Consider the following 115343-nt stretch of genomic DNA (forward strand, 5'->3'; position numbering starts at 1 on the left):
GGTATTTCTATTTAAAGCATTTGAAGTTATGTCGATTACAATTGCGATTTCAGTGTACCATCTTGCACCCATTATTGTATTAATGATTGGTAGTATCGTATTTAAAGAGAGACTTACAGTATTTGCGGTTATGTCCATTGTCATTTGTTTTATTGGAACCGTTTTAGTAGCTGGAGTAGATGGAAGTCTATCGCTGGAAAAATTGATGTCATCTGGCATGGTATGGGCACTTCTTGCAGCATTATTTTATGCTTTTACTACTTTACTAGGAAAAGGAATTCAGCATACGAGCGCATATGCGATGACATTTTTACAAACATTTTTAGGTATATTTTTATTGCTACCATTCGTAGACTTTGGCAAGTTTCAAGGGTTAACAGAGATGAACTGGATGATGATTACAGCGACAGGTCTTATACATACGGGATTTGTATATTACTTATTTTTTGACAGTTTAAGAGATTTATCGACGAGATTAATTTCTGTATTAGTGTTTTTAGATCCTGCGGTTGCAATACTATTAGATACAGTCTTTACCGGGTTTAGACCGACTAGTATGCAAGTAGTGGGTATTGTTCTTATCTTTGTAGGGATGGCGTTTACTTTTCGGAAAACGAAGGAGGAAAAAATAGTAGTAGAAGAAAATTTCTATTTTTAATTGTAAATAATTAGGTTTAATTACGTTTATAATTTTCGGATTTTTTGTATAATATAATTTGCAATCTAATAAAGTAGCGGTAGGAACGGGAGATGGCAAGTTCCAGTCTGAAATGCTCGTTACACGTGGGCAATTTGCAAAGTTTTTACAAAGATCAATTGATAATTCTCCAGGGAAAATGGAATAGATAAAGAGAAAGCTCATAATTTGTGGAAGAGGTATCTTTCGCTCATTATGAGCTTTTGTTAATAGAGAGGTTACTATTGTCGTATGTTGTAGTTAAGTCGATATAATTGCATTTTTTGTCTAGAAAATGAACTCTTAAAACGTGAAGGATTTCTTTTGAAAAAAGTAGAATATTTATATTATAGAAACACCTTTACATGAATACAGGAAAGAAAATTAGTTTGCGTACAATTCGGTATAAAAATTGAAATTGAGAGCGAATTGGCTCTCCTTTAGTAGTGATTTTCACAATAATAGATTTTTTAAATGTAATATATTGCATAAATGGTGCAAAGGCAACATATGTAATATTGGAAAGGATTTCAGTCTATTATTTTCCGTTTTTTAAAATGGAGGTAAAGGGGAGAGGGCAATGAAGAAGAACATGTTACGTATAATGGCAACGGTAACTATTATGGGTGGTTTGTTTGTAAGTACGAATGTTCCAAACGTAAAAGCAGAAGAATATCCAGAAATGATTGTGTTTGATGATGTTCCAGTAAACTACTGGGCATATGACGATATAATGGATGTAGTATACAATAAAGTAATGTTAGGATATGGAAATGGTAAGTTTGGTGTAGGTGATAATGTAACAAGAGAACAAGTAGCAGCAGTGCTGTATCGTACATTGAATTTGAAAAGGGAAGGACCTTTAAAAAATCCATACAAAGATATTTCTGAGAGAGCAACAATGTTTTTAGATGAAATTTTAGTATTAACAGAGCATGGTATTTTTAAAGGTGATGAAAAAGGAAACTTTAGACCAACTGCACCAGTAACACGCGCAGAAATGGCACAAATTCTTACGAATGCATTTACATTTAAGGTGAAGAAGAACCATACATTTAAAGATGTACCAAATAATCATTGGGCAAAAAATGCGATTAGTGCACTACAGTCTAATCATGTCATAGTAGGAACAGGAAATGGGAAATTTGAACCGAATAAAGTTGTAACACGTGAGCAATATGCAACGTTTTTAAATAGAGCTGTTTTTTATTTTCCAGTAAAAGATGAAGATTATGAATGAAAGTTAACATATAAGGATGTTTAATTTATATTAATATAATATATATCGAGAAAAAAGCGTGGGAATTCCACGCTTTTTTCTTATTTGAAATTATTTGTAATTATACCGATTTTCTATTCGTAATTTAGTGTTTCGAATTTAGTGGATAAGAAGAGATTGAATAAAGTAACTTTTTATTGTTTAAATATACGATTTAGTAACTTTATTATTAATAAAGTGTAAATAAAAGTATGTGAAATATAGTTCATAAATTAGACAAAAATCACATGGAAATTATATTGTTACGCTTCTATTAATTCTTTATATTAGAAAAAAATATGTTTTTAGGGAGAGAATACTTTGAAGAAAAAAGTTTTAAAAGTAGCAACAGCTTTAACAATTATGGGTGGAGTAGCATTTAGTGCTGAAGGGACAACAGCAAAAGCTGAATTAGCTGCAAAGCCACAACAAGCAAGTCAAGCATTCTTTAAAGATGTACCAGCAGGACATTGGTCTTATGAAGCAATTCAAACTTTAGCAGAAGAAGAGATTATGCTTGGTTATGGAAATGGTGTGTTCGGTTTTGGACATAACGTAAATCGTGAACAAGTAGCAGCTTTAATTTACCGTGCACTTAATCTTGATGAAGAATTTGGTGAAGATGAGGAACTAGAAAGCCCGTATAATGATATTGTTGATGATAAATCAACGATGTTTCCTTTCGAAGTGTTAGCAGTAACAGAATTAGGTATTTTTACAGGTGACGAGAAAGGAAACTTCAGACCAAAAGATACGTTAACACGTGCAGAAATGGCGCAAGTTCTTACGAGAGCATTTGGACTACAAGTAAAAGGATCAGCAGGATTTAAAGATGTACCAAAAGGACATTGGGCAGAAAATGCGATTAATGCAGTAGGTTCAAATGGTATTTCAGTAGGAGATGGTAAGGGGAACTTCGCTCCGAACATGAAAGTAACACGTGAACAATATGCGCAATTCTTATTTAACGCAATGTTTGAATAAATAATAAAGAGGAGCTAGTGTTATATAACACTAGCTTCTTTTTTTATGTGAAATGCCGGTGAAAGAATACAGTTTTAGAAAAAAACGATTAATTTTTCAAAAAAAAACTTCCTTTTCTGAAGATTTGTTATATAATATAAAACATAAAATCAAATCTGTTATAAAACAGTTTAAGAAGGGGATGCTAATATGTCGACGCAAACTTCACGGGTTACACTCGTGGGAGAAATGTTACCAGCGTACAACGAAATATTGACACCTGAGGCGCTTAGGTTTTTAAAGGAACTACATGAAAATTTTAATGAGCGCCGCATAGAACTTTTACAAAAACGTGTGAAAAAACAACAAAAAATTGATGCAGGGGAGTTTCCGAAGTTTTTAGAAGAAACGAAGCACATACGTGAAGCGGATTGGACAATTGCCAAATTGCCAAAAGATTTAGAGGATCGCCGCGTAGAGATTACTGGTCCAGTAGATAGAAAGATGGTTATTAACGCTTTAAATTCAGGAGCACATCTTTTTATGGCGGATTTTGAAGATTCGAATTCACCAACTTGGGAAAATGCGATTGAAGGTCAAATAAACTTACGAGATGCAGTAAAGGGAACGATTTCACATAAAAATGAAAACGGAAAAGAATATCGTTTAAATAGTAAAACAGCAGTATTAATTGTGCGTCCAAGAGGATGGCATTTAGAAGAAAAACATATGCAAGTTGACGGAAAGAATATGTCTGGTAGCTTAGTAGATTTTGGACTTTATTTTTTCCATAATGCGAAAGCTCTTTTAGCAAAAGGAAGCGGTCCATACTTTTACTTACCGAAAATGGAAAGCTATTTAGAAGCAAGGTTATGGAATGATGTTTTCATATTTGCTCAAAAATATATCGGTATTCCAAACGGAACGATCAAAGCCACGGTGTTACTGGAAACGATTCACGCTTCGTTTGAAATGGATGAAATTTTGTATGAACTTAAAGATCATTCTGCTGGATTAAATTGCGGAAGATGGGATTATATTTTTAGTTTTCTAAAGGGTTTCCGTAATCATAATGAATTTTTACTTCCAGATAGAGCGCAAGTCACGATGACGGCGCCGTTTATGCGCGCGTATTCTTTGAAAGTAATTCAAACGTGTCACCGTCGTAATGCACCAGCTATTGGAGGAATGGCAGCACAAATTCCGATTAAAAACAATCCAGAAGCGAATGAAGCAGCTTTTGAAAAAGTGCGTGCGGATAAGGAGCGCGAGGCTTTAGATGGTCATGACGGGACTTGGGTTGCCCACCCGGGACTTGTACCAGTCGCGATGGAAGTATTTAATCACATTATGAAAACACCGAATCAAATTTTTAGAAAACGTGAAGAAATACATGTTACAGAAAAGGATTTATTAGAAGTACCAGTGGGAACGATTACAGAAGAGGGGCTTCGCCTGAATATTAGCGTAGGTATTCAATATATCGCATCTTGGTTAAGCGGACGGGGAGCAGCACCAATTTATAACTTAATGGAAGATGCAGCAACAGCGGAAATTTCTAGGGCACAAGTATGGCAATGGATTCGCCATGAAGGTGGAAAATTAAATGATGGCCGTAATATTACACTTGAATTAATGGAAGAGCTAAAAGAAGAAGAGTTAGCAAAAATAGAAAGAGAGATTGGTAAAGAAGCCTTTAAGAAAGGGAGATTCCAAGAGGCGACAACGTTGTTTACAAATCTCGTTCGGAATGATGAATTCGTACCATTTTTAACATTACCGGGTTATGAAATTTTATAAAGTGAAACTTTAATCAGTGGGGGGAGGGGTATCCCCCATTGATTATCAGCCCTCACCAATCGGACTTTTACGGGCAGTTGGCTCCGACCTAACTTCCTTGTATTCGCTGAATTTTGAGGTGGGAGTCTTACAGCCCGTTAATGTGGGATAAAAAATGAAAAGGGGATGGAACAAATGAAAAACGAAAGAATCGAGAAATTACAAGAGAGCTGGGAGTTAGATACGCGCTGGAAAGGGATCACACGTCCATATTCGGCAGAAGATGTAATTCGCCTGCGCGGGTCAATTGATATTGAACATACGTTAGCGCGCCGCGGTGCTGAAAAGCTGTGGGCGTCGCTTCATACGGAAGATTATATTAATGCACTTGGCGCATTAACAGGAAACCAAGCGATGCAGCAAGTAAAGGCTGGGTTAAAAGCAATTTATTTAAGTGGATGGCAAGTAGCAGCAGATGCAAACCTTTCTGGACATATGTATCCAGACCAAAGTTTATATCCAGCAAATAGCGTACCTGCTGTAGTAAAACGAATTAATCAAACGCTTCAACGTGCGGATCAAATTCAGCATATGGAAGGAAGCGGTGATACAGATTATTTCGTACCAATTGTAGCAGATGCAGAAGCTGGATTTGGCGGACAATTAAACGTATTTGAGCTAATGAAAGGTATGATTGAAGCAGGCGCATCTGGTGTACACTTTGAAGATCAATTATCTTCAGAGAAGAAATGCGGTCATTTAGGTGGAAAAGTATTACTACCAACGCAAACAGCGGTACGTAATTTAATTTCGGCACGCCTTGCTGCAGACGTAATGGGAGTACCGACAATTATTGTTGCAAGAACAGATGCGGATGCAGCAGATTTAATTACGAGCGATATCGATCCTGTTGATAAAGCGTTTATTACAGGAGAAAGAACACCAGAAGGATTTTACCGTACGAAAGCAGGTCTTGATCAAGCGATTGCACGTGGTTTAGCATACGCTCCTTATGCAGACCTCGTTTGGTGTGAAACATCTGAACCAAATTTAGAAGATGCAAAACGATTTGCGGACGCAATTCATAAAGAGCATCCAGGGAAATTGCTTGCATACAATTGTTCCCCTTCATTTAACTGGAAACAAAAACTAGATGAGAAAACAATTGCGAGCTTCCAAAAAGAAATTGCATCTTACGGTTATAAGTTCCAGTTCGTAACACTTGCTGGATTCCACTCATTAAACTACGGCATGTTCGAATTAGCACGCGGCTATAAAGAGCGCGGCATGGCAGCGTACTCTGAACTACAACAAGCAGAATTCGCAGCAGAAAAATACGGCTACTCTGCAACTCGCCATCAACGAGAAGTAGGAACAGGTTACTTTGATGAAGTAGCACAGGTGATTACAGGTGGTACTTCATCAACGACAGCATTAAAAGGATCTACAGAAGAAGCACAATTTACGAAATAAAGGGAAACTTTAATCAGTGGGGGTTTTCTTCATCCCCCACTGATTATTAGCCCTCACCAATCGGACTTTTAGGGGCAGCCCGACCCCCACCTAAATTCTTTGCTTTCGCTGCATTTTGAGGTGGGGGTCTTACTGCCCATTAAAGCGGGATAAAAGGAAGAGGCCCCCTTTTTGAAGGGTGCCTCTTATTATTTTTCGCACGATTCGAGAGTAAATAAAAATATATCGACGATTTATTCGATATATCTATCATAACTTAAAATTTATCAACGATTCGACAAAGGATATCGACCTACCGACAAAAAAGACAATATGATCAAATCCACTCAGCTCCATGATCACGAATAAACTTCATATCTTTTTCATAATGCTCTAAATGTCCTTCATCAATCATTCTTTGGAAACTTATGTTGCCTTCGTTTGCTTTTCTTTTTATATACGTACATAACGCTTCTAGGCGTATTAGTACCATACCTATGTAATCTTCGTCCATACTTTTTCCGTAGGACTGAACAAATAATCTCACTCTTTCTTTCATGCGATTAGCATGTTGCGCAGGTTCATAATGAACTGCCTCGCCCGATTCTGTATAATACACTCTACTTAAAGGTATACAAGTATAAAGCGTATAAGCGATATCCCAAATTCTTGGTCCGGGAGCAGCAACATCGAAATCAATAATACCTACTGGTTTCTCGTTATTAAATATAATGTTATATATAGCAAAATCATTGTGGCATAAAACCTCAATGTTATTTGGAGTATGGTCCATAGGTTTCCAATCATCTAATAACGGAAAGTCACTTACAGCATCATGATAAAGGCGAAGCATCTTTGCTATTTCTTTTAACACATCATTAGATCGCATATATTCTTTTAAAGGATAATTTCCAGCATCTCCTTCAATAAAAGATAAAATCTCTCTATTTTTCTCATCTATACCTAAAAATTTTGGAGCATGATGAAACCCTTTCTTTTCTAAGTGTTGTAATAACGTATGGATTTTTGAACTGCCTGGCTTTAATTCTCTCCGAACAGTATTTTTAGAACGATATACGTTTGAGACGTTTCCCCCTGTAAGCTTTTCTTCGTTTGTGTAGTTTGACATTTCATCCCCTCCAGTAAGTACTGTCAGATTACATTTTAACACTTAGAAAAAGGAATATAGTGGCATTCGAAAGATTTGTTTATTTTTATTCAAATAAGATATTGATAATTGCATACGTGATTTAATGTGTCAGTTATTTTCAAAAAAGATTGTACATTTTATTTTAATGTGCTATGATAATATCAGTTGAATAGTTAAATTAAGCAATCCATATATTATCAAGTGCTGGAAACGAACGAGAAAAAGTATGTGAGAACTAGTTTATGTTTCGTATTTGATAATGTGTGGATTCTTTTTTTAGATAGGAAAACTAAAAATTTTAAAAAATGTATTTTCTTAGGAGGAAATAATCATGGCAGTAACAGGACAAGTAAAATGGTTTAACAACGAAAAAGGCTTCGGTTTCATCGAAGTTCCAGGCGAAAACGATGTATTCGTACATTTCTCTGCAATCGAAACTGAAGGTTTCAAATCTCTAGAAGAAGGTCAAAAAGTTAGCTTCGAAATCGAAGAAGGTAACCGTGGACCTCAAGCTAAAAACGTAATCAAACTATAATTTTATAGTTGATGATGGAAAAAAGGATGGCTAATGCCATCCTTTTTTTAGGTTGTGGAGAAAGTTTTCCCAGAGCCTGTTTTTATATCTAAATCTCTTTTTCTATGTTACAACGGGTGAAAAATTATCTGGAATGCGTATTAGTTTCTGTAGAAGAATTAGTTCAGCAAGAGCATTTGCTGCGTATGATAGTAAATAATTATAAATTTGTATTCTCTGTTGAAATAGGGAAATCTTTTCCAGATAGACCTTGAGTAACATCTTTTTTGTTAGCATTGTTGTTAGAATTTTGTTCGTCTTGAGACGATGTTTCTAACATTTGTTCTTGCTCCTTACTAGGGGTATTCAGAGCATCTGATGGGACGCTATTAATCTGTTGGCTTAATAGACTTTTTTTCTCCATATTATACAGCTCCTTTTTGGAATTAGATAAAAAACTAATGTAATCATAAATAATCACTTACATATTTTGTGTTTTGAAGTGGAATTATATACAAAACTTATATTGCAGATTTAACGAGTTAAAAAGTTGCTAGTGATGTATAAAGGTGAAGTTCTTAATAAAAATGGGTAACACGTACAAGTACTTTTTAACGTAGTGGATCATTTTTAATCATGTTTTTTGTATGTAGTAATATTAAAAAGGGGATACAAGGACACCCGGAAGAAAATAGGAAGAAGAGCAAAAGGCTTCCAAAATAGAAAGCCTTTTACTCTTCTTTTTCAACTTTTTTCTTCTCGCATTTCTTACATTCAGAGCATTTCGATTTACGAAAAGGCTTTGCAAAAAATAATAGAATGAAAAATAAAGCGAATATAATGCTAGCTGAGTTTTTCACGATTACGATGTTGTTATTTTTCATGTGAATCGTTGGTTGCATTTCTTTTTCTTCCATAGCGGACCTCCATATATTGGATTTTTATTTTAATTATAGCAAAGTTAATTGTCTTAATGATGCGAAATGAGGAAGTAGTTGTAAATATTTATAGGTAGTATAAATAGATTTTGTATAGGTTTATTATTATAAAAACAATATATTTTTATTTTATAATTTAAAAGGCGTTTGACAAATAATAAAGTATTGTAAAAAAGCGGAATCTGTAAGCCATTTCCTTTTCATAGATGCTAAAATTATACATGCAGCTGCTAATATAAATAGAAAAAAGGAGATAGTGGAATATGGAAAGTAAAGTAGAACGCTACGTCGAAAACTATGTTGTAAATAAAAATACAATGGCCTTACTTCCTGTAATTCTCAGTGAAAAGAAAATTGTTACGCGAGTTGTTGAAGTGCAAGACTCTTTTTTCGTATTTCAAAAACCTCTAGATATTATAGAAAGAAGTTGTCGCAAGCATGGTTCTAGTTTCTTAGGCAGAAAAGAAGGAACGAAAGAGTTAACTCACATTACACATAAAGCACCAATTGCGATTAGTCCGACCGATCAACTTTATTTTTTCCCTACCTATTCGTATTCTAGAAAAGAGTGCGCGTGGTTATCTCATTTTTATATTGAAAGCAATAAAGAATTAAAAGATGGAAACCTTATTATTCGATTTATAAATGGCTTTGCGGTGAAGTTAGAGATATCGAAAACTAGTTTTGAAAATCAACAAAATCGTACTGCGAAATTGCGAACGGAGTATGAAGATCGTAGGAAAAAACAAGGGAGCCCTTGTTTTAAAGAGATTGATCAAAGGGATGAATCAACATTAAGACCAGCTTATGAGAAAGTGTATTTTGTTAGAGAAGAGGATGTATGAGAGGAAAAGGATGGGGTGACTCATCCTTTTTGATTTCATTATATATCCAGTTTACGTTGTAAGATTTATAAACAAAACGAGAGAAATGTACAAACTTTTTGTTCTCTAAGGGCTTAAGATAATATAAAATTACAATATAATGGTAATTATCCTGTGTACTTAATATAGTGTGAACATATATCATGTTACATTTGTGAAGTACATAATATTTTTTTCATACTGTATAAAAAGGAGATGGTATGTTGAAAAGGATTATGTTATTTTGGGCGCAATATATTCTTGTTTTGCCTATATTATTGCTTACCTTTATGTTTACTGGTTTTGTTGGTAGTCAGTTAATGATAGGGGCTGACAAACGACATTTTATATTTACGCCTCAAAATGCTACAGAATATAGTCAAATTAGTGAAATTGATAAATTACTATTTTCTTTTTCAATTCAACCAGTTGTCACCATAGTATTTCTTCTATCGATTGTGTACGTACTGACACTGCTTGTTTTTCAAATTATTGAATGCAAGAAGCAAAGAAAGATATTACACGGTTTGCAATATATGATTCTTATACCAATTGTTATTTACTTATGGTTAGGGATAACACAATTTTCCGCAGTTAGTTTAACTTGGATAGATAATTGGAAAGATTATCTTATATTTACTCCTGCAACTATAACGAATGAGCAAGATATATATATGGTTGATAAGTTTCTATACAAATTTCGAATGTTACCTATTCGAAGTACGGTATTAATACTATCTTTTATTTATTTGTTAATACTTATTGTGATTGACAGTGTACGTGTGCTAAAAAAATTGCGTGTAAGAAATAGTCAATAGCAGAGGGGAATTGTTTGAAAGTAGAATAATGATCCGTTGCTACTTATTTTCGTATAGGTAGAAATAACCTTACGTGCAGTAAGGTTATTCTTATGAAAAAGACTAATTATTACTTTCTGTATTTTCTTCTTTTTTAACCATTGAGTGATAATTTTTGGGTGCGTTGTCTAAATTAACTTCATATCCTGTCGAATATTGATAGATTATCATAGCATAATAATGAAGGAATTCTAATGAAAGATATGGAAACTTAATAATTACATCTCCATATGTCGTATCTACCATTTCCTCTTTCATATAGGCAATGATACAGTAGAGGTAGTACTTAGAGTAAAGGGGTAAAGTGTAGAATGGATTTTCAGACAATCAAAGAGTATTTTTCACCAGAAAATATGGATCATATTGTTGAAAGCTATAAAGCGTTCGGACCACTTCTTGGTATTGGGTTACCGATGATAGAGGCGCTAATTCCAGCATTGCCACTTATCGTATTTGTAATGGCGAATGCTGTTGCATTTGGATTTTGGCTCGGTTTTCTTTATTCTTGGCTTGGATCAGTAATGGGTGCCTTACTTGTTTTTTTCATAATCCGCCATTTTGGCCGAAGTCGTTTCTTTTCTTTTGTGAATAAGCATGAGAAAGTACGAAAGGCAATGGGATGGATTGAAAGGAAAGGGTTCGCGCCGATTTTCGTCATCTTTTGTTTTCCGTTTACACCGTCTGCGCTTATAAATGTTGTTGCTGGTTTATCACGCATTAGTGTAAAACAGTTTGGCCTTGCGCTCGCGTTCGGAAAGCTTGTGATGATTTTTATTTTAACGTATATCGGTCATGATTTAATGTCATTTATTCATAATCCGGTGAAATCAGTCATTGTAGCGATTGGTATTTTTATTTTATGGTATGTCGGTAAGAAAATTGAAGTAAAGTTAGAACTGCATTAAGAATAGTCTTCTTTGTAAAGGAAAGCTTCATTATTAAAGGATAAGGGGAGAAGCGGATGAAGAAAACTTTGAAAAAAGAAGGCATAGAGTGGATACGAACAATTTTAATTGGTGTATTATTAGCTGTATTTTTTCGAACGTTTTTCTTTTCAACGTATGTTGTAGAGGGGAAGTCAATGATGCCGACATTGCAAGATGGCAATATGCTCGTTGTAAATAAGGTGAGTTATCAAGTGGGGGACTTGAATAGGTTTGATGTTGTTGTATTTCATGCGAACAAAAAAGAGGACTACGTAAAACGAATTATCGGTTTACCTGGGGATCATATTGAATATAAGCATGATAAACTATATATAAACGGACAATTCGTGGATGAACCTTATCTAGAGAAATATAAGAAAGAGATACATGGACGACAACTAACAGGTGACTTTACGCTAGAAGAGTTAACGAAGGAAAAAACGGTGCCACCTGGATATATTTTTGTAGTAGGTGATAACCGCCTCGGGAGCTGGGATAGTAGACATTTTGGTTTTGTAAAAGCTGATACAGTTGTCGGTAAAGTTGATTTACGATATTGGCCAATTCAAGAGGTGCAAACGAATTTTTCAAAAGGTTGATATAATAGGTGGAAGTATAGAAAAAGACAAACTACTCCGTTTGTCTTTTTTCGTGTCCTATAATACAATTATAGTAGCAAACTAACGTTCGTTATGTAAGTGAAAGGTGGGGTTACATGTCACTTCGATTTGTGATTGGTAGAGCGGGAAGTGGAAAAAGTACACTTTGTTTACACGAAGTGCAAGAAGAGTTAAAGCAGCGTCCAAGAGGGGAAACAATATTATATCTTGTGCCAGAACAGATGACATTCCAAACGCAGCAGGCGTTAATTGGTAGTGAGGATGTTAGAGGTTCTATTCGGGCACAAGTTTTTAGTTTTTCACGATTAGCGTGGAAAGTATTGCAAGAAGTTGGCGGAGCGAGTCGTCTTCACATTGATGAAGCGGGCGTACATATGTTACTTCGTAAAATTGTAGAGTCTCGTAAAGATGGATTATCGGTATTCCAAAAAGCAGCGGAGCAAAATGGTTTCTTTGAACATCTTGGCAGTATGATTGCGGAGTTTAAACGATATAACGTGACGCCATCAAACGTATATGAAATGTGGCAACAATTAGATGCACATAGTAGCAGTGCTGAACAAAAGCTATTAGCGAATAAAGTGTATGATTTACAGTTATTATATGATGATTTTGAACGTGCTTTAATCGGAAAGTACTTAGATTCAGAAGACTATCTGCAATTGCTAGTGGAAAAGCTTCCGCAGTCTGAATATGTAAAGGGAGCTGAAATTTATATAGATGGCTTCCATTCGTTTTCACCGCAAGAACTAGAAATTGTAAGACAGCTTATGATTTGCGGTGCGAGAGTGACAATTACATTAACGATAGATGAAAAAACGTTAGCGCAGCCAGTAAATGAACTAGATTTATTTTATGAAACGACGTTAACGTATGAAAAAATAAAACAAGTAGCGCGTGAAGAGAAAATAGAAATTGAAAAAACGATTCCGCTTATGGAACAACCGCGTTTTCATTCTCCAGCATTAGCGCATTTAGAAGCTCATTATGAAGCGCGTCCGAATGAGAAATTTAACGGGGAAGCAAGTGTAACGATTCATACAGCCGCGAATTTACGAGCTGAAGTAGAAGGCGTTGCTCGTGAAATTCGTAGACTTGTGGCAGATGAAGACTATCGTTACCGAGATATTGCAGTTCTTCTTCGTAACGGAGAAAGTTATTACGATGTAATGCGGACTCTATTTACAGACTATAATATCCCGCACTTTATCGATGAAAAACGCCCGATGTCACACCATCCGTTAGTAGAATGCATTCGTTCTGCACTTGAGATTATTAGCGGGAATTGGCGTTATGATGCAGTATTTCGCTGCGTGAAAACAGAGCTTTTATATCCATTAGACGTAAGAAAAGAAACGATGCGCGAAGAAATGGATGAGTTTGAAAACTACTGTTTAGCATACGGTGTACAAGGGAAAAGATGGACTTCTGAAGATCCGTGGATGTATCGCCGCTATCGTTCTCTTGACGATACGAACGGGATGATGACAGACAGTGAACGTGAAATGGAAGAGAAAATAAATCGATTGCGTGACGTTGTAAGAACGCCTGTTATTCGTATGCAAAAAAGACTGAAGCGTGCGGGAACGGTTATGCAAATGTGCGAAGCTGTTTACTTATTTTTAGAAGAGCTTGACGTTCCGAAAAAATTAGAAGCATTACGTATTCGTGCAGAAGAGAGCGGAGATTTCTTATTTGCGACAGATCATGAACAAGTATGGGAAGAAGTAATGAGTCTTCTTGATACGTTTGTTGAGATGCTTGGCGAAGAAAAAATGTCACTTTCTATGTTCACAGACGTTATGTCGACAGGTCTTGAGGCGCTCCAATTCGCAAACATTCCGCCGTCATTAGACCAAGTGTTAATTGCGAATATTGATCGTTCTAGATTATCAAATGTGAAAGCAACATTCGTCATTGGAGTGAATGAAGGTGTGATTCCAGCAGCACCGATGGATGAAGGTATGCTTTCTGATGAAGAAAGAGATGTTCTTAGCGCTGCAGGTATTGAACTCGCACCAACGACGAGACAGACTTTATTAGAAGAACAGTTTGTTATGTACCAAATGGTAACGAGAGCAACTGAGAAATTATACATTTCATGCCCGCTTGCAGATGAGGAAGGAAAGACGTTACTTGCTTCTAGCTTTATTAAGAAAATAAAAAGAATGTTCCCTGATGTGAAAGATACATTTATTACGAACGACGTAAATGATTTATCACGTTCGGAACAAATTTCATATGTAGCAACACCAGAAGTAACGTTGTCATATGTTATGCAGCAACTTCAAACGTGGAAGCGATATGGATTTGAAGGCAACTTAGACTTTTGGTGGGATGTATATAATTTCTACGTTACTTCAGATGAATGGAAGCAAAAAAGTAGCCGCGTATTATCAAGCTTATTCTACCGAAATCGTGCGCAAAAGCTAAGTACAGCTGTAAGTAGAGATTTATACGGAGACAAAATAAAAGGAAGCGTTTCTCGTATGGAATTATTTAATCGTTGTGCGTACGCTCATTTCGCGCAACACGGTTTATCGTTAAGAGAGCGTGATATTTTTAAACTTGATGCGCCAGATATCGGAGAGCTTTTCCATGCAGCGCTGAAGAGAATTGCAGACAGGCTATTACGTGAAAATCGTACTTGGGCAGATTTATCAATAAAAGAGTGTGAGCATCTTTCTGCTGTAGTAATAGAAGAAATTGCACCGTTATTACAAAGACAAATTTTATTAAGTTCAAACCGTCATTTCTATTTAAAACAAAAACTACAACAAATCATTTTCCGTACGTCAATCATTCTTCGTGAGCACGCGAAATCGAGTGGTTTCGTACCAGTTGATTTAGAAGTACCATTCGGTATGGGCGGTACAGGATCGCTTCCGCCAATGGAATTCTCGTTACCTAATGGTGTAAAGATGGAAGTAGTTGGCCGTATTGACCGTGTTGATAAGGCAGAAGATGAAAATGGAACATTCCTACGTATTATTGACTATAAATCAAGCTCAAAAGCGTTAGACTTAACGGAAGTGTATTACGGATTGGCACTTCAAATGTTAACGTATTTAGATGTTGTTACTTCAAATGCACATACGTGGATGAAAAAAGGCGGTACAGCATCACCAGCGGGTGTATTGTATTTCCACATTCATAACCCAATTGTTGAGGTGAAAGGTGACGCATCTGAAGCAGAAATTGAAAAGGAAATTTTAAAGAAATTCAAAATGAAAGGTCTCGTATTAGGAGATGCTGACGTTGTTCGTTTAATGGATAATAAACTTTCGACAGGAAGCTCTGATATTATTTCTGCTGGTCTGAAAAAAGACGGTAGCTTTAGTGCGCGTTCAAGTATTGCAAGTGAACAAGAGTTTAACGTCCTGCAAAAATATGTACACCATACGTTTGAAAATATCGGAAAAGACATTACAGAAGGTGTGATCGATATTGCCCCTTACAAAAAAGGAAATAAAGCGGCGTGTACGTTCTGTAACTTCAAATCGGTTTGTCAGTTCGATGAATCACTTGAAGATAACCAATTCCGTACGCTAAAAGATATGAAAGATAGCGAAGCGATGGAGAAAATTAGAGAGGAGGTTGGCGGAGAATGATAGAAAATTGGCCTAAAAAACCAGAAGGTAGTCAGTGGACAGATGACCAGTGGAAAGCCGTTGTAGCGAACGGGCGTGATATTTTAGTTGCGGCTGCAGCAGGATCAGGGAAAACAGCAGTATTAGTTGAACGTATTATTAAAAAGATTATTAATGAAGAGAATCCAGTCGATGTCGACCGCCTGCTCGTTGTAACATTTACGAATGCAGCGGCGCAAGAGATGAAAAACAGAATTGGGGAAGCATTAGAAAAAGTATTAATTGATGAGCCTGGCTCTCAGCACATCCGAAAGCAGCTGAGCTTATTAAATAAAGCTTCCATTTCAACGATCCATTCATTTTGTTTACAAGTTATTAGAGGATACTATTACATGCTTGATGTTGATCCTCGTTTCCGCATTGCGAATCAAACCGAAAATGAATTGTTAAAAGAAGAAGTGTTAGATGACATATTAGAAGAAGAGTATGGAATAGAAGATAATACGATATTCTTTGAACTCGTTGATCGTTATACGAGTGACCGTAGTGACGATGATTTACAACGTATGATTTTAGCGCTTCATACAGAATCAAGAGCGCATCCAAATCCGGAAAAATGGCTCGATAAATTAGTAGAAGCATATGACGTAGAAGGAAAGACAATTGAAGATTTAGTGTATGCTTCTTATTTATTAGAAGATGTAAGATTCCAGCTTGAAACAGCGGAGCAGCATATTCGTAAAGCGACGGAACTCGCAATGCTTCCTGACGGTCCAGCGCCTCGCGTTGAAACGCTGCAAGCAGATTTAGCCTTACTTGGAACGTTATCATCAGCTGCTCGTGAATCGTGGACAAGCGTGTATGAAGCGATGCAAAACGTATCGTGGCAAACGTTAAAGCGCATTAAGAAAAGCGATTATAACGAGGATGTTGTGAAACAAGTAGACTCTCTTCGTAATAAAGCGAAAGATGAAGTGAAGAAATTACAAGAAGAGCTATTTAGTCGCAAACCTGAAAGTTTCTTACGAGATTTTCAAGATATGCATCCTGTATTAGAAAAGCTCGTTCAACTTGTAAAAGTATTTACAGAGCGTTTCCAAGCGATGAAGCGAGATAAAGGCATGGTCGATTTCACAGATTTAGAGCATTTCTGTTTACAAATTTTAAGTGAGCAAAGTGAAGATGGTGAAATGAAGCCGTCAGCTGTAGCACTTCAATATCGTAATAAATTTGCTGAAGTATTAGTCGATGAATATCAAGATACGAACTTCGTACAAGAATCAATTATTAAATTCGTAACGAAAGATTCTGAGAGTGAAGGAAACTTATTCATGGTTGGTGACGTGAAGCAGTCGATTTATCGTTTCCGACTAGCAGAACCAGGATTATTCTTAGGAAAGTATAAACGTTTCACACAAGAAGGATTAGGCGGCGGAATGAAAATTGACTTAGCGAAAAACTTCCGTAGTCGTCATGAAGTGTTAGCAGGTACGAACTTTATCTTCAAACAAATTATGGGCGAAGAAGTTGGGGAAATCGATTACGATGCTGACGCTGAATTAAAGCTAGGTGCTACCTATCCAGAAGGTGAAGATGTAGCGGCTGAACTACTATGCATTCAGCAAACGGAAGAAGAGGTAATAGACGGAGAAGAAGGGGCAGAAGTCGAAAAAGCACAGCTTGAAGCACGTCTTATGGCGCAGCGCATTAAAGCGATGGTTGATTCAGGTTATGAAGTGTATGATCGTAAAACGGATAGTATGCGCCCTGTACAATACCGTGACTTCGTTATTTTGCTTCGCTCCATGCCGTGGGCACCGCAAATTATGGAAGAGTTAAAATTGCAAGGAATTCCAGTATACGCTGACCTTGCCACTGGTTACTTTGAAGCGACAGAAGTAAATATTATGATGAACGTATTCCGCGTGATTGATAATCCGATGCAAGATATTCCGCTTGCAGCAGTACTTCGTTCTCCAATCGTTGGATTAAATGATGAAGAACTTGCAACGCTTCGTGCTCACGGGAAGAAAGGCTCGTTTTATGAAGTGATGAGCTCATTCTTAAAAGGAGCACCGCTTGAAGAAGAAAAAGAACTACATGATAAATTAGAGTGGTTCTATAACTTACTACAAGGATGGCGTGAATTTGCGCGCCAACAGTCACTTTCTGATTTAATTTGGAAAGTGTACGGTGAGACAGGTTATTACGACTTTGTCGGTGGTTTACCAGCTGGAAAGCAAAGACAAGCAAACTTGCGCGTACTATATGACCGCGCAAGACAATATGAAGCAACGTCGTTTAGAGGATTATTCCGCTTCTTACGCTTTATTGAGCGTATTTTAGAACGCGGTGACGATATGGGTACGGCGAGAGCTTTAGGTGAACAAGAAGATGTCGTTCGCATTATGACAATTCATAAAAGTAAAGGACTTGAGTTCCCAGTCGTATTTGTCGCTGGACTTGGTCGTCGTTTTAATACGCAAGATTTAATGAAACGTTTCTTACTGCATAAAGACTTCGGTTTCGGTTCACAATTTATCGATCCTCGTAAACGAATTAAATATACGACATTATCGCAACTTGCGATTAAGCGTAAAATGAAAATGGAATTAATTGCGGAAGAAATGCGCGTATTATACGTAGCGTTAACACGTGCGAAAGAGAAGTTAATTTTAATTGGAACAGTTAAGGATGCAAATAAAGAAATGGAAAAATGGCTTGATGCGAGGGAGCATAGTGAATGGTTATTACCAGACCATATACGTGCCGGAGCATCTTGTTATTTAGACTGGATTGCACCTTCCTTATATAGACATCGTGATAGTGAAATGCTTCTTGAATTAGGACAAGGAAGTATTCCAGGTGAAATTTATGACTACGACACGAGCTGGAAAGTAGAAGTTGTTGACGGTAACACGTTACTCGCGCCAGAACCGGTTCAAGAAGAGAAACAAGAATTGTTAGAAGCACTTCGTGAGAAAAAGGCCGTTCCCCTGCAAAGTGAACGGAAAGAAGAGGTGTACGATAGATTAATGTGGAAGTACGGATATGAGGAAGCGACATCTCATCGTGCGAAGCAATCTGTTACAGAAATAAAGAGAAATTATCAATCTGAAGAAGGTAGCGATAATGCCTTTATTAAAAAATTACGTGCACCAATTCAAACACGTCCTCGTTTTATGGAGAAAAAGGGATTAACATATGCAGAGCGCGGAACAGCAGTACATGCCGTTATGCAGCATGTTGATTTGAAGAAGCCGATTACAGAAGAAGTGATTCGGGAGCAAATTGCTGGAATGGTAAATAAAGAATTATTAACATTCGAGCAGGCGGAAGAAATTGCGATTGAAAAAGTAATTTCATTCTTTGATAGTGACCTAGGTAAAAGGGTATTAGCGGCGAAAAGTGTTGAGCGTGAAGTACCATTTACGATGATGCTTGCAGCAGAAGAAGCATATCAAGATTGGCAAGGGGAGAGCGGGGAATCCATTCTTGTCCAAGGGGTTATTGACTGCATGATCGAAGAGGAAGACGGTATTACGTTAATCGACTTTAAAACGGATACGATTGCAGGAAAATTCCCAGGTGGATTTGATCAAGCGAAACCAATTTTAGAAGAGCGATATAAAGTACAACTTTCGTTATATGCAAAAGCGCTCGAGAAAAGCTTACAACACCCTGTGAAAGAGAAATGTTTATACTTCTTTGATGGCAACCATGTTGTAAAAATTGAAGAATAGAGGGACTTGAAAATGAAAACGGAAAAAACGTTAAGAACGTGTGAAAAAGGACATGAATATTATAAAAGTAGCGATTGTCCAACTTGCCCAGCTTGTGAGAAAGAAAAGAAACCTAAAACAGGGTTTCTTTCACTTCTTTCATCACCAGCACGAAACGCGCTAGAGCATCATGGAATTCAAACGATAGAAGAACTCTCAAAGTATAGTGAAAAAGAAATTTTAAAACTGCATGGTATGGGACCTACGTCTATGCCAAAGCTTAGAAAGGCTTTGGAGGAGAGCGGGTTATCATTTAAATAAAAAAAAAGTAGGAGATATTCTCCTACTTTTTTTTACGCTGTTCCAATCTGATCTTGATCGGCCACATCAGAATCAAACGTATTTGTTGCACTAACACCGTTAAACGTATTCACGACAAATCCAACATTGGAAGCTCCGGATCCGTTATACGCTTTCGTATTCTCTTTCGGAGACACATTATAAAAATCCCCTAAATTGAAAGAACCATTACTGTTTTGCACGACGAGATTTCCAACAACAGAAGGCATACCATCCACCTACTTTACTAAACTTTGTAATTACTATATGAATTATTGTGCGGAAGGTTCATCTGTAATATATTGGCGAATTTGCATAATACGAGAGTTATTAAAAACATAATCAACATTTCCAATTTGAAATCCACCAGAGTTTAAAAGTGTGCGTAATTCAACGTTATTCACTTCAATAAAAGGACACTCATTTATAATGTTTAATTTTACATCTGTCGTTCGTTTCGGGATTGTAATGTATTCATCTGTAAAGATTTCAAATGCATCTAAGCGACCTTCGTCTTTTATATAACAAGGGAATTCCCGGTGAACGGCAAGAGCTCTACTTTTTAATTCCATTTGATTTGCATCCCCAACTTGAAATACGGCAGCAATCCCTAACGAAACAATAGAAACATTTTGGACAATAGACACGTGATGTAACATAATTTCTCAGTCTCCTTAACCTGGAGTAGGAGGGACATCTGTTACTAATGGCACAAATGGACCCTCTGTAACAGTTTCAAACGGCGTATCAAGAATAGAAGATAGAATGAGGAAATTTGCATCCCCAATTAAAAAGAGTGCGGACGACGATACACCGTTCATTTTAATCTGTCCGACTTTGAACTCGCGGTTTACAACGTTAAGGTTCATACATACTTACTCCTTTCGGAAATTGCCCGGTATGTGTTGAATAAAAGAGAGGAAGGCTTTGTCGATATCATGTTTCATAGCTTGAATAATGATATCTCGTAAATAATCTGGATCTGTTGAAATCCCTTCATGTGATTGTGCTTGTGATAAATAATAAGGAAGTCTATGCTCCATCTGTTTCTTTATGTCGTCAACCATCATTTGTCGATACATTTCATCGAGCGGCGTTCTCTCTTCTTGTTCAAAATGGAGAATTCGATTATATGCTTCTTCATCTAAGTAACGATGCATTTCCTGAAGGATACCTTGGTAAAAGTCTGGGTTTGTATCTGTTTCAGGATTGACCTTCAAAGTTTCCGTGTCAACTTGAAAATCCTCAATTTGTTGTCCTTTTGTTGAAAATGGATTTAATCCAATATTTAAAGTGCCATTTAAATTTTCTACTTTTAATTGATCGAATTTATATTCCACTTTTCCTATAGAAGAGGAGGGGCGACTTTTTAATTCATTAAGCTCTTCTTGTAATTGACGAACTTGATCTTCTAAGTTAAGAATGGTCGCTTGTTGTGCTTGAAGAGCTTGTTGAAGTTGGTGTAAGTAAGTATATATATCTTGATTCATTTGTGAAACCTCCTTTTCAATAGGGAGGGTAAATATATTCCTACTATATATTTATGACAAGGATGTCTTAAGAAGAACTAGTTGATGGTTTGATAGAAATAATTTGTCCTTTTGCCTGTAATGGGCGAAGGGGTTCTGTAAATCCGCCAGTATTTGAGAATTTAGATAGGGCTTTAATACTTCCGGCAGTACCAATTTGGAATACAGAAGAGGTTGTAATGCTATCAATTTTAATACTGTTAATGATGATGCTTTGGTTTACATAAAAATTCAATACAATCGCCCCCTTTAAGTTGAACCAATTATCGCTTGATCAACGACATCTGAATCATTAACAGTCGTTGCGCTTTGATAATTGTAGACAGAAACGTTATCTCCAACGTTAAAAGAGCCGGCCCCCGCAAAAGCACGTGAATAACTAATAGGCCTAATCGCAAATACATCTCCAATATGAAAAATACCACTTGATCCAATATTGACGATACGAATATGTCCGACCATAGCTGGCATACAAAACACCTTTCGTTTTTAAAATTTTCTTTTCTATTATTGTATGGGCGTTTTCAATAAAATGTGTGTTTTTTTGAAATAAAAGAAACACACACGTTATTGCGTGTGCGTATCGAGTGTTTGGTTAGGGTGAACATCCGTATGTACATGCCAAATTACATTTAAGAGCCTGTCCAGTTCTTGGCTACAATCCACTGTTTTTTGAGAAGTCATTCCGTAGCGTTCAGCAAAATAAATCATTTTTTCACGTTTTTTTTCAATCGCTTGCTCAAACATTGAAATCGGCTCCATCTCTAAATGAAATTTTTTGTATATATGTAGTACATATTATACAAAAACTTCATAAAAAAGAAATGCATTCGCTAAAAAAAGTAAAATTTCTACATTTTATGCCAAATGATAAAGAAGTAACGAATAGGGTATGAGAAGAATATTGTAAAAATTAGCGTGTATGAGAAGGTTTTTTTCTTACGGATGCGAATACAATTAAAAGGTATGAGTTTTAGGATGGAGAGTGGAAATATTGCGTTTGGTAACGGCGAAAAAAGAAGAAAAGGTATTTGTAGGTATTGTGGATGAAGAGGAAGAAAAGGTATTGCACTTAAGAGAAGCGCAAAGGCAAAAGGGAGAAAAGGTTACAATCCCCATTACAATGTTAGAGTGTATTGAAAGAGGAACCGAATGTTTTGAAAAAATATGTGATATTGTAAATTGGGCGAAGGAAAATGAAGGGGCGGCGTATTATCCGTTAACTGAGGTGAAAATATTAGCACCGATTCCAAGGCCGAGAAAGAATATTTTGTGCGTTGGAAAAAACTATCGTGAACATGCGATAGAAATGGGCGGAGTAGAGTCAATTCCAGAAAATATAATGATCTTTACGAAAGCGCCAACGACAGTTATTGGAATGGATGAAAAAATTAATAGTCATCCCCACGCAACGAATGAATTAGACTATGAAGGAGAACTAGCTATTGTCATTGGTAAGCGAGGGAAACAAATAAAAAAAGAAAAAGCGCTTGAGCATGTTTTTGGTTATACCATTATAAATGATATAACTGCTCGTGACATTCAAAGGAAGCATAAACAATTTTTCCTTGGAAAAAGTTTCGATACATTTTGTCCGATGGGACCGTATTTAATTCATAAATCGATGATTAGTGCGCCAAATGCGTTACACATTGAAACGATAGTAAATGGGGAAGTAAGGCAAACTTCAAATACAAATAAAATGATTTTTTCAATAGAAGAAATCATTTCAACGATAAGTAAAGGAATGACGTTAGAACCAGGAGATATTATCGCAACAGGAACGCCAGCTGGTGTTGGCAAAGGTTTCACGCCACCGAAGTTTTTGCATGCGGGTGATGAAGTGGTCGTTACAGTAGAAGGAATTGGTACTTTGCGAAATGTAGTGAAGTGAAGAAAAGAGCTATCTTATGAAAAGATAGCTCTTTTCTATGGTCTTGGGTGATAGAGGTAATCGATAACGGAAAAAGTGTAAAGACCAATGACTGCAAGTGTACAAATGCCAAATAGTATAACCGTAAGTACGCTTTTTTCTCGTCCAAAACCAATAATAGTAAGAATAACAGTAGTCCAAAATGATGCTTTCAGTAGTGTGAATGTAGTGGGAGTTGAGTAGTGACTAAGCAATGTTACAGAAAGTAGGAAGCCAAAGAATGTAACGAAAAGAAAAGATGTAGCTAAATAGTTAATATGTTTGCCATATCTTAATAACATATCGCACCTCCTTTGTGATTTTAAAATACAGAAAATTACAATTTAATTTTAGTATAAATCAATATAAAAAGAAAGAGGTTGTCCTAACGTGTAGAACAACCTCTCTATTATTACGATAATACAGCTTTAATTTTTTGGAATGCCCACTCTAAATCTTCTTCAGAGATTACTAGAGGTGGTGCGATACGAATTACATTTTCGTGTGTTTCTTTACATAACAGTCCAGCTGCTTTTAGTTGTTCACAGTAAGGACGAGCTGGTTCGTTTAATTCGATACCGATAAATAAACCTTTACCGCGAACTTCAGTGATCATTGGGTTATCAATCTCTTTTAATTGTCCAACTAATTTTTCACCTAATTGAAGAGAACGCTCTGTTAATTTTTCTTCTTCTAACACTTCAAGAGCTGCGATAGAAACAGCACATGCAAGTGGGTTACCACCGAATGTAGAACCGTGAGAACCTGGCTCGAATACACCTAAAATGTCGCGGTTTGCTGCTACGCAAGAGATTGGGAATACGCCGCCGCCAAGTGCTTTACCAAGTATGTACATGTCAGGAGTTACACCATCCCAGTCACAAGCAAATACTTTACCAGTACGGCCTAAGCCAGTTTGGATTTCATCTGCTACAAATAAAACGTTTTCTTTTTTACATACTTCAAGAGCTTCTTTTAAGAAACCAGCTGGTGGGATGTTAATCCCTGCTTCACCTTGGATGGGCTCTAAAATGAATGCAGCTGTGTTTGGTGTAATAGCAGCTTTTAATGCTTCTAAATCACCGTAAGGAATTACAACGATACCAGGAAGCATTGGACCGAATCCACGCTTGTACTCTTCGTTTGAAGACATAGAAACAGCACCCATCGTACGTCCGTGGAAGTTATCTTCACAAACGATAATTTCAGCACGGTTTGCTTCTACCTTCTTCACATCATAAGCCCATCGGCGAGCTGTTTTAATTGCAGTTTCAACAGCTTCTGCACCTGTATTCATTGGAAGTACCATTTCTTTATTAGTTAGTTTCGCAACTTTTTCGTACCAAGGACCTAATTGATCGCTATGGAAAGCACGAGAAGTTAACGTAACACGATTAGCTTGGTCAATTAAAGCGTTAATAATTTTTGGGTGACGATGACCTTGGTTTACTGCAGAATATGCACTTAATAAGTCCATATAGCGGTTTCCTTCAGGATCTTCTACCCAAACGCCTTCTGCTTTAGAAATAACGATTGGAAGTGGGTGATAGTTATTTGCCCCGTATGTGTCTGTAAGTTCGATAATATCCTTAGTTTGAATCATGATTGTTCCCCCTTTTGTTATTACAAGAAGTTTGTAAATACTCTAAATATTATATCATTTAAATGTAAAAAAGCGAAACATTTCCTGAAAATAAATGAACATGTTATCATATAGAGTGAAAAAGTGTGAAAAGAGGAGGTAAGGGATACGATGGTACATATGCATATTACAGCATGGGCGTTAGGTTTAATTTTATTTTTCGTTGCGTATTCACTTTATTCAGCAGGAAGAAAAGGGAAAGGTGTACATATGGGGCTTCGCCTAATGTATATCTTAATTATTGTGTCAGGCTTCATGTTGTACATGAGTATTGTGAAGACAGCAACAGGTAGCATGCACATGTGGTACGGCATGAAAATGTTAGCTGGTATTTTAGTTATCGGCGGAATGGAAATGGTTCTTGTAAAAATGAGCAAAAACAAACCAACAGGGGCGGTTTGGGGCTTATTTATTGTTTCGCTTGTCGCGGTAATTTATCTTGGATTGAAATTACCAATTAACTGGTACGTGTTCAAATAAAAATAAAACCACCTTATAATCTCAAAAACTTGGGAGATAAGGTGGTTTTTTATTTTATGTCGCATCAATATGAAACTCTTCTCCGTTTACTTTCGTAAAACGAAACATATTTTTATTTGACGCAGCGTGACGAACAAAATGGTGCTGCAATGTACAAATCATCTCTTCGTTATCAAACAAAAGAATATTTACTCCTTCGCATGCTTCTTCTTTCGGCAAGAAAGATAAATAATTATGACAATACATGCAATCATATAAAGAGTAATGAAGTGATTGCAATGCCTCTGTTAATAAGGCAAAGACAGAGTCAGGTAACTCCTCAAGCCATTCCGTATAACTAAGAAGTAATTTTTTTCGAATTCGTATCATTTCCCCGTTTTGCAGGTGGTGCTGTTCGTTGGCGATTTGTAATATATCTTGTTCATAGAAACGAGCTGGTAGCCAGTTGTTGTTATATAAAATTTCAAAGCCATCACCGGCAATATCTTCTAATAAAAATGCTTCCTCATTTTCATCATCAAAGAATACCCATTCATTGTTTATATATTCTACATTACCGACTGTATGAGCGCGGGGCTGGTTATATAAAATATGTTTACGTTGTATCATACACGATTTCTCCTTTATGAAAAGTAGTTATTTCTGTTATAGACAGTTCGTGCATTCTTTATAACTAGACACATCCGGACATAGGCGGGCATACAATAAAACACGTTTTACTGAGTGAAAATGCTATTCCATATGTGGATAGTAGGTTATCGTCAAGTTTGTCATTTTTTTTGATCCGCACTTTTAGAGTGGGGTTACTGTACGTTCAAGAAAAGAAATAAGATGGAAGGATGATTTATATGTGCGGGATTACAGGATGGGTGGATTATAAACGCTCATTAGAAGGAGAACGGGACATCGTTACGAAGATGGCTGAGACGTTAGCGAAGCGTGGCCCAGATGATAATAAAGTTTGGATTAAAGGCAATGTCGCATTTGGGCATAAACGGTTAATCGTTGTTGATCCTGAAGGTGGTAAACAGCCGATGACTTGTTTAAAAGATGAAGCAAATTATGCAATTTGCTATAACGGCGAACTTTATAACACGGAAGATATTCGAAAGGAACTATTAAGAAGAGGATATACGTTCAAAGGTCACTCTGATACGGAAGTATTGTTAGCTTCTTATATCGAATGGAAAGAAGAATGTGTCGATCATTTAAACGGTATATATGCGTTTGCTGTATGGGATGAACAGAAAGAACAAGTGTTTATTGCGCGTGATCGATTAGGGGTAAAACCACTATTTTATAAATATGACAGTGGGCGATTACTATTTGGTTCAGAGTTAAAAGCGATATTGGTGCATCCAGATGTGAAGGCGGAAGTGACGTTAGAAGGATTATCTGAAATATTCGGCCTTGGACCATCTAGAACGCCTGGTCACGGTATATATGCTGGTATAAAAGAATTACGTCCAGGTCATGCGATGACATTTTCAAAGAACGGTTTATGCATATGGAGATATTGGAATGTAGAAAGTAAAAAGCATGAAGATTCCTTTGAAGAAACAGTAGAAAAAACACGCTTTTTATTACAAGATTCGATTACAAGGCAGCTCGTTTCTGATGTACCATTATGCACTTTTTTATCAGGCGGTGTAGATTCAAGCGCTATAACAGCAATTGCTGCGAAAGAATACGAAAGATTGGGAAAAGGTCAATTACACACGTATTCGGTTGATTACGAAGATAATGACAAATACTTTAAAGCAAATGCGTTTCAGCCAAATTCAGATGCACCATTTATTCATTTGATGACGGAGACGTTTCAAACGATCCATCATCGCTGCGTCATTTCAAATGAACAATTAGCGCAGTATTTAACAGAAGCAGTACTCGTTCGTGATTTGCCTGGTATGGCAGATATCGATTCGTCATTATTATGGTTTTGCCGCGAAATTAAACAAGATTTTGTCGTCGGTTTATCTGGGGAATGTGCAGATGAAATATTTGGTGGTTATCCGTGGTTTTATAGAGAAGATGATTTACAATCGAGCGCATTTCCGTGGATGCGTTCTACAGAAGCGCGTGAACAATTGCTAAAGAAAGAATGGAGAAATAAATTAAATTTACAACAATATGTACAGCGGCGCTATGAAGAGTCCATTCAAGAAGTTCCTATTTTAGAGGGAGAAAGCCCAGTTGAAGCAAAGAGACGACAATTATTTTATTTAAATATGGTATGGTTTATGACAACATTATTAGACAGAAAAGACCGTATGAGTATGGGGGCGAGCTTAGAAGTACGCGTTCCATTTGCAGATCATCGTCTTGTCGAATATGCGTGGAATATTCCTTGGGAAATGAAAATGTATAAAAACCGCGAAAAAGGTCTATTGCGTAAAGCGTTAGAAGGGTTACTTCCAAATGAGATATTATATAGAAAGAAGAGCCCGTATCCAAAAACACATAATCCGCACTATACGAAAGCAGTAACAGTATGGATACAAGATTTATTAACAGATAAAGGCTCGATTTTACACGAGCTATTTGATAAAGAACAGCTGAGTGGATTAATTGAGTCAGGCGGCAGTGCATTCCAAACGCCATGGTATGGTCAATTAATGACTGGGCCACAACTTTTAGCTCATTTAGCACAAATTCACGTTTGGTTTAAAGAATATGGAGTAAATATTAAAGAATAGGAGAAAAGCGACTTACTTTATAAGTAAGTCGCTTTTTATTAAATAAATTGTCATATAAAATTCAAAATCATATTAGAAAAAATACTTATTTAGAATAATTATCTTTACGGACTTATTATTAGTTGTTATAATTGGAAACAAATGTTCTTGAAAAAGATTCTCATTTATCCCGCTTTAATGGGCAGTAAGACCCCCACCTCAAAATTCAGCGAAAGAAAAGAATTTAGGTGGGGGATCAACTGCCCATAAAAGTCCGATTGGTTCAACTAATAATCAGTGGGGGATGAAGAACATCCCCACTGATTAAAGTTTCACTTTATAAAATTGAGGTGTTATATAGATGAAAAAGAAAAAAATGGGTTTACTCGTAATGGCGTATGGAACGCCGGATTCATTAGATGAAGTAGAGGCATATTATACACATATTCGTCATGGGCGTAAGCCATCCGAAGAAGCGCTCCAAGATTTAATTGGGCGCTATAAAGCAATTGGCGGAATTTCACCGCTTGCAAAAATTACGAAAGAGCAAGCGCATAAATTAACAGACTCAATGAATAATATGTTTACAGAGTATGAATTTAATTGTTACTTAGGCTTAAAACATACTGCTCCGTTTATAGAAGATGCAGTAGAAGAGATGAAGTGCGATGGAATTGAGCAAGCGATTAGTATCGTATTAGCGCCGCATTATTCTACCTTTAGCATTAAGGCATATAACGAGCGTGCAATTCGTCTTTCGGAGGAAATAGGTGGTCCTGTTATTGAACCAATTAAACAATGGTATGATGAACCGAAATTTATTTCGTATTGGGCAGATCAAATAAAAGAAACATTTACAAAAATTGAAGATAAAGAGAAAGCGGTCGTAATTTTTTCAGCGCATAGTTTACCAGAAAAAATTATTGCAGTAGGTGATCCTTATGTGGAGCAATTGCAGCATACAGCGGATTTAATCGCAGCAGCTGCAAACATCCAAAACTATACAATTGGTTGGCAAAGTGCCGGAAATACACCTGATCCATGGATTGGACCGGATGTGCAAGATTTAACGAGAGATTTATTTGAAGAGCATAGATATAAATCTTTCATATATTGCCCAGTTGGTTTTGTGGCAGAGCATTTAGAAGTTTTATATGACAACGATTACGAGTGTAAAGTTGTGACGGATGAATTAAATGCTGCGTATTTTAGACCAAATATGCCGAATGCACAATCTACATTTATTGAATGTTTAGCTACAATTGTTTCCAGAAAAATGAAAGAAATAGTTGACAAAGAACTAATTTTGAATAATAATTAATTTATAATAATTTTAAATAAATAATAATTACTATGAAAGAAAGAGGAGGATCCCCCTAGATGAATCCAAATAATCGCTTAACAACAAACCAAGGTGCTCCGGTCGGAGATAACCAAAATTCTCGTACAGCTGGTCGCCGTGGACCAGTATTATTAGAAGACTATCATTTAGTAGAAAAACTAGCTCACTTTGATCGTGAACGTATTCCAGAGCGTGTTGTGCATGCACGTGGTGCAGGTGCTCACGGTGTATTCGTAACGAAAAACAGCATGAAGAAATATACGAAAGCAGCATTTTTACAAAATGAAGGAACTGAAACACCTGTGTTTGTTCGTTTTTCAACGGTTATTCATGGTCAAGGTTCTCCTGAAACAGCACGTGATCCACGCGGTTTCGCTGTTAAATTTTATACAGAAGAAGGAAATTACGATATTGTAGGTAACCATTTACCAGTCTTCTTCATTCGTGATGCAATTAAATTCCCTGATATGGTGCATTCTTTAAAACCAGCACCTGATACAAATATTCAAACACCAGATCGTTACTGGGATTTCATGACGTTAAGTCCAGAATCTACACATATGATGACATGGGTATTTTCTGATTACGGTACACCAGCAAGCTATCGTGAAATGGAAGGTTTCGGTGTACATTCATTCAAATGGATTAATGCAGAAGGTAAAATCGTCTACATTAAATATCACTGGAAACCACAGCAAGGTGTACGTAACTTAAGTGCAAAAGAAGTGCAAGAAGTACAAGGAAAAGACTTCAACCATGCAACTCGTGACTTATTCGATGCAATCGAAAAAGGAAATTATCCGAAGTGGGATTTACACGTACAAGTGATGCAACTAGAAGAAACGGATTCTTTAGATTTTGATCCGTTAGATCCAACGAAAGTTTGGCCAGAAGATCGTTTTCCATTAATAGAAGTAGGGACAATGACGTTAAATCGTAACCCGAAAAACTTCTTTGCTGAAGTAGAACAAGTGGCGTTCTCTCCAAGTGCAACTGTAAATGGTATTGAACCATCTGAAGATAAATTATTACAAGGTCGTTTATTCTCTTATCCAGATACACAGCGTTACCGCCTTGGTGCAAACTACTTACAAATTCCTGTAAACTGCCCATACGCAGCTGTTCATAACCAACAACGTGATGGTGCGATGCAAGTGGGTCAAAACCCATCTACAATTAACTACGAACCGAGCCGTCATGCTGAAAATCCAGTTGAAGACCCAGCTTACCGAGATTCAACTATGAAAGTAGAAGGCTACGTATCTCGTGAAAAAATTGACAAACCAAATGATTTCAAACAAGCAGGTGAGCGTTACCGTTCATTCTCTAAAGAAGAGCAAGACAACTTAATTGCAAACTTAACAAATGACTTAAAAGACGTAAATGAACGTACGAAATTACTAGCTGTATGTAACTTCTTCCGTGCAGATCAAGAGTACGGTATGCGTTTAGCACAAGCATTAAACGTTGATATTACGCAATATGTAGGAAATGCTCCGAAATAAATTGGAAAAGACGACTGTTATGAAACGGTCGTCTTTTTTTGTTTATGTAAAGTTACGCGCGGGTATTCTTCAGTTTCGTTATGTCGGAATTTGTTGGTAAATCGATATATCGTGTCGAAACGTCGATATATTGAAATAATCGCTGATATATTTGAAAAATCGTCGATATATCCGAAGAATCGCTGATATATCAGCTAGAATACTAGGTGGGGTATACGATGCCGACAACTACAATAAAAAGAGATGCAATCTACTATCAATAGATTGCATCTCTTTTTTTAGTTCACTCGCTCAGTATACTCATAAGCTTTCTCCCCATGCATTGAAATATCAAGTCCCATATGTTCCTCGTGCTCATCTACCCGGACAGGGAGGAAGAAGTTAATTGCTTTAATAATCGCGTACGTCATTATAATTGTGAATGCATATGTTGCGCCGATTGCTACAAGTTGTTTCAATAGTAACGCGGCGTTTCCGTAAAATAATCCGTTAGCGCCATCGCCGTTTACTGCAGTAGTTGCAAATAGTCCTGTCGCAATACCGCCCCAAGTTCCGCCGATGCCGTGACATCCGAATGCATCGAGTGTATCGTCGTATCCGAATTTTGTTTTTAAGAAAAAGACTGCTCCGAAGCATAATACGCCGCCAATTGCTCCGATAAGAAGAGCTGAGAAAGGTGTAACGAACCCGCAAGCTGGTGTAATAGCGACTAAACCGGAAACAACGCCGCAAGCAGCTCCCATCGCGGTCGGTTTTGATTGGAAGAACCACTCTGAAAGCATCCAAGTTAATGCGGAGGCAGCGGCAGCTATATTTGTATTAATAAATGCAGTTAAAGCTACATCATTTAAAGATAATGCGCTTCCGACGTTAAAACCGAACCAGCCGAACCATAGTAGCCCAGCGCCTAACATCGTAAATGGTAAATGATGAGGAGACGAACCGTTTATGTTTTTGCGTTTTCCAAGGAAAATAGCTAATACAAGGCCAGCCACGCCAGATGTAATATGAACGACATTACCGCCAGCGAAGTCTAAGGCGCCAAGTTCTCTTAGCCATCCGCCAACGCCCCATACCCAATGAGCGACAGGATTGTAAACGATTGTTGTCCATAGAAGGATGAAAATAAGGAAAGCTGAAAATCGCATTCTTTCGGCAAATGCTCCTGAAATTAAAGCGGGAGTTAAAATAGCGAACATAAGTTGAAACATCATAAATAAATTGTGAGGAATAGTAGATGAGTAGTCTGGATTTGGTGCGTAGCTAACTCCGTTTAAACCGAACCAATCGAATGTGCCGATAAGTCCGTGCCAATCTGGTCCGAATGATAAAGAATAACCAATTACAATCCATTGAATCGAAACGATAGCCATTGCGCTATAACTATGCATTGTCGTACTGAGTACGTTTTTACTGCGAACCATACCTCCATAAAAAAGTGCTAATCCTGGTGTCATTAACATGACCATTACTGTCGTTACAAACATAAAAACTGTATCTCCTGTATTCATTCTCTCTCCTCCTATAATGTTAGAAAAAATAACATCAATTTGTTATGTTTCATATCATATTCGAAATAAAAAGAAAAATCAACTAAAAATTCAGAAAATTTTATATGTAATGTTAGAAAACCTAACATGTATTAATTTGATAAGAATGAAATCAACGTATGCGATTCGTTTGGATAATTGGTATAATATTCTTACAATTAAAATACATGGGGGATGCGTGTGGGGAAAATACATACTAGGAAACTATTCATTTGTTTTTGTTTAGCTGTCGTTTTGTTTGTACCAATACATACATTTGCAGACGAAAAAAGAGAGTGGCGAGACGAAGTTATATATTCCATTATGATTGATCGTTTTAATAATGGGGAACCGAAAAATGACAAACAGTTAGAAGTTGACAATTTAGAAGGATATCAGGGCGGAGATATAAGAGGTATTATAAAAAGACTGGATTACATAAAAAAAATGGGATTTACTACTGTTATGCTTTCGCCGCTTTTTGAAAGTGTAAAATACGATGGGTTAGACGTGCGCAAATTTCAGAAGGTAAATGAACATTTCGGAACAGAAAATGATGTGAAAGAACTTGTGCAAGAAGCTCATGCAAAAGGAATGAAAGTTGTATTTCAATTTCCGCTTGGAGAAAACGAACAACAAGTAATCGACTCGATGAAATGGTGGATCAAAGAAGTTGATTTAGATGCAAGTTATGTAATACATAGTGAAAAAAAGTCGCCTGCTTTTTGGGATGATGTGCAAAAAGATATGCAAGTGATAAAGAAAGATTTTCGAGTTATGACAAAAGAAGATAGTGAATACAACGAAAAAATAGTAGATGCGTTTTCCAAAGCGGACGTATCGGTGAAACCTTTATATGATGTAAGTAAAAAAGACGGAGCAGCCGCTACATTTTTAGATAATCAAGATACAAAAAGATTTGCTCGTATTGCAAAAGAGAATATGAATTATCCACCATCTCGTTTGAAGCTGGCTCTTACATATTTATTAACAACACCAGGTATTCCGAATTTTTATTACGGAACTGAAATTGCATTGGATGGAGGAGGTACGCCAGATAATAGACGATTAATGGACTTCAAATCAGATGAAAAGTTTATGCAACACATAACGAAACTCGGTGAGCTTAGACAAGCGAGGCCATCTTTACGCCGCGGTACGTTTGAGCTTCTATACGATAAAGATGGAATGAGTGTACTAAAGAGAAAGTATAAAGATGAAGTGACAGTAGTAGCGATTAATAATACGAAAGAAACACAAAAAGTTGCTTTACCTGCAAGTGCGATTGGTGAAAAACAAGAGCTAAGGGGATTGTTAGAAGATGAAATTATAAGAGAAGAAAACGGAAAATTTTATCTCGTTTTAAAGCGTGAGGAATCGAATGTGTATAAAGTTAACGGGGAAACAGGTGTGAATTGGCTATTTATTTCTTTAATCGTCGGTGTGAACGTATTGTTTATTGCTTTTTTAATTGTGGTTAAAAAGAGGCGGAAATAAGGGGATATTCTCTTTTGTGTTCAATTAAAAGTGCGTGATGAGGTGAGATGTTTAAGTCTTCTTATCGTATTCGTAATTCTGTATTTTGGGGATAACAGTGACGATGGGAAATTTGTTTGGTGGGACAGGCTAAGGAGAAAACTTTCTCTCTAGTCTGTTTTTCTTTGAAGTAAGACTCTCACCTCGAAATGCAACTGAACAAAGAGGTAAAAAAATCGATAGAAGCAACAATAATTGAAAATATACTAATTTTACATTACATTAAAGGGTAAAAAGTATTTTGTTACTCATTGAGGGCTATATTTGAGGAGGAAAAATGGAATTTTACGATTTGGGTATTACCATTAAAGAACTTAGAATGAAAAAGAATATATCACAATCTGAATTGTGTCATGGAATATGTTCGCAAAGTCAAATTAGCAAAATAGAAAAAGGTATGATTTATCCATCTAGCGTATTGTTATATCAATTATCTGAAAGACTTGGTATTGATCCAAATCATATTTTCGCACTAACTCAAAACAAAAAACTAAAATATGTAGAAAATGTAAAATGTGTAATGAGAGATTGTACAAAACAAAAACAATATAATGAACTTTATGAAATAGTGAAACAAGAGAAAACCGAAAATAATTTCCAGTTAAAAGAAGATAAACAATTTCTAATATGGCATGAAGCGATTGCTATATTTTATGTGAATAAATCAATAAAAACTGCTTTAAATCTTTTAAATAATGCACTAAAACTAACTGTAACGAATGGTGATTTTTTATCGGAAAGAGAAATAGATATTATGCAGTCGATGGCTATATTTCATTGGGCAAATAAAGAATATGAAAAGAGTATTACTATATTAAGAAGATGTTTAACTAATTTTAATAAGTTAGATTTCCCTAGAGATAAAGAGGTTAAATTAAAAATCATTTTTAATTTAGGGAAAATGTTAGGTCATGCAAATCAACATGAAGAGGCAATAAAATACAATGATATGGGTATTAAATTAGCTATTAATCTAAATACTTTATATTTATTAGGCGAATTATACTATGGGAAAGCTTGGAACATGCTAAAGCTGAAACAATGTAATGAAGAAGATGTAGCTGATAATATGAAAAAAGCATTATTTATCTTTGAACTAACAGAAAAAGAAGATCTGATAAAAATAGTTAAAGAAAAATATTTTGAACAACAAAATAAAAAAATCACTCATAATTTCTGATGAACATCTTATTATTCTCTATAAAAAAAGCACCTTATGGTGTCTTTTTTATGACTTATATCATCGATTATTACAGTTCGTAGGTTTCTTATACCAAGCTTTGTTGATGTATTTACAATTCGCAGGTGTTGAAGTTTTAGATGTATCCCCAGGTGTAGTTATATTATTAGAACACCCTGCAATATATAGACAGAATGTAGTTAATAAAAAACATAGTATTAATTTCTTCAAATAACCACTTCTAACTCTTTTTAATTAACATTTTTCATAAAATAAATTCCTTACTAATTTTACATTACAGGAAAGGGTGGAAAATATTCATATACTCATAATTTGTTACATTTGATTGGGGAAGGAGGTTTTTGTTCCGATTTTTAAAAGGGTCTTCTTCATTTATGCATAAAATTTATCCGATTGCCCGTAAGCTTAGACTTTTACCCGCTAAAAAGAAAAACATCCTCTACATAGAGGATGTTTTTCTTTTTAGCGGTAGTTAATAAATTGTACGTCAATCGGTAAGTCAGCGCTACGAACTGCTGCGATAACTGCTTGTAAGTCATCACGGCTTTTCGCTGTAACACGTACTTGATCATCTTGTACTTGTGTTTTTACTTTTAATTTCATTTCTTTAATGATATTGTTAATTTTTTTTGCGTTATCTTTATCGATACCTTGTTGAAGTGTTGCGCGTTGGCGAACAGTGTTACCAGCCGCCGCTTCAACTTTTCCGTAATCTAAGTTCTTAATTGGAACGTTACGTTTTACGAGTTTAGAAATAAGAACGTCTTTTACTTGCTCTAATTTGAACTCATCGTCAGAAGTTAAAACAAGTACTTCTTTCTCAAGTTTAATATCACTTTTACTTCCTTTAAAGTCATATCGGTTTTGGATTTCTTTTAATGCAGTGTTAATTGCGTTTGTTACTTCAGGTAATTCTACTTTCGAAACGATGTCAAAAGAACTATCTTTTGCCATAGTTAGCACCTCCAAATAAATTTCTACTCTTTTTATGTACTGTACATACTAAAGTATAGCTGAAAACGAGCTTAGACTTAAGTGTTTTCATACTTATAATGATGTAACCTCATTTTATTATAGTGAATTTTGGGCAGTTGGACAAATAAAGAGAAAATCGTGTTATAATTAACTTTTGTTTGGAATGATAAAAATATAAAAAGTTAAAAAGTTCATTTTATATATATAGAAGGGAATTAAAAAAATATGTATTTACAAATAGGATCGATTGAACAGGTAACTGTTTTACGCGAAACGGAAATCGGATATATGGTTGGGAATGAAGAAGAAGAAATTTTCTTACATAAAAATGAAGTAGCTGGAGAAATTGAAGAAGGCGATACGATTGACGTATTCTTATACCTTGATCACCAAAATCGTATTTCAGCAACAATGAAGGAGCCAATTATTACAACGTATGATTGGAACTGGGTAAAGGTTGTAGAAGTTATTCCGAGTTTAGGTGTGTTTGTTGATATTGGTGTATCAAAAGATATACTAATTCCAGCTGATGAATTCCCAATTTATATGCCAGTATGGCCAGAAGTTGGAGACGAATTATATTGTACGTTAAAATTAACAAATCGTGATCGTTTAATTGCTCTTCCAGCAAGAGATAGTGATATGCAAGAAATCGTTGTAGATGCGACACCATCTATGCGTAATAAAAACGTAAACGGACGTGTGTATCGTTCACTTCAAGTTGGTTCGTTCGTATTAACAGATGAGCATTTCCGTGCATTTTTACATCATACAGAAAGAAAAGAGCAAGTTCGCATCGGTCAACGTGTAACGGGACGAATTATTGATGTAAAAGATGACGGTACAATTAACATCTCCCTTCTTCCTCGTAAAGAAGAAGGAATGGAAGATGATGCTGCAGTGATTTATGCATATATGGAAGAACGAGGCGGAGCAATGCCGTTTTGGGATAAGAGCTATCCAGAAGACATTAAAGAACGTTTCAATATGAGTAAAGCTGCATTTAAGCGTGCACTTGGTAAGTTGATGAAAGAAGAAAAGGTTTACCAAGAAGAAGGTTGGACGTACTTTAAGAAATAAAGGAAATAAAAAGCACCACCTTATATTTTACCTATAAGGTGGTGCTTTTTTAATTCCCTTGCTCATGTACAAGAGTAAACGTATCTTTTAACTCACTATCATTTATTTTAATATTTGCTTTTTTCAATTCATCTTGCAATAGTTTTTTGCCGAATATAGGGTCAGAGATACGTTCTTCTTCTAAGTTTTTGCGAATAGAGTCTTTCACTTCATCATAGGGTTTTAATTCTTTTTTATCAGTTAATTTAATAATATGATAACCGTTTGGTGATGTAACGGGATTGCTAATTTGTCCGACCTTTAGTTTATAGGCAGCAGTTTCAAATTCAGGTGCCATTCTACCTGAATTGAAATATCCGAGGTCTCCGCCTTTTTCTTTTGATAGTAGGTCTTGTGATTCTTGTTTTGCTAGTTCTTCAAATGAAGCACCAGCATCTAATTTTTTCTTTATTTCTTTCGCTTCATTTTCGTCACTTACTAAAATATGGCTCGCTTTAATTTCTGGTTTATAGTGGTCTTTCACGTCTTTTTCTGTAATACTTTTCTTAATCGCTTCATTCATAGCAAGTTTGAACTTAATTTGATTTTTGAAATCAGCTTCATCTTTTAAACCATTGTTTTTCAATACGTTTTTAAATTGGTCTCCGTATTGATTTTTGGCTTTTTGTAATTCTTTATCTACATCATCGTCAGATACTTTATATTTTTTCGTGATAACGTCTTGCGCCATCATTTCGTACAGCATGTCTTTTCCGTAACGATCTTTCAACTGTTTTTCGAAGTCGCTCTTCGTAATGGTTGAGTCTGTTGCTGTAGCGACTGTATCTGAGTCGTTTTTTTGTCCACAAGCAGATAGCATTAATATACTTAGTAGTGCAGTAATAATGAAAATGTGTTTTCCTCTCATGCTAACACCTCATCCGAATATGTTATCGCTATTGTAGAATATAGAAGTGAACATGAAGTGAATTTTTAATGTTTTTTCCCTGTAAACTGTAAAAAAAGTACACCAACAATATTGTTGGTGTACGATGGAATCAAAGGTGATCGGTCTTTTTAGAATAGGCACGCTTACCTTGCTCTATATTCTTTTGTTCTTGCTCATTTTTTTGCGCGCGTTTTGCATTATTATCGCGTGCTTTTTTGTCGTTATCACTCGTATGTGGCATATGTATCAACTCCATTTCTAAACGTTGTACGTTTATCATTTCCTTTTTCGTAAAGACTATGTATAGCAGTGTATTCATGAATAATGAAGGTGGATTGGAAATGGATTTGAAGTTGAATTATACCGAACTTATAAAGAAGTTAATCGTTGTAATCATCGCAGGTTTGTTAAACGCGATTGGAATGAATTTATTTTTAACACCAGCGAAAGTGTACGCGAGTGGCTTTGCTGGATTGTCTCAATTGTTATCGCAAATATTAGGTGATTTTTTATCCATTCATATATCAACAGGAGTATTGTTTAGTTTGTTTAATATTCCTGTCGTTATTTTAGCGTGGAAAAAGGTTGGAAAGGCTTTTACTTTCTTTAGTTTTCTTTGCGTTATCTTTATGACTTTATTTTTAGAAATTATCCCAGTTCGGGCTGTTTCGAACGATATCATATTAAATGCGATTTTTGGCGGGCTTATTTCAGCAATCGGGGTAGGGATTGCGTTGAAGTGGGGGGCTTCTACAGGTGGTTTAGATATAATCGCCATGATTTTATCAAAGATTAAAGACAAGCCTGTCGGTACGTATTTTTTCTTCTTTAATGCACTGATTATTATCGCCGCTGGTTATGTGTATGGATGGGAAAAAGCATTATATACTTTAGTGACTTTGTATGTGTCAACGCGAATCATCGATGCAATTCATACGCGTCATGTGAAGATTACGGCATTAATCGTTACGAAGAATGGGGCGGATGTACGAAAGGCGATTCACTCACGCTTAGTGAGAGGGATTACAACTATACCAGCAACTGGTGCTTATACGAATGAAAATAAGGAAATGTTAATGATTGTTATTACCCGTTACGAACTGTACGAATTGGAGAGGGTTATTAAACAAGTGGACCCAGGTGCATTTACAAACGTACTGCAAACAGTTGGGGTGTTCGGATTGTTTCGAAAAGATTAAAGAGGACCAAAGCTGGTCCTCTTTTTTAATGTGCATTCGTAATGTTTTGCAACTGCTCTTGCATTTCACGTAGCTGAACTTTTTCAGCTGTTGAAGAGTTTGCGTAAGCAGAGTGCAAAGCGTTTTTTGCTCTATATACGAGATCTTGTTGCTCGGCGCCGCTTGAACAAGATACGGCATTTGAAACAGCATCTCTAGCTTGTTGGAATAGTAAGTTCCCCATTTAGACCCCTCCAAAAGAAGAGTTACTTCTCGCTTTTTCTGCCTCAGCTAATGTACCTCTGTACGGGAATCTTGCATCATGCTTCATAACAGCATCGGCTCCTTGTTGGATAAAACGTTTTGATTTGTTCTTTTTACCCATTCGAAAAACCCCCTTTATTTAGCTGAAAACAATCGACGCGCTAACTTACGCGTCTAATGATAGTATGAGCGTTTGGCGAGAAACTATAAGCAGGGAATTTTTAGATTACAATCCAAGAACCTCTTCTAAATATAGAGCAATACCATCTTCTTCGTTCGTTAACGTCGTATAGTTTGCGAGTGATTTTAATTCAGGGATGGCATTTCCCATTGCGATGCCGTGACCAGCAAATTCAATCATTTCAAAGTCGTTATCCTCGTCACCGAAAGCGATAATTCGTTCTTGTGGAATGTTATAATGACTAGAAATTTTTTGTAATCCGACAGCTTTATTTAATCCGCTTTTTACGATTTCAATAATCGGCCAAGGTGCACCCCATTTTCTATGGTCGATTACTTCGGCATGCATATCAGTTAAATGTTGACGAATTGCAGTAGAATGCTCGTCATGTGCGTCAATTAATAAGCAAGTTGGATGATCGTTTAAAATATTTAATAAGTCTCCTGTAAAAATGTTTGGAGAACCGAATTCGAAAATATGTTTTTTATCTTCATCAATTTCACGAACATACACATCGTCCATTACTTCAGCGTATATATTTTTTACGCCAAAATCAAAGCAAGCTCGGACAATTTCTTGCGCTGTTGCTAGCTCAAGAGGAGAGTGATGTGTGCCCCACTTTGAATCAAGAGGATGATGTACGTATGCGCCATTAAAGTTTACGATTGGTGTATTTAAACCGAGTTCTTTATAGTAATCATAACTAGCGCGGAATGGACGTCCTGTTGAAATAACAACGATATGTCCTTGTTCCTTTGCTTTTGCAATTGTATGTTTCGTTCGAGTGGAAATTATTTTGTTGTCTGTTAATAAAGTGCCGTCTAAGTCTAGTGCGATTAAATGCTGTTTGTTCATAATTTCACCTCTTATAATAATTTATTTTTGTTTCGATCTGTATTTCCGTTTTAATATGCAGAAATAAGAGGTTAAGCTGGATGAGACCACCAAAGATGGAAACTTCACTATATATCCATCTTACGTCGCAAAGTGTTGCGGTGTCTACTATTTCTCGCTGGAAATTAAGAAAAGTCAACATCTTTTTAGAAAGTTCAAACAATGTTTCTTTCATTATGGACAAATTGTGAAAAGGGTTACATTGTTCGTAGGATGAGGCTTATAATGAACATGTAATCTTCTCGTATATGTTTGACTCTCCTTTGAAACTGGCCTATAGTAGGTTGGTTTCTTTTTTTTCTACAAATAGGGAAGAAATCCCTGCTTTAAGCTTGTGTCATTCATGTATATGTACAAGAATGAAATGTAGTACTTGTTTCCTAAACATGACAGACAAGCTTTCTTTTAAAATGGATATACTAATGAGGCAAAGACGTCATGGAAGGAGAATGGAAATGGGACAAAATCGTAGGTTTCGTTCTGGACAAAAAGCGCCGAATGATGGCATTTACGTAGAAATTGGTGAAACGGGAAGTATGGTGAAAGATCCGCAAATGGTAAAACTAACTGCTGGTGAAAAGTTTCCAGATAACACAAATCATAACCGTCAGTGGACGTATAAAAGAAAACCGTAACAGAAGCCGCAATCGTTATTGCGGCTTTTTTGTCGTCATAAATTATAATTTCATTTACCGTACTTTTTTAAGTAGCATAATGAATTTTCCCTTTTTCTTTTTCAAATAATAAGTTTGAAAATACATAATCAAAATTATTGTATAAAAAAGTCAGTTGGCGTATAATCAAATCAAAGGTCAAAGAAAGTCAAACATTTGGAGGACTGTAAAGATGGACTTAAATCAAATGACAACAAAAACACAAGAGGCGATTATGAGTGCTCAATCTTTAGCGGTATCTCATCATCATCAAGAAGTAGATACTGTTCATCTCTTGTTTACATTATTAGAAGAGCAAGATGGGTTAGCAGTACGTATTTTTCAAAAAATGAACGTCGATATAGAAGCATTAAAAGAAGGCGCCGAAAATTTAATTAAGAAAAAGCCTTCCGTAACGGGGAGCGGTGCAGAAGCAGGTAAATTATATATAACAGGTGCTTTGCAACAACTGCTTGTAAGAGCAGGAAAAGAAGCAGAGAAATTGCAAGATGATTACATTTCAGTTGAACATGTATTACTTGCTTTTACTGAAGAAAAAGGCGATATAAACCAATTATTTACAAGATTTCATATTACGAAAGATAACTTATTACAGTCTTTAATGACAGTTCGGGGGAATCAAAGAGTGACTAGTCAAAATCCAGAAGCAACTTATGAAGCGTTAGAAAAATATGGTCGTGATTTAGTGGCGGAAGTAAGAGCGGGGAAAATTGACCCTGTTATCGGCCGCGATAGTGAAATTCGCCGCGTAATCCGCATTCTTTCACGTAAAACGAAAAACAACCCAGTTTTAATTGGTGAACCAGGTGTTGGTAAAACAGCAATTGTTGAAGGGTTAGCACAGCGTATTGTGAAAAAGGATGTACCTGAAGGATTAAAAGATAGAACAATCTTTGCATTAGATATGAGTGCGCTTGTAGCTGGAGCGAAATTCCGCGGTGAATTTGAAGAGCGTCTCCAAGCTGTATTAAATGAAATTAAAAAGAGTGAAGGTCGTATTTTACTATTCATTGATGAACTTCACACAATCGTCGGCGCTGGTAAAACAGAAGGCGCAATGGATGCAGGAAATATGTTAAAACCGATGCTTGCGCGTGGTGAACTGCATTGTATCGGGGCGACGACGTTAGATGAATATCGTAAATATATTGAGAAAGATCCAGCGCTAGAAAGACGTTTCCAACAAGTATTAGCAGAAGAACCAACTGTTGAAGATACAATTTCCATTTTACGTGGCTTAAAAGAGCGTTTTGAAATTTATCACGGTGTAAATATTCATGACCGTGCGATTGTAGCAGCATCAGTTTTATCAGATCGATATATTTCGGACCGTTTCTTACCGGATAAAGCAATTGATCTTGTCGATGAAGCTTGTGCAACAATTCGTACAGAAATCGATTCTATGCCGACAGAATTAGATGAAGTAACGCGCCGCATTATGCAGCTGGAGATTGAAGAAGCGGCTCTTGGAAAAGAAAAGGACTTTGGTAGCCAAGAACGTCTAAAAACGTTGCAACGTGAATTATCGGATTTAAAAGAAGTTGCAAGTGGTATGAGAGCGAAATGGGAGAAAGAAAAAGAAGATATTCACAAAGTGCGTGACTTACGTGAACATTTAGAGCGTCTGCGCCGTGAATTAGAAGAAGCAGAAGGGAATTACGATCTAAATAAAGCAGCGGAACTTCGCCACGGAAAAATTCCTGCAATTGAAAAAGAGTTAAAAGAAGCAGAAGAAATGGGCGCACATAATAAACAAGAAAATCGTTTATTACGTGAGGAAGTAAGTGAAGAAGAAATTGCTGATATTGTTTCGCGCTGGACTGGTATTCCTGTTGCAAAACTCGTTGAAGGTGAACGCGAGAAATTACTACGTTTAGAGCAAATTTTATCAGAGCGTGTCATCGGACAAGAGGAAGCAGTAAGCTTAGTATCAGACGCAGTTCTTCGTGCGCGCGCAGGTATTAAAGACCCGAACCGTCCGATTGGTTCCTTCATTTTCTTAGGACCTACTGGTGTTGGTAAAACAGAACTTGCAAAAACGTTAGCGCAGTCATTATTCGATAGTGAAGAACAAATGATTCGTATTGATATGTCTGAGTATATGGAGAAACACGCTGTGTCACGCTTAATTGGTGCGCCTCCTGGATATGTTGGATATGAAGAGGGCGGTCAATTAACAGAAGCGGTAAGACGTAAACCGTATTCCGTTATTTTATTAGACGAAATCGAAAAAGCACATCCAGAAGTATTCAATATTTTATTACAAATGTTAGATGACGGTCGCATTACAGATTCGCAAGGACGTACAGTAGACTTTAAAAACACGGTTATTATTATGACTTCAAATATTGGATCTGCTCATTTATTAGATGGATTAGGAGAAGATGGCTCCATTAAAGAAGAATCAAGAGAACTTGTAATGGGACAATTAAGAGGTCATTTCCGACCAGAGTTTTTAAACCGTGTCGACGAAATTATTTTATTCAAACCTCTTACAACGAATGAAATTAAAGGTATTGTTGATAAAATTGTAAAAGAATTACAAGGCCGTTTAGCTGACCGTCATATTACGGTAGAATTAACAGACGCAGCGAAAGAGTTTGTTGTCGAAGCTGGCTTCGATCCAATGTACGGAGCTCGTCCGTTAAAACGATATGTACAGCGTCAAGTTGAGACGAAATTAGCGAGAGAATTAATTGCAGGAACGATTACTGACAATAGTCACGTAGTTGTTGATGTAGAAAATAACGAATTAGTCGTTCATGTGAAGTAAAACAAAAAAGAGTTCGGATAAAATCCGGACTCTTTTTTTAGTGTTGTTCTACTGGCTCGTTTGGAATTGCAGCTGAAATTGCTAGTACTAATACCGCAAGAACAACTGAGAAAATAGACGCTTGGTTAAAATCGTATGTACCGCCAGTCATAGAGCCGATTACGTAGCTCATCATATGTACAAGCAAGAACGACCAAATTAATGCCCAAATGAAACGCATATTTTACACCTCTATTCGTTCAATCTGTCCTTATTGTAACACAATTGAAAAAAGAATATAGAAAAATATTTGTAGATTTTTCAACGCAAATTTGCATTCCGTTCATACATTATAAAAGAGTACTTTTATACGTTTAGAAAATAAGGCGGGGGAAAAATGAGTATTACGGAACGTTTTTTTTACTTAGAAAAAGAACCATGTGTCATTTATTTACCGGAGAAGCCAAATGGATTTTCTGTCATGCTTCTAGGTGATTACAACTACTTTATTGAGAATGGTACAAGTTTATGGACACAGCATGCGGGTAGATCTTATTTTTTACATGGCCTTATTGAGGAAGGCTATACGGTCTTTTCTTCTAATTTATACGGAAGACATTGGGGAAACGATCAATCTGTTCGTCTAGCAAAACGCCTATATGACGTTGTTCTGAGAAAAGAGACATTGAATGCGAAAATGCACATTATGGCAGATGGTATGGGGGCACTTGTTGCGCTTGAAATGATGAACAAATACCCTGAATGTATACGTTCTGTCATTATGTTAAATCCGTGTTTAGATTTACCAGAATATGTGGAGTTTGAGAAAGAGCATAAATTTTTTTACAAGAGACTCTTGAAGGAATTAAGTTTAGCGTATGATGCTAAAGAAGAAGAATTAGAAGCGAAAATAAATAAGAAATCATTTACGCTTCTTCCGTCTTGTGTACCTGTTAAAATTTTTGTATCAACACAAGAAAAAAGAGGAAGAAAACAGCTGCTACGTAAATACGAGAAAATGAGGCAATTGAACCAATGCGATACTTCTGTCTTATTCCATCTGCAAGATGTGAAATATAAAATGGTTAGGCAAACGACTGATTTCTTTAAAAAATATGAAGAAGAATTGTGAAGCTCCCATATACATAAATGAGGAGCTATTTGTTTCAAGGAGAAAGGGTTGGTGGTATGGAACGCGTGCTAATTATAGGTGCACTTACGTTTGTAGGTTATCACCTTGTGAATAAAATGATTGCAGAAGAAGTAGAAGTATATGGTCTTGATTTTGATGAATTCGATAATATGACAAAAATTAATGAAGAGAAGTTATTGTTAATTGGGCGAAATGCGTTATTTACGTATTATTCGATAAGAGATGAAGACGGATGGAGATCCGTAGAGGAAGAGAAATTTGATGCCGTTTACTTTTGTCTGTATGAGCCTAACCAACAAAGTGGCTTTCGAAATGAAAGAGTTATATTACAGTATTTAAAGCGAATGATAAGACTGTGTGAAGAACATAAAGTGAAGTTAAATCTAATTTCTTCTATTGAAGTAGGAAACGTAGATGAGTCCGAAAATAAACGTCTATTTGCGAAAGTGGAAGAAGGATTGAAAAAAGGAGAGGTACAATATAGTGTATTTCGAGTTCCTACATTATATGGGCCATGGCAACCATCTTTTATGATGTATCATCAGCTCATTTTATCAGAACTGGGTGAGAAAGAGTGCCATTATACGAGTGAGGAAAACGCCAGTGATCTACTGTACGTTGAAGATGTATGTGAATACTTATGGGAAAATGGAATGAACGAGGAGCATCTCGGTATATATAATTTACTTAGTGGTAAAAAATCATTATGGAAAAAAGGTATGAACCTTTTACGTGCAGAGGATAAAGTGAAGAAAGAGAATGTGGAAGAAAGAGATGGAACTGTAGAGGTTATTTCGATAAAAAGAAATACTCCGTTAGAATACGGTTTAAATAAACAATTGGCACATATGAAAAAATATAAAGAGTTATACGAAGGATAGCGAGCGTGTTACACTATGTATGTGAAAGTTTTAATGGAGAGGAAGAACATAATATGAATGAGAAAAGCATGCAATTTTTACAAATCGCAATGAAGCATTTACCAGAAGCAAAGGCCATTTTAGATGATAATGGAATTGCGCTTGATATGGAGAAAGCTCAACCAGTATTAGAGTTATTGATGAAAGTTATGAACGAAGCATATGAGCTTGGGAAAGCAGATCAAGAATAAAAAGAATAAAAAGCATCTTTTGAGATGGAAGAGAGGCCCGAACCGTGGATAGAAGCGGTCAGGGCCTTTTTTTATTCTCGCCTGGGGGAAAACCAGATATATGAAGAGGGTAAAGGAAAAGTAGTGAGGAAAATTCTCTAGTTTAGAAGGAAAGCAGATCAAGAATAAAAAGAATAAAAAGCATCTTTTTAAGATGGAAGAGAGGCCCGAACCGTGGATAGAAGCGGTCAGGGCCTTTTTTTATTCTCGCCTGGGGGAAAACCAGATATATGAAGAGGGTAAAGGAAAAGTAGTGAGGAGAACTCTCTAGTTTAGAAGGAAAGCATAAAAAGAATAAAAAGCATCTTTTAAGATGGAAGAGAGGCCCGAACCGTAAGTAGAAACGGTTCGAGCTTTTTTGTATTTCGAAAGAAACAGGAAAAGGTATGTTTCCGTTTTATTTCATAAACAATAAGGTGAATAATGCGTTAGCTTTATGTTTTAGCCGAAATATATTCTAGACAAAAATACATTTATGTTTTAAAATTAGTACCAAGTCATAATAATTGATATAAAACGGAGGGCTGCGATGTGAACGTGGGCATTTTAGGGATCGGAAGATATGTGCCGGAAAAAGTAGTCACAAATCACGATTTAGAGAAAGTAATGGATACATCCGATGAATGGATTCGTACGAGAACAGGTATTGCGGAAAGACGCATTGCCGATGATACAATAGATACTTCATATATGGCCGTAGAGGCTTCTAAAAAAGCGCTTGAAGATGCAGGGGTTGGCGGAGAGGATATCGATCTTATTTTAGTAGCGACAGTAACACCAGATCGTGCTTTCCCAGCAGTAGCTTGTGTCATTCAAGAAGCAATTGGCGCAAAACATGCAGCTGCAATGGATTTAAGTGCAGCATGTGCTGGTTTTATGTACGGAATGATTACAGCGCAGCAATTTATTCAAACGAGAACTTATAAAAATATACTAGTAGTTGGTAGTGATAAACTATCTAAAATTGTAGATTGGAACGATCGAAATACAGCAGTACTATTTGGAGACGGAGCTGGTGCGATCGTAATGGGAGCTGTTTCAGAAGGGAAAGGCGTTCTATCTTTCGAATTAGGAGCAGACGGAAGTGGCGGTAAGCATCTTTATCAAGATGAGTATGTTATGATGAATGGCAGAGAAGTCTTTAAATTTGCTGTTCGTCAACTTGGGGATTCTTGTCTTCGCGTTTTAGATAAAGCTGGTCTTACGAAAGAAGATGTGGATTTCTTAGTACCGCATCAAGCGAATATTCGTATTATGGAATCTGCAAGAGAGAGATTAAATTTACCACAAGAAAAAATGAGTATGACAATTGAGAAGTTCGGTAATACATCAGCTTCTTCCATTCCGATTGCAATGGTAGAGGAATTGCAAAACGGACGTATTCAAGATGGTGATTTAATTATACTTGTTGGTTTTGGCGGCGGATTAACATGGGGAGCAGTCGCTCTTCGTTGGGGTAAATAAGGACTGAGAGAAAAAAAGGAGTGTATTTTGTATGGAAAAAAAGAGGGTCGTAATTACAGGACTAGGAGCTGTTACACCGGTCGGTACAGATGTTGAAACAGCGTGGGAAAACATTAAAAAAGGTGTATCTGGAATCGGACGACTTACAAGAATTGATCCGGAACTATTTCCAGCAAAAGTAGCAGCAGAAATTAACGATTTTGAAGTCGAGAAATATATTGATAAAAAAGAAGCGCGCCGTATGGATCGCTTTACACAATATGCAGTAGCAGCAGCGAAAATGGCAGTTGCAGATGCAAAGCTTGAGATTACAGAAGAAAATGGACCTCGAATTGGTGTATGGATTGGTTCTGGTATTGGTGGTATGGAAACATACGAAGAACAATTTAAGATTTTTACTGAGAAAGGCCCGCGCCGCGTGAGCCCATTCTTCGTACCGATGATGATTCCAGATATGGCAGCAGGCCAAGTATCAATCGCAACAGGGGCAAAAGGAATTAACACTTGTTCTGTAACGGCTTGTGCATCTGGTGCAAACTCAATTGGTGATGCATTTAAGGCGATTCAGCGCGGTGATGCGGATGCAATGATTACGGGCGGAGCAGAGGCGCCGTTAACAAGTATGGCATTCGCAGGATTTAGCTCAGCGAAAGCATTAACATTCAATGAAGATCCAGCAACAGCTTGCCGCCCATTCGATAAAAACCGTAGTGGTTTCGTAATGGGTGAAGGTTCAGGTATTTTAATTCTTGAAGAATTAGAGCACGCATTAGCTCGTGGTGCTCACATTTATGCGGAAATCGCTGGTTACGGTGCAACTGGTGATGCATTCCATATTACAATGCCAGCTCCTGGCGGTGAAGGCGGCGTGCGCGCAATGCGTCAAGCTTTAGCGGATGCAGGTCTACAGCCAGAAGATATTGATTACATTAATGCGCATGGTACAAGTACGGATGCGAATGAAAAGTATGAAACGATGGCAATTAAAGAAACGTTCGGTGAGCATGCGTATAAAGTAGCAATCAGCTCAACGAAATCAATGACAGGTCACTTATTAGGGGCAGCTGGTGCTGTTGAAGCAATCTTCTCTATTAAATCAATTACAGATGGAGTAATTCCTCCAACAATTAACTATGAGACACCAGATCCAGAATGTGACTTAGATTACGTACCGAATAATGCGAGACATCAAGAAGTAAACGCGGTGTTAAGTAATTCATTAGGATTCGGTGGTCATAACGCAGTATTAGTATTTAAAGCGTATAAATAATAGATGAAATAAGGAGTTTTTTCGTAACATATTGCGAAAAAACTCCTTATTTATTTTTACGCCTTTTTCTCCTTTTGCATATACATAAGAAAAAGGAGGGATAAAGATGGGGATTGTTGAAACTGCTGAGTGGTTACATCTATATTATGGACGGCCAGAAAAGCTATGTGAGAAGTTTACGAAGTATATCCCACTGCCAAAAGAAAGGTTGTATCGCTTTTTAATTTCTAAAGGTATGTATCGCCCTGTTATGCGAGGAGAACGAGAAATTACAGAGTTAGAGAAAAAGGAAGTTTGGAAAGAGTTACGTGCGGAGTATGAGAAACTGAAAAATTGGTTAAAAGGTCCAGATGTCCCTGTCTTTATTTTATTATCAGATTCCTATAATCGAACTGTACAAGAAGAGTATAACGGAAGGGCTGGATTATCTATGCGTCACGTTATTTTCTTATTCGTATGTGGACGGAATTCGGTGGAAGAATTAAAAGTTCTATTGGCGCATGAATATCATCACATATGCAGGTTGCATCAAATTGAGACGAAAGAAACGGAATATACATTACTTGATACGATGATTATGGAAGGGTTAGCTGAGCAAGCGGTAACGGAAAGATATTCAGAAAAAAACAATGCACCGTGGACGACGTATCTTTCAAAAGAAGAGGCTATATATTATTGGAAAAACGTTGTACATGAAAGAATAAGTATAAAGCGAGGAACAAGGGAGCACGACATCTTATTAAATGGTTTTCACTCTTATCCGAAGATGCTTGGCTATGCGCTTGGATTTCATATTGTCAAAGATTGTGTAACTTTGGAAGGAGAAGATACACTTTCTTTATTACCTATAGATGCGAAAGAAATATTGAATAAAGCAAATACATTTCATATATAAAAAACAGGAGCTCTCTTTCCTGTTTTTTTAGTATTAATAGAAGAAAAAATAATAATTAGAATATATTTCCTTAGGTGGAATAAAGTTAAGAAAAATTGAACATAATGATGGATACAAACAGTAGTGAAGTGAGGGGTAGTGAATGTTATATCTACATGATGTATGGGTAAATTGGTTTGAAGGTGAAGAGAATGGGTATAACGTTTGTCATTTTTACGAATGGCGGAAAGATGATACGATTGAGCTATTAGATCAAGTGCCATTATTAAAAGTAGATTCCACATTATATCATTACATCGAGAACGAATTGTTAGAGCTTCCGCAAAAAATGTTGGAAGACGTACATCATAAGGCTTATATTCGTAAAAATCATGAACGTTTGCAGCAAGAGTATTGCTTTGTAGTTACAGATGGAAAAGGAATTATTGCGATTGATACAATTGGTTACAACGTGCCAATTCGAAAGAGCAGACTTATACCGCGCCAAGAGCAGATGGTATATGAGATGGTAGAAAACGTACAAGCAGAAAAGTATGAGTTCCAAGTAGAAGAAATGGAAAAAGAACATCATATTTTATCACCATCACCTTTCATTATGAATGGCTTAACTCGTAAAGAAAGGCAGCTTAAACAATTACTATTCATGGCGTTAGATCAATTACATACAACGAAAAACACAGCAGAAATTCGCTATTGGTTCACAGAGTGGGATCCATCAGCATACGGAATGGTTCAACATATGGAATTTGAAGATATTTGGGCTAAGCTGTACGATGAAGCGAAAACAGGTTGGTCTGAGAAGCACGAACAATTATGCGAGCGTCTCGTAAAAGGACAGCCATTTTTTGAAAAGTTATGGGAAATGGAAAACGAGCAAAAGGTAAATTAAAAAAACCGCCAATTGGCGGTTTTTTTATTTGTGGTAACTTAGCTCCGGCGGCAAGCTCTTCGTGTCTAAGAACCTTCCGCATAAGAAGGCAAAAAGCGCCTTTTATGCGAAAGAACCTTAGCCAGTCAGAGCTGAACGAGCCGCCTCCGCTTTATAAATTACCTACGTTTTCTGCTTAGTCCCATTGCGTTTTCTACTTTGCGTAGTTGTTTGAATGCAACGCGGTTTGCTTTTTCGGCACCTTTGTCTAGAATTTCGTCTAGTTCTGGTGAGTTGATTAGTTCGTTATATTTGTCTTGGATTGGACGAATTGCCTCTACGACTACTTGTGCTAGGTCGCCTTTGAAGTCGCCATATCCTTTTCCTTCATACATTGCTTCGATTTCTTCAACTGTTTTTCCAGAGAATGAAGAGTAGATTGTTAATAAGTTAGAGATGCCAGGTTTGTTTTCTTTATCGAATTTCACGATACCGTCAGAGTCAGTTACAGCACTCTTAATTTTCTTTTCAATTGTTTTTGGTTCATCAAGCATGCTGATCATTGATTTTGGGTTCGGATCAGATTTACTCATTTTTTTCGTAGGTTCTGTTAGTGACATAACGCGAGCCCCTACTTTTGGAATGCGAATTTCAGGAATTGTGAATACTTCACGGAAGCGTTTGTTGAAACGCTCTGCTAGGTCGCGTGTTAATTCCATATGTTGTTTTTGATCATCACCAACCGGTACGATTTCCGTGTTGTAAAGTAAAATGTCAGCAGCCATTAATGGTGGATACGTTAGTAATCCAGCTGGAACTGAATCTCTACCTGATGCTTTATCTTTATATTGCGTCATACGCTCTAATTCTCCAACGTAAGCAACGGATTGCATAATCCATCCTAGTTGAGCGTGTGCTGGTACTTCTGATTGTACAAATAAAGTAGCTTTTTCAGGATCGATGCCGCATGCTACATAAAGTGCAGCAAGACTGCGGATGTTTTTACGAAGCCCGACAGGATCTTGAGGTACTGTAATTGCATGTTGGTTTACAATACAGAAATAACAGTCGTGTTCGTTCTGAAGCTCTGTAAATTGCTTCATAGCTCCTAAATAGTTTCCAAGTGTAATCGTTCCACTTGGCTGAATACCAGAAAAGATAACTGACATAAGTAATTCCTCCTAAATTTGAATGCGTAATGGGGGAAGAGAAGGCAAACAAAAAAGCCCATTCATCCCAAAAAACTATAGGGACGAATGGACCGCGGTACCACCCTAATTATTTCACTGCTGTGAAATCTCTCTAATCCATAATAACGTTTGGATATAACGCCAAAGCCTACTACTTTCGGTTCGGTTTGGAGCTCAAAAGCCCATTCCATACTGTACAATTACTTGTTCACACCAGCCACAAGCTCTCTGAAATTGCCTCAATATGTACTCTTCTTTATCATCGCATACATATAAATTTATTTATTGTTACCTGAGTTCTTTTAAATATGAAAGAACTAAAGTTTTATAACAAAATGTTTTGCTGATTATTATATCATATGGGATAGTGTTTGCAAACTACATCAAAATAGTAAAGCTAATGAAGGTCGAGAATAATCCAAGAATGATACCGGTAATGCAAATTGGATACGTCCATTTGAATGAATATGTTTTATAAATACGTTCTTTCTTATCGACAGGTTCCTCTACTTCTTCAATTAAAGAGTCAATTTTTTTGTTCGTACCAAATACTCTTTGGAATGCGTAAATTGTTACGTTAAAAAATCCATTTTGAAATATGAATAAAAAACCGCCTATAAGAATAAAAAATAGTGCAATATAAAAAGAGATGTTGACAAAATTCAACAAAAAATGCGATGAAACGAGGAATGCACCAATACTAGAAGCGATTATCGCTATGAAAATTAGTATACAAGTATGAAAAAAAACTTTATTCAAAATGTTCCCCTCCGTCAAAATATTACTAGAATTATTATACTATAAAAGCTATAATATGTACTAGAACTAATTTTTTGAAAATTATACGCAATTAAAGGTCTGATTGCAAGATGATGGTAGCAATGTTAACGTATCCCTTTACAAAAAAATAAAAAAATAAACATTTTATTAAAAATTTTAACAAAAAAACAAAAAACTATATTCACAATTGTTATATTATATGTATAATGAAAATTGTAGAAACTTGGAGATTATTCTTTCAATTCTACTTTTTTACAAGTGAGGGTACAGGAAGTGCAATTAGGGGAGGCAACACAACATGAAGAAAAAGATACCGTTATTACTTGCATCGACGTTGACTGTCAGTATGTTAGGAGCTTGTAGTTACCAAAAAGAGGATAATAAAGCAGGCGCGAAAGAAAAATCCTCAAACAAGCAAGTGTTAAATCTAACTGAGACAGCTGAAATCCCAACTATGGATACGACGTTATCAACAGATGCAACATCTTCTAACATCATGAATAACACAATGGAAGGGTTATATCGTCTGGGGAAAGATGATAAACTTGTTCCGGGTGTAGCTAAATCTTATGAGAAATCAGAGGATGGCAAAAAATATGTGTTTAAGTTACGTGAAGATGCGAAATGGTCTAATGGTGAACCTGTAACAGCGAAGGACTTCGTTTATTCTTGGCGAAGGGCTGTAGATTCAAACACGGGTGCCAAGTTTGCTTACATACTATTTGATGTTAAAAATGCGGAGAAAGTTAACAAAAAAGAGTTACCAGTTGAAGAACTTGGTGTAAAGGCAATTGATGATCATACACTTGAAGTGGAATTAGATAACCCTGTTCCTTATTTTGTAAGTTTAACAGTCTATCCAACATTGTATCCTTTGAATGAGAAGTTTGTAACAGAACAAGGAGCAAAGTTTGGATTAGAATCCAATACGACACTTTATAACGGTCCATTCGTATTAAATGAATGGAAGCATGAACAAAGTTTCAAGCTTAAGAAGAATCCAACGTATTGGGAAAATAAAGAAGTAAAACTTGAGGAAATAAACTTCAATATTGTTAAGGATCGTTCAACTGCTATAAATTTATATGAAACGAAAGCAATTGATCGTGTAGTCTTAACATCAGAATTTGTAGATAAATACAAATCAGATGCTGACTTTAAAACGATTAAGAGACCATCTACACAATTTATTCGCTTAAATGAAAAGAATAAATTTTTAGCAAATAAAAATATCCGAAAAGCAATTGCAATGTCCTTTGAACGTGAAAACATCGGAAAAGTAATCTTAAACGATGGTTCAGAGGGTATATATGGTTTTGTTCCGAAAGGCTTAGCAAAAGGTCCGAATGGAAAAGACTTCCGTGAAGAAAACGGAAAGCTTATAAAAGAGGATATGAAAGAAGCACAAAAATACTGGGAAGCTGGTAAAAAAGAACTTGGTGTAGACAAAGTAGAGTTAGAGCTATTAAACTTTGATACTGATGATGCTAAAAAAATCGGAGAGTATTTAAAAGGCCAATTTGAAAAGAACTTACCAGGTTTAACAGTTCCAACAAAAATGCAGCCATTTGCACAAAAATTAAAACTTGAAGCAAGTGGAGATTATGCAATGTCATATGCGGGATGGAGTCCAGATTATATGGATCCAATGTCATTCCTTGAAATGTATACGACAGGTAATGCGCAAAACAAAGTACATTACGCAAACCCAGCGTATGATGATTTAATTAAAAAAGCAAAAACAGAAGTTGATGTACAAGCTCGTTGGGATGCATTATTACAAGCAGAAAAACAACTACTTGAAGATGCAGCAATTGCTCCAGTATATCAACCTGGAAAAGCATATTTACAACGCCAATCTATTACTGGCCTATTAGAACATAAATATGGCGGGGAATTTAGCTATAAGTGGGTTGAACTCAAAAAATAAAAATGGTTTCCATCATGAATAAGGGTATATGCCTATGATGGGCATGTACTCTTATTTTAAAAAAATAAAAGTAAGAATATTTAAAACTATCTTATTGCTTTTGAGAAAAACGGGGAGGTGCTTGACTATGGGACGTTATGTATTAAAACGTTTCGTGTACATGGCTTTGACATTATTTTTAATTACTACACTGACTTTCTTTTTAATGAAATTACTTCCGGGTTCTCCGCTTAAAAACCAGGAGAAGTTATCACCGGCACAAAAAGAAATCATTCTTGAAAAATATGGCTTAAATGATCCAGTACCAGTTCAATACGCACGTTACTTAGGTAACTTAGCAAAAGGGGATTTAGGGGTATCATTCCAATATGATAACCGTCCAGTAACAGACATGATTGTGGATCGCATTGGACCATCAGCACAACTTGGTTTACAAGCGATTATATTAGGAACATTTATTGGTTTAATTTTAGGAATCGTTGCGGCACTTCGTAACAATACGTGGGTCGATTATGGAGCAACAATTATTTCCGTACTCGGGATGTCGGTACCATCGTTCGTATTTGCCGCATTACTACAATATTTCGTAGGGGTAAAACTTGGATGGTTCCCAGTAGCGTTCTGGAAAGGACCAGAGTTTACAGTAATGCCTACAATTGCTTTATCGATGGCAGTTATCGCAACAATCGCACGTTTCGCTCGTGCAGAGTTAATTGAAGTTATGCAAGCTGACTACATTTTAACAGCGAAAGCGAAAGGAATTAGCCAAGGCGTTATCATTATTAAACACGCCCTTCGTAACGCGTTAATTCCAGTTGTAACAATTTTAGGACCAATGGTTGCAGGGTTAATTACAGGTACATTAGTTATTGAGCAAATTTATGCTGTACCAGGACTAGGGGAACAGTTCGTTAAATCTATTACAGTGAATGACTATACAGTTATTATGGGAACTACAATTTTCTATAGTGCGATCTTCATCTTAGTTATTTTCATTGTTGATATTTTATACGGAATTATTGATCCTCGTATTCGTTTAGCGGGAGGGAAAAAATGATGAAAGATGTACAAAAATTATCTCCAGACTTATTTCAACAAGCTAATCAAAATAATGTGGATAATGAAGTCATTGCCCGTCCAAGCTTAACGTTTTGGCAAGATGTAAGAAGACGTTTGTTCCAACATAAAGGAGCAATGTTTGGTTTAGTTTTATTAACGCTTATTATCTTACTAGCAATCTTCGGACCGATGGTAAGTAAGCACTCGTATAAAGAGCAAGATTTAGGACGTGCAAAATTGCCACCGAAAATTCCAGTTATTGAAAATGTTCATTGGTTACCATTTGACGGTACAGATCAATATGGTGTTGACCAATATGAAAAACGTGATATTAAAGAGTATTTCTGGTTTGGTACAGATGATCTTGGACGCGATTTATGGACAAGAACATGGGAAGGTACACGAGTATCATTATATATCGCTCTTTTAGCAGCAGCAATTGACTTAGTAATTGGGGTTGCATATGGAGGTATTTCAGCATTCTATGGCGGTAGAGTAGATAACATTATGCAACGTATTATGGAGATTATTAACGGTATTCCATACTTAATCATCGTTATTTTAATGGTAATCATTATGGGATCTGGTATATGGTCAATTACACTTGCAATGGCAATTACAGGTTGGATAGGGATGTCGCGTATCGTTCGTGGACAAATCTTAAAATTAAAAAACCAAGAATACGTATTAGCATCTCGTACATTAGGTGCAACAAATACACAATTAATTGTAAAACACTTAATCCCGAATGTAATGGGACCAATTATCGTAATGACAATGTTTACAATTCCAACAGCGGTGTTTGGTGAGGCGTTCTTAAGCTTCATCGGTTTAGGTATTCAGCCACCATTCGCATCACTTGGTTCTCTTGTAAATGACGGTTATAAATCAATTCAAACGTATCCGCATATGATGTTCATTCCTGCGGTTGTCATCAGTATATTAATTTTAGCGTTTAACTTAATGGCAGACGGATTACGCGATGCGTTAGATCCAAAAATGCGTAAGTAAAAGAGGGGAGAGGCAAAGATGAAAACATTGTTAGAGGTAAAAGATTTACAAGTCTCCTTTGATACACATGCAGGTGAAGTACAAGCTGTACGCGGCGTTACTTTTGATTTGAAAAAAGGGGAAACATTAGCGATTGTGGGAGAATCTGGTTCTGGGAAATCAGTTACTTCTAAAGCGTTAATGGGATTAATTCCGAATCCTCCTGGACGCATTAAAAATGGTGAAATCGTATTTGAAGGTCGTGACTTAACGAAATTAACAGAAAAAGAAATGCAGCAAGTACGTGGTAAAGATATCGCGATGATTTTCCAAGATCCAATGACATCATTAAACCCAACGATGACAATTGGAAATCAAATTATGGAAGGTCTTATTAAACACCAAGGAATGAGTAAAGCAGACGCACGTAAAGTTGCGTTGGAATTAATCGACCTTGTAGGTATTCCAAATCCAGAAGCTCGTTTAAAACAATATCCGCACCAATTCTCTGGTGGTATGAGACAGCGTGTAGTTATTGCGATGGCATTAGCTTGTAACCCAAAATTATTGATTGCCGATGAGCCGACAACAGCGCTAGACGTTACAATTCAGGCGCAAATTTTAGAGCTTATGAAGGACATTCAACAAAAAACAGAAGCAGCAATCATTTTCATTACGCATGACTTAGGTGTAGTGGCGAACGTTGCGGACCGCGTAGCAGTTATGTACGCTGGTAAAGTTGTTGAAATTGGAACTGTAGATGAAATTTTCTACAATCCAAAACATCCATATACTTGGGGCTTAATCGCATCTATGCCAAGTTTAGATGGTTCAGAAGAAGAGTTATATGCAATCCCTGGAACGCCTCCAGATTTATTGAAGCCGCCAAAGGGAGATGCTTTTGCACCACGTAACCCACAGGCACTGAAAATTGATTTTGAAATGGACCCACCTTTATTTAAAGTAAGTGATACACACTATGCGGCAACTTGGTTACTTCATGAGCAAGCTCCAGAAGTAAAACCGCCGGCAGTCGTTGAAAAACGTATTCTTCAAATGAAAGCAGGTGAACAACATGACTAAACAACGTGAGAAATTAATTGAAGTAAAAAATGTAAAGCAGCACTTCGACGTGAGTGGTGGTGTTGTCAAAGCGGTTAATGATATTTCATTTGATATTTACCGCGGAGAAACATTTGGTCTTGTAGGAGAATCGGGTTGTGGTAAATCAACAACTGGAAGAACGATCATTCGTTTATATGATGCAACTGCTGGTGAAGTATTGTTTGATGGTGAAAATGTACATGGTAAAAAATCACGCGCAGAACTGAAGAAATTCAACCGTAAAATGCAAATGATTTTCCAAGATCCATATGCATCATTAAACCCTCGTATGACAGTAGGGGATATTATTGCAGAAGGTATTGATATTCACGGATTAGCGAAAAACAAAAAAGAGCGTATGGACCGTGTGCATGAATTATTAAACACAGTTGGTTTAAATAAAGAGCACGCAAACCGTTTCCCGCATGAATTCTCAGGTGGACAACGTCAACGTATCGGTATCGCTCGTGCACTTGCTGTAGAACCTGAATTTATCATTGCCGATGAGCCAATCTCAGCACTTGACGTATCAATTCAGGCACAAGTTGTAAACTTACTGAAAAAGTTACAAAAAGAAAAAGGATTAACATACTTATTCATTGCCCATGATTTATCAATGGTAAAATACATTAGTGACCGCATTGGCGTAATGTATCGTGGTCAAATCGTTGAATTAACAACAAGTGATGAGTTATATGCAAATCCAATTCATCCATATACAAAATCACTATTATCAGCAATTCCACTTCCAGATCCAGATTATGAGCGCAATCGTAAACGTATCGTATACGATCCATCTCAGCACAATTATGGTAGTGAAGAACCGACAATGCGTGAAATTCGCCCAGGACATTTCGTACTATGTTCTGAAGCGGAGTATAAGAAATATAAAGAGATTTATCAATAATAAAAAATCCATTCTTCTATCACGGAAGAATGGATTTTTTACTATATAAAAGAGTTGTCAATATTTCTCGGTAAGTCGATATATTTAAAGAATCGCAGATATAAGTTGCCTATACTAATGACTACACCTTAATTAAACGAGTATTATTGCACCTGAACAGAAACAATCTCCTCTTGTTCTTCAGGTTTAACAAGCGCATAACGCTCCCACGCTCTACTTTTCCAGCGGAAGAACATAATAATGGCACGTGTCCATTCATCAATAGCAATTGCTAGCCAAATACCAACGAGCCCCATATCTAAATGGAAGGCGAAAAAATAACCGAGTGGTAAACTCATTAACACCATAGAGAATGCGCCGATTAAAACTGGGTACTTTGCATCACCAGCTGCGCGAAGTGAATTGATGATGACGATGTTCATCGTACGCCCTGTTTCAAGTAGTACACTTAGTAAAAGAACGCTTGCACCTAACGCAATAATGTGCGGATTATCTGTAAATAGTCCCATTAATTGTGTGCGGAATGTAATAACGAGAGCAACCATGCATAAAGTGACACCAATCGCCCACTTTACACTTTTCCATACACGTTCATATGCTTCATCTTTTTCACCACCGCCAACGAGGCGTCCGATAATAATTGCAGTTCCCATACCGATTGCAATAGCGAATAAATAAGTGAACATAGAGATGTTAGTAGCGTATTGTCTAGCCGCTAACGATTCCGTTCCTAAATATGTTGCATAGTATAAGAAGACAATTTGGCAAGCTTGATACATAACCTGCTCAAATGCAGATGGAATCCCAATCTTTAAAATTTTTCCGATGTATTCTTTTGATAAGGTGAAGTAGTATTGTAATTTCACACGGTACTCCATAACGCGGTACAGTAACCAGAAAAAAACGATAAGTGCGATTAGCCTGCTGGCAGCAGAAGAAATGGCAGCCCCTTGTACACCGAGTTCTGGGAAACCAAATTTCCCGAAAATGAGTACGTAGTTTCCAGCGATATGAATAATATTCATTCCAAGTGAAATAAACATCGCTTGCTTTGTGAAGCCATGTACGCGGATAATTGCGGCTAATGAATTAATAATAGCTTGAAGGAAAATAGCTCCTCCGACGATAGATAAATAGCTCTGTGCATACATAAGTACATCGCCTTGTAAGTTCATCGCCATCATCATATGTTTTGAAAATAAAAGAAAACCAGCACTTATAACGAGTCCGACCACTAAATTTAATGTGACGGCTAAAGCTGATATTTTAGATGCTTCCATAAAACGTTTGGAACCGAGGTATTGAGATACGACGATAGCTGCGCCGTTCCCGATGACTTCTAGTACCAAAATAGCGATATGGAGGTATTGATTTGCTGCACCAACCCCAGATACAGCATCGTCTGATAATGCACTTAACATGAAAGTATCAGCGATCCCCATTAACATAAATAGAAAAACTTCTAGAAAAATAGGCCATGTTAATAAGAATAAACTCAATTTCTCTGTCGGCCCGTTTTTTGCCTGAATTGCTGTCATGTCCGTCCCCTCTTTACCGATATCTATTTTTAGCAAAGTGTATCGTAACATACTTTCTTAACCTTTGCACTCATTTTAACCTACATATCTTTATTATGAAGGGAGAGCTATTTTATGATAAAAACAGAAGGATAATTATGCGTAAAGTATTATGAAATATAAAATTTGTTTTTATCTAATAATTTAGAAAAATATAAAAATAATTATTTCTGACACTTCAGTAAGAGAAATCAGTAATATGAAACGTTTACAAAGGATTAATTTTTAACAGAAAATTTTAATAAAATAGGAATATAAATATACAAAAAATATATTTGTGTGTATAATATGAATTATTAGAACATATATATATTTCTTTTTGTTTGAAAATGAAAGGGCTAACATTTTGTGGAGGGTGGAAATATGAAAAAAAAGATGCCAGTTTTTGTAGTATCAACAGTAGCAATGAGCATGATGTTAGGGGCATGTAGCTACCAAAAAGATGAGCCGCAAGCGAACGCAAAAGGGGATAGCGGGAAAAGCGGTGCGAAGCAAGTTATTAACTTAATTGAAACGCAAGAAATTCCAACGATGGATCCAGCGTTATCAGCTGATGCAGTTTCTTCAAGAGTAATGACTAATACGATGGAAGGCTTATACAGTTTAGGAAAAGATGATAAGCTAGTTCCTGGTGTAGCGAAGGAATTCAAAAAGTCAGAAGATGGTAAAAAATATACATTTACATTACGTGAAGACGCAAAATGGTCAAATGGTGAGCCAGTGACAGCGAAAGATTTCGTATACGCATGGCAAAGAGCGATTAACCCAGATACAGCTGCGAAATCAGCGTACATTATGTATGATATAAAAAATGCAGAGAAAATTAATAAAAAAGAGATGAGTCCGGACCAATTAGGGGTAAAGGCGATTGATGATTATACATTAGAAGTGGAATTAGACAATTCCATTCCATACCTTGTAGATTTAATGGTATATCCAATCTTCTATCCTGTGAATGAAAAGTTCGTGAAAGAGCAAGGTACGAAGTTTGGTTTGGAAGCGAATACAACACTTTATAACGGACCATTTACATTAAGTGATTGGCAACATGAACGTAGCTTTAAAATGACAAAGAGCCCGTCATATTGGGATAATAAAGAAGTGAAGATTGAGGAAGTAAACTTTAATATTGTTAAAGATACGTCTACACCAATTAATTTATATGAAACAAACGCAGTCGATCGAGCAACGTTATTAGCGGAGTTCATCGATAAATATAAAGGAAAGCCAGATTTCCAAACAGTAGAAGATACATCTGTATTCTTCCTTCGTTTAAATCAAAAAGATCCAGCGTTAGCAAATAAAAATATTCGTAAAGCAATTTCACTTGCTTTTGAACGTAAACCGTTCGTTGATACATTATTAAATAACGGTTCTAAGCCAGCAACAGGATTAATTCCTGATAACTTCATTAAAGGACCGGATAAAAAGGACTTCCGTGCTGTAAATGGAGATATTGTAAAACCAAACGTGAAAGAAGCGAAGAAATATTGGGAAGCTGGTAAAAAAGAGCTTGGTAAAAATGAAATCGAATTAGAGTTATTAAACGAAGATGTTGAATTATCGAAGAAAACAGGGGAATATTTAAAAGGTGAGTTAGAAAAGAATTTACCAGGTTTAACAGTGAAAATTAAACAACAACCATTCGCGCAAAAACTAAAATTAGAAGATGCGGGCGATTTCGTCATGTCATTCTCTGGATGGAGTGCAGACTTCCCAGATCCAATTACATATCTTGATATGTTTGTAACTGACGGATCACAAAATAAAATGAAATATTCTAATCCGAAATATGATGAGATCATCATGAAAGCAAAAAAAGATGGAAGCGATGTAAATGCTCGTTGGAAAAGCTTACTAGAAGCAGAGAAAATGTTACTTGATGACGCTGCGATTGTACCGGTATATCAACGTGGTAGAGCATACTTACAAAGAGATTCCATTAAAAATATGTACAACCATAAATATGGCGGCGATTTAAGCTTTAAATGGGCGTCAGTAGAGAAATAAGAAAAAAGCAGGTAATTGCCTGCTTTTTTTAATACGTACGTTTCTTATAAATACCTTTCCCACCAACCTCGTTCCAGCCGGATTGTACATCCAAACTTTTATTAACAAACTTCATCTTTTCTTTTCCGCCAAAGAGTTTTTCACCAATACTATTTGTAATGACGCCAATCAATGCTGTTATTCCGATGATGAGGGCAGCAACAGTGACAAAATCAATAAAAAAAGCAATCATTCGCAAATTCCCCCTTTGCCTGTCTGTATGTTTATTGTATGAGATAAAAGATAAAAAAGAAAGAAATGTCAGAAAAATGTTCAGTTTATTTTAGAAGTCTTATAGACATGGATGCGAATGTTTGTTAAAATAAGAACAGATGTTCTTTTGGGTTCTCACTTATATAGTCTTACATTTCTTAATTGATTTATCAGAAAAAGGTAAGAAAACGTTTTTTTCATAGAAAAGATTATGAGAAAATAACTGTATATCATTATGAGAAATCTATGAAAATCAAGTGTTAAGAGGGTTGAAGATTATTGTTAAAGAACAGCTGAAGTAAGTGTGATTATGTTACATAGCAGTGAAATGCACGGAAGAGTTTTCTCAATTAGAAGGAAATTTACTGTATATTTCTTGCAAAATCTATTGTATAATGATTATAGAAGTTACTTATTAAAAGTAATTGTTGTTTACTAAAAGTTGTTGCTTACATGAAAAGCAATTTTTGCACTTTGTTTTAAGACAAGGTATCGCGAAAAATTGCTGAATTTAGAAATTTAAACTGTAATTAGTACAGAATTTGTACTCTTTAAGGAGAGTGAGCTTTGTATGGTAACATTATATAGTTCTCCAAGCTGTACGTCTTGTAGAAAGGCGAAATTATGGCTAGAGGAAAATCATATTCCTTATACAGAACGTAATATTTTCTCAGATCCGTTAACGATTGAGGAAATTAAAGAGATTTTACGTATGACAGAAAGCGGAACGGATGAGATTATTTCTACTCGTTCGAAAGTTTTTCAAGAATTAAATGTAAACTTAGAGTCTTTACCACTTCAAGATTTATATAAGATGATTCGTGACTATCCAGGGATTTTACGTCGTCCAATTATGATTGACGAGAAACGCCTTCAAGTAGGTTACAATGAAGACGAAATCCGCCGTTTCTTACCACGTACAGTAAGAACGTTCCAATTACGTGAAGCACAGCGTCTTGTAAATTAATTATAATAATATGAAAACCTTCTACCTATTATATAGTAGAAGGTTTTTTTTAATGTTTCAAATTTCGTAATCGAACTCGTTGAACGATAAAGCCGATGCATAAGATGGTGAAAATAAATAAGTAAGGAATGCCTGCAGTGAAACTTGGGTTGTTATGAAAAAAGGTTGCAAGTCTGTCTTCATGTGTGACCATTTTTCCTGCTGTATAAGCGAGAATTGCTGCCCCGCAATAAATGAGGAATGGAAAGCGTTCCATAAGTATTAAAATGAGTTTGCTGCCCCAAATAATAATCGGGATAGAAATGAGTAAACCGATTATTACGAGTAAAAATCTTCCGTGAGCTGCCCCTGCAATGGCGATAACGTTGTCAAATCCCATAACAAGGTCCGCGAATACAATTGTACGCACAGCTTGAAATAAAGTTGTTTTTCCTTGAATAGAAGAAAGATCGTTGCTATTATCAGTTAGTAAATTTACTGCAATGAATGTAAGTAAAATGCCCCCGATAAGCTGCAGAAATGGAATGTCGAGCAAATAGACAGCTAGTATAGTAAGGATAATTCTTAGTACGATTGCTAAAAGAGTACCAATCAAAATAGCTTTATTTCGTTTCGATTCAGGTAAATTTCGGCTAGCTAGTGCGATGACAATTGCGTTGTCACCACCTAATACAACATCGATACCGACAATCATTAGTACAGATGTTAAAAACTCTAAGTCCATTCGTCTGCCTCCATTTATGATGTTTTAATAAGCGAACTATATGTATGTGGTGAAAAGGACTAAAGCATCTTCTCTAATAAAAGTTTCACTTTATTACAGTGTACGGGGGAAGATGGAAATGTATGTCCAAATTTTTTATAAGTGAGGCATCGCGACAATGATATATTTGTGTATACCATTGAATGAAGATAGGTATATAACTATTTTTGTAAAATAAATCGATTTTATTTCCATTCTGGAGAATCTTATCATAAAATGAGAGTACAAGAATCTATTGATTTGTCATATGAGTGGGGAATCCCTTCATAACAATTCTAAGCAGGAAGGGAGAGTTGTATTTTGGATATTGAAAGAATTAATGATCATACGATGAAATTTTTTATTACGTACATTGATATAGAGGACAGAGGCTTTAATCGTGAGGAAATTTGGTATGACCGCGAAAGAAGCGAAGAGCTCTTTTGGGAAATGATGGACGAAGCTCGTGATCATGACGATTTCTTTATTGATGGGCCGTTATGGATTCAAGTGCAAGCAGTCGATAAAGGGATTGAAGTACTTGTAACGAAAGCAGAACTTTCAAAGGATGGACAAAAGCTAGAACTACCAATAGGTGTAGATAAAATTATAGACATTCCTCTAGATGAAGGTATTGAATCATTATTCCAGCAAGAATTAGTGGAAGAGGTAGAGGAACAAGCAGGTACAAACTTTAACGAAGATGGTACGTTTGGCTTTTTAATTAAGTTTAATGATTTTGAAGATGTCATTTCATTAAGTCATCGTCTTATCTTTGAAGATATAAAAGATGAGCTGTATTCATTTGAGGACCGCTATTATGTATATGTGGAATTCGATGAAGTGCTACATGATGAAGAAGAAATTGATCGCATTTTAAGCATTGTTTTAGAATACGGGGAAGAATCAACTTTAACAATTCATCGTGTAAGTGAGTATGGGAAACAAATTGTGAAAGAGCATGCGCTTGAAACAATTCGCAATAATTTTCCTGCTAAAACGTAGGCCGATTTCTGTAGTATGAAATCGGCTTTTTATATGAAGAATAGGAAAGCTTTCTTAGTAAGGAGGTAAGAGATGAAAAATACGTTAAAGTTGATTTTCTTTGTTTTACTATTGTTCGCATTATTTGTGTCATTACGTATGTTTATTGATGTAGCGTTTTATTCGGATGTAATTGGGATAAAAGATGTTTCGATTTTAGGTATTATTAGTATTTTATTTACGGTATCTGCATTTTTAATTGGTTGCGTTATTTTCTTAGAGAACCGTCATCCGTCAAAAACACTTACATGGCTCATTGTGTTAGGGATTTTTCCGGTATTTGGATTCTTCGCTTATTTATTATTCGGGCAGAACTTTCGGAGGAAGAGAATGTTCCAAAAGAAGGCGTTGCTCGATGAACAAGCGTTTTTACAATATAAGGGGCATGAAGATTACGAAGAACGGATTTTGCGCAATCATAAGCATCAAGAGCTGTTATTTCGTTTAGCGGATCGCTTAGGCGCTTTAAATATTTCATTTCAAACTGAAACGAGAACATTAACAAATGGAGATGAAACGTTTCAGGCTATTTTAGATGGATTAAAACGAGCGAAACATCACATTCATATGGAATATTACATTGTGCGTGATGATAAACTTGGAACAGAAATTAAAGATATTTTAATACAAAAATCAAAAGAAGGCGTAGTCGTTCGTTTTTTATATGATGCGGTTGGAAGTTTTAAATTATCAAAATCATATATTGAAGAATTAAACGACGCAGGTGTCGAAATGATTCCGTTCTTCCCTGTACGTTTTCCGATTTTAAACGATAAGATTAATTATCGAAATCACCGAAAAATCGTTATTATTGATGGGAATGAAGGATTTGTAGGTGGATTAAATATTGGTGATGAATATTTAGGAAAGGATAAGTACTTCGGCTTTTGGCGAGACACGCATTTATATTTGCGTGGGGAAGCTGTGCAAAGTTTGCAGCTTATTTTCCTTCAAGATTGGTTTTATATGACTGGTGAGGCTGTGCTAGCCCCTGAATATTTACAAGCGAAAGCAGTTGAGGGGGAGCATTGGGGCGGCGTGCAGCTCGTTGCAGGTGGGCCGGATAATAAATGGGAAACAATTAAACATTTATACTTTGCTATGATTGCTTCTGCGCGGAAATCCATTTGGATTGCAACGCCGTATTTCATTCCGGATGATGATATTTTATCCGCATTAAAAGTAGCGGCACTTGCTGGTATTGATGTTCGGTTGTTAATGCCGAGTAAGCCTGATAAGCGAACTGTCTTTTACGCATCGAGATCGTACTTCCCAGAGCTTTTAGATGCAGGGGTAAAGATATATGAATACGAAAAAGGTTTTCTCCATAGTAAAGTTGTCATTGTCGATTCTGATTTAGCTTCAATTGGGACAGCGAATATGGATATGAGAAGTTTTCATTTGAACTTTGAAGTAAATGCCTTTTTATATGATACAGATAGCATTCGAAAACTTGTTCAAGATTTTAAAGACGATTTAGAAGAATCAAGTGAAATTCATGTCGATCGTTTTCATAAAAGGCGTCTTCATAGACGAATTGTTGAATCAACGTATCGGTTATTATCGCCATTATTATAAAAAGAGATGTCCGAAATTGGGACATCTCTTTTTTAAAAGGAATTTGTAATAAATTGTAGAATATAAGGAGCTGAAAGGGTGTGATTCCGATGTTTATCGCCAAAAGAGAAAACGGAGAAAAAATTCATCTACTCTATCATCATGATGAAGAGCTTTTACACCGTATGCGGAAAAGGGAGAGTTTCTTTTGCATAGCTTGTGGGAAGAAAGTACTAATGAGATTAGGAAAACAAAAAAAGTGGCATTTTGCTCATAAGAAAGAAGATTCATGTTTAGCCTTTTATGAAGCAGAATCTAAGTATCATAGGCACGGTAAAGAATTGTTATATAGATGGTTCAAACGTCAAAACTTTCATGTAGATATAGAGCATTATTTGCCAGAAATTCAGCAACGACCAGATATTTTCATAGAGAGAGCAGGGAGGAAAATTGCGATTGAATACCAATGCGCAAATCTTTCTATAGAACAGCTGTATAAACGAACCTATTCGTATTGGCGTGCTGGTATACAGGTCATTTGGATCATTGGTGGAAATCAATTGAAAAAGCACTCTGCATATTGGATGAAATTCTCCTCTCTTATGGCTTTCTCCTTACAATCTTATCCTCAGCCACTTCTTATTTTCTTCTGTTCGAAACAAAAATCATTTATGAGATGCGCGTTTCTCACTTCGTTTTCTACAAGCGTCTCTTTCTCACATATTATATATTTACCAACTGAAACGACTACTTTTGAAATGCTCTTTTCTCCCGTTCCATTCAAAAAAGAAATATTAGACCGAGAATGGAAGCAGCGAAAGGACTATTTTCGAAAAAATGCTTTGCCTATTTGGAATTATAATCATAAGTCACTATTACGCCTCTTGTATCAATGTAAATGTACCCCAGCAAATTTCCCTTCTGAAATTGGTGTGCCGCTCCCGTCCTCATTTGCTTTTCAAACAAATCCATTTATATGGCAAGCTTTTCTGTATATGAAGTGTATAGGCGAGCTTGCGATAGGGGAGTGTATTTCCCTCGAGTATGCGTGTAGCTATGTGAAAAAGTATACGAAAAGGCGGATGCTCCCGTACTTTTCAACACATATATGGAAAGTAGCAGTTACTGAGTATATGACATTTTTATGTTGTGCAGGCGTATTACGTAAAGTAGGGACTTATAAGTACCGGAAAATAAGGGGGATAGCTATGTTAAAAACTGAAGAGGAAGTTATAAAATATGATGCAATTTGCTTAGCGTATGCCTTATCTTTATTTGAGGCAAAGTACAACATGAGAGAAGGAAAAGGGGATATAATAAAGACTGATCGTGAAGGAATTACATAAGAAAAATCGAATTGTATGTAAGTAGAGATATTTAAAGGAGGGCTTAAAGGATGTCTGAACAAAACACAGCAAAAACATTACCAGATCGCAAAGAAATTGAAGAATCAAGTACGTGGCGGTTAGAAGATATTTTCCAAACAGATGCAGAATGGGAAAAAGAATTCCAAGCCATTAAAGAGCTATTACCGAAGTTAACTGAATTTAAAGGGAAACTGGGTGACTCTGCGAACAATTTACTGGAAGCATTGCAATATGAAGATGAAATTTCAATGCGATTAGGTAAGCTATATACATATGCACATATGCGTTACGACCAAGATACAACAAACTCTGTGTATCAAGCGTTAAATGACCGCGCGACAAATTTATATTCACAAGTATCTAGTAGCACAGCATATATTGTGCCTGAAATTTTATCGATTTCAGAAGATACACTGCAAACATTCTTGAAAGAAAATAGAGACTTAAGTGTATATGAGCATGCGTTAGAAGAAATTACGCGTCAACGCCCTCACGTATTATCTGAAGCGGAAGAGGCTCTATTAGCAGAAGCATCTGAAGTAATGAGTGCGTCAAGTAATACATTTGGTATGTTGAATAATGCGGATTTGAAATTCCCATCTATTAAAGGTGAGGATGGAGAAGAAGTAGAAATTACACATGGTCGTTACATTCAGTTTTTAGAAAGTGATGATCGTCGTGTGCGTGAAGATGCATTCAAAGCTGTATATGAAACGTACGGAAAATATAAGAACACATTTGCAAGTACGTTAAGCGGAGCTGTAAAGCGTAATAATTTCAATGCACGTGTTCGTAAATATGACTCTGCACGTCAAGCAGCATTAAGTAATAATAATATTCCTGAAGCGGTGTATGATCAACTTGTTCAATCTGTAAATGACAATTTACACTTGCTACATCGATACATTGATATTCGTAAGCGTGCGCTAGGGCTTGATGAGCTTCATATGTATGATTTATATACACCACTTGTACCAGAAGTGAAAATGAATGTGAAGTATGAAGAAGCGCAAGACATGTTATTAAAGTCTTTACATGTACTTGGGGATGAGTATGTTGACATTTTAAAAGAAGCATATGAAAATCGCTGGGTAGATGTGTATGAGAATAAAGGAAAAAGAAGCGGAGCATATTCATCTGGTGCATATGGAACAAATCCGTATATTTTAATGAACTGGCATGATAATGTAAATAATTTATTTACACTTGCTCATGAGTTTGGTCATTCGGTGCATAGTTACTACACAAGAAAAACGCAGCCGCACGTATACGGTGACTATTCAATCTTCGTTGCAGAAGTAGCATCAACTTGTAATGAAGCGCTTCTAAACGATTATTTATTAAAAACGACAGAAGATAAGAAAGAGCGTCTATACTTATTAAATCATTATTTAGAAGGATTCCGTGGTACTGTATTCCGTCAAACGATGTTCGCAGAGTTTGAGCATATGATTCATAAGAAAGTACAAGAGGGACATGCGGTTACGCCAGACATGTTAACGGAGATCTACTATGATTTAAATAAGAAATATTTCGGTGATTCTTTAGTAATCGATGAAGAAATTGGTTTAGAGTGGTCTCGTATTCCGCACTTCTACTACAACTATTACGTATACCAATACGCAACAGGATTTAGTGCAGCGACGGCTCTATCTAAACAAATTTTAGAAGAAGGGCAACCAGCAGTAGAACGTTACATTAATGAGTTCTTAAAAGCAGGAAGCTCAGATTACCCAATTGAAGTGCTGAAAAAAGCTGGAGTAGATATGGCATCTCCAGAACCAGTAAAAGAAGCATTGCAAGTATTTGAAGAGAAATTAAATGAATTAGAAGCATTATTATTTGAAGAGAAGTAATAGAAAAGACGAGGGAATTACCTCGTCTTTTTCTTGATGTTATTTTGTCGATGTTTGTCGAAAAAATTAAGCGAATGGTCTTCTTTTTCTAAATTAGAAGACAGTTTTACAGTTTATTAAAACCCTTTAAATCGTTTTTTATGGTTGAAATAAGAGAGAGCGATGACAATGACTCCAAATAAAAGAGGGAAGGCAATCATTTTAGGAAAAGCTTGTAGTAGAGAGAGGATGTACAAGAAAAAAGAAATGATGACAGCTAGAATGATAAGTAAAATATACGTTTTTTTCATACAAAACACCTCCAAAATAGCTTTTTTATAGCTTATTCAAAAATGAAAACGTTTAGAATGTGACAAAAGTGTGAAATTCGACAAAAGGGGTTGTCATCTGACGTCGAATCTTGTAATATAATAAGCGTGAACGAATTCACATACAAACATATACCCCTTTGTTTGAACGTGAAAATTTCTCCCATCCCCTTTAATATTTTTATAAGCCGTAAAGAAAAAGACCTGGTGTTTACACCAGGTCTTTTTCTTTTGCTATCCATTTCCAATAACGCTCACATTTTACGTCAATCATTTGTACTTTTCGTTTCAGTTGTAATTTTTTTAGTTCACGTTCAATTTCTTGCTTCGAGCAGTCATATATAAATGCTACTTCTTTTGAAGAGATAAATTGTGTCGCTTCCAGTAATACTTCTAAAGGTGGTAATGGCTCTGGCTCGATTTCACATTTTACAAGTTCTTTCAATAATTGTACGTAGACGTCGTAGGAATACGTTCCAGCGATTTTAATACCTTCTTCATCTGAATTTGCATGAAAGAATACGAGAGAAGGTATTTCTGTAATATGCATCTCATTTGTGAATTTTAAGTCACATTGGAAAGCCTTTTTTGCGCTAGCGGAATATAGGTCTTTTTTAAATTCTTCTACATCAATATTGCTATCTTTTGCGCATGCAAGTAATAATTCGCAGTCAGGATTTGATACATTTTCAAGGAAAATGTATTCTTGGAGTTTTCGCAAAAACTTCGAACCTGCTTTTCGGCCTTGCAACTCCGCTGCTTTAATTGCCATCGAAACTAAATATGGTGTTGACGATGCTTCTTGCATATGTACCTTTCCATCACATGAAAAACCTTGTAAACTTGTTGTCTTTTCCCACACAAATCGAATATTAGCAGGTTTATTCCATTTGTGTGAGGAAGCGTTCGTTCCGTCCACTTTTCCTGTTACGATATGACGAATAGAGAAGTATTTCCCATATTCAAGCCATAGTTTAATAATAAAGGGTTCAATTTCCCAGCAATCTTTACAAAGTGGATCAATAAATAAATATGCTTCTACAGACTTATGCTCACATGCGGAAGGAGATGGCATATTGATATGCTTTGCTTCCTGTTTATCCATTATATTTCACCTGTTTCGTCTGGAGTATTAACCATATGCTGAGCAGTTAATGCTAAACGTTCAAAAACGAACTCTCTTATATGACCGTTCACTCCTGTGTCATCCATTGCTTGCTCCATGCACGATAGCCAAGCCTCTGCTCGTTTTGGAGTAATCTCAAACGGGAGATGGCGTGCTCTTAACATAGGATGACCATGTTCTTCCGTATACAAATTAGGACCACCTAAATATTGTGTTAAAAATTGCTTCTGCTTCCTAGCTGTTTCTGTTAAATCATCCGGGAAGATGGGAGATAGGTCAGGGTGTTTACTGACATAGGAATAAAATGTGTCTACTAATATTGCAATGCATTGTTCACCGCCAATTGCTTCAAATGGTGTCATCGGTTGCTTGCTCATCCTTTTAAACTCCTTTTTCCATGAAATGTATATCTATTGTAGCAATGGAATGTTAGGGAGGGCAAATAAACAGCCTTCATAACGTTCTTTGCTTATTCTACAGATGTAAAAGAATCTTTTCTTTTTCAAAAAGTGAGATGTATCCACTAGTAGAACGTATTCACTAGTGGAATTTTCACTTTAGCGTGCTTTGTTTTGTTTGGCAAGGAAAAAGCGTTTTACTTTATTATTTGTATGACGTATTGGTATGTCGTGTTGCTTTAATAAATGAATAAATGCAGCTTTGCCTGCTTCTTCATCTTGCACTTCAAATTCAATTTCATAATCATCGTGATTGTAATAGAAACTATGATCAAAGACAAGCGTTCCGCCTTCAAATAGTGTTTCGGCTCTTTCAGTTGTTAAACTACCCATATAAGTTAAAGCAGAAACAGGAATTTGTAATGTGTGTAGTTGATCTACTACAGCGCCTTGAATAATTGTATTTGTTTCCATCATCAATCTTGCTTCATCTGCTGTTATAACTTGATGCGTTTCTAACAAGCCGACTTCTGCAGGTTGTTTCAATGTTAATGTATAAGTTTCTCCTTTATGACGAATACGAAGTGCAGAGCCAGCTTCTTTTAATGAGAGGCTCGGTGTTTCAAAGTAGTGATTCACCTGTTTCGTAAATCCTTCAATAGAGAATGATTTACATAATGTATGGAATTCTTCTTCTGTAACAATATTTTTAAATTCAATTTCAATTTCTTGTGTCATTGTATGCGCGCTCCTTTTGAAAAATAATTCTTTACACATTATCGCTTTTTCACAAATTTGGTTCAATGTTTTATTTGTTTGCGTCCATGTTATGATACAATAATACTGTTAAGTAAGACAGGAAGTTGAGATGGAGGAGTTAGAGCATGCAAAATAAAATCCAAGTTAAGAGCGTAGAAAAGAGAGAGAATGCTCTTATTTTTTGTGCGGAAAATAGTGAAATAGAGGTAAAGGAGTTAAGTGCGCGTAATCACGTACTTGTAGACTCAGATAATTTATCATTTTTATATATCTTAGAAAACGAATCATCTTTCATTTATGTAAGCATTCCGCATACATGCTGGGAAGCAATGCATGAAGCGATGAATAACGACGTGGTTATGTTCGTTCGCGTGAATGACATTGAAATGGAATTAGAAGGTTTGAAAGAAGAAGTAGAATATTTAGTTGAAAATATTGAAGGTAATGCAAATTACGGAGAAGAACTAGTAACTGCTGTAGAAAAAGTATTTCTATAAGCAAATGGATTGATTTTGGTGGTGGTTGAAATGAATCGAAATTGGGAAGAATTTTTAGCACCTTACCACCAAGCGGTGGCAGAGCTGAAAGTGAAACTAAAAGGAATGCGTACTCAATTTGCAATGTTAACAGAGCATTCTCCAATTGAGTTTGTAACAGGAAGGGTAAAGTCGGTTGCAAGTATTATTGATAAAGCGGAGAAGAGAAATGTACCGTTAGACAGGCTAAGAGAAGATATGCAAGATATCGCGGGCCTTCGAATGATGTGTCAATTTGTTGATGAGATTAAGCCTGTTGTAGAATATCTTCGAAAACGAAATGACTTTGAAATCGTGGAAGAACGTGATTACGTCACGCAGAAGAAAGATAGCGGTTATCGTTCTTATCACGTTGTCATTAGTTACCCAGTTCAAACGATTCAAGGTGAACAAAAAGTATTGGTAGAAATCCAAATACGTACGCTAGCAATGAACTTTTGGGCAACAATTGAGCATTCTTTAAATTATAAATATAGTGGACGTTTTCCTGAAGATATTAAAATACGCTTGCAACGTGCAGCGGAAGCAGCATTTTTATTAGATGAAGAAATGTCTTCTATCCGTCTTGAAATTCAAGAAGCGCAGAAAGCTTTTTCAAGAAAGCAAGAAACGAAAGATTCCGAATCATAAACTAAAGGGTGTTGGGCGATGAAATTTACAATTATGTCAAAGGGAGATCAATCATCAGATGCACTGGCAAGCACGATGAAAGAATACTTGCTAGATTTTGGATTTATAATGGATGAAAAGGAACCCGATATTGTAATTTCTGTTGGGGGAGATGGAACGCTTTTATATGCGTTTCATCGTTATTATAATCGATTGGATGAAACAGCATTTGTTGGTGTACATACAGGGCATTTAGGTTTCTATGCAGATTGGTTACCGACAGAAGTAGAGAAATTAGTAATTGCAATTGCTAAAACACCATTCCAAGTGGTGGAATATCCGCTTTTAGAAGTGATTATTCGCTATGTGAATGGGAGTAAAGAGTCGCAGTATTTAGCGATGAATGAAGCGACTGTAAAAAGTGCAGAAGGTACATTAGTAACAGAAGTGGAAATACGCGGAGAGTACTTTGAAACGTTCCGCGGGGATGGCCTTTGTATTTCTACTCCTTCGGGAAGTACTGCGTATAATAAGGCGCTTGGCGGAGCAATTATTCACCCTTCTATTGAAGCGATTCAAATTGCGGAAATGGCATCTATTAATAACCGGGTGTTTCGTACAGTAGGTTCGCCGCTCGTATTGCCGAAACATCATACATGCGTGCTGAAGCCGACTGCAGGAATGAACTTACAAATTACGGTGGACCATTTAACGATGGTTCATCAAGATGTGAAATCAATTCAGTATCGCGTGGCAAATGAGAAAGTACGATTCGTTCGTTTCCGTCCATTTCCGTTCTGGAAACGAGTTCGTGACTCGTTTGTTGCAGATAAATAGAAAGGGTTTATATATTTGAACAGATTTACATTGAAATGGGATATAGACTCGGCTGAGGAAGGAACTTTGGTTAGAGAATTTTTAAAAACAAAAGGGATCTCCAAAGCCGCATTAACGGATATAAAGTTTCATGGCGGATCTATAGAAGTAAATGGTCAACATGCGAGCGTTCGTCATCAGTTGCAAGCTGGTGAAGAATTACGTGTCTTTTTTCCCGTAGAGGAAAGAAGTGAAGGGATGATTGCTGAAGATATTCCTTTATGTATCGTATATGAAGATGATGCAGTTCTTGTCATAAACAAAGAGGCAAACATGTCAACGATCCCGTCTAGAGAACATCCGGCAGGAAGTGTTGCGAATGCGCTCTTATCTCATTATGATAAGCGACATCTTGCAAGTACGGTGCATATCGTAACGAGGTTAGATCGTGATACTTCAGGGCTTATGCTTATTGCAAAAAATCGTTTCGTACATCATCTTTTATCGAAACAGCATCAACAAAAAGCTGTGAAAAGAACGTATGAAGCGATTGTTCACGGTGAGATGGTAGAAAGAGAAGGAACGATTGACGCACCGATTGGACGAAAATCGGATAGCATTATTGAGCGGACAGTTTGTGAGGAGGGGCAAAGAGCCGTTACTCATTTTAGAGTGATCGATAGCGTCAATCATAAGACGCACGTATCACTTGAGCTCGATACAGGGAGAACGCATCAAATTCGTGTGCATATGGCGTACATAGGACATCCGCTACTTGGCGATAATTTATATGGTGGAAAAAGAGATGAAATGAAACGACAAGCGCTTCACAGTACATCCTTGACGTTTTATCATCCTATTTTAGAGAAAGAAATGTCTTTCACTACACCGATTCCAAGCGATATGCAAGCGATATTAAGACATATTTAACAAGGGAACAAAATTCTTATGTAACGAAGAATTTTGTTCCCTTTTTTTTTAGCGGAATAATATTAAAATTTGATTGTCGCCCGTGCGCTTTATAACGAAAAAGCCACTTTCAGATTTTGTAGCAATGCCATCGTTATTTGGACGACAATATCCATGCGTTTCGCAAGTACCGTCATCACGTACTAACATTTGTCCAATTAATCCGACAGGAAGCCACTCGTTACGATCTTTTCTTGCTATATATTTGCAAGCTGGATCCCATTCTGTATTTAAAAGAGGTTGTATGTCTTGCGATTCCGTACGTACATATTGACGTTTTCCGAAGCTATCTGTTTTATAGCGTTTTTGCCAACTTAAAGCACCGCTATTTCCTATAAGAGCGGGGGTGGCACTAGATATTCCTAAGATGAATGAATCGTTTGAAGTAGCGATTCGAATTTTTTCTTCGCTACTAAATGTAACGAAATAACCTACATCAATAAAAGTATTGTCTACTGTTTCAAACATTTGCGCAAAATCAGTTCCGCTTGCATTGTAAGAAGCGCCCTCAATGTACATTTCTCCATTATGAGCAAGCCACTTTGCACCGATATTATGATCGGTTTCATTTGTGCCGTTTGCAATAAACCAAGAATAGGATTCTTCTGCTGTACCGAATCGTCCCATAATATGGCTACCTGCAAAATGAGCTGTTGATGTATGATTACCTTCCGCATGAGAAGAAAATCCGTTAGCGATAGTCGCGGTTCCTTCTGCATGAGCTGCTTCGCCTAAAGCGATTGTATGTTTACCTTCTGCATGAGAATAAGCGCCACCTGCTGTCGTTTCACTCCCTTCACTATGGGAACTATGTCCAGTTGCTTTCGTTTTTGATCCTTCTGCATGAGAGAAAGAACCTTTTGCATGTGTCAGAAGTCCTTCTGCATGTGAAGCTGTACCCTCTGCATGAGAGTGAAGACCCTCTGCATATGCATACCGCCCATCTTTTTTTACTTTTGTATTTTCAGATGTAGGGGTCTGAATGATAATCGTTTTTTCTGTTTGTATATCACCTGATGGTACTAATGCTTCTTTAATTTTTTTTACTTGATTTATAATAGCAGCTGGAATTTCTGCTTCCGCTTTTTTATTTATTGCTACAGGGCTGTTCTCTTCTGTATTCTTTTCTACTTGCTCAGAAGGCACAATCTGTTCAATATGAGTAGAGAGAGGTTTATTTTTTTGCTGCATCTTTGCTTTTCTATTATCAATTATGCGGCTCATTACAGCATTCTGTAATGAGACATATTTTGGTCTATCTTTGTTTTTTGTGGAAGCCTCTTGTTCTTCCAGTTCTTCTACAGCTGCAGCTCGAATGCTGCACCAGTTGTTAATTCCGTACATGGGCAGATAAAAAGGCGGGCATTTTCTTTTTTGTTTAGAAGATTTTTTCTTCATTCTGTCACCTCCTGCGACAGTATATGCCGTGTCATTAAAAAAAGATGCACTTTATTGCATCTTTTTTTAATGACTTTACCCAATTTTTATCCCATTTTAATGGGCGGGCTGCCCATTAAAGTGGGATTGGTGAGGGCTGATTAAAGTTTCACTTTATATGAGAGACGCCTAAAAGATACGGTAATCCTTACATATGAGTTATGAAATTGGGCGGAATTTCTCAGGGACAAAAGGCAGGGAGGAAGGAACGGAAACAATCTCCATTTCAGGATAACGTAGTCCAGTTAGTTTGCCACCAAATACAGCACCAGTGTCAATATTGACTGTATGATTTACAAAGCGAGGTTCTTTTACGGGTGTATGTCCATATACAACCCAAGCTGTTCCTTTATACTCCTTCGCCCAGTCGCGACGGACAGGTGAACCGTCAGCATGTTTTTCTCCTGTAATATCGCCGTATAATACAAATGTTTGTACTTTTTTATCTTTTCTTCCTATGTAATCTTGCCGAATGCCGGCGTGACACACAATTAACCTTTTTTCATCGAGTACATGATATAAAGGGGATTGCTCGTAAAGTGTGATGAATTTTTCTTTTATCATGTTTTGTTGATGAGAAGGTAGTGCTTCATATTCGGCAACAGTTGTTTCGAGTCCATGAGCGATTGTCACATTACGTCCAAGGAAAAATCGGTATAGTTTATTGCAGTGATTTCCCGGAGCGTAATACGCTACTTTTTTATTTATGACAAGTTCCCATACAATTTCAATCATACGTAATGAATGGGGACCGCGATCTGTGATATCGCCAACAAAAGCAAGTTTGCGTTGATCAGGGTGAATCGGCAAGTCACTATTCCAGTTATATCCGAGTTTTTTCGTTAAATCTTGAAACTCTTGGAAGCATCCATGAATATCCCCTATAATGTCGTATTTCATATTTAAACCTCCATCATATTTTTCATTAGTATATCTAAAAAAGGATAGAGATAAAAATATACCGTTTTTGTGCTTCAGTTAAACATAAAGATTTTCGTTCTTGAGCGGACGTTTAAAACAAATCCAATCGCTATCATGTATGTGAGTAAGGAGCTTCCTCCGTAGCTCATAAGGGGTAGTGTGATGCCTGTAATAGGTAGTAATCCGATTGTCATCCCGATATTTTGAAATACTTGAAAAGTAAACATTCCGATTGTACCAGCGCAGATGTAACTGCCGAAAGGGTCATTACTTTCTATAGCGATATGAATCATGCGAAAAATAAGTAGGAAAAAAAGTGCAATAATGACGCTTGCGCCTAAAAATCCGAATTGCTCAGCGACATTCGTGAAAATAAAATCTGTATGTGGTTCTGGAAAGTATACTTGTCCATTTTCCCAACCTTTTCCTTGCATTTCTCCTGATCCAGTAGCTAAGAAAGCTTGTCTTAATTGATAGCCTTGCGCATCATATTTGTATGGCGCTAACCAGCCGTAGAAGCGATTTAGTTGATATTCTTGTAAAATGTGTGCTTTAAAGAATTTTGTATGAGTAAAAAAAATATACGTTAATGTAACACCAGTTGCAAAGATACAGGAAGCTAACCCGAAAATAAAACGCCAACGTATACCAGAAACTAATATCATTGCTGCGAGCATAGCTGAAATTACCATTGTGTTTCCTAAATCAGGTTCCTTTGCGATAAGTAGTAGGGGCGGCAAACTTGTTGCGCATATTTTTCCGAGTAATAAAAAATCATCGTGTATTGTTCGGTAAAAATATTTCTCATTGTGATTTGCTATAATTCGTCCGGTGACGATAATTAAAAACAATTTCATAATTTCAGAAGGCTGGAAATTTCCGATGCCTGGGAGCCTGTACCAAGCGGTCGCACCTTTAATTGTAATGGCACCTGGTACTTGAAGTTCTAGCCCAATTAGTAGTACCAATGCAAAGCTATATAAATACCAAGCAATTTTTTGATAACGATCGAAATCGATAATCATAATAACACCGATGGCTATGAATCCAATGAAGTACCACTGGATTTGCTTTAATACAAAATTTACATTTTGCAAAAATGGTGGTAAAGAGGCTTGTGCACTTGTAATTGCAAAGCAACTAACAATCCCAATGGCAAATAAGATGCATAGTAATACGTAGTCTATTTGATATTGAGAATTTGGATCTTTCAATGTATGTATTCCTTTCTATCGCCTAGTAAATATATGGATTATGTCATGAAAAAAATAATATACAAGCAGACTATGCATACATTTATTCCACTATTTGCGGGAAGTCATACATCACAAGGAAGGAATTCCCCCTTGTGATGGATTAGATTGCATGGAGTTCTTTTGTAACTATATTCAAACAATGAGAAAGGCGAGTATGTGTATCGGTCGTTGGAATGAGTTCTGGATATAGCTGATAAAATGTTGTAGCGTTTTTATACCATTCGCAAGCTTTTAACAGACTCGTTTTGTAATAGTCAGTCTCTTGTAGAAAACCATATTTTTTTGAATGTAAAACGAGATGTGAAAAATCTTCGCAACCTTCAAGGTATTTGTGATGTACTTGCTGTCCCGTATGAAGGCGGAAAGAACTTAAAGGTTCCGTAATATAGATTGCATCACCTTTGGAAAGTAAACTGATCCAAGAAGCCATATCCACACTACAATTATAATTTCTACCATTTAAAGTACCGAAAGGTTCTGTTAATAGGCGTTTTCGAAAGAGTACAGTCGTAGGTTCACCAATAATATTTTGCCCTAGTATAAGCATATGGTTTCCAAGATCTTTCCCATTTAATAGAGTATCTTCATCATATAATCTGTTCATGGAGGGGTGTTGTTCAATTATCTCTCCATCATCATTAATCCAAGTACGATAAGATGTAATAAGTGCGAGATTTTGATCTAAGTCTTTTTGGAAATAAAACATCATTTTTTCAATTTTACTACTATAAAATATATCATCGTCCATTAAGAAATTTATGTACTCTCCATTTGACTGCTTTAAGAGCATAAGGGCGTTATGAAATTGTCCTAAAGTAGAGGGGTTTCGAATGTACGTTATATGTTTATGTTTATGTAAATAATCTCTGTATATTAATTTTTCTGTTTCATTATTTGTACTATCGTCTCCTACAATAATTTCAATATTGGAATACGTTTGTGCTAATGCACTTTCTAGAGCAATTTTAAAATAATGTGGTCGATTATAGGTGGGAATAAGGATGGAAACGAGCGGCAGATTTTTTATATTATTCATATACAACTACCTTTCAGCAATTTTTTGTGTAAGAATCATATCTTGATAACTTGTATGTTCAGTTCTGCCACACCATGAGCCATAATGGGGAGGTGTCTGCATTTCTAGTCCATACTTATTTAATAGGGTAAGAATATCTTTCTCAAGATAGGCAACTGCGAAATTCGGGATATCTTTATTTAGAACATAACAATTGTCAATTTGATGATAAAAACCTAACGTACTTAGTCCTGCATTTAAGTAATAGGAAGATTCAGGGTTAATTAAAAAGAAAGTAATAAAACATCTCCCATCCTTTTTTAAAACTCGAGAAATTTCACTTAAGTAATGTTCTAATTCTTTCGGAAGAAGATGGGTAAATACAGACGTTAAAAAAATAAAATCGAATGATTCATCTTCATATGGAAACTTGTATTGGGAAGCATCTTCTTTTCCATCGGGATTGTAGAATTGGTTATATATATCGACATGTTCAAAATGGAAATTGTTACGGCGTGTTGAAATGTTATTTTTGCACCATGTAATTCCCTTATTAAATAAGTCAAATCCATAATAATTACCATCATCGCTTAAATAGTTCATTAATGGAACCGCCATCCGGCCGATACCACAGCCTACATCTAACACTGTTTCATTTGATTTTAAATTGCCAATTTCAATAAAATACTGCATAAACTCTTTTCCAACTTCTTCAAAATGACCACCTACATATTGAACAAGTTCTGGAGGTGGGATTAATGTGATTTTTTTCTCATTTTCGTTCAAAAAATTCACACCTTTCTTATAGTAAAGTAGGAAATTTCTACTTTATATTGAGGGGAGCTTTGCTTTTATTCATTACAAGAGTGGTTTTCATGAATTAGTAGTATCATAGTACCCCTCAACTAAATATTTTTTTATTCTATTCTTTTCTCCAAAAAATACCGAAATCATCGATTTGAGTCATAGGAGTTTTTATGTTTCTTTCACTTCTGAAATCTGTTACAGCCTCTGCGCATGTTACCAGTCCATAATCATCAATAATAATAAAGCCACCTATTGAAACTTTATCGTATAAATTTACAAGACTATCCATCGTTGATTCATACATATCGCCATCAAGACGAGCAATTGCAATTTTTTCTACCGGTGCTGAAGGCAATGTATCTTTAAACCAACCCTTTAAAAATTTCACTTGATCATTTAATAAATCATATTTTCTAAAGTTCTCTTGCACTGTTTCTAAAGAAACCCGTAAGTAATCGAATGTATGCAAATAATCACCGTAATCTTTCGGGTATTGTTCTAAGTTAGGTGCTGGTAGACCTTCAAACGAATCGGCAACCCACACAGTACGATCTGTAATGTTGTTTGCTTGTAAAAAACCATTCATAAAAATGCACGATCCTCCGCGCCATACACCAGTTTCAATAAAATCACCTTCTATATTTTCACGGACAACAGTTTCCATAGCTTCGTGTAATTGATTCATACGTTTTCGGCCAATCATACTATGTGCTGCTCTTGGCCAATCTTTGCCACCTTGACGCTCACTTTCTGAAACGTTAGGGTCAACGATTTTTAAATTGTGATTTTCTACGTACTGCTTAAGAAATAAAGGAAGCGGAACAGTAACTGGTTCATATGATAGCTCTTTAGATATATGTAACGAAGCAGGTAAATATGGTTCGTATTCTAACCATATTTCAAATAAAATTGTTTTCTTTAATAATTCAAGATAAAGCTGAACAGCTGATTTATTTTCCATATAAGTGCCTCCTGCGGAATGTCATACAACATTATGACTATGTAGAAAAGAGAGATTTAATGATTGAATTTACAAATGAAAAAGCAGTAAGACTAGTATCAGTCTTACTGCTAAGTACAAAATTAAGCGATTTTCTCAATAATAATTGATGCACTTGTACCAAGAGCTAGTGATAATCCAATTCCTGTAACAATTGCTTCAACGAGTGATGGAGTTGTCGTAATTTGTGTAATGGCTTGGATAACGATAGGAGCTCCAAGTGAAATTAAGCTCGTGCCTGTACCTGGTACAGTATTACCATTAACTTGAATTGCAAGACTTCCTAATAAACCTACTGCCGCTGTATAAGCAATAACAGTAATTTTATAGAACCCAGTCTCACTAATTACGAAAGTATCAGGATCCATTTGAGAAATTGCTGTACCAAACTGAGATCCAACAGTATTAAATGGTACTGGATCGTTAACGCCAAGAGCTAAAGAAACTGTAGCTGAGTTAAAGGCATACAACCCTGCTGGAAGTCCTAATCCAGAAGGTCCAGTCGGCCCAGTCGGTCCGGTAGCACCAGTTGGCCCAGTTGGCCCAGTTAGTCCAGTAGCACCAGTGTCTCCAGTTGGCCCAGTCGGTCCAGTAGTACCAGTGTCTCCAGTTGGCCCAGTCGGTCCAGTAGTACCAGTGTCTCCAGTTGGCCCAGTCGGTCCAGTAGCACCAGTGTCTCCAGTTGGCCCAGTCGGTCCAGTAGTACCAGTGTCTCCAGTTGGCCCAGTCGGTCCAGTAGTACCAGTGTCTCCAGTCGGCCCAGTCGGTCCAGTCGGCCCAGTTGGTCCAGTCGGCCCAGTTGGTCCAGTCGGTCCCGTTGGTCCGGTAGGAAGGGTAAACGGCGGTATTGGTGGTAATGTTGGTCCTACAAGATTAGGGTCAAATGCACTAGCTGATAAAGATTCATCGGGATTTAATCCATCTGAATAATTATTATTTGACATAAATTCACCTCCATAAAGCGTTCATTATATAGTAGATGCAAAACCGGAAGAAAATGACACGGACATTTGAATTATTGAAAAGAAATCTTAAACTGCTTGTGCAAGTTAAAAAAGTGGAAAGTTTATTGTATGTATAACATATGATTGATTTGGAAGAGGGTGATTATGTTGAACAAGCAAGGAATTACAATTAGTTTATGTATGATTGTTCGAGATGAGGAAGATACAATCGGTCGATGTTTAGACTCAGTAGAAAAAATTGTTGATGAAATTATTATAGTGGATACAGGTTCCATTGATCGAACGAAAGAAATTGTAGCTCAATATACCTCTAACATATATGACTTTCCGTGGATTAATGATTTTGCGGCAGCTAGAAATTTTTCTTTTTCGAAAGCAACGCAAGAATATATATTATGGTTAGATGCTGATGATGTGTTATTAGAAGATGCTCAAGAGGCATTGAACTTATTAAAAAGAGAATTAGATCCTAATGTGGATGCTGTTTCGATGCCTTATCATCTTGTAATGGATTCTAATGGTAAACCTTTATATTGTACAAAAAGATATCGACTTGTAAAGCGTGAAAAACAATTTCAATGGTTTGGAAAGGTGCATGAGTATTTAGCTATTTTTGGTGAGATTTTTAATAGTAATGTTGCGATTACGCATAAAAAAGAAAAGAAAGTAACGAACCGCAATTTAAAAATTTTTCAAGATGCTGTAGCAGCTGGAGAAGAATTGAGCCCGAGAGATTTGTTTTATTACGCGAATGAATCTATGGATAATCAAAAATATGATGATGCAGTTCTACTATATGAAACATTTCTTAATCAGGACGAAGGTTGGTATGAAGAGAAAATTTATGCATGTGGTAAATTAGGAGATTGCTATGCAAAGCTTGGATCATGGGAAAAGGCAATTGAATCTTGCGTGAAGTCGTTTCGATATGATGTTCCTAGAGGAGAGAATTGTACAAGAATAGGATATATATATATGGAACAGCAAAAGTATAACGAAGCGATATTTTGGTTTAAACTTGCAACGGAAGTACCAATGGCGACGGAGAGTCCGTTTCATAGTCCAGCGAGCTATACATGGCTTCCTTATTTACAAATGTGTATTTGTTATAGCAAGTTAGGTGAGCAAGATAAAGCTTATTATTACAATGAATTAGCAGCTTCTTATGTTCCGAATAATGCTGCAATTGAATATAACCGCAAATATTTTCGGAGTGTTTTTGATAAACAATATAAATCGTTATAGGCAGCTTTTTTTAGAAATGGCTCATCGCGATTCTAACTCTAATAAATTAGCTATATAGTAAAGTATCGGCAATGTAACTAGTACTGGTTACATCTATAGACTTCATATGAGGTTTATATTTCAAATTCAATTTGCATAAGGAGTGTGTAAAATGAATTCCCCAAAAAATTCTTTATACGAAGAAAAGTCTGGGCATTATTATAATGCAGTGAATCCGAATTTATTAAAGCACATAAAAAAAGAATGGAAAGAAGTTCTTGATATCGGTTGTTCGAGTGGTGCACTTGGAGCTGCCATAAAAGAAAATGGCACACGTGTATCTGGAATTGAGGCATTCCCAGAGGCAGCAGAACAAGCAAAAGAAAAACTAGATCATGTTGTTTTAGGCGATATAGAAACAATGGATATGCCGTATGAGGAGGAGCAATTTGATTGCGTTATATTTGGTGACGTATTAGAGCATTTATTTGATCCGTGGGCGGTAATAGAAAAAGTAAAACCGTATATAAAGCAAAATGGTGTGATTTTGGCTAGTATACCGAATGTTTCACACATTTCAGTATTAGCTCCCTTACTTGCTGGAAATTGGACGTATACAGAATATGGTTTATTAGATAAAACACATATTCGCTTCTTTACATTTAATGAAATGTTACGAATGTTTTTAAAAGCAGGCTATTCAATTAGTAAAGTAGATCGTGTATATGTTGATCATAAAATGTATGAACCGCTTATTGAGGAATTATATGGCATTTGTAAAAAATATCGTCTTGGAAGTGGCTTCATGGCTGAGACGGTTGTATTTCAATACATTATTGAAGCAGAAAAATCAAAATTATGAGTGCAGCAGATAAAACAATATTATTTGTTACGTGTATAAATGATCGGAAAATGTATGCACAATGTGCACGACATATATTACAATTGCCAGTTCCTCCAGGATACACGATACAGTTTATGCCGATTCGGAATGCGAAAAGTATGACGAGCGGATATAATCAAGCAATTTCGCATCCGGCAAAATATAAAGTGTATATACATCAAGATGTTTTCATTGTAAATGTAGGGTTTTTATATGGATTACTTCAATTGTTTCAAGAACATGAACATCTTGGAATGATTGGTATGGTTGGAGCCCAATATGTCCCTCCAAATGGAATATGGAATGTAGGCAGAGGAGTTGTTGGAAAAGTCATTGGTTATATGAATGATTTATTTTATATGGCAAGTCAAGAAAAGCCGTATCATGACTCAAAAACATTTATGCCTGTAGAATGTATTGACGGTTTATTAATGGCAACACAATACGATATTCCATGGCGGGAAGACTTGTTTGATGGGTTTGACTATTATGATGTGTCTCAATCGTTTGAATTTAGAAAAGCGGGCTATACAGTTGGGGTTCCTGTACAGCGTGATGCGTGGTGTATTCACTATCATATCGATGTGGATATGACCAACTATGAAAAGTATAGAAAGATATTTGTAGAGCACTATATGTCAGATGTAAATCAAGACGAATAGAGGGGCTACAAAATGAAAGATCATACAATATTAGTCGTTGTTTGTATAAATAATGAAGAGCTATTTGAACAATGCGAGAGACAAATAAGAAACCTTTTTGTTCCCCCTGGTTATGTCGTACAAATTTTTCCGATACGAGATGCGAAAAGTATGGCGAGTGCATATAACCGAGCACTTTCATATCCCGCGAAGTATAAGGTTTATATACATCAAGATACTTATCTTATTAATCGAGAGATGTTTTATACACTCATTTCTCTTTTTAAAGATAACGAAAAACTAGGTTTAATTGGAGTAGCTGGTGCTCAGTTTTTGCCGAGCAACGGGATATGGTGGGAAGGGAAAAATTTAGTAGGGAAAGTGATTGAGTACAGGAGACAGAATTATCAATTATTAAATTTAGATCAAGTTTTTTATGGGAATCAACCATTTTTGTCAGTTCAGGCAATTGATGGTTTATTGATGGCAACGCAATATGATATTCCATGGCGAGAAGACTTATTTCAAGGATTCCACTTTTATGATGTGTCGCAGTCTTTAGAGTTTCAAAAGGCTGGTTATTTAATTGGTATCCCTAATCAAGCAAATGTATGGTGTATTCACTACAACGGGGATGAGTTTGATGCGGATACATATGAGAAGGATCGGAAAGTGTTTGTAGAACATTACAAAGATATATTATCTCCATCATAAGGGAGAGATGCAGGGTGAAAGGAATTATTTTAGCAGGTGGAACTGGGTCGAGATTATATCCCATAACGAAAGTAACGAATAAACATTTGCTTCCTGTTGGACGTTATCCAATGATTTATCATGCGGTATATAAGCTAAAACAATGCGAGATTACAGACATTATGATTATTACAGGTAAAGAGCATATGGGAGATGTTGTTAGTTTTTTAGGAAGCGGTCAAGAGTTTGGCGTGTCCTTTACGTATCGTGTGCAAGATAAGGCTGGCGGAATTGCGCAAGCATTAGGGCTTTGTGAAGATTTCGTTGGGAATGATCGCATGGTAGTTATATTAGGAGATAATATCTTTTCTGATGATATTCGTCCGTATGTTGAAGAGTTTGCAAATCAAAAAGAGGGTGCGAAAGTACTGCTGCAATCTGTAGATGACCCGGAGAGATTTGGCGTAGCGCATATTCAAAACGACAAAATAATTGAAATTGAAGAAAAGCCGAAAGAGCCGAAAAGTTCCTATGCAGTCACAGGAATTTATTTGTATGATTCGAAAGTCTTTTCTTATATAAAAGAATTAAAACCTTCCGCAAGGGGGGAACTTGAAATTACAGATATTAATAATTGGTATTTAAAACGAGGGGTACTTACTTATAATGAAATGAGCGGTTGGTGGACTGATGCAGGAACTCACATTTCTCTTCAAAGGGCGAATACGTTAGCGCGGGATATAAACTTTGGTAAACAGTTTAACGGAGAATAGGTGAGAATATGAAAGTTATAGAAACAAACTTTACTGACGCAAAATTGTTAGAACCGAGGTTATTTGGAGATGGGCGTGGCTTTTTTACTGAAAGTTATAATAAGAAGGTGCTAGAAACATTAGGGATTACGTATTCATTTGTACAGGATAATGTTTCGTATTCGACAGAAGCGGGAACGATTCGGGGATTACACTTTCAAAAAAATCCGAAAGCACAAACGAAACTTATTCAAGTTATGCAAGGAGCAATCTATGACGTTATCGTCGATTTGCGAAAAGATTCCCCAACGTTTAGGCAGTGGAGAGGATATATTTTAAGCGCGGATAATCATCGGCAATTATTAGTGCCAAAAGGATTTGCACACGGTTTTTGTACACTTGTTTCGCATACGATTGTTATGTATAAAGTAGATGAGTATTATAGTGCTAATCATGATTCAGGGGTAATTTGGAGTGATAAAGAATTAGCAATTCCATGGCCGGTAACAAGTCCTATTTTGTCTGACAAAGATCGAATATTACCATCGCTTCAGGAATGTGAAGATAGTTTTTGAGTAGGAGAGTTGTTTATGAATATATTAGTAACAGGTGGAGCTGGATTTATTGGAAGTAATTTTGTGCATTATATGTTACAAAGCTATGAAACATATAAAATTATTAATTTTGATGCACTAACATATAGTGGAAACTTAAATAATGTAAAGTCTATTCAAGATCATCCGAATTACTATTTTGTAAAAGGGGAAATTCAAAATGGAGAGCTGCTGGAGCATGTTATTCAGGAACGTGATGTGCAAGTAATCGTCAATTTCGCAGCTGAATCACATGTGGACCGTAGTATTGAAAATCCGATCCCTTTTTATGATACAAATGTAATTGGGACGGTCACCTTACTAGAATTAGTAAAAAAATATCCGCATATTAAACTTGTGCAAGTATCAACGGATGAGGTGTATGGATCTTTAGGAAAAACAGGGCGATTTACCGAGGAAACCCCGTTAGCTCCAAATAGTCCATATTCTTCAAGCAAAGCGAGCGCCGATATGATAGCTTTATCTTATTATAAAACATATCAATTACCAGTTATCGTAACGCGTTGTTCCAATAACTATGGGCCGTATCAATATCCTGAAAAATTAATTCCGTTAATGGTTACGAATGCGCTCGAAGGAAAAAAATTACCGTTATATGGCGATGGATTAAATGTAAGAGATTGGCTACATGTAACGGATCATTGTCGTGCGATTGACGTTGTTTTGCATAAGGGACGTATAGGAGAAGTATATAATATAGGTGGAAATAATGAAAAAACAAATATAGATGTTGTGGAACAAATTATTACTCTCTTAGGAAAAACGGAAAAGGATATTGAATATGTGACAGATCGTTTAGGACACGACCGCCGTTATGCGATTGATGCAGAGAAAATGAAGAATGAATTTGATTGGGAACCGAAGTATACGTTTGAGCAAGGGTTACAAGAAACGGTGCAATGGTATGAGAAGAATGAGGAATGGTGGAAACCATTAAAAAAGTAAGGGGTATATAAATGAGAGAACGGATTATCATAACAGGAGCAAATGGTCAATTGGGAAAGCAACTACAAGAAGAGTTAAATCCTGAAGAATATGACATATATCCATTTGATAAAAAGTTACTAGATATCACAAATATATCCAAAGTGCAGCAAGTGGTACAAGAAATAAGGCCACATATCATTATTCATTGTGCAGCGTATACGAAGGTTGATCAAGCTGAGAAAGAGCGAGATCTTGCTTATGTAATAAATGCAATAGGGGCTCGAAATGTAGCGGTTGCTTCACAATTAGTTGGGGCGAAGTTAGTTTATATTAGTACGGATTATGTATTTCAAGGCGACAGACCGGAGGGGTACGATGAATTTCATAATCCGGCGCCGATCAATATATACGGGGCTTCTAAATATGCGGGAGAGCAGTTCGTCAAAGAGTTACATAATAAATACTTTATCGTTCGTACATCGTGGTTATATGGTAAGTATGGAAATAATTTTGTGAAAACGATGATACGATTAGGGAAAGAAAGAGAAGAAATATCTGTTGTAGCGGATCAAATAGGTTCTCCTACGTATGTGGCGGATTTAAATGTGATGATTAATAAGCTCATTCATACTTCTTTATACGGTACGTATCACGTATCCAATATAGGATCATGTTCTTGGTTTGAATTTGCAAAGAAAATATTTTCGTATGCAAATATGAAGGTGAATGTGTTACCTGTTTCAACCGAAGAATTTGGGGCTGCAGCAGCAAGGCCGAAATATTCTATTTTCCAACATAACATGCTACGATTAAATGGTTTTTTACAAATGCCTTCTTGGGAAGAAGGATTAGAGCGTTTTTTTATAGAAACCAAAAGTCATTAACAATTTTAAGTTAATGACTTTTTTGTTTGCCTTTAAGAGGTTTTATGTTACTATAATTATAGTATCAGGTACTAATAACAAGTATAAGTATTTCTGGGAGGATATATCATGGAACTATTACAAGGGAAAACATTTGTTGTTATGGGCGTTGCGAACCAAAGAAGTATTGCATGGGGAATTGCTCGCTCTTTGCATAATGCAGGTGCAAAATTAATCTTCACATATGCAGGAGAACGTTTAGAGAGAAATGTTCGTGAATTAGCGGATACATTAGAAGGACAAGAATCACTTGTATTACCTTGTGATGTAACAAATGATGAAGAACTTACAGCTTGTTTTGAAACAATCAAGCAAGAGGTTGGTACAATTCATGGTGTTGCACACTGTATCGCTTTTGCAAATCGTGACGACTTAAAAGGTGAATTTGTAGATACTTCTCGCGATGGATTTTTACTTGCACAAAATATTAGTGCATTCTCTTTAACAGCTGTAGCAAGAGAAGCGAAGAAAGTAATGACGGAAGGCGGAAATATTTTAACGTTAACATATCTTGGCGGCGAACGCGTTGTGAAAAACTATAACGTTATGGGTGTTGCGAAAGCTTCATTAGAAGCGAGCGTGAAATATTTAGCGAACGATTTAGGCCAACATGGCATTCGCGTTAACGCTATTTCTGCAGGTCCAATTCGTACGTTATCTGCAAAAGGTGTAGGCGACTTTAACTCAATCTTAAGAGAAATTGAGGAGCGCGCACCACTTCGTCGTACAACAACGCAAGAAGAAGTTGGGGATACAGCAGTATTCTTATTCAGTGATTTAGCACGCGGCGTAACAGGAGAAAACATTCACGTTGATTCAGGGTATCATATCTTAGGATAATTATAATATGAACTGTTAAAGGACAATCTCTACATGTTGAGATTGTCCTTTTTATTTGTTCCTGGAAAGAACGATTTTTAACGAAAGTTCTTACCATGTGATGAATATAACTATAATAGTACACGATTTATCCAGCTACGTATGGAAGTGGGAGGGACGAGTGTGAAGAATAAAAATAAAAGTTCAACAGTTGGAAAACCGTTGTTATATATTGCACAAGTAAGTTTGGAACTTGCTGCACCGAAAATAAAAAGAATTATTTTAACAAACTTTGAAAATGAGGATCAAAAAGAGGAAAGTAATAGAAACGAAAATGTTGTAAGTAGTGCGGTGGAAGAGGTAATAGAAGAACAAGAAGAGCAACAAGAGCAACAAGTAGAAGAGAAAATAGAAGAAGAGGAACTGGAACAGAAACAGAAAGAACCAGTGAGAACTGTCCCGTATAATAAATCATTTAAGGATATGAATAATGAAGAGAAAATTCATTTTTTATTAAATCGCCCTCATTATATTCCGAAAGTAAGGTGCAGAATAAAAACAGCTACAGTCTCATATGTTGGATCAATCATATCGTATCGTAATGGAATTGTAGCGATTATGCCACCAAATAGCATGCGAGATATTAAGTTGTCTATAGATGATATCCAATCAATTAGTATGGCTGGCTTTTAAATATGTAAAGGTGGTAGAAATCTTCTACCACCCCAATAGTTTTTTAGTTTACTTCACTTATTAGATAGAAACGTCGCGTAAGCATTGAATCGCACAGAAACAGCTTAAATCTACAGTAATGCAAGTAGTGGTAGATATTAATCTTGCATTTGGTACAGCTAAAAACGTACAAATTGGATCGTCACCAGGTGGTATCGAAGTACCGTCACCTAATACTACACTTAATACACGTAGCACAGCACAGCTATCATCATCTACGCTTTCCACACGGAAAATTGGAGATCGGCAGCTAGTAAGGCTTGATGATGGTGCAAATGCTTCAAAAGGTTCTCCAGTTTTTGTGTATAAAATAAAAGGGCGTGTATTTGCTACTGATGCAGTGTTGTGTGCACCTAAAAATGGAATTTCACAACCAGATCCACACGTAGTAGTAGAACAATCTTGTAGTTCATTGATGAATTTTACAACGTCAACTACACAATGAGAAGAGCTATGGTGTTTATTTTCGTTACAACTCATTAATGTCACTCCTTATCTTCTTGTTTGTATTTACATTAATAAGATATTGGAGTCGAGGAGATTTGGTCACAATCTCAAGACCTTTTTTTTTAAATAGGCGAAAGAAGATAAGGGAAGGTGGAATTATGCTGTTTACAAGTTGGCTTTTATTTTTTATTTTCGCGTTAGCTGCTTTTAGGCTCACCCGTTTAATTGTTTATGATAAAATTACAGCTTTTTTGCGAAGACCGTTTATTGACGAATTAGAGATTACAGAGCCGGATGGAAGTGTATCAACTTTTACAAAAGTAAAAGGTAAAGGATTAAGAAAGTGGATTGGCGAATTATTAAGCTGTTATTGGTGTACAGGTGTATGGGTTAGTGCTTTTTTATTAGTGTTATATAATTGGATCCCTATCGTTGCAGAACCGTTACTTGCGTTATTAGCTATTGCAGGAGCAGCAGCAATCATTGAAACGATTACAGGATATTTTATGGGAGAATAATATATTTTCATACTAAGAGAAAAAGCGGAGTTTAAAAGAATGAGGGAACGGAAATAAAGAGTTGTTCATATAGTAAATAGACAGAATTGACAGTAGAGGAGATGTTTGCTGTGAGCAATAATCCAAGGCAAAATTCATATGACCTGCAGCAATGGTATAATATACAGCAACAGCACCATGCACAACAACAGGCATATCAAGAACAATTGCAACAACAAGGGTTTGTGAAGAAAAAGGGATGTAATTGTGGGAAAAAGAAGAATACAATAAAACACTATGAAGAATGAAACACTCATGTTACCGTGAGTGTTTTTTATTATACATAAAAAGCGGTATTTCAAAGGTGAAATACCGCTTTTTACTAGCTAATTTGTGCAACTGTTAATGCTGCAGCACGAACGTCTACAGTTCCTATTAACTCAACTGGTACAATTCGAATTAAGTCACCAGGGTTTAAGTTAATAAGAATAACACCGCTGGATACGTCTACTTCGCCAGTACCAATAACGTTAGAACGAACTGCTGTACCTGATCCAGGAATAATGTTAGCTGGCGTACCTAATGATAAGAAGAAACGACCAGCTTCTGGTGCAGTAGGTACATTATCAAGACTAATTGTTAATGTATAACTGATTTGATAAATACCAGCTCGTAGAATTCGAATGCCATCTCCGACACTTACCGTATCATTTATTACAGGAACAGTAATATTTGGGTTTGGACTGACGCTAGGTAATAGTAGTGGTGTAAATAGTGAAGCGAACTGAGGTGCAGACGCGTTGAAAGCAAAACCGAAGGCAGGTAGTGTACTAGCTGGTTTTGCCTCGCAATCAATTTTCGTAAATTCGCAATCAGAAGAGAACATGTTTTTCACTCCTTTATCTGTTTCTACTTTCAGTTAATGAAAAGGACAGGTTCTATGTTCTAGACAAGTTCCCAATTTTAATAAATTTACATAATAATACTCTTTAAGCATGGATTGGGTGGCAGATAATTCTGCCACCCAATCCATGCTTAACTCATTATTTAGATTTAAATCGTAACATCACGTAAGCATTGAATAGCGCAGAAGCAACTTAAATCAACAGTAAGACAAGTGTTGGTCGATATTAATCTTGCATTTGGTACAGCCAAAAACGTACAGATTGGATCGTCACCAGGTGGCACAGGAGAAGTATCACCTAATACTACAGTTAATACACGCAATACAGCGCAATCATCATCATCTATACTCTCGACACGGAAAATTGGAGATTGGCAGCTAGAAAGGCTTGCAGATGGCGCGAATGCTTCAAATGGTGTTCCGGCTTTTGTGTATAAAATAAAAGGACGCGTATTTGCTACTGATGCGCTATTATGTGCTCCTAAAAAGGGGACTTCACAACCAGATCCGCATGTTGTCGTTGCACATTCTTGTAGTTCATGTATAAAACGAACGACATTAGATACACAGTTGAAATCAAAATCATGTTGATGATCTTCGTTACAATTGCAGCTCATTATGTTCACTCCTTCTCGTGAGTTCTGACATACACTATTACAATATGAGTGGGATATGGTTGATATTACGTTAATTCTTATGATAAAAAGAGGAATTTATATAGGAGGGATGTACATATTGCAATATAAAAAAAGACATCCTTATTTCGTGGATGTCTTTTCAGGTAAATCTTTTCGCACAGTATACAAAAAGCGAGATATATCTAATTTTTTTCCTCTAAAAAATTGCGGAGAGGAAATGTACAATTCTTCTTTCGCACGTGTAATTGCGACATAAAGTAGTCGGCGTTCTTCTTCTAAAGCTTCAGAAGTCTCTGTAACACGATCGTTTGCATCTTTTAAAGAAGAAGTATGAGGCAGAATACCATCGCTCGCCCCGAGTAAAAAGACACATGGAAATTCAAGGCCTTTGGCGTTATGAATAGACATAAGCGAAACAGCATCTTTTTGCGGCATTGTTTTTAATGCTTCCATTTCTTTTTGCCCTTGAATGGCTTCATCAATAAATTGTAAATAAGCTGGAATGTCGGTGAAACGATTTGCTGACTCCATTAATTCTTCTAACATTTCTTCTTGTATATCTTTATGCATCGTAAAGGAAGAACGATCGTTACTTTGTAAGTACTCTAAATACTTTCCTTTACCATGAATAATTTCTTTTAATGCTTTTTTCGGTTCTAATTCTTTTATAAATTTAATAAAATCGATACGCTCATTTACCTTTTTCACTTGAAAAGGTTTTAAGTTCGGATTTAATAATAAGAAATGAAGAAGAGAAGGGAAACGGCCTTCACCATATTTCCATTGTTCACGTTCAATAAATGAAATACAATCATCACGCCCGATATACATCGTTGGTAATATGTTTGAAAGTGATTCTAATCGAAATGGTTCAATTACTAGTCGTAAATGATCCAATACAGGCTTAATTAAAGAATGTTCATAAAATGACTGACTCGCACCGTGCTTAATAAACGGGATTTTATGAATGGTAAGCTGATCAAGTAACGAACGGCTTACAGAATGTGTGCGATACAGCAAACAAAAATCTTTATAATTTCGTTCACCACTATCTACTTTTTCTTGAATGAGCTGCAAAATTTGATTTGCTTCATCAAGAGTCGTAGCCGGTCTTGCATAAAAAGGTTGTACACCTTCTTCACGAACAGAATATAGCTCTTTATCAAACCTTTCTTGATTTAGTTTGATAACTTCATTTCCAAGTCCGACAATAAAAGGATTGGATCGATAATTCGTATTAAGGGCGATAATCGTAGTGTTATCAAATTCTTTTGGAAAAGATAAAATAATTTGGTGACTTGCTCCTCGCCAGCCGTATATAGCTTGATCGTCATCACCTGCGATAAATAAATTATTTCTTGGCGAAGCTAACAATTTTACAATTTCATATTGAGCATACGATGTATCTTGGAACTCATCTACTTCAATATAGTGGAAACGTTGTTGTAATTGGGTAAGCAAAGGAGCGTTATTTTCTAACATATAATATGTTTCTAATAAGATGTCATCGAAATCAATATAATTATATCGTTGTTTCACTTCTTCAAAACGCTCGTATACTTCTTTAAATTCTTGTTCAACGGGTGTTTTTGCTTTTACATCTTTCGGACGATTTAATTTGTTTTTCTCAAGTGAAATCATCGCGAGCATCGTTTCAGCATCATAATCGTCTTTTAAACGCAATTCTTTTAAAATTTTCTTTATCATAATTTGTTTATGTTTTTCGTTTGCTAAAATTTGCTGATTATATCCTTGACTACGAAGCAATTTTAAAAAGACAGAGTGGAATGTACCAGCAACAACGTAGTTACTTGCAGCATGATTCATACCCGGTAAATTCGCTACACGATTTCGGATTTCTTCAGCCGCTTTTTGTGTAAATGTAAGTAATAAAATATTTCGCGGATGAACTTGTTTTACATTTACTAAATAACCGACGCGAGTTGTTAAAACAGATGTTTTCCCGCTTCCGGCACCAGCCAGTGTAAGAACAGGACCTTCTGTCGTTCGTACGGCTTCTAATTGTTTTTCATTTAAAAATACATTTTGCTGTTCGAGAGCGCGGAAATACGCCGCATCTGCATCTTCTTCCATAATTAAATGGGTAGATGTTTTTGGGATATGATATGTTGCACGTGGAATATCAGCGTGCGTTAATGATTTTTGTGAAAATTTTTCTTGTGTCATATATTCACCTTCAAAACTATAGCATCAACATTTAACTTTAGCGGAAGAAAAAGAAAATAGCAATGTAAAAAACAGGAGGGGATACCTCCTGTTTTCAAATTACAATTCTTTTATCATAACGATGTGAGGAATATTTGCTTCCATAAATACATCAGAATTCGTTACATATCCAAGTTTCTTATAGAAATCTTCTGCATGTGTTTGAGCATGCAGCTTCAATTTTGGTAGCGAGTTTTCCTTCGCATATGCTTCAAGTGCATTCATAACAATTTTTCCGATGCCTTTTTTTCGATGGGAAGCTAGTACGCAAATGCGTTCCATTTTTCCTATTCCATCAATGGTGCGAAAACGCCCAGCACCAACGGGAACATCATTATCATATATAACAACGTGTATGGAAGTTTCTTCAAACTCATCATACTCTTCTTCGGCAGAAACTTGCTGTTCCTTCACAAATACTTGCTTACGTACAGAGAATGCATCCCTTAGTTGTTCGTCCGTTTGTACGATCTGTGCATGCAAATTAGTTGTTCCCCTTTCCAAGGCGGAATGTTTCGTGTACAGTCCATGTTCCGTTTTCTAATTGATATAGAAGGTGGAAGCGGTCAATTGGTTGTTCGTAATAGAAATCTTTCATACGTAATCGACCTAGTACATCAGCATGCTCTGCATCAGATAAGCCTTGTCCAATTGTTAAATGAGGTACGAAAGCGTATTCGCGTTCTTGTGTAAAGAACCCGCTATGCATTTCCTCATTTAAGAAAGTAAGTTCAGGTGTTTTTTCTACTTTAAAATAAATAACATTATTAACAGGTGCGAATGAACCAACTTTTCCAACATGAAGGGTGAAAGGGTTCGTTTTACTTGCGATTGTATGTAACTCGTTTACAATCGATTCTAATTGTTCATCTTGCGTCTCAAAGGGTGTTTTCAATGTAATATGTGGCGGAACTAATGCGTAATGCGGATCATAACGTTTACGCAATCCGTTCGCTTTATCTTGAATCATTTTAGATGGAAAAATTACAATGCCTAATTTCATGTTCCAATTCCTCCCTTTGTAAGTCTAGTTAGATTTTGAGAAAATAACTCTCTTAATCTATTATATCAAATTATTCTGAATACTGCTCTCTATTATTTCATTGATAGCATATGAGAGAAAGCTTTCGGTAAATCAGTTTGCCAATATTTCCACGTATGATTACCTTCAAACTCCTCGTAATGCGTGATGAAATTTCTATCTATCAGAAGCGTATGAAGCTCACGGTTCGGCCCTACGAAATCAGATACTTGTCCATCCGTGCGCTTTACAGCTGTTTCTTCTGTTCCAATGACGTGGTAAAGTTCTAGCGCCTCCGGATTTTTGAATTCTTTTGCTAAGTTCATTACTGTTTCATCTACAAAAGGTGATTGCATAACGACTTTACCGAATGTATGCGGATACATAAGTGCGGTCATAAAGGAAACTGTCCCGCCAAGAGAATCTCCAATTAACACACGACCTTTTCCCATTTGGTACGTTGGATAATTTTCATCGATATATGGCGCAAGTTCATGAGCAAGGAAACGAATATACGCAGCGTTTTTTACCTCATTTGGGAAATATTTTTCTTTACGATCGTGTACATTTTTATATGGAATACCGACAATAATTGTGCGGTCAATTTCTTCAGTTTCACGAAGGCGCTCAATTACACGGTGTGCTTTACCAAGCTGAAAATAATCTCTGCCATCTTGTGCAATGACAACTGTATGTTTGTGCAGCGGTGTGTAATTTACCGGTAAGTAAACGAGAAGTGTAACATCTTCTTGAAGTGATGCACTATAAAATGAAATCTCTTCAATTCTCCCAATTGTTTGATTCATGTAGATCCCCCTAAATAAAAATTTACTGTAATAATTGTAAGAGCGACGCTTGTAGTGAAAAAGAAAGAAATATTCACTAATAGGTGCTTTCGTTTCTATTTTACCATAATGGTACGAAGAATCTAAAAAATTAGTATTTAAGTTAGGAAAGAAAACGGATATAATGAAGTGGGATTTTTGACAGGTGAGAGGGGAGACGGAATTTGAAACAAGAAAGGTCAATCGCGCTACCATTAGCTATTTCCATTATAGCCATTTCATTCGCAGCAGTTTTTGTAAAGATGTCCTCGGCACCATCTTCCATATTAAGTATGTATCGATTATGGATTATCGTACTTCTTATGCTGCCTATCGTTTGGAAAAAACGGGAAGAGTTTAGTAAGATTCAAATAAAAGATTGGGGATTTTTAATTGGATCTGGTTTCTTTTTAGCACTTCATTTTCTTTTATGGTTTGAATCTTTAAAACATACAACAGTTGCGAGTTCGACAATTATTTTAGCGCTTCAACCAATCGTATCTTTAGTTGGCGGTTTTTTCTTATTTAAAGAAAGAACAACATACTCAGCCATTGCGACAATGGGAATTGCGATATTAGGTGTAGTGTGTATTGGTTGGGGAGATTTAGGACTAAGTGAACAAGCAATTTATGGAGATATATTATCCTTTTTAAGTGTAATAGCAGTTGTTGGTTATTTATTTATCGGCCAAACGACAGTAAAGAAAGTATCACACTGGATTTACAGCTTTACAGTTTTTGCATTCGCAGGTATTTTTATGGGAATGTATAATATAGTACTGCAAGTGCCTTTTACAGGTTATACGAAGTGGGATTGGACCGTGTTTCTTTTACTTGCGGTCGTGCCGACAGTGTCACATGTCATTAATAATTGGTTATTAAACTACGTAAATGCAACAACAATATCGATGAGTATTTTAGGGGAACCAGTTGGAGCATCTATACTAGCATTCTTCTTACTTGGGGAAAGATTAAATGCAATGCAAATGATCGGTAGCATGCTCGTATTGTTTGGTGTGTCTGTTTTCTTATTGCAGCAACAAAAAAGAACAGCAAAAAATGTCGTAAACGAGCCTGTTTATACACAGGAATTATAATGTTAAGAGAGAAAAGAGAAGTTGTGATACTTCTCTTTTTGTTTTATAGAAATACGGGCGTAGAAGGGGGAGGGAAATGGAGTTTCTATCAAAAAAAGATGCCTGGTTATATCCGATTTTTTTCGTTATCATTGGAGCGTGTTTTGCTCCAATATTTGCAGGAAGGGAATATTTTCTTTTGTTTTTCACAATCCCATTATCTATCTTATTGATGTGGAGTTGGTTTTCAACAAAATATATTGTTGGAGAAGAAACAATTACTATTAGATCCGGTTTCGTGAAAAAGCGCATATTGATACGAGATATAAAACAAATTTTAAATACAAAAAATCCAATAGCAGCCCATGCATTGTCATTTGATCGACTTGAAATTGTTTATGGTGCACATCAAACAGAAATTATTTCTCCTAAAGATAAAGAGCAATTTATCAATCTCGTTACAAGTAAAAATCCACACATTGAAATAAAGTAAAAGAGTGGCTTCATAGCCACTCTTTTACTTTGGGTTTGTCATATAAGGTTGTACATGAATGATACATAGGTCCCTGAACTTACCTTCAGCAGTTGTAACAATTACGACTGCTCTACCTGCACTTTTTCCAGTAATCGTTACTGTATCACCTTTTGGATACAGTGTGATAACATCAGCATTCATATTTGTCCAAATAAGTTCGTTATTGGTTGCTTGTACTGGCAAAACAGTGGCGGACAACTCAGTGCTTTGGCCAGTTCTTATTTTCAACTTATTTTTTTCCATATGAACACCGATGACTGAAATAACAGAAGGAGCGATTGAAATTTTAGGTGGATTAGGTTGTATGTTCAAACAAGACGCAGAAGTATTGGTGATAGGTGAAAATTTTCGTGTTTGTTGTTGCTGGAAAGCTGCTAACATGTTGGAGTCCCCTTTCTGTATAAGTGCTGATAGTACTACTATAAAGGAGTAGTGTTACGTTTAATTTAATGAAACATAAAGAAATTGTTAAATTCGAGCAGAAGATTGTCGAACTTTGAGAAAAAAGAAAGCTCTGCTGATACGATAACAGCAGAGCTTTTCCTTTATAAATTATCACTATGTTGTTTTTCGAAATTCTCAAATTGCTCTGTAGTTTCTTTTGAAGGCTGTGTTAGTAAACTAACAATTACGATTACTAGTAAACTAATAGTAAAACCAGGAATCATTTCATATAAGAATTCTTTTAAGAATTTGAATTGCGTCCATATAATAACAGTAGCGGCACCAGAAATCATACCAGCAAGTGCGCCCCACTTCGTCATACGTTTCCAATATAAGCTTAATAAAATAGCAGGTCCGAATGAAGAGCCAAATCCAGCCCAAGCGTATCCAACAAGAGCTAAAATCGTATCATTTTGTTTAAACGCTAATGCACACCCAACTAATGCAATAACAAGAACAGCCATACGGCCGACAAATACAAGCTCTTTATCAGAAGCAGAACGTTTAAAGAAAGTACGATATAAGTCTTCCGTTACAGCACTAGAAGTAACGAGTAACTGAGATGAAATTGTACTCATAATAGCTGCTAAAATAGCTGCTAATAAAAATCCAGTAATAAGCGGGTGGAATAAAATTTTCCCCAGCTCAAGGAAAATTGTCTCTGGATTGGATAGCTTTAATCCTTTGTCTGAGTAGTATGCAATACCGATAAGGCCAGTAAACATAGCTCCAACAACAGAGAAAATCATCCAGCTCATACCAATTCGTCGCGCACTTTTAATTTCTTTTACAGAAGAAATTGCCATAAAGCGTACGATAATATGTGGTTGTCCAACATAACCAAGGCCCCATGCGAATAATGAAATAATACCTAATACAGAAGTACCTTTAAAAATGTCTAATAATGTTGGATCAATTGATTTAATTGTGCTAAATGCTGGACCAAGTCCATTTACATTCATAATTGTAACAGTAGGAACAAGAATAAGAGCAATTACCATAATGATTCCTTGCACGAAGTCTGTCCAACTTACTGCTAAGAAACCACCAAATAACGTGTAAGCAACAACAACGCCAGCTACAATGAATAATCCAACGTGGTAGTTCATACCAAATGAATTTTCAAATAATACAGCACCTGAAACGAGTCCTGAAGCTACATAAAAAGTAAAGAAAATCATAATAACAAGTCCAGATACTAAGCGTAGCATATGGGATTTGTCTTGGAAACGGTGTTCCAAAAATTCTGGGATAGTAATAGAGTTGTTTGCAATTTCAGAGTAGGTACGTAAGCGAGGAGCGACATATAGCCAGTTTGCGTATGCGCCTAGTGTTAGGCCGATCGCAATCCAACTACTACTTAATCCAACGCTAAACATTGCACCGGGTAAGCCCATTAAAAGCCAACCACTCATATCGGATGCTCCAGCACTTAATGCCGTTACTGCGGGGCCTAGTGTACGCCCGCCAAGCATATAATCTGTTAAGTTGGACGTTCGTTTATAGGCGAAATAGCCAATGACTAACATCCCGAGCATGTAAATAGAGATAGAAGTTAAAGTTAACATCTGCGTACTCATGTAGTTCCCCTTCCTTTTGTCATGTCTTTTGATGCGTTATGCATATTTATAATCTATCATGATTATTCTGAAAAATCCATATAGAAATATGAATTTTCAGAAATGTAAGCGTTTTTCGATGTCATTTTACTTTTTTAATATATAATATTCATACAAAAAACCTTATTTTTAATAGAGTATTTATTATATTTACATAAAAAGAGGTTGTTTTGTCAATATAATATTGAAAGGAGAGAAAAATAAAATTTTTTAAAAAGTATTGACTTGTGAAAAAAGTTAGGTCTATAATGAGTGCAACTTAAAAAAATACAAGCGTTGAAGAAGAAGAGTACACATGATGAACATGTCAGAGAGCTGATGGTTGGTGCGAATCAGTATGGAATTGATGTGGAATGGGCTTCGGAGCTTCCAAACCGAAACGAAAGAAGTAGGCTTTGGCGACATGATCTCATCGATACAAGAGACACGTATTGTTTTTGATACGGTAAAGTGCGTTACGTTCGTAACGAATTAAGGTGGCACCACGGGAGTACCCGTCCTTTCTATAGGATGAGTACTCCCTTTTTGTGTATAAAAAATTAAATAAATGAAATCGTTTAAGTAAGAAGAGTACGTATATTGGAGACGTTACAGAGAGCCGGGAATAGGTGGGAGCCCGGTGCGGTGCTATATACGGAATGGGCTTACGAGAGGTATGCTGAACAATTATTTTCAGTAGGCAACCCGGGTTCCGCCGTTACAAGGATAAGGTATATATTTTGTACCTGAATAAAGCGGGATGCTTTTGCGTCCAACATGAGGTGGTACCACGGTAAATTTATCGTCCTCTACATATTTTCGATATGTAGAGGACTTTTTTATTTTTCAGATTGAGGTGAAAGGCATGATGACAAAAGAGGAATTTATAAAACAGAAAGAACAAAGAAAAACATTTTTAGTAATTGTTGAAGAAGAAGGAGATAGCATTACGCCAATTTCTTTATATAGACGTATGAAAGGTAAAAAGAAATTTTTATTAGAAAGTTCACAGCTTCATCAAGATAAAGGACGCTATTCTTACTTAGGTTGTAATCCATATGGTGAAGTGAAAAGTGCTGGTACGGAAGTGGAACGAACCATTTACGGCAGGTCAGAAAAGTTGCAAAGTAACGTACTACAAGTGTTAGAAGAAATAATCGCGTCCGCTCAAGTAGACAGTCCTTTTCCATTTTGCGGAGGAGCAGTTGGTTATATTGGCTATGACGTCATCCGGCAATATGAAAACATTGGAGCAGATTTATATGATCCATTGAATATTCCAGAAGTACACCTTTTACTATATCGTGAGTTTATCGTTTACGATCATTTACGCCAAAAGTTGTCGTTTGTATATGTATGCAGGGAAGATGATGCAGCAGATTATGGAGAAGTATACGAAAGGCTGCAAGTATACAAAGAGGAAGTGCTACAGGGAAAAGAAGCGGAAGTAACTGAAATAAAATCAACATTATCATTCACTTCTTCTATAACGGAAAGAGAATTTTGCGTGATGGTAGAAACGGCGAAAGAACACATCGGGGCCGGGGACATATTTCAAGTTGTATTATCTCAGCGTTTGCAAAGCGAATGTATTGGAGATCCATTCGCGTTATATCGAAAACTTCGAATTGCCAATCCATCACCATATATGTTTTATATCGATTTTCAAGATTATGTTGTACTCGGTTCTTCGCCAGAAAGTTTGTTATCAGTAAGGGAGGATAAAGTGATGACGAATCCAATTGCTGGTACGAGGCCGAGAGGGAAAACGAAGGAGGAAGATACGGAGATTGAAAAAGAACTGTTAGAAAATGAGAAAGAGCGAGCGGAGCATATGATGCTTGTAGATCTTGGGCGAAATGATATTGGTAGAGTGAGTGAAATCGGCTCAGTTACGATAGATAAATATATGAAAGTAGAAAAATATTCTCACGTTATGCACATTGTATCTGAAGTTTACGGAACATTGCGAAAACAAACGAGCGGATTTGATGCATTAGCGTACTGTTTACCAGCGGGGACGGTATCAGGTGCTCCGAAAATTAGAGCGATGGAAATTATAAATGAGCTAGAGAATGAAAAAAGAAATGTGTACGCCGGTGCAGTTGGATACGTTAGTTTTTCAGGAGATCTTGATATGGCGCTCGCCATTCGAACAATGGTTGTAAAGGATGAAAAAGCATACGTTCAGGCAGGAGCGGGTATCGTTTACGATTCAGATCCAGTAGCTGAATATGAAGAAACATTAAATAAAGCGAGAGCGCTATTGGAGGTAATGAAATGATTGTACTGATCGATAATTATGATTCATTCACATATAACTTGTATCAACTATTAGGCGAATACGAAGAAGAGATTGTTGTCGTAAGAAATGATCAAATAACGATAGAACAATTAGAAGAAATGAAGCCGAAAGGAATTGTGCTTTCACCAGGACCAGGAAAACCAGAGGAGGCTGGTATTTGTATTGAAGTAATTCGTCATTTTTATAAGAACGTTCCCATATTAGGTATTTGCCTTGGCCATCAGGCGATTATATCAGCGTTTGGAGGAGAGATTGTAAGAGCAGAGCGCATTAAACACGGAAAAACATCGCGTGTGAAACATAACGGAACGTCAATCTTTTCATATGTGACGCAGCCGCTAACAGCGATGCGCTATCATTCTCTTGTTGCAGCACAAACGAGCTTGCCACAGTGTTTTGACATATTAGCGACAGCGATGGACGATGGAGAAATAATGGCAGTTCGTCACAATTATTATCCGCTCTTCGGATTACAGTTTCATCCGGAATCAATCGCGACAGAAGAAGGCGGAAAGTTAATACGTGCCTTTTTAGGCGAAGTGAAAGAGGAGGAAAGAGTATGAATAACTATCTTCGTAAATTGGTGGAGGGACAACATTTAACAGAAGAGGAAATGTATAAAGCGGGGCTTCTTTTATTAAATGAAAACATATTGGAAAGTGAAATTGCAGCTTTCTTAGTCTTACTGAAAGCGAAAGGTGAAACGGCAGAAGAAATATACGGTCTCGTTCGAGCTCTTCGCGAAAAGGCATTACCGTTTTCGAATCATATACAAGGCGCGATGGACAATTGCGGGACAGGTGGTGACGGTGCCCAAACGTTTAATATTAGTACAACATCAGCATTTGTACTGGCAGGAGCTGACGTAAAGGTTGCAAAACATGGTAATCGTGCTGTTTCTAGTAAAACAGGAAGTGCAGATTTATTAGAAGAACTCGGTGTAAATATTAGTAGTACGCCAAACGAAATTGATTATTTATTAGAGCATGTCGGAATCGCATTTTTATTCGCACCAGTGATGCATCCAGCATTAAAGCGCATTATGAAAATAAGAAAAGAATTAAACGTTCCGACGATCTTTAACTTAATTGGACCGTTAACGAATCCGGTGAATTTAGAAACACAATTTGTCGGCATTTATAAACGAGATATGTTACTACCAGTTGCGCAAGTACTACAGAAACTAGGAAGAAAACAAGCGCTTGTCGTAAACGGAAGTGGGTTTTTAGATGAAGCATCATTGCAAGGAGAAAATCATGTTGTCATTTTAAAAGATAATGAAATAGTAGAAACGAGTATTGAACCTAAGAAATATGGATTCTCAATAGTGAAAAACGAAGAGATTAGAGGCGGGAATTCGAAAGAAAATGCAAAGATTACGCTCGGGATATTAAGCGGAGAAAAGAGTGTTTACCGTGATACTGTTTTATTCAATGCAGGGCTTGCTCTTTTCGCAAATGGAAAAGCAAAGACGATTGAAGAAGGAATAACACTCGCAGCACATAGCATTGACTCTGGAAAAGCATTAGCGAAACTAAACTTATTAATTGCAGCAAGTAACGAAAAATTAGAAAGGGTGAATTAAAGTGGGGACGATTTTAGACAAAATTGTAGATCAAAAGAAAAAGGAAGTTGCGGCATTATATGAAACATATACACCAGTAAAAGAGAAAAGAAAAACGCGCTCACTTGTAAAGGCTCTAGAGCAATTTACTGTCATTGCAGAAGTAAAGCGAGCATCACCATCAAAAGGAGATATTAATTTACATGTTGATGTACGAAAACAAGTGAAGACATATGAAGAATGTGGCGCTGGTGCAGTTTCTGTTTTAACAGACGGTCAATTTTTTAAAGGGTCATTTTATGATTTACAAACGGCAAGAGAAGAAAGTAGCATTCCGCTTTTATGTAAAGATTTCATAATCGATAAGATTCAAATTGATAGAGCGTATGAAGCTGGTGCAGATATTATTTTATTAATCGTAGCGGCGTTAACGAAAGAAAAATTAAAAGAGTTGTATAGCTACGTACTAGAAAAAGGATTAGAAGCGATTGTTGAAGTTCATGATGAACAGGAATTAGAAATTGCAATTCAATTAAATCCGCACGTTATCGGTATTAACAACCGTAATTTAAAAACATTCGAAGTCGATTTAAGTCAAACAGAAAAGCTTGGAAAACGATTAAATGAGGAGAAATTACTTTGGATTAGTGAGAGCGGGATTCATTCAAAAGAAGACATAATCCGCGTTAAACGAGCTGGGGCAAAAGGTGTACTAGTTGGGGAAGCACTTATGACAGCATCTTCTATTCATACCTTTTTTGAAGATTGTAAGGTGAATATATGAAAGTGAAAATTTGCGGCATCACTGATATGGAAACAGCAAAACGTGCTTGCGAATACGGAGCAGATGCACTCGGATTTGTTTTTGCAGAAAGTAAGCGGAAAATCACTCCAAAGAGAGCGGAAGAAATCATTCAGGAGCTTCCAGCCAACGTGTTAAAAATTGGTGTTTTCGTAAATGAATCAGTAGAAATGATCCAGAAAATTGCAGATGAGTGCGGGTTAACACATGTACAACTACATGGGGATGAAGACAATTATCAAATTAGAAGATTGAATATTCCGTCTATAAAATCACTAGGAGTAACTTCAGAGAGTGATATGAAAAACGCTCAAGGGTATGAAACGGACTATATATTATTTGATAGCCCGAAGGAAAAGTTTCATGGAGGAAATGGAAAGACATTTTCTTGGGGGTTACTTGCGCATATGCCAAAAGAATTAAGAGAGAAAACGATATTAGCTGGTGGATTAAACACTCTTAATATAGAAGAAGCAATTCGAACTGTTCGGCCATATATGGTCGATGTAAGTAGCGGCGTAGAGACAGAAGGAAAGAAAGATGTAGAGAAAATAAAACAATTTATTAAAAAAGCGAAGGAGTGTTCTAAATGAATTACGCATATCCAGATGAAAAAGGTCACTACGGTATATACGGAGGACGATACGTTCCAGAAACGTTAATGCAATCTGTATTAGAACTAGAAGAAGCATATAAAGAAGCGATGGAAGATGAAGCATTTCAAAAGGAATTAAATCATTATTTAAAAACGTATGTCGGAAGAGAAACACCGCTTTATTTCGCTGAGAATATGACGGAGTATTGCGGAGGTGCAAAGATTTATTTAAAACGTGAAGATTTGAACCATACAGGGGCTCATAAAATTAATAATACAATCGGTCAGGCACTACTTGCAGTGCGAATGGGCAAGAAAAAAGTTGTCGCTGAAACAGGAGCTGGACAACACGGAGTTGCAACAGCTACTGTATGTGCTCTACTCGGATTAGAATGCGTCATTTTTATGGGAGAAGAAGATGTAAGACGTCAAAAATTAAATGTGTTCCGAATGGAATTACTGGGAGCGAAAGTAGAAAGTGTAGCGGCAGGTAGCGGTACATTAAAAGATGCGGTAAACGAGGCACTTCGTTACTGGGTTTCACATGTGCATGATACGCACTATATTATGGGATCTGTTCTCGGACCACATCCATTCCCGCAAATTGTTCGTGATTTCCAAAGTGTAATTGGAAATGAAACGAAAAAACAATATGAGGCGTTAGAAGGAAAGTTACCAGAAGCAGTCGTTGCTTGTATTGGCGGTGGTAGTAATGCGATGGGTATGTTTTATCCGTTCGTACATGATGAAGAAGTTGCTCTTTACGGCGTAGAAGCAGCTGGAAAAGGTGTTCATACAGAAAAGCATGCAGCAACTTTAACGAAAGGAAGCGTCGGTGTCCTGCACGGATCGATGATGTATCTTCTGCAAAATGAAGAAGGGCAAATTCAAGAAGCGCACTCTATTTCAGCAGGGCTTGATTACCCGGGAGTTGGTCCAGAACATAGCTTGCTAAAAGATATTGGCCGCGTTTCTTATCATTCCATTACTGATGATGAGGCGTTAGAAGCGTTTCAGTTATTAACAAAAAAAGAAGGGATTATCCCGGCGTTAGAAAGCTCGCATGCTGTTGCATACGCATTGAAATTAGCGCCGCAAATGAAGGAAGACGAAGGACTTGTCATTTGTTTATCCGGCCGTGGTGATAAAGATGTAGAGAGTATAAAACGTTATATGGAAGAGGTGTAAAAAATGGGAGTAGAAAGAATTAAAGCAGCATTTGAAAATGGTAAGAAAGCATTTATTCCGTACGTAATGGGCGGAGATGGTGGCCTTGAAATATTAAAAGAAAGAATTCGTTTTCTAGACGAAGCGGGAGCAAGCATCGTTGAAATCGGCATCCCGTTTTCAGATCCAGTCGCAGATGGCCCAACGATTCAAAGGGCAGGGAAAAGAGCATTAGATAGCGGTGTGACAGTAAAAGGTATTTTTCAAGCATTAATAGAGGTAAGGAAAGAAGTGCAAATTCCGTTTGTACTCATGACATATTTAAATCCAGTACTTGCATTCGGGAAAGAAGGATTTATCGAGAACTGTATGGAAGCAGGGGTAGACGGTATTATCGTTCCGGATTTACCGTATGAAGAACAAGACATTATTGCTCCGTTACTTCGAAAGGCAAACATTGGGCTCATTCCACTTGTTACTGTTACGAGCCCAATTGAGCGGATCAAAAAAATTACGAGTGAATCAGAAGGATTCGTCTACGCCGTTACAGTAGCGGGCGTAACAGGCGTACGTCAAAATTTTAAAGAAGAGATTCATAGTTACTTAGAAAAAGTAAAATCACATACGCATTTACCGGTAGTGGCAGGGTTCGGTATTTCAACGAAGGAACATGTAGAAGAAATGATTACAATATGTGACGGGGTTGTCGTTGGAAGTAAAATTATTGAACTGTTAGAAAATGAAAAACGAGAAGAAATATGTGAATTCATACAGGCAACAAAACAAAAAGAAGAGGCATAAGTCTCTTCTTTTTGTTTTGTGTAATAAATGTTAAAATATACAGAAAATACATATAATTCAGAGGGTGAGAAAGCATGCTAAGACGGAAACTACTATATCTAATTCTAACTGTACCACTATACGCTTGGCTCATTAGCATGACGAAAATAGAATTGATGGCTTTATTTTTAGGATATGTATTCATCTTTTCCAACTTAAATCGCATTCAAGAACAATCTATTTTAGAAATATGTATATTTTCGATTAGTATAGAATTATTTAGTATCGTTTCGATTGTATTGTTAAATGAATTATTCCGATGGATCCACTCATTTGAATTAATGAAATTTGGGAATGTTGTATTGCAAGTCATATGTGCTTATATTGTGTTTGTTGTGTTAGACAAAATAGTCGGCCAGCAGACGGTTTTTGAGGATAATAGATAAATTGTTGTGTACTCAAAAAAGGAGCCTATGTTATTAAGATATTTTATTTTGATATGATTTTTAAAACTGAATTTGGATTTTTTATATACATAGGATTTACTATTATAGCTGCAATGCAGATTGACAATAAATTTGTTTTCCATACGTGAAAACAAATTTTGTAAGCAAAAATTCCGTTAATTTTTAAGTGATTGTTTATCATTTAAAACAATTAAATAGATAGTAGCATAAATGTATATGTAATTATTATATTCCAATTAATTACATATTGTTGTTTTGTTTGAAAAAATTACATATAATGGGTTTTTGGCAAAGCTATTATAATTAGGGAGGAATACTATGAAGAAAACTAAAGGTTTGTTTTATGCAAGTCTAGCTTTATCAATTGGTTTTACTAGTTTCATTGCTCCTACTTCTAGCTTAGCTCAAACACAAGATGCTCCAGCGATTAAAAAAACTACTGGGGAATCTAAAATTAAAGATGTTAAGAAATATGATGAAATTACAGATTTAAACGTATTATATGAGAGAGCAAAAATCAATAAACAAGATTTTAAAGACAGTCTAAAAACTTTTACTATATAGAATTAAATATTAAATTGGGAGATTGTTTTTCAACAACTTATATAGGCATAGAAAAAATTGTGATTATAGGAGGAAAACATTGAAAAAATTAATTGCTTTTTTATTAATTTTTATTCCCATTTTAGGAAGCTGCTCAAAAGAATACAGTGTTTTTTCTGGAGAAAGTCAACATTGGGCAGGAAGATATTCAGTAAACATTGATGGGAATGAAGAACATGGGAATTATGATTTTCATTATAAGAATGGTGATAAAGATACAAAATTTGAGAATTTAGAAATTAGTATTAGTAGTAAATTTGAACAGACTTCTAAAAAGGTAGAGATTCATAAGGGGGCAAATATTTTTTTATCCTCTGATTGCCAGGGATGTATGGCAACTGATAAAAATGAGAGTATAAAAGTTACCATTAAATGGAATGGTAAGAGCGAAGAAACGTTCTTGTTGAAATCAAAAAAATAAAATGTTCCAAGTACTATAGAGGGACTGAAAAAGTGATTACTTTAAAAAACAAGAATTTTTATCAAAAGTCTCTTTTTTCTTATGAAATGGGTTTTTTCGGTGCCCTCGTACTATAACGCCTAATTTTTTCATGAATAGCTGTAGTAATAAATTATTCAATTGTGTTTTTATAGGGACGTTGCAACCAACTTACAAACTCTTTTAGTCTCATATGTTTGAGATTTTTCCTAGTTTCTTGTATATATATAAGAAATATTACTTTAATGCATAACAGTACGTTTTCTATGTGTTCCTACTGGCCTCTGTATAATCCAAATACTTAATGCATTATCGCAAAAATACCTTCTTTATCTACCCATATGTACCTTTTCCTATATTCTGGTATTAACTCTTGTACACAAATCTTCCTTCCTGAAATTTTTGTACTCGGTCAACTGACCTCAATAACCCTTTTGCTGTGAGTTACTTCTTTGTCTCAAAAACTAATATATGTTCTTTTAACAGGGGATACATAATAAATAATCTCTTTCATTATAATATGTTTAATCACTCGTCTTCTTTTGTGAATCTGTTATAAAAATTTGAAAAATATTTCATCTGTTATATAATAGTTAAAAATTGTATTTTAAACGAAATGAGATGATAACATGGCCATATTGTTGGCACTTATCCCAATTATGATGATTTTCATTTGTTTATTTTTATTTAAACAAACGTCATTAAGGTCCTCGTTAATTTCTTATGCTGTGTCTGTTGGAATCGTTTTACTCTCGCCAATGTTTCAATTAGGGATAAGTGAAACTGTGCACGCAACGATTAAAGGATGGTTAATTTGTTTTATTGTCGGGTACGTTTTATTTTTCGGTATTTTTTTATTTCACCTCATGAACAAAATGGGGTACATCGACCAAGTAGCGCGTTTTTTAGAAGAAGTGACGCAAGATCGTTTATTACAAATGCTTCTTATGTGTTTTGGCATTTGCCCACTAATTGAATCAGTAAGTGGATTTGGAATCGGCTTTATGGTTGCAGCACCTATTTTTCTTTCATTAGGTTATAAACCGTTTCAAGCTGTACTGCTCTCGTTTATCGGCTTACTAGCTAGTTCATGGGGGGCAATGGCAACTGGTACGATTATCGGTTCCCAGCTTATCAATATGCCGCTTACAACACTTGGCACAAATACGGCACTATTAAGCATTCCGATGTTTGCCTATTTCGTCATTCTTTCTTTACATGTTGTTGGCGGCTGGCAGGCGGTTATTGAAAAGTGGAAGGAAGGATTCGGTTTCTTTCTATTATTTTCTCTCGGAATCTATCTTTCTAACGCATACGTAAGCGTGGAACTAGCAGGTATATTAAGTTCTATCGTTACCATTACATTTGGCTTTCTTATCATTAAATTAAAGGGCAAAAACGAACAAAATCTAATGACAGAACATGCTGCAGCAACGGAGAGAGAAGTATCTATTATAAAAATTATTAGCCCTTATATATTCTTAACCGTTTGTATTTTACTTTCTCGCCTCGTACCAGCATTGCATGATGTATTTAGATCATATGCCGTTCTCGATTTAAAATCATACTCTTATAAACTGGAGCTACTATATTCACCAGGATTTTGGCTCGGTATGACTTGTTTATTTACGATTATTTTCTTCCGTATTCCGACTCATATTATGAAACAATCACTCTCACAAACGATAAAACAATGGATTCCGTTCGCTATTACGACGACAATGTTTATCGCCATTTCAGAACTAATGGGTGCATCTGGCATGCATTCATTACTGGCAAAAACGGCTGGTGAAACATTTGGAACATTTTTCGTTTTCGTTGCTCCGTTTATTGGTGGTATCGGTGGCTTTTTAACAGGTAGTAATGCAGGCTCAAATGCGATGTTTATAAAACTACAAATGCAAACTGCGCAAAACGTAGCACTCCCGTGGCAATACGTCACAACGCTTCAAAACACCGCGTCATCAGTAGCGACAATTGCTTGCCCATCACGGATTACACTAGGTGCGTATTTATGTAACATCCCGTATCGTGAAAATGAACTATTAAAGAAGACGACGTTAATGATTTTTGGTGCGGTGTTGCTCGTAGTAGTAGAGGTGATTGTTTGGTATATGTTGAGAAATTAAAAATCCTCCTAACATAGGAGGATTTTTTTTATGATTGGATAATGTTTTAAATATGAAAAGCTTCAACTAAATGAATAGGAGATGAAATGTATGCCCCTAAAAAACTACGGCGTGTTAAAAGGTACAGTTATACAATCTAAAATCGGAAAAGGGAAAACTCCTCATTATCAAGTTCATTTACAAGGTGAAGCAGAAGTAGATTATCGCATTGCAATTAACGTAAAGTCGCAAAGTTATCCGTCAGAAGTGTTATATTTTGCGAGTGAAAATATTCGGTCAGAGGCGATTCATATTTTACCGACGTTACCATTTGGTTTTACAGAAATAAAAAATAATGAACCGAAAGTAGCTTTAGACTACGTACGAGGTAATTTATTTGATTCGAAACAAATGATTCCTTTACCTGCTGAAAAAGCAGGAGTAGACAATGATTTAAATGAAAAAATAGAGCATTATATAAAACGAGCGATAGAAGAAAAAGCAATTATTTACGCGTTTGGTGAAAGATGGGGACCAGAAGAAAATACACCCGATTCTTACTTTCATTTCGAACCAGGAAACGGAATACATGATATTCACATGAATCAAGGAAATGTAGAAAAATGGAAAGGTGATAATGGTATATGGCAAGACGGAGGCATACTCATTCACTTCGAAAAGGAAGAAGAATGGATCGGTATCTTTCTTGCCTTCCAATCACAGTCATGGTGTACCGATGAAGAGGGACATGCTCGTGTTCCGGTTGAGCATTGTGATTATAAGAGGAATAATTGAGAAGAAGAGGGCGTTCAAAACGAACGCCCTCCTCTTATTTTATAAAACCCAAAACTAACAAGTGTAGAAATACAAGAGAACAACAGTGCCACACTAGAAAATGCAATGAGATACATATTATACTTCATCATTTTTCCAATAAGCTGGTTACTATCGTAATGAAACAATCCTGCTATTATATTGAATAAAAATAACACGATAAACATGACGATAACACCGTCTATTGATCCTTTAATGTCTGGTTTGCTTAAAGCGATATGTGCAGAAATACAAATGGCGATAAATAAAAATAGCCAAAAGGAAGGATTCAATACATTATTTATTGTAAATAAACTTTTCAATAATACGAACGTCGATAAGAGCATGTTTTGAACCATTTCTACATTAATAGAAGTAGAAGTGATTGTTTTTTCGAGAGTTGTATGAAATAAGAAATATGAATTTGGTACGAAATAGCGCATTAATAGGATTAATGCAGTAATACCCGAAATAATAGGACCAATTCCAATGAAGAAGTTCCCAATTCGTTGATATACACTTTTATGATTGTATTGATGTTGTACGTAGCCTAAAGCGCCTTGACTTGTATCTGTTGGGAAGAACTGCGTTGCTACAATTTTATGACGAAATAGTACACACATAATGGCATGTCCAAGTTCGTGAATAGGAACTCCAATCCACGCCGTTAAAAGAAATCCTTTTCTTCCGAAAGCTCTCGACCAATACATTCGTGTGAGAGATTCTAAATAGCCTAATAGAAATCCAATTACAATGATAACGCCAATTAAGGAAAATAATTGAATTACGCTTGTAAGGAGTATTTGAAAAATTGAGTTTACCAATTCCATTGCCAGTCATCCAATCTGTTAAAAATATTATTTATCCGACTTTAATGGGCAGTAAGACCCCCACCTCAAAATTCAGCGAAAGCAAAGAAGTTAGGTAGGGGATCAACTGCCCATAAAAGTCCGATTGGTTCAACTAATAATCAGTGGGGGATGAAGAAAACCCCCACTGATTAAAGTTTCACTTTATTCTGTTTCATAATAGCATTATTTTTCAAGATTGCTAGCACATATATTTCTTTTGAAAGAAGGATTTCAGAATCTGTTTCTTGTAGTCATGTTTTATGTACAAAGTCATATATTGAATTTGTAACACCCTATATGGTATTTGCTTAAGGGGGGGGGATGCGAGAATGAAATGTCCGGCGTGTCATACGGAAAATACAGCAGAGGCAAAATTTTGCGGGAATTGTGGACATTCGTTAACAGAGGGTGCAGTAGCGAGTAGTTCACAGGAAGAAGGCGAGCAACAAGTACGCGTAGCACAAGCGAAGGAAACTCGTCCGAATGAAACGGTAGAGAAAGCGAAGCGATTTGCGAGTGGGTATTTTCAGTTTTTTAAACATGCTTTCAAAGCACCGACAGCGATTATGAAAAGTGGCAAGGTTGAAGTACGAAATGGAATTGTAAGTCTTGTTCTTATTTGTTTTTTAGGGGCATGTATTTTTTATAGAATGATGAGCACAGCAGCTGCTGTTACGAGAACATTTGCACCAGATATAACGACTCCTAATTTCTTTTTGGACTCTGTAACGGTCTTTTTATTTTTACTCATTTTAACTTTATTTGTCGGATTTATTATTTTTGTCAGTGGGAAGATGATGAAATCATCTTTTTCGTTTCTTGAAGTATTCGGTATATGGGGAACGATAGCGACTCCGGCAATTGCGATATTAGTTCTTTCTTTTCTGTTTAGCTTTTTATTAATCTTTTTCTTACCAATCTTATTAGGGCTGGCTACAACGTATATGTCAATTAGTATAATTGTCGCTATAGTAAAGCTAGATAACGGCGGATTAGACCTTATTTATACACTTCTTATCGCAAATGTTTTAATCGGAATTGCAACATTCATTGTACTGTGGTCTTACATTAGCACGATAATTCAAACCTTTACACAGGGATTCACTGGCTTCTAAAGAAAAGGTGGTTGAATAGATGGATGTATGTACAAAGTGTGGGACTCAATTTGAAGATTGAATCTTATAATGTTGAACTGAATAAATCAAGAGAATAGAACATATGAAAAAGGTACAGTGCGTAACTGTACCTTTTTTATGGTTATTTATCTGAACCAGGATCCCTTGAGAAAAAGATGTGAAAGAGAAATGTGACTTTACTGGATCCCCCTGATGTACTAGCTTGTATATGTGATAAAGGACCAGACGTTAGGGCTGCCTCGGAATGGGGTGGTACGACTATTTTGAGCGCATGATCTGATTCTGGTGAAGCAATAACAGTAATTGTATCATCAGAG

At 36.3% G+C, this 115343-nt stretch carries 121 protein-coding genes, 1 pseudogene and 3 other annotated features (2 of these 125 cut by a window edge); of the genes and pseudogenes, 74 read left to right on the forward strand and 48 right to left on the reverse strand.

All coding sequences use genetic code 11. The annotated features are described in order from the left end of the window. From ACTFSI_RS05850 to aceA, 6 genes and pseudogenes are all read left to right on the forward strand, one after another. A protein-coding gene (locus tag ACTFSI_RS05850; protein WP_440045278.1) for a DMT family transporter crosses the window boundary here: on the forward strand, positions 1–658 show its 3' portion. The gene continues 245 nt to the left of window position 1, outside the view; the window shows 658 of its 903 coding nt (coding positions 246–903); its start codon lies beyond the left edge, outside the window; it ends in the stop codon at positions 656–658. Positions 659–716: 58 nt separating this feature from the next. Next, positions 717–845, forward strand: a pseudogene (locus ACTFSI_RS05855) (S-layer homology domain-containing protein); the annotation flags it as partial. A gap of 411 nt (positions 846–1256) precedes the next feature. Beyond that, positions 1257–1916, forward strand: coding sequence for an S-layer homology domain-containing protein (locus ACTFSI_RS05860; protein WP_044792691.1), 660 nt, complete (start codon positions 1257–1259; stop codon positions 1914–1916). Between the two features lie 339 nt (positions 1917–2255). After that, on the forward strand, positions 2256–2918 hold the full coding sequence (locus ACTFSI_RS05865) for an S-layer homology domain-containing protein (RefSeq protein ID WP_440045280.1): 663 nt from the start codon (positions 2256–2258) through the stop codon (positions 2916–2918). Positions 2919–3107: 189 nt separating this feature from the next. Further along, positions 3108–4697: a malate synthase A gene (gene aceB / locus ACTFSI_RS05870; protein ID WP_275894436.1), complete on the forward strand. Its 1590-nt coding sequence runs from the start codon at positions 3108–3110 to the stop codon at positions 4695–4697. Positions 4698–4871: 174 nt separating this feature from the next. Next, positions 4872–6149: an isocitrate lyase gene (gene aceA / locus ACTFSI_RS05875; RefSeq protein WP_000787355.1), complete on the forward strand. Its 1278-nt coding sequence runs from the start codon at positions 4872–4874 to the stop codon at positions 6147–6149. Positions 6150–6465: 316 nt separating this feature from the next. Here the strand turns inward: aceA and ACTFSI_RS05880 are convergent, their stop codons facing one another. Further along, on the reverse strand, positions 6466–7257 hold the full coding sequence (locus tag ACTFSI_RS05880) for a phosphotransferase (protein ID WP_440045282.1): 792 nt from the start codon (positions 7255–7257) through the stop codon (positions 6466–6468). Positions 7258–7609: 352 nt separating this feature from the next. Here ACTFSI_RS05880 and cspA point away from each other — a divergent pair, with 352 nt between their 5' ends. Further along, complete coding sequence (gene cspA / locus ACTFSI_RS05885) at positions 7610–7813, forward strand: RNA chaperone/antiterminator CspA (protein ID WP_000301522.1); 204 nt, start codon at positions 7610–7612, stop codon at positions 7811–7813. A 199-nt stretch (positions 7814–8012) separates the two neighbouring features. On the opposite strand, the gene ACTFSI_RS05890 is transcribed toward cspA, so the two are convergent. Both ACTFSI_RS05890 and ACTFSI_RS05895 read right to left on the reverse strand, forming a co-directional pair. Continuing rightward, positions 8013–8216, reverse strand: a complete 204-nt coding sequence (locus ACTFSI_RS05890; protein ID WP_044792694.1) for a hypothetical protein — start codon at positions 8214–8216, stop codon at positions 8013–8015. 307 nt (positions 8217–8523) lie between these two features. Further along, a complete protein-coding gene (locus ACTFSI_RS05895; protein ID WP_440045283.1) occupies positions 8524–8709 on the reverse strand; it encodes a hypothetical protein in 186 nt (61 codons plus the stop codon). A 284-nt stretch (positions 8710–8993) separates the two neighbouring features. On the opposite strand from ACTFSI_RS05895, the gene ACTFSI_RS05900 reads away from it, so the two are divergent. The 7 genes from ACTFSI_RS05900 to ACTFSI_RS05930 all read left to right on the forward strand — a co-directional run bounded on the left by ACTFSI_RS05900 (position 8994) and on the right by ACTFSI_RS05930 (position 19629). After that, positions 8994–9575, forward strand: coding sequence for a competence protein ComK (locus tag ACTFSI_RS05900; RefSeq protein WP_044792696.1), 582 nt, complete (start codon positions 8994–8996; stop codon positions 9573–9575). 239 nt (positions 9576–9814) lie between these two features. Next, complete coding sequence (locus tag ACTFSI_RS05905) at positions 9815–10411, forward strand: DUF4306 domain-containing protein (protein ID WP_138322326.1); 597 nt, start codon at positions 9815–9817, stop codon at positions 10409–10411. A 350-nt stretch (positions 10412–10761) separates the two neighbouring features. After that, positions 10762–11355 carry a TVP38/TMEM64 family protein gene (locus tag ACTFSI_RS05910; protein WP_440045284.1) on the forward strand — a complete coding sequence of 198 codons (594 nt, stop codon included), beginning with the start codon at positions 10762–10764 and terminating at the stop codon, positions 11353–11355. Positions 11356–11411: 56 nt separating this feature from the next. Further along, positions 11412–11975: a signal peptidase I gene (gene lepB / locus ACTFSI_RS05915; protein ID WP_000751898.1), complete on the forward strand. Its 564-nt coding sequence runs from the start codon at positions 11412–11414 to the stop codon at positions 11973–11975. 116 nt (positions 11976–12091) lie between these two features. Continuing rightward, positions 12092–15607 (forward strand): helicase-exonuclease AddAB subunit AddB, encoded by a 3516-nt coding sequence (gene addB / locus ACTFSI_RS05920; RefSeq protein ID WP_197225619.1) that lies wholly within the window; start codon positions 12092–12094, stop codon positions 15605–15607. Next, positions 15604–19329, forward strand: a complete 3726-nt coding sequence (gene addA / locus ACTFSI_RS05925) for a helicase-exonuclease AddAB subunit AddA (RefSeq protein ID WP_197225620.1) — start codon at positions 15604–15606, stop codon at positions 19327–19329. The genes addB and addA overlap by 4 nt, the downstream gene beginning before the upstream one ends. A 12-nt stretch (positions 19330–19341) precedes the next feature. Then, positions 19342–19629, forward strand: a complete 288-nt coding sequence (locus tag ACTFSI_RS05930; protein ID WP_000845836.1) for an RNA polymerase alpha subunit C-terminal domain-containing protein — start codon at positions 19342–19344, stop codon at positions 19627–19629. Positions 19630–19661: 32 nt separating this feature from the next. Here the strand turns inward: ACTFSI_RS05930 and gerPF are convergent, their stop codons facing one another. From gerPF to ACTFSI_RS05965, 7 genes are all read right to left on the reverse strand, one after another. Next, positions 19662–19877 (reverse strand): spore germination protein GerPF, encoded by a 216-nt coding sequence (gerPF, locus tag ACTFSI_RS05935; RefSeq protein ID WP_001141566.1) that lies wholly within the window; start codon positions 19875–19877, stop codon positions 19662–19664. Between the two features lie 42 nt (positions 19878–19919). Beyond that, a complete protein-coding gene (locus ACTFSI_RS05940; protein ID WP_000902334.1) occupies positions 19920–20306 on the reverse strand; it encodes a spore germination protein GerPE in 387 nt (128 codons plus the stop codon). A 15-nt stretch (positions 20307–20321) separates the two neighbouring features. Next, positions 20322–20516, reverse strand: a complete 195-nt coding sequence (gerPD, locus tag ACTFSI_RS05945; protein ID WP_001052802.1) for a spore germination protein GerPD — start codon at positions 20514–20516, stop codon at positions 20322–20324. Positions 20517–20522: 6 nt separating this feature from the next. Further along, entirely contained in the window at positions 20523–21137 is a 615-nt protein-coding gene (gene gerPC, locus ACTFSI_RS05950) for a spore germination protein GerPC (RefSeq protein ID WP_001070747.1), read from the reverse strand. 67 nt (positions 21138–21204) lie between these two features. Beyond that, a complete protein-coding gene (gene gerPB / locus ACTFSI_RS05955; protein WP_001012508.1) occupies positions 21205–21411 on the reverse strand; it encodes a spore germination protein GerPB in 207 nt (68 codons plus the stop codon). A gap of 14 nt (positions 21412–21425) precedes the next feature. Then, entirely contained in the window at positions 21426–21647 is a 222-nt protein-coding gene (gene gerPA / locus ACTFSI_RS05960) for a spore germination protein GerPA (protein WP_001111188.1), read from the reverse strand. Positions 21648–21743: 96 nt separating this feature from the next. Next, positions 21744–21923 (reverse strand): aspartyl-phosphate phosphatase Spo0E family protein, encoded by a 180-nt coding sequence (locus tag ACTFSI_RS05965; RefSeq protein ID WP_000462851.1) that lies wholly within the window; start codon positions 21921–21923, stop codon positions 21744–21746. A 247-nt stretch (positions 21924–22170) separates the two neighbouring features. Here ACTFSI_RS05965 and ACTFSI_RS05970 point away from each other — a divergent pair, with 247 nt between their 5' ends. Then, positions 22171–23070, forward strand: coding sequence for a fumarylacetoacetate hydrolase family protein (locus ACTFSI_RS05970; RefSeq protein ID WP_044792701.1), 900 nt, complete (start codon positions 22171–22173; stop codon positions 23068–23070). 35 nt (positions 23071–23105) lie between these two features. Here ACTFSI_RS05970 and ACTFSI_RS05975 read toward each other — a convergent pair whose 3' ends face one another. Then, positions 23106–23390: a hypothetical protein gene (locus ACTFSI_RS05975; protein WP_197225621.1), complete on the reverse strand. Its 285-nt coding sequence runs from the start codon at positions 23388–23390 to the stop codon at positions 23106–23108. Positions 23391–23500: 110 nt separating this feature from the next. Next, positions 23501–24691 (reverse strand): ornithine aminotransferase, encoded by a 1191-nt coding sequence (gene rocD, locus ACTFSI_RS05980; RefSeq protein WP_000616655.1) that lies wholly within the window; start codon positions 24689–24691, stop codon positions 23501–23503. Positions 24692–24841: 150 nt separating this feature from the next. On the opposite strand from rocD, the gene ACTFSI_RS05985 reads away from it, so the two are divergent. Beyond that, positions 24842–25210: a YisL family protein gene (locus ACTFSI_RS05985; protein ID WP_000233504.1), complete on the forward strand. Its 369-nt coding sequence runs from the start codon at positions 24842–24844 to the stop codon at positions 25208–25210. Between the two features lie 54 nt (positions 25211–25264). Here the strand turns inward: ACTFSI_RS05985 and ACTFSI_RS05990 are convergent, their stop codons facing one another. Beyond that, positions 25265–25819 carry a DUF2777 domain-containing protein gene (locus tag ACTFSI_RS05990; RefSeq protein ID WP_139896071.1) on the reverse strand — a complete coding sequence of 185 codons (555 nt, stop codon included), beginning with the start codon at positions 25817–25819 and terminating at the stop codon, positions 25265–25267. 239 nt (positions 25820–26058) lie between these two features. Here ACTFSI_RS05990 and asnB point away from each other — a divergent pair, with 239 nt between their 5' ends. From asnB to katB, 3 genes are all read left to right on the forward strand, one after another. Beyond that, positions 26059–27906, forward strand: coding sequence for an asparagine synthase (glutamine-hydrolyzing) (gene asnB, locus ACTFSI_RS05995; RefSeq protein ID WP_197225622.1), 1848 nt, complete (start codon positions 26059–26061; stop codon positions 27904–27906). Positions 27907–28246: 340 nt separating this feature from the next. Then, the gene (gene hemH / locus ACTFSI_RS06000) at positions 28247–29206 is read left to right on the forward strand and encodes a ferrochelatase (protein ID WP_242262044.1); all 960 of its coding nucleotides are present in this window, start codon (positions 28247–28249) and stop codon (positions 29204–29206) included. Between the two features lie 59 nt (positions 29207–29265). Beyond that, positions 29266–30732, forward strand: coding sequence for a catalase KatB (katB, locus tag ACTFSI_RS06005; protein WP_044792704.1), 1467 nt, complete (start codon positions 29266–29268; stop codon positions 30730–30732). Positions 30733–31010: 278 nt separating this feature from the next. Here the strand turns inward: katB and ACTFSI_RS06010 are convergent, their stop codons facing one another. Beyond that, on the reverse strand, positions 31011–32243 hold the full coding sequence (locus ACTFSI_RS06010) for an ammonium transporter (protein WP_440045285.1): 1233 nt from the start codon (positions 32241–32243) through the stop codon (positions 31011–31013). 213 nt (positions 32244–32456) lie between these two features. Between ACTFSI_RS06010 and ACTFSI_RS06015 the strand changes: the two genes are divergently transcribed. After that, positions 32457–33758 carry an alpha-amylase family glycosyl hydrolase gene (locus ACTFSI_RS06015; protein ID WP_270362899.1) on the forward strand — a complete coding sequence of 434 codons (1302 nt, stop codon included), beginning with the start codon at positions 32457–32459 and terminating at the stop codon, positions 33756–33758. Between the two features lie 316 nt (positions 33759–34074). Beyond that, positions 34075–34977: a helix-turn-helix domain-containing protein gene (locus tag ACTFSI_RS06020; protein ID WP_000397905.1), complete on the forward strand. Its 903-nt coding sequence runs from the start codon at positions 34075–34077 to the stop codon at positions 34975–34977. Between the two features lie 483 nt (positions 34978–35460). On the opposite strand, the gene ACTFSI_RS06025 is transcribed toward ACTFSI_RS06020, so the two are convergent. Then, positions 35461–35952: a YajQ family cyclic di-GMP-binding protein gene (locus tag ACTFSI_RS06025; protein WP_001040153.1), complete on the reverse strand. Its 492-nt coding sequence runs from the start codon at positions 35950–35952 to the stop codon at positions 35461–35463. 246 nt (positions 35953–36198) lie between these two features. Between ACTFSI_RS06025 and ACTFSI_RS06030 the strand changes: the two genes are divergently transcribed. Next, the gene (locus tag ACTFSI_RS06030) at positions 36199–37053 is read left to right on the forward strand and encodes a CvfB family protein (protein ID WP_000281266.1); all 855 of its coding nucleotides are present in this window, start codon (positions 36199–36201) and stop codon (positions 37051–37053) included. Between the two features lie 49 nt (positions 37054–37102). On the opposite strand, the gene prsA is transcribed toward ACTFSI_RS06030, so the two are convergent. Both prsA and ACTFSI_RS06040 read right to left on the reverse strand, forming a co-directional pair. After that, the gene (gene prsA / locus ACTFSI_RS06035; RefSeq protein ID WP_001214229.1) at positions 37103–37960 is read right to left on the reverse strand and encodes a peptidylprolyl isomerase PrsA; all 858 of its coding nucleotides are present in this window, start codon (positions 37958–37960) and stop codon (positions 37103–37105) included. Positions 37961–38090: 130 nt separating this feature from the next. Further along, positions 38091–38222: a DUF3941 domain-containing protein gene (locus tag ACTFSI_RS06040; RefSeq protein WP_001120845.1), complete on the reverse strand. Its 132-nt coding sequence runs from the start codon at positions 38220–38222 to the stop codon at positions 38091–38093. 100 nt (positions 38223–38322) lie between these two features. On the opposite strand from ACTFSI_RS06040, the gene ACTFSI_RS06045 reads away from it, so the two are divergent. Then, positions 38323–39180: a YitT family protein gene (locus ACTFSI_RS06045; RefSeq protein WP_000364442.1), complete on the forward strand. Its 858-nt coding sequence runs from the start codon at positions 38323–38325 to the stop codon at positions 39178–39180. 25 nt (positions 39181–39205) lie between these two features. Here ACTFSI_RS06045 and ACTFSI_RS06050 read toward each other — a convergent pair whose 3' ends face one another. The 3 genes from ACTFSI_RS06050 to ACTFSI_RS06060 all read right to left on the reverse strand — a co-directional run bounded on the left by ACTFSI_RS06050 (position 39206) and on the right by ACTFSI_RS06060 (position 40459). Further along, complete coding sequence (locus tag ACTFSI_RS06050) at positions 39206–39403, reverse strand: DUF3813 domain-containing protein (protein ID WP_440045286.1); 198 nt, start codon at positions 39401–39403, stop codon at positions 39206–39208. Next, positions 39404–39544, reverse strand: a complete 141-nt coding sequence (locus ACTFSI_RS06055) for a hypothetical protein (RefSeq protein ID WP_000516816.1) — start codon at positions 39542–39544, stop codon at positions 39404–39406. Between the two features lie 105 nt (positions 39545–39649). After that, positions 39650–40459 carry a Cof-type HAD-IIB family hydrolase gene (locus tag ACTFSI_RS06060; protein WP_440045287.1) on the reverse strand — a complete coding sequence of 270 codons (810 nt, stop codon included), beginning with the start codon at positions 40457–40459 and terminating at the stop codon, positions 39650–39652. Positions 40460–40953: 494 nt separating this feature from the next. Between ACTFSI_RS06060 and ACTFSI_RS06065 the strand changes: the two genes are divergently transcribed. Together ACTFSI_RS06065 and clpB are read left to right on the forward strand one after the other, a co-directional pair. Beyond that, complete coding sequence (locus ACTFSI_RS06065) at positions 40954–41133, forward strand: YjzC family protein (protein WP_000531421.1); 180 nt, start codon at positions 40954–40956, stop codon at positions 41131–41133. Positions 41134–41344: 211 nt separating this feature from the next. After that, positions 41345–43945 (forward strand): ATP-dependent chaperone ClpB, encoded by a 2601-nt coding sequence (gene clpB, locus ACTFSI_RS06070; protein ID WP_044792713.1) that lies wholly within the window; start codon positions 41345–41347, stop codon positions 43943–43945. Positions 43946–43982: 37 nt separating this feature from the next. Here clpB and ACTFSI_RS06075 read toward each other — a convergent pair whose 3' ends face one another. Then, positions 43983–44165, reverse strand: a complete 183-nt coding sequence (locus tag ACTFSI_RS06075; protein WP_001211116.1) for a YjzD family protein — start codon at positions 44163–44165, stop codon at positions 43983–43985. A 156-nt stretch (positions 44166–44321) separates the two neighbouring features. Here ACTFSI_RS06075 and ACTFSI_RS06080 point away from each other — a divergent pair, with 156 nt between their 5' ends. The 7 genes from ACTFSI_RS06080 (at position 44322) to ACTFSI_RS06110 (ending at position 50745) form a co-directional block, all read left to right on the forward strand. Next, entirely contained in the window at positions 44322–45056 is a 735-nt protein-coding gene (locus ACTFSI_RS06080; RefSeq protein ID WP_000028698.1) for a hydrolase, read from the forward strand. Positions 45057–45085: 29 nt separating this feature from the next. Continuing rightward, positions 45086–45958, forward strand: coding sequence for an NAD-dependent epimerase/dehydratase family protein (locus tag ACTFSI_RS06085; protein ID WP_000486160.1), 873 nt, complete (start codon positions 45086–45088; stop codon positions 45956–45958). Between the two features lie 53 nt (positions 45959–46011). Beyond that, positions 46012–46188 carry a ComZ family protein gene (locus tag ACTFSI_RS06090; RefSeq protein ID WP_009879752.1) on the forward strand — a complete coding sequence of 59 codons (177 nt, stop codon included), beginning with the start codon at positions 46012–46014 and terminating at the stop codon, positions 46186–46188. 570 nt (positions 46189–46758) lie between these two features. Next, positions 46759–47691 (forward strand): beta-ketoacyl-ACP synthase III, encoded by a 933-nt coding sequence (fabH, locus tag ACTFSI_RS06095; RefSeq protein WP_440045288.1) that lies wholly within the window; start codon positions 46759–46761, stop codon positions 47689–47691. 31 nt (positions 47692–47722) lie between these two features. Continuing rightward, complete coding sequence (gene fabF / locus ACTFSI_RS06100) at positions 47723–48961, forward strand: beta-ketoacyl-ACP synthase II (RefSeq protein ID WP_000412651.1); 1239 nt, start codon at positions 47723–47725, stop codon at positions 48959–48961. Between the two features lie 106 nt (positions 48962–49067). Then, the gene (locus tag ACTFSI_RS06105; protein WP_197225627.1) at positions 49068–49856 is read left to right on the forward strand and encodes a DUF2268 domain-containing protein; all 789 of its coding nucleotides are present in this window, start codon (positions 49068–49070) and stop codon (positions 49854–49856) included. Between the two features lie 142 nt (positions 49857–49998). Further along, complete coding sequence (locus ACTFSI_RS06110) at positions 49999–50745, forward strand: YjbA family protein (RefSeq protein ID WP_000966137.1); 747 nt, start codon at positions 49999–50001, stop codon at positions 50743–50745. Between the two features lie 158 nt (positions 50746–50903). Here ACTFSI_RS06110 and trpS read toward each other — a convergent pair whose 3' ends face one another. Together trpS and ACTFSI_RS06120 are read right to left on the reverse strand one after the other, a co-directional pair. Then, the gene (gene trpS, locus ACTFSI_RS06115; protein ID WP_000110984.1) at positions 50904–51893 is read right to left on the reverse strand and encodes a tryptophan--tRNA ligase; all 990 of its coding nucleotides are present in this window, start codon (positions 51891–51893) and stop codon (positions 50904–50906) included. 76 nt (positions 51894–51969) lie between these two features. Continuing rightward, positions 51970–52186 (reverse strand) — a binding site (T-box leader). 106 nt (positions 52187–52292) lie between these two features. Further along, positions 52293–52673, reverse strand: a complete 381-nt coding sequence (locus tag ACTFSI_RS06120) for a DUF3899 domain-containing protein (protein WP_001044987.1) — start codon at positions 52671–52673, stop codon at positions 52293–52295. 319 nt (positions 52674–52992) lie between these two features. On the opposite strand from ACTFSI_RS06120, the gene ACTFSI_RS06125 reads away from it, so the two are divergent. The 5 genes from ACTFSI_RS06125 to ACTFSI_RS06145 all read left to right on the forward strand — a co-directional run bounded on the left by ACTFSI_RS06125 (position 52993) and on the right by ACTFSI_RS06145 (position 58684). Beyond that, positions 52993–54624, forward strand: a complete 1632-nt coding sequence (locus tag ACTFSI_RS06125) for a peptide ABC transporter substrate-binding protein (protein WP_044792719.1) — start codon at positions 52993–52995, stop codon at positions 54622–54624. Positions 54625–54751: 127 nt separating this feature from the next. Then, on the forward strand, positions 54752–55681 hold the full coding sequence (gene opp3b, locus ACTFSI_RS06130; protein ID WP_000534165.1) for an oligopeptide ABC transporter permease: 930 nt from the start codon (positions 54752–54754) through the stop codon (positions 55679–55681). Further along, entirely contained in the window at positions 55678–56694 is a 1017-nt protein-coding gene (opp3C, locus tag ACTFSI_RS06135) for an oligopeptide ABC transporter permease (RefSeq protein WP_000974101.1), read from the forward strand. Before opp3b ends, opp3C begins: the two co-directional genes overlap by 4 nt. Positions 56695–56712: 18 nt before the next feature. Beyond that, on the forward strand, positions 56713–57756 hold the full coding sequence (locus ACTFSI_RS06140; RefSeq protein ID WP_000854346.1) for an ABC transporter ATP-binding protein: 1044 nt from the start codon (positions 56713–56715) through the stop codon (positions 57754–57756). Then, positions 57749–58684 carry an ABC transporter ATP-binding protein gene (locus ACTFSI_RS06145; RefSeq protein WP_000166346.1) on the forward strand — a complete coding sequence of 312 codons (936 nt, stop codon included), beginning with the start codon at positions 57749–57751 and terminating at the stop codon, positions 58682–58684. Before ACTFSI_RS06140 ends, ACTFSI_RS06145 begins: the two co-directional genes overlap by 8 nt. Before the next feature lie 143 nt (positions 58685–58827). Here the strand turns inward: ACTFSI_RS06145 and ACTFSI_RS06150 are convergent, their stop codons facing one another. Further along, a complete protein-coding gene (locus ACTFSI_RS06150; protein WP_275894441.1) occupies positions 58828–60273 on the reverse strand; it encodes an MATE family efflux transporter in 1446 nt (481 codons plus the stop codon). A gap of 351 nt (positions 60274–60624) precedes the next feature. Here ACTFSI_RS06150 and ACTFSI_RS06155 point away from each other — a divergent pair, with 351 nt between their 5' ends. Continuing rightward, positions 60625–62271 carry a peptide ABC transporter substrate-binding protein gene (locus ACTFSI_RS06155; RefSeq protein WP_044792722.1) on the forward strand — a complete coding sequence of 549 codons (1647 nt, stop codon included), beginning with the start codon at positions 60625–60627 and terminating at the stop codon, positions 62269–62271. A 28-nt stretch (positions 62272–62299) separates the two neighbouring features. On the opposite strand, the gene ACTFSI_RS06160 is transcribed toward ACTFSI_RS06155, so the two are convergent. Continuing rightward, the gene (locus ACTFSI_RS06160) at positions 62300–62503 is read right to left on the reverse strand and encodes a hypothetical protein (RefSeq protein WP_000559976.1); all 204 of its coding nucleotides are present in this window, start codon (positions 62501–62503) and stop codon (positions 62300–62302) included. Positions 62504–63094: 591 nt separating this feature from the next. Here ACTFSI_RS06160 and spx point away from each other — a divergent pair. Beyond that, the gene (gene spx / locus ACTFSI_RS06165) at positions 63095–63490 is read left to right on the forward strand and encodes a transcriptional regulator Spx (protein WP_000258267.1); all 396 of its coding nucleotides are present in this window, start codon (positions 63095–63097) and stop codon (positions 63488–63490) included. Positions 63491–63539: 49 nt separating this feature from the next. Here spx and ACTFSI_RS06170 read toward each other — a convergent pair whose 3' ends face one another. Then, positions 63540–64214: a TerC family protein gene (locus ACTFSI_RS06170; protein ID WP_000362601.1), complete on the reverse strand. Its 675-nt coding sequence runs from the start codon at positions 64212–64214 to the stop codon at positions 63540–63542. 339 nt (positions 64215–64553) lie between these two features. Here ACTFSI_RS06170 and mecA point away from each other — a divergent pair, with 339 nt between their 5' ends. From mecA to pepF, 4 genes are all read left to right on the forward strand, one after another. Then, entirely contained in the window at positions 64554–65237 is a 684-nt protein-coding gene (gene mecA, locus ACTFSI_RS06175) for an adaptor protein MecA (RefSeq protein WP_000350710.1), read from the forward strand. 72 nt (positions 65238–65309) lie between these two features. After that, on the forward strand, positions 65310–66854 hold the full coding sequence (locus ACTFSI_RS06180) for a cardiolipin synthase (protein WP_000799204.1): 1545 nt from the start codon (positions 65310–65312) through the stop codon (positions 66852–66854). Positions 66855–66934: 80 nt separating this feature from the next. Next, positions 66935–68179 (forward strand): competence protein CoiA, encoded by a 1245-nt coding sequence (locus ACTFSI_RS06185; RefSeq protein ID WP_277616386.1) that lies wholly within the window; start codon positions 66935–66937, stop codon positions 68177–68179. 50 nt (positions 68180–68229) lie between these two features. Then, a complete protein-coding gene (gene pepF / locus ACTFSI_RS06190; protein WP_000003388.1) occupies positions 68230–70056 on the forward strand; it encodes an oligoendopeptidase F in 1827 nt (608 codons plus the stop codon). Positions 70057–70172: 116 nt separating this feature from the next. Here the strand turns inward: pepF and ACTFSI_RS06195 are convergent, their stop codons facing one another. The 4 genes from ACTFSI_RS06195 to ACTFSI_RS06210 form a co-directional block, all read right to left on the reverse strand. Beyond that, positions 70173–70346 (reverse strand): hypothetical protein, encoded by a 174-nt coding sequence (locus ACTFSI_RS06195; protein WP_041184086.1) that lies wholly within the window; start codon positions 70344–70346, stop codon positions 70173–70175. Between the two features lie 229 nt (positions 70347–70575). Further along, positions 70576–71469: a ClpXP adapter SpxH family protein gene (locus ACTFSI_RS06200; protein ID WP_000360652.1), complete on the reverse strand. Its 894-nt coding sequence runs from the start codon at positions 71467–71469 to the stop codon at positions 70576–70578. Continuing rightward, positions 71469–71867 (reverse strand): globin domain-containing protein, encoded by a 399-nt coding sequence (locus ACTFSI_RS06205; RefSeq protein WP_044792726.1) that lies wholly within the window; start codon positions 71865–71867, stop codon positions 71469–71471. The genes ACTFSI_RS06200 and ACTFSI_RS06205 overlap by 1 nt, the downstream gene beginning before the upstream one ends. 180 nt (positions 71868–72047) lie before the next feature. Beyond that, positions 72048–72626 (reverse strand): CYTH domain-containing protein, encoded by a 579-nt coding sequence (locus ACTFSI_RS06210; protein ID WP_000191107.1) that lies wholly within the window; start codon positions 72624–72626, stop codon positions 72048–72050. 146 nt (positions 72627–72772) lie between these two features. Here ACTFSI_RS06210 and ACTFSI_RS06215 point away from each other — a divergent pair, with 146 nt between their 5' ends. The 4 genes from ACTFSI_RS06215 to ACTFSI_RS06230 are packed head-to-tail and all read left to right on the forward strand — an operon-like array spanning position 72773 to position 75538. After that, entirely contained in the window at positions 72773–73144 is a 372-nt protein-coding gene (locus tag ACTFSI_RS06215) for a hypothetical protein (RefSeq protein ID WP_001180003.1), read from the forward strand. Between the two features lie 30 nt (positions 73145–73174). After that, positions 73175–73813 carry a GTP pyrophosphokinase gene (locus ACTFSI_RS06220; protein ID WP_001081482.1) on the forward strand — a complete coding sequence of 213 codons (639 nt, stop codon included), beginning with the start codon at positions 73175–73177 and terminating at the stop codon, positions 73811–73813. Positions 73814–73831: 18 nt separating this feature from the next. Next, positions 73832–74629, forward strand: a complete 798-nt coding sequence (locus ACTFSI_RS06225) for an NAD kinase (protein WP_000673184.1) — start codon at positions 73832–73834, stop codon at positions 74627–74629. Positions 74630–74644: 15 nt separating this feature from the next. After that, positions 74645–75538: an RluA family pseudouridine synthase gene (locus tag ACTFSI_RS06230; protein WP_014481609.1), complete on the forward strand. Its 894-nt coding sequence runs from the start codon at positions 74645–74647 to the stop codon at positions 75536–75538. Positions 75539–75586: 48 nt separating this feature from the next. Here the strand turns inward: ACTFSI_RS06230 and ACTFSI_RS06235 are convergent, their stop codons facing one another. The 7 genes from ACTFSI_RS06235 to ACTFSI_RS06265 all read right to left on the reverse strand — a co-directional run bounded on the left by ACTFSI_RS06235 (position 75587) and on the right by ACTFSI_RS06265 (position 82957). Further along, complete coding sequence (locus tag ACTFSI_RS06235; RefSeq protein WP_000730499.1) at positions 75587–76975, reverse strand: peptidase G2 autoproteolytic cleavage domain-containing protein; 1389 nt, start codon at positions 76973–76975, stop codon at positions 75587–75589. A 198-nt stretch (positions 76976–77173) separates the two neighbouring features. After that, positions 77174–77914, reverse strand: a complete 741-nt coding sequence (prpE, locus tag ACTFSI_RS06240; RefSeq protein ID WP_046198592.1) for a bis(5'-nucleosyl)-tetraphosphatase PrpE — start codon at positions 77912–77914, stop codon at positions 77174–77176. Between the two features lie 74 nt (positions 77915–77988). Then, positions 77989–79149 carry an FtsW/RodA/SpoVE family cell cycle protein gene (locus ACTFSI_RS06245; protein WP_000654690.1) on the reverse strand — a complete coding sequence of 387 codons (1161 nt, stop codon included), beginning with the start codon at positions 79147–79149 and terminating at the stop codon, positions 77989–77991. 142 nt (positions 79150–79291) lie between these two features. Beyond that, entirely contained in the window at positions 79292–80227 is a 936-nt protein-coding gene (locus ACTFSI_RS06250) for a glycosyltransferase family 2 protein (protein WP_440045289.1), read from the reverse strand. A 6-nt stretch (positions 80228–80233) separates the two neighbouring features. Further along, on the reverse strand, positions 80234–80992 hold the full coding sequence (locus ACTFSI_RS06255) for a class I SAM-dependent methyltransferase (protein WP_139896087.1): 759 nt from the start codon (positions 80990–80992) through the stop codon (positions 80234–80236). 136 nt (positions 80993–81128) lie between these two features. After that, positions 81129–81974: a TylF/MycF family methyltransferase gene (locus tag ACTFSI_RS06260; protein WP_000428851.1), complete on the reverse strand. Its 846-nt coding sequence runs from the start codon at positions 81972–81974 to the stop codon at positions 81129–81131. A gap of 122 nt (positions 81975–82096) precedes the next feature. Next, complete coding sequence (locus ACTFSI_RS06265) at positions 82097–82957, reverse strand: BclA C-terminal domain-containing protein (RefSeq protein ID WP_440045290.1); 861 nt, start codon at positions 82955–82957, stop codon at positions 82097–82099. A gap of 165 nt (positions 82958–83122) precedes the next feature. On the opposite strand from ACTFSI_RS06265, the gene ACTFSI_RS06270 reads away from it, so the two are divergent. The 10 genes from ACTFSI_RS06270 (at position 83123) to ACTFSI_RS06315 (ending at position 91147) form a co-directional block, all read left to right on the forward strand. After that, positions 83123–84223 carry a glycosyltransferase gene (locus ACTFSI_RS06270; protein ID WP_000932905.1) on the forward strand — a complete coding sequence of 367 codons (1101 nt, stop codon included), beginning with the start codon at positions 83123–83125 and terminating at the stop codon, positions 84221–84223. A 151-nt stretch (positions 84224–84374) separates the two neighbouring features. Next, positions 84375–85064 (forward strand): class I SAM-dependent methyltransferase, encoded by a 690-nt coding sequence (locus ACTFSI_RS06275; RefSeq protein ID WP_061672184.1) that lies wholly within the window; start codon positions 84375–84377, stop codon positions 85062–85064. Beyond that, positions 85061–85747, forward strand: a complete 687-nt coding sequence (locus ACTFSI_RS06280) for a glycosyltransferase family protein (RefSeq protein WP_001271197.1) — start codon at positions 85061–85063, stop codon at positions 85745–85747. Before ACTFSI_RS06275 ends, ACTFSI_RS06280 begins: the two co-directional genes overlap by 4 nt. Before the next feature lie 12 nt (positions 85748–85759). Continuing rightward, positions 85760–86440: a glycosyltransferase family protein gene (locus tag ACTFSI_RS06285; RefSeq protein WP_000651514.1), complete on the forward strand. Its 681-nt coding sequence runs from the start codon at positions 85760–85762 to the stop codon at positions 86438–86440. Between the two features lie 14 nt (positions 86441–86454). Continuing rightward, positions 86455–87192 carry a sugar phosphate nucleotidyltransferase gene (locus ACTFSI_RS06290; protein ID WP_000676173.1) on the forward strand — a complete coding sequence of 246 codons (738 nt, stop codon included), beginning with the start codon at positions 86455–86457 and terminating at the stop codon, positions 87190–87192. A gap of 8 nt (positions 87193–87200) precedes the next feature. After that, positions 87201–87746 (forward strand): dTDP-4-dehydrorhamnose 3,5-epimerase, encoded by a 546-nt coding sequence (gene rfbC / locus ACTFSI_RS06295; RefSeq protein WP_270362915.1) that lies wholly within the window; start codon positions 87201–87203, stop codon positions 87744–87746. A gap of 15 nt (positions 87747–87761) precedes the next feature. Continuing rightward, positions 87762–88730, forward strand: a complete 969-nt coding sequence (gene rfbB, locus ACTFSI_RS06300; RefSeq protein ID WP_001024148.1) for a dTDP-glucose 4,6-dehydratase — start codon at positions 87762–87764, stop codon at positions 88728–88730. Between the two features lie 11 nt (positions 88731–88741). Further along, on the forward strand, positions 88742–89596 hold the full coding sequence (rfbD, locus tag ACTFSI_RS06305) for a dTDP-4-dehydrorhamnose reductase (RefSeq protein WP_275894179.1): 855 nt from the start codon (positions 88742–88744) through the stop codon (positions 89594–89596). Between the two features lie 108 nt (positions 89597–89704). Continuing rightward, complete coding sequence (gene fabI, locus ACTFSI_RS06310; RefSeq protein ID WP_000421886.1) at positions 89705–90475, forward strand: enoyl-ACP reductase FabI; 771 nt, start codon at positions 89705–89707, stop codon at positions 90473–90475. Positions 90476–90616: 141 nt separating this feature from the next. Next, a complete protein-coding gene (locus tag ACTFSI_RS06315; protein WP_275894180.1) occupies positions 90617–91147 on the forward strand; it encodes a spore coat CotO family protein in 531 nt (176 codons plus the stop codon). 60 nt (positions 91148–91207) lie between these two features. Here ACTFSI_RS06315 and exsY read toward each other — a convergent pair whose 3' ends face one another. Continuing rightward, entirely contained in the window at positions 91208–91666 is a 459-nt protein-coding gene (gene exsY / locus ACTFSI_RS06320; RefSeq protein WP_044792732.1) for an exosporium assembly protein ExsY, read from the reverse strand. Positions 91667–91791: 125 nt separating this feature from the next. Between exsY and ACTFSI_RS06325 the strand changes: the two genes are divergently transcribed. Together ACTFSI_RS06325 and ACTFSI_RS06330 are read left to right on the forward strand one after the other, a co-directional pair. Beyond that, positions 91792–92151, forward strand: coding sequence for a DUF1360 domain-containing protein (locus ACTFSI_RS06325; protein ID WP_000899662.1), 360 nt, complete (start codon positions 91792–91794; stop codon positions 92149–92151). A gap of 101 nt (positions 92152–92252) precedes the next feature. Next, the gene (locus ACTFSI_RS06330; protein ID WP_003266501.1) at positions 92253–92438 is read left to right on the forward strand and encodes a hypothetical protein; all 186 of its coding nucleotides are present in this window, start codon (positions 92253–92255) and stop codon (positions 92436–92438) included. Between the two features lie 74 nt (positions 92439–92512). Here the strand turns inward: ACTFSI_RS06330 and exsF are convergent, their stop codons facing one another. The 6 genes from exsF to ACTFSI_RS06360 form a co-directional block, all read right to left on the reverse strand. Further along, complete coding sequence (gene exsF, locus ACTFSI_RS06335; RefSeq protein ID WP_000492941.1) at positions 92513–93016, reverse strand: exosporium protein ExsF; 504 nt, start codon at positions 93014–93016, stop codon at positions 92513–92515. Between the two features lie 167 nt (positions 93017–93183). After that, the gene (gene cotY / locus ACTFSI_RS06340) at positions 93184–93651 is read right to left on the reverse strand and encodes a spore coat protein CotY (protein ID WP_001277715.1); all 468 of its coding nucleotides are present in this window, start codon (positions 93649–93651) and stop codon (positions 93184–93186) included. A 141-nt stretch (positions 93652–93792) separates the two neighbouring features. After that, a complete protein-coding gene (locus tag ACTFSI_RS06345; RefSeq protein WP_000191163.1) occupies positions 93793–95859 on the reverse strand; it encodes an ATP-dependent helicase in 2067 nt (688 codons plus the stop codon). A 99-nt stretch (positions 95860–95958) separates the two neighbouring features. After that, complete coding sequence (locus ACTFSI_RS06350; RefSeq protein WP_000543279.1) at positions 95959–96381, reverse strand: GNAT family N-acetyltransferase; 423 nt, start codon at positions 96379–96381, stop codon at positions 95959–95961. Position 96382: 1 nt separating this feature from the next. Further along, entirely contained in the window at positions 96383–96901 is a 519-nt protein-coding gene (locus ACTFSI_RS06355) for a YjcG family protein (RefSeq protein ID WP_000765876.1), read from the reverse strand. Between the two features lie 92 nt (positions 96902–96993). Beyond that, positions 96994–97725: an alpha/beta hydrolase gene (locus ACTFSI_RS06360; protein WP_001076850.1), complete on the reverse strand. Its 732-nt coding sequence runs from the start codon at positions 97723–97725 to the stop codon at positions 96994–96996. A gap of 203 nt (positions 97726–97928) precedes the next feature. Between ACTFSI_RS06360 and ACTFSI_RS06365 the strand changes: the two genes are divergently transcribed. Together ACTFSI_RS06365 and ACTFSI_RS06370 are read left to right on the forward strand one after the other, a co-directional pair. Beyond that, a complete protein-coding gene (locus ACTFSI_RS06365) occupies positions 97929–98840 on the forward strand; it encodes a DMT family transporter (RefSeq protein ID WP_440045291.1) in 912 nt (303 codons plus the stop codon). 76 nt (positions 98841–98916) lie between these two features. Further along, positions 98917–99312 (forward strand): PH domain-containing protein, encoded by a 396-nt coding sequence (locus ACTFSI_RS06370; protein ID WP_270362923.1) that lies wholly within the window; start codon positions 98917–98919, stop codon positions 99310–99312. 24 nt (positions 99313–99336) lie between these two features. On the opposite strand, the gene ACTFSI_RS06375 is transcribed toward ACTFSI_RS06370, so the two are convergent. Further along, on the reverse strand, positions 99337–99735 hold the full coding sequence (locus ACTFSI_RS06375; RefSeq protein WP_000878719.1) for an Ig-like domain-containing protein: 399 nt from the start codon (positions 99733–99735) through the stop codon (positions 99337–99339). Positions 99736–99899: 164 nt separating this feature from the next. Next, positions 99900–101378, reverse strand: a complete 1479-nt coding sequence (putP, locus tag ACTFSI_RS06380; RefSeq protein WP_242261664.1) for a sodium/proline symporter PutP — start codon at positions 101376–101378, stop codon at positions 99900–99902. Positions 101379–101684: 306 nt separating this feature from the next. Continuing rightward, positions 101685–101922 (forward strand) — a binding site (T-box leader). Positions 101923–101964: 42 nt separating this feature from the next. Further along, positions 101965–102209: a binding site (T-box leader), on the forward strand. Positions 102210–102261: 52 nt separating this feature from the next. Between putP and trpE the strand changes: the two genes are divergently transcribed. From trpE to ACTFSI_RS06440, 12 genes are all read left to right on the forward strand, one after another. Continuing rightward, complete coding sequence (gene trpE, locus ACTFSI_RS06385; RefSeq protein ID WP_440045292.1) at positions 102262–103680, forward strand: anthranilate synthase component I; 1419 nt, start codon at positions 102262–102264, stop codon at positions 103678–103680. Next, positions 103677–104264, forward strand: a complete 588-nt coding sequence (locus tag ACTFSI_RS06390) for an aminodeoxychorismate/anthranilate synthase component II (RefSeq protein ID WP_000636346.1) — start codon at positions 103677–103679, stop codon at positions 104262–104264. The genes trpE and ACTFSI_RS06390 overlap by 4 nt, the downstream gene beginning before the upstream one ends. Then, complete coding sequence (gene trpD, locus ACTFSI_RS06395; protein ID WP_440045293.1) at positions 104261–105286, forward strand: anthranilate phosphoribosyltransferase; 1026 nt, start codon at positions 104261–104263, stop codon at positions 105284–105286. The genes ACTFSI_RS06390 and trpD overlap by 4 nt, the downstream gene beginning before the upstream one ends. Position 105287: 1 nt before the next feature. Next, a complete protein-coding gene (trpC, locus tag ACTFSI_RS06400; protein ID WP_440045294.1) occupies positions 105288–106049 on the forward strand; it encodes an indole-3-glycerol phosphate synthase TrpC in 762 nt (253 codons plus the stop codon). After that, complete coding sequence (gene trpF / locus ACTFSI_RS06405; protein ID WP_242261668.1) at positions 106046–106660, forward strand: N-(5'phosphoribosyl)anthranilate isomerase; 615 nt, start codon at positions 106046–106048, stop codon at positions 106658–106660. Before trpC ends, trpF begins: the two co-directional genes overlap by 4 nt. Then, the gene (gene trpB, locus ACTFSI_RS06410; protein ID WP_001105001.1) at positions 106657–107850 is read left to right on the forward strand and encodes a tryptophan synthase subunit beta; all 1194 of its coding nucleotides are present in this window, start codon (positions 106657–106659) and stop codon (positions 107848–107850) included. The genes trpF and trpB overlap by 4 nt, the downstream gene beginning before the upstream one ends. 3 nt (positions 107851–107853) lie before the next feature. Continuing rightward, positions 107854–108630, forward strand: a complete 777-nt coding sequence (gene trpA, locus ACTFSI_RS06415) for a tryptophan synthase subunit alpha (protein ID WP_242261670.1) — start codon at positions 107854–107856, stop codon at positions 108628–108630. Positions 108631–108704: 74 nt separating this feature from the next. Then, the gene (locus ACTFSI_RS06420; protein ID WP_000946133.1) at positions 108705–109055 is read left to right on the forward strand and encodes a DUF4029 domain-containing protein; all 351 of its coding nucleotides are present in this window, start codon (positions 108705–108707) and stop codon (positions 109053–109055) included. A 339-nt stretch (positions 109056–109394) separates the two neighbouring features. Further along, positions 109395–109640 (forward strand): hypothetical protein, encoded by a 246-nt coding sequence (locus ACTFSI_RS06425; protein ID WP_044792744.1) that lies wholly within the window; start codon positions 109395–109397, stop codon positions 109638–109640. Positions 109641–109719: 79 nt separating this feature from the next. Next, the gene (locus ACTFSI_RS06430) at positions 109720–110100 is read left to right on the forward strand and encodes a hypothetical protein (RefSeq protein WP_242261672.1); all 381 of its coding nucleotides are present in this window, start codon (positions 109720–109722) and stop codon (positions 110098–110100) included. Between the two features lie 647 nt (positions 110101–110747). Next, positions 110748–112247, forward strand: a complete 1500-nt coding sequence (locus ACTFSI_RS06435) for an L-lactate permease (RefSeq protein ID WP_440045295.1) — start codon at positions 110748–110750, stop codon at positions 112245–112247. Positions 112248–112337: 90 nt separating this feature from the next. Beyond that, a complete protein-coding gene (locus ACTFSI_RS06440) occupies positions 112338–113021 on the forward strand; it encodes a DUF2278 family protein (protein WP_440045296.1) in 684 nt (227 codons plus the stop codon). A gap of 14 nt (positions 113022–113035) precedes the next feature. Here ACTFSI_RS06440 and ACTFSI_RS06445 read toward each other — a convergent pair whose 3' ends face one another. Continuing rightward, entirely contained in the window at positions 113036–113869 is an 834-nt protein-coding gene (locus tag ACTFSI_RS06445) for a hypothetical protein (RefSeq protein ID WP_000424507.1), read from the reverse strand. Between the two features lie 350 nt (positions 113870–114219). On the opposite strand from ACTFSI_RS06445, the gene ACTFSI_RS06450 reads away from it, so the two are divergent. Then, positions 114220–115005 carry a zinc ribbon domain-containing protein gene (locus tag ACTFSI_RS06450; protein ID WP_000650073.1) on the forward strand — a complete coding sequence of 262 codons (786 nt, stop codon included), beginning with the start codon at positions 114220–114222 and terminating at the stop codon, positions 115003–115005. A gap of 142 nt (positions 115006–115147) precedes the next feature. On the opposite strand, the gene ACTFSI_RS06455 is transcribed toward ACTFSI_RS06450, so the two are convergent. Further along, positions 115148–115343 carry the end of a hypothetical protein gene (locus ACTFSI_RS06455; RefSeq protein ID WP_000332405.1) on the reverse strand. Its footprint extends 236 nt past the window's final position, so 196 of the gene's 432 nt are visible here — the last part of the coding sequence; the start codon falls outside the window, past its right edge; its stop codon occupies positions 115148–115150.

The sequence above is a fragment of the Bacillus cereus group sp. MYBK101-2 genome, from assembly GCF_051918845.1.
Lineage (GTDB): Bacteria > Bacillota > Bacilli > Bacillales > Bacillaceae_G > Bacillus_A > Bacillus_A paranthracis.

Excerpts from the sequence above, each read along its gene's own strand:
- katB (WP_044792704.1), top strand. The coding sequence starts at position 29,266 with ATGAATCCAAATAATCGCTTAACAACAAACCAAGGTGCTCCGGTCGGA.
- ACTFSI_RS06080 (WP_000028698.1), top strand. The coding sequence starts at position 44,322 with ATGAGTATTACGGAACGTTTTTTTTACTTAGAAAAAGAACCATGTGTC.
- cspA (WP_000301522.1), top strand. The coding sequence starts at position 7,610 with ATGGCAGTAACAGGACAAGTAAAATGGTTTAACAACGAAAAAGGCTTC.
- spx (WP_000258267.1), top strand. The coding sequence starts at position 63,095 with ATGGTAACATTATATAGTTCTCCAAGCTGTACGTCTTGTAGAAAGGCG.
- putP (WP_242261664.1), bottom strand. The coding sequence starts at position 101,378 with ATGAGTACGCAGATGTTAACTTTAACTTCTATCTCTATTTACATGCTC.
- ACTFSI_RS06225 (WP_000673184.1), top strand. The coding sequence starts at position 73,832 with ATGAAATTTACAATTATGTCAAAGGGAGATCAATCATCAGATGCACTG.
- ACTFSI_RS05975 (WP_197225621.1), bottom strand. The coding sequence starts at position 23,390 with ATGTTATTAAGATATGGCAAACATATTAACTATTTAGCTACATCTTTT.
- ACTFSI_RS06155 (WP_044792722.1), top strand. The coding sequence starts at position 60,625 with ATGAAAAAAAAGATGCCAGTTTTTGTAGTATCAACAGTAGCAATGAGC.
- ACTFSI_RS06110 (WP_000966137.1), top strand. The coding sequence starts at position 49,999 with ATGTTATATCTACATGATGTATGGGTAAATTGGTTTGAAGGTGAAGAG.
- ACTFSI_RS06090 (WP_009879752.1), top strand. The coding sequence starts at position 46,012 with ATGAATGAGAAAAGCATGCAATTTTTACAAATCGCAATGAAGCATTTA.
- rfbB (WP_001024148.1), top strand. The coding sequence starts at position 87,762 with ATGAATATATTAGTAACAGGTGGAGCTGGATTTATTGGAAGTAATTTT.
- fabI (WP_000421886.1), top strand. The coding sequence starts at position 89,705 with ATGGAACTATTACAAGGGAAAACATTTGTTGTTATGGGCGTTGCGAAC.
- prsA (WP_001214229.1), bottom strand. The coding sequence starts at position 37,960 with ATGAGAGGAAAACACATTTTCATTATTACTGCACTACTAAGTATATTA.
- ACTFSI_RS06260 (WP_000428851.1), bottom strand. The coding sequence starts at position 81,974 with ATGGAAAATAAATCAGCTGTTCAGCTTTATCTTGAATTATTAAAGAAA.
- ACTFSI_RS06170 (WP_000362601.1), bottom strand. The coding sequence starts at position 64,214 with ATGGACTTAGAGTTTTTAACATCTGTACTAATGATTGTCGGTATCGAT.
- ACTFSI_RS06160 (WP_000559976.1), bottom strand. The coding sequence starts at position 62,503 with ATGATTGCTTTTTTTATTGATTTTGTCACTGTTGCTGCCCTCATCATC.
- ACTFSI_RS06265 (WP_440045290.1), bottom strand. The coding sequence starts at position 82,957 with ATGTCAAATAATAATTATTCAGATGGATTAAATCCCGATGAATCTTTA.
- asnB (WP_197225622.1), top strand. The coding sequence starts at position 26,059 with ATGTGCGGGATTACAGGATGGGTGGATTATAAACGCTCATTAGAAGGA.
- exsY (WP_044792732.1), bottom strand. The coding sequence starts at position 91,666 with ATGAGTTGTAACGAAAATAAACACCATAGCTCTTCTCATTGTGTAGTT.
- ACTFSI_RS05940 (WP_000902334.1), bottom strand. The coding sequence starts at position 20,306 with ATGTTACATCACGTGTCTATTGTCCAAAATGTTTCTATTGTTTCGTTA.
- ACTFSI_RS06390 (WP_000636346.1), top strand. The coding sequence starts at position 103,677 with ATGATTGTACTGATCGATAATTATGATTCATTCACATATAACTTGTAT.
- ACTFSI_RS06140 (WP_000854346.1), top strand. The coding sequence starts at position 56,713 with ATGAAAACATTGTTAGAGGTAAAAGATTTACAAGTCTCCTTTGATACA.
- ACTFSI_RS06275 (WP_061672184.1), top strand. The coding sequence starts at position 84,375 with ATGAATTCCCCAAAAAATTCTTTATACGAAGAAAAGTCTGGGCATTAT.
- ACTFSI_RS06050 (WP_440045286.1), bottom strand. The coding sequence starts at position 39,403 with ATGGGGAACTTACTATTCCAACAAGCTAGAGATGCTGTTTCAAATGCC.
- ACTFSI_RS06105 (WP_197225627.1), top strand. The coding sequence starts at position 49,068 with ATGGGGATTGTTGAAACTGCTGAGTGGTTACATCTATATTATGGACGG.
- ACTFSI_RS06235 (WP_000730499.1), bottom strand. The coding sequence starts at position 76,975 with ATGAAGAAAAAATCTTCTAAACAAAAAAGAAAATGCCCGCCTTTTTAT.
- ACTFSI_RS06280 (WP_001271197.1), top strand. The coding sequence starts at position 85,061 with ATGAGTGCAGCAGATAAAACAATATTATTTGTTACGTGTATAAATGAT.
- trpA (WP_242261670.1), top strand. The coding sequence starts at position 107,854 with ATGGGAGTAGAAAGAATTAAAGCAGCATTTGAAAATGGTAAGAAAGCA.
- ACTFSI_RS05895 (WP_440045283.1), bottom strand. The coding sequence starts at position 8,709 with ATGGAAGAAAAAGAAATGCAACCAACGATTCACATGAAAAATAACAAC.
- gerPC (WP_001070747.1), bottom strand. The coding sequence starts at position 21,137 with ATGAATCAAGATATATATACTTACTTACACCAACTTCAACAAGCTCTT.
- ACTFSI_RS06060 (WP_440045287.1), bottom strand. The coding sequence starts at position 40,459 with ATGAACAAACAGCATTTAATCGCACTAGACTTAGACGGCACTTTATTA.
- cotY (WP_001277715.1), bottom strand. The coding sequence starts at position 93,651 with ATGAGCTGCAATTGTAACGAAGATCATCAACATGATTTTGATTTCAAC.
- ACTFSI_RS06200 (WP_000360652.1), bottom strand. The coding sequence starts at position 71,469 with ATGGATAAACAGGAAGCAAAGCATATCAATATGCCATCTCCTTCCGCA.
- ACTFSI_RS05880 (WP_440045282.1), bottom strand. The coding sequence starts at position 7,257 with ATGTCAAACTACACAAACGAAGAAAAGCTTACAGGGGGAAACGTCTCA.
- ACTFSI_RS05910 (WP_440045284.1), top strand. The coding sequence starts at position 10,762 with ATGGATTTTCAGACAATCAAAGAGTATTTTTCACCAGAAAATATGGAT.
- lepB (WP_000751898.1), top strand. The coding sequence starts at position 11,412 with ATGAAGAAAACTTTGAAAAAAGAAGGCATAGAGTGGATACGAACAATT.
- ACTFSI_RS06025 (WP_001040153.1), bottom strand. The coding sequence starts at position 35,952 with ATGGCAAAAGATAGTTCTTTTGACATCGTTTCGAAAGTAGAATTACCT.
- ACTFSI_RS06250 (WP_440045289.1), bottom strand. The coding sequence starts at position 80,227 with ATGAATAATATAAAAAATCTGCCGCTCGTTTCCATCCTTATTCCCACC.
- addB (WP_197225619.1), top strand. The coding sequence starts at position 12,092 with ATGTCACTTCGATTTGTGATTGGTAGAGCGGGAAGTGGAAAAAGTACA.
- aceB (WP_275894436.1), top strand. The coding sequence starts at position 3,108 with ATGTCGACGCAAACTTCACGGGTTACACTCGTGGGAGAAATGTTACCA.
- ACTFSI_RS05900 (WP_044792696.1), top strand. The coding sequence starts at position 8,994 with ATGGAAAGTAAAGTAGAACGCTACGTCGAAAACTATGTTGTAAATAAA.
- ACTFSI_RS06425 (WP_044792744.1), top strand. The coding sequence starts at position 109,395 with ATGAAGAAAACTAAAGGTTTGTTTTATGCAAGTCTAGCTTTATCAATT.
- ACTFSI_RS06015 (WP_270362899.1), top strand. The coding sequence starts at position 32,457 with ATGCGTGTGGGGAAAATACATACTAGGAAACTATTCATTTGTTTTTGT.
- ACTFSI_RS06195 (WP_041184086.1), bottom strand. The coding sequence starts at position 70,346 with ATGAAAAAAACGTATATTTTACTTATCATTCTAGCTGTCATCATTTCT.
- ACTFSI_RS06125 (WP_044792719.1), top strand. The coding sequence starts at position 52,993 with ATGAAGAAAAAGATACCGTTATTACTTGCATCGACGTTGACTGTCAGT.
- ACTFSI_RS06435 (WP_440045295.1), top strand. The coding sequence starts at position 110,748 with ATGGCCATATTGTTGGCACTTATCCCAATTATGATGATTTTCATTTGT.
- ACTFSI_RS06370 (WP_270362923.1), top strand. The coding sequence starts at position 98,917 with ATGGAGTTTCTATCAAAAAAAGATGCCTGGTTATATCCGATTTTTTTC.
- ACTFSI_RS06055 (WP_000516816.1), bottom strand. The coding sequence starts at position 39,544 with ATGGGTAAAAAGAACAAATCAAAACGTTTTATCCAACAAGGAGCCGAT.
- ACTFSI_RS06205 (WP_044792726.1), bottom strand. The coding sequence starts at position 71,867 with ATGAGCAAGCAACCGATGACACCATTTGAAGCAATTGGCGGTGAACAA.
- ACTFSI_RS05985 (WP_000233504.1), top strand. The coding sequence starts at position 24,842 with ATGGTACATATGCATATTACAGCATGGGCGTTAGGTTTAATTTTATTT.
- ACTFSI_RS06180 (WP_000799204.1), top strand. The coding sequence starts at position 65,310 with ATGAAAAATACGTTAAAGTTGATTTTCTTTGTTTTACTATTGTTCGCA.
- trpE (WP_440045292.1), top strand. The coding sequence starts at position 102,262 with ATGATGACAAAAGAGGAATTTATAAAACAGAAAGAACAAAGAAAAACA.
- trpF (WP_242261668.1), top strand. The coding sequence starts at position 106,046 with ATGAAAGTGAAAATTTGCGGCATCACTGATATGGAAACAGCAAAACGT.
- opp3C (WP_000974101.1), top strand. The coding sequence starts at position 55,678 with ATGATGAAAGATGTACAAAAATTATCTCCAGACTTATTTCAACAAGCT.
- ACTFSI_RS05890 (WP_044792694.1), bottom strand. The coding sequence starts at position 8,216 with ATGGAGAAAAAAAGTCTATTAAGCCAACAGATTAATAGCGTCCCATCA.
- ACTFSI_RS05990 (WP_139896071.1), bottom strand. The coding sequence starts at position 25,819 with ATGATACAACGTAAACATATTTTATATAACCAGCCCCGCGCTCATACA.
- ACTFSI_RS05930 (WP_000845836.1), top strand. The coding sequence starts at position 19,342 with ATGAAAACGGAAAAAACGTTAAGAACGTGTGAAAAAGGACATGAATAT.
- ACTFSI_RS06145 (WP_000166346.1), top strand. The coding sequence starts at position 57,749 with ATGACTAAACAACGTGAGAAATTAATTGAAGTAAAAAATGTAAAGCAG.
- ACTFSI_RS06315 (WP_275894180.1), top strand. The coding sequence starts at position 90,617 with ATGGAAGTGGGAGGGACGAGTGTGAAGAATAAAAATAAAAGTTCAACA.
- ACTFSI_RS06210 (WP_000191107.1), bottom strand. The coding sequence starts at position 72,626 with ATGACACAAGAAATTGAAATTGAATTTAAAAATATTGTTACAGAAGAA.
- ACTFSI_RS06345 (WP_000191163.1), bottom strand. The coding sequence starts at position 95,859 with ATGACACAAGAAAAATTTTCACAAAAATCATTAACGCACGCTGATATT.
- ACTFSI_RS06270 (WP_000932905.1), top strand. The coding sequence starts at position 83,123 with ATGTTGAACAAGCAAGGAATTACAATTAGTTTATGTATGATTGTTCGA.
- ACTFSI_RS06150 (WP_275894441.1), bottom strand. The coding sequence starts at position 60,273 with ATGTTACGATACACTTTGCTAAAAATAGATATCGGTAAAGAGGGGACG.
- ACTFSI_RS06215 (WP_001180003.1), top strand. The coding sequence starts at position 72,773 with ATGCAAAATAAAATCCAAGTTAAGAGCGTAGAAAAGAGAGAGAATGCT.
- ACTFSI_RS06045 (WP_000364442.1), top strand. The coding sequence starts at position 38,323 with ATGGATTTGAAGTTGAATTATACCGAACTTATAAAGAAGTTAATCGTT.
- ACTFSI_RS06065 (WP_000531421.1), top strand. The coding sequence starts at position 40,954 with ATGGGACAAAATCGTAGGTTTCGTTCTGGACAAAAAGCGCCGAATGAT.
- gerPD (WP_001052802.1), bottom strand. The coding sequence starts at position 20,516 with ATGAACCTTAACGTTGTAAACCGCGAGTTCAAAGTCGGACAGATTAAA.
- rfbC (WP_270362915.1), top strand. The coding sequence starts at position 87,201 with ATGAAAGTTATAGAAACAAACTTTACTGACGCAAAATTGTTAGAACCG.
- trpB (WP_001105001.1), top strand. The coding sequence starts at position 106,657 with ATGAATTACGCATATCCAGATGAAAAAGGTCACTACGGTATATACGGA.
- ACTFSI_RS06360 (WP_001076850.1), bottom strand. The coding sequence starts at position 97,725 with ATGAATCAAACAATTGGGAGAATTGAAGAGATTTCATTTTATAGTGCA.
- prpE (WP_046198592.1), bottom strand. The coding sequence starts at position 77,914 with ATGAAATACGACATTATAGGGGATATTCATGGATGCTTCCAAGAGTTT.
- trpS (WP_000110984.1), bottom strand. The coding sequence starts at position 51,893 with ATGTCAGTTATCTTTTCTGGTATTCAGCCAAGTGGAACGATTACACTT.
- hemH (WP_242262044.1), top strand. The coding sequence starts at position 28,247 with ATGAAAAAGAAAAAAATGGGTTTACTCGTAATGGCGTATGGAACGCCG.
- ACTFSI_RS06420 (WP_000946133.1), top strand. The coding sequence starts at position 108,705 with ATGCTAAGACGGAAACTACTATATCTAATTCTAACTGTACCACTATAC.
- ACTFSI_RS06030 (WP_000281266.1), top strand. The coding sequence starts at position 36,199 with ATGTATTTACAAATAGGATCGATTGAACAGGTAACTGTTTTACGCGAA.
- ACTFSI_RS06355 (WP_000765876.1), bottom strand. The coding sequence starts at position 96,901 with ATGAAATTAGGCATTGTAATTTTTCCATCTAAAATGATTCAAGATAAA.
- ACTFSI_RS06450 (WP_000650073.1), top strand. The coding sequence starts at position 114,220 with ATGAAATGTCCGGCGTGTCATACGGAAAATACAGCAGAGGCAAAATTT.
- clpB (WP_044792713.1), top strand. The coding sequence starts at position 41,345 with ATGGACTTAAATCAAATGACAACAAAAACACAAGAGGCGATTATGAGT.
- ACTFSI_RS06040 (WP_001120845.1), bottom strand. The coding sequence starts at position 38,222 with ATGCCACATACGAGTGATAACGACAAAAAAGCACGCGATAATAATGCA.
- ACTFSI_RS06330 (WP_003266501.1), top strand. The coding sequence starts at position 92,253 with ATGTTTGCTGTGAGCAATAATCCAAGGCAAAATTCATATGACCTGCAG.
- ACTFSI_RS06445 (WP_000424507.1), bottom strand. The coding sequence starts at position 113,869 with ATGGAATTGGTAAACTCAATTTTTCAAATACTCCTTACAAGCGTAATT.
- rocD (WP_000616655.1), bottom strand. The coding sequence starts at position 24,691 with ATGATTCAAACTAAGGATATTATCGAACTTACAGACACATACGGGGCA.
- ACTFSI_RS05860 (WP_044792691.1), top strand. The coding sequence starts at position 1,257 with ATGAAGAAGAACATGTTACGTATAATGGCAACGGTAACTATTATGGGT.
- ACTFSI_RS06375 (WP_000878719.1), bottom strand. The coding sequence starts at position 99,735 with ATGTTAGCAGCTTTCCAGCAACAACAAACACGAAAATTTTCACCTATC.
- addA (WP_197225620.1), top strand. The coding sequence starts at position 15,604 with ATGATAGAAAATTGGCCTAAAAAACCAGAAGGTAGTCAGTGGACAGAT.
- opp3b (WP_000534165.1), top strand. The coding sequence starts at position 54,752 with ATGGGACGTTATGTATTAAAACGTTTCGTGTACATGGCTTTGACATTA.
- exsF (WP_000492941.1), bottom strand. The coding sequence starts at position 93,016 with ATGTTCTCTTCTGATTGCGAATTTACGAAAATTGATTGCGAGGCAAAA.
- aceA (WP_000787355.1), top strand. The coding sequence starts at position 4,872 with ATGAAAAACGAAAGAATCGAGAAATTACAAGAGAGCTGGGAGTTAGAT.
- ACTFSI_RS05905 (WP_138322326.1), top strand. The coding sequence starts at position 9,815 with ATGTTGAAAAGGATTATGTTATTTTGGGCGCAATATATTCTTGTTTTG.
- gerPF (WP_001141566.1), bottom strand. The coding sequence starts at position 19,877 with ATGCCTTCTGTTGTTGGAAATCTCGTCGTGCAAAACAGTAATGGTTCT.
- trpD (WP_440045293.1), top strand. The coding sequence starts at position 104,261 with ATGAATAACTATCTTCGTAAATTGGTGGAGGGACAACATTTAACAGAA.
- ACTFSI_RS06020 (WP_000397905.1), top strand. The coding sequence starts at position 34,075 with ATGGAATTTTACGATTTGGGTATTACCATTAAAGAACTTAGAATGAAA.
- gerPA (WP_001111188.1), bottom strand. The coding sequence starts at position 21,647 with ATGCCAGCTATGGTCGGACATATTCGTATCGTCAATATTGGATCAAGT.
- ACTFSI_RS06440 (WP_440045296.1), top strand. The coding sequence starts at position 112,338 with ATGCCCCTAAAAAACTACGGCGTGTTAAAAGGTACAGTTATACAATCT.
- rfbD (WP_275894179.1), top strand. The coding sequence starts at position 88,742 with ATGAGAGAACGGATTATCATAACAGGAGCAAATGGTCAATTGGGAAAG.
- fabF (WP_000412651.1), top strand. The coding sequence starts at position 47,723 with ATGGAAAAAAAGAGGGTCGTAATTACAGGACTAGGAGCTGTTACACCG.
- ACTFSI_RS06285 (WP_000651514.1), top strand. The coding sequence starts at position 85,760 with ATGAAAGATCATACAATATTAGTCGTTGTTTGTATAAATAATGAAGAG.
- pepF (WP_000003388.1), top strand. The coding sequence starts at position 68,230 with ATGTCTGAACAAAACACAGCAAAAACATTACCAGATCGCAAAGAAATT.
- ACTFSI_RS05965 (WP_000462851.1), bottom strand. The coding sequence starts at position 21,923 with ATGTTTGAGCAAGCGATTGAAAAAAAACGTGAAAAAATGATTTATTTT.
- ACTFSI_RS06075 (WP_001211116.1), bottom strand. The coding sequence starts at position 44,165 with ATGCGTTTCATTTGGGCATTAATTTGGTCGTTCTTGCTTGTACATATG.
- ACTFSI_RS06220 (WP_001081482.1), top strand. The coding sequence starts at position 73,175 with ATGAATCGAAATTGGGAAGAATTTTTAGCACCTTACCACCAAGCGGTG.
- ACTFSI_RS06010 (WP_440045285.1), bottom strand. The coding sequence starts at position 32,243 with ATGAATACAGGAGATACAGTTTTTATGTTTGTAACGACAGTAATGGTC.
- ACTFSI_RS06325 (WP_000899662.1), top strand. The coding sequence starts at position 91,792 with ATGCTGTTTACAAGTTGGCTTTTATTTTTTATTTTCGCGTTAGCTGCT.